Origin of the sequence: Streptomyces sp. NPDC002994 (assembly GCF_040611155.1) — a bacterium.
In the GTDB taxonomy this organism is placed as follows: Bacteria; Actinomycetota; Actinomycetes; order Streptomycetales; family Streptomycetaceae; genus Streptomyces.
Genome location: NZ_JBEXNQ010000030.1, coordinates 1 through 105,002, shown reverse-complemented (window position 1 = coordinate 105,002; position 105,002 = coordinate 1). Strand labels below are relative to the sequence as shown.

84 protein-coding genes, 1 tRNA gene and 18 pseudogenes are annotated in these 105,002 nt (G+C 69.5%); 46 read left to right on the top strand and 57 right to left on the bottom strand.

Features of this window, described 5'->3' with window-relative positions; all coding sequences use genetic code 11:
- Positions 1–1,179: 1,179 nt before the first annotated feature.
- From ABZX79_RS31280 to ABZX79_RS31270, 3 genes are all read right to left on the bottom strand, one after another.
- Positions 1,180–1,311, bottom strand: a complete 132-nt coding sequence (locus ABZX79_RS31280; RefSeq protein ID WP_355265149.1) for an RHS repeat-associated core domain-containing protein — start codon at positions 1,309–1,311, stop codon at positions 1,180–1,182.
- Between the two features lie 389 nt (positions 1,312–1,700).
- On the bottom strand, positions 1,701–1,883 hold the full coding sequence (locus ABZX79_RS31275; protein ID WP_355265146.1) for a hypothetical protein: 183 nt from the start codon (positions 1,881–1,883) through the stop codon (positions 1,701–1,703).
- Positions 1,884–2,019: 136 nt separating this feature from the next.
- Positions 2,020–4,752: an RHS repeat-associated core domain-containing protein gene (locus ABZX79_RS31270; protein ID WP_355265143.1), complete on the bottom strand. Its 2,733-nt coding sequence runs from the start codon at positions 4,750–4,752 to the stop codon at positions 2,020–2,022.
- Between the two features lie 461 nt (positions 4,753–5,213).
- Between ABZX79_RS31270 and ABZX79_RS31265 the strand changes: the two genes are divergently transcribed.
- A complete protein-coding gene (locus tag ABZX79_RS31265) occupies positions 5,214–5,441 on the top strand; it encodes a hypothetical protein (protein WP_355265140.1) in 228 nt (75 codons plus the stop codon).
- Between the two features lie 239 nt (positions 5,442–5,680).
- Here ABZX79_RS31265 and ABZX79_RS31260 read toward each other — a convergent pair whose 3' ends face one another.
- Genes ABZX79_RS31260 through ABZX79_RS31250 form a run of 3 tightly spaced genes read right to left on the bottom strand, consistent with a single transcriptional unit; the run spans position 5,681 to position 6,239 of the window.
- Positions 5,681–5,806: a hypothetical protein gene (locus ABZX79_RS31260; RefSeq protein ID WP_355265137.1), complete on the bottom strand. Its 126-nt coding sequence runs from the start codon at positions 5,804–5,806 to the stop codon at positions 5,681–5,683.
- A complete protein-coding gene (locus tag ABZX79_RS31255; RefSeq protein ID WP_355265176.1) occupies positions 5,790–6,095 on the bottom strand; it encodes a transposase in 306 nt (101 codons plus the stop codon). Before ABZX79_RS31255 ends, ABZX79_RS31260 begins: the two co-directional genes overlap by 17 nt.
- A gap of 3 nt (positions 6,096–6,098) precedes the next feature.
- Complete coding sequence (locus tag ABZX79_RS31250) at positions 6,099–6,239, bottom strand: hypothetical protein (protein ID WP_355265134.1); 141 nt, start codon at positions 6,237–6,239, stop codon at positions 6,099–6,101.
- Positions 6,240–6,633: 394 nt separating this feature from the next.
- Here ABZX79_RS31250 and ABZX79_RS31245 point away from each other — a divergent pair.
- From ABZX79_RS31245 to ABZX79_RS31205, 9 genes and pseudogenes are all read left to right on the top strand, one after another.
- Positions 6,634–7,023, top strand: a pseudogene (locus ABZX79_RS31245) (isochorismatase family protein); the annotation flags it as partial.
- 165 nt (positions 7,024–7,188) lie between these two features.
- Positions 7,189–7,284 (top strand): annotated as a pseudogene (locus ABZX79_RS31240) (XRE family transcriptional regulator); the annotation flags it as partial.
- 185 nt (positions 7,285–7,469) lie between these two features.
- Entirely contained in the window at positions 7,470–8,093 is a 624-nt protein-coding gene (locus ABZX79_RS31235) for a hypothetical protein (RefSeq protein ID WP_355265131.1), read from the top strand.
- 384 nt (positions 8,094–8,477) lie between these two features.
- Positions 8,478–9,038 (top strand): hypothetical protein, encoded by a 561-nt coding sequence (locus tag ABZX79_RS31230; RefSeq protein WP_355265128.1) that lies wholly within the window; start codon positions 8,478–8,480, stop codon positions 9,036–9,038.
- Between the two features lie 264 nt (positions 9,039–9,302).
- A pseudogene (locus tag ABZX79_RS31225) lies at positions 9,303–10,529 on the top strand (IS701 family transposase).
- 254 nt (positions 10,530–10,783) lie between these two features.
- The gene (locus tag ABZX79_RS31220; RefSeq protein ID WP_355265125.1) at positions 10,784–11,965 is read left to right on the top strand and encodes an FAD-dependent monooxygenase; all 1,182 of its coding nucleotides are present in this window, start codon (positions 10,784–10,786) and stop codon (positions 11,963–11,965) included.
- On the top strand, positions 11,965–13,503 hold the full coding sequence (locus tag ABZX79_RS31215) for a hypothetical protein (RefSeq protein WP_355265122.1): 1,539 nt from the start codon (positions 11,965–11,967) through the stop codon (positions 13,501–13,503). The genes ABZX79_RS31220 and ABZX79_RS31215 overlap by 1 nt, the downstream gene beginning before the upstream one ends.
- Before the next feature lie 344 nt (positions 13,504–13,847).
- Positions 13,848–14,444, top strand: a complete 597-nt coding sequence (locus tag ABZX79_RS31210) for an SMI1/KNR4 family protein (protein WP_355265119.1) — start codon at positions 13,848–13,850, stop codon at positions 14,442–14,444.
- A gap of 627 nt (positions 14,445–15,071) precedes the next feature.
- Positions 15,072–15,374 (top strand): annotated as a pseudogene (locus tag ABZX79_RS31205) (transposase); the annotation flags it as partial.
- Here the strand turns inward: ABZX79_RS31205 and ABZX79_RS31200 are convergent.
- From ABZX79_RS31200 to ABZX79_RS31185, 4 genes and pseudogenes are all read right to left on the bottom strand, one after another.
- Positions 15,269–15,899, bottom strand: a pseudogene (locus ABZX79_RS31200) (hypothetical protein). The pseudogenes ABZX79_RS31205 and ABZX79_RS31200 overlap by 106 nt on opposite strands.
- A 5-nt stretch (positions 15,900–15,904) precedes the next feature.
- Positions 15,905–16,931, bottom strand: a pseudogene (locus ABZX79_RS31195) (cytochrome P450).
- A 186-nt stretch (positions 16,932–17,117) separates the two neighbouring features.
- Positions 17,118–17,402 (bottom strand): annotated as a pseudogene (locus ABZX79_RS31190) (HNH endonuclease); the annotation flags it as partial.
- A 77-nt stretch (positions 17,403–17,479) separates the two neighbouring features.
- Entirely contained in the window at positions 17,480–18,634 is a 1,155-nt protein-coding gene (locus ABZX79_RS31185) for a HEAT repeat domain-containing protein (RefSeq protein ID WP_355265116.1), read from the bottom strand.
- 290 nt (positions 18,635–18,924) lie between these two features.
- On the opposite strand from ABZX79_RS31185, the gene ABZX79_RS31180 reads away from it, so the two are divergent.
- Positions 18,925–19,479: a GNAT family N-acetyltransferase gene (locus tag ABZX79_RS31180; RefSeq protein ID WP_355265113.1), complete on the top strand. Its 555-nt coding sequence runs from the start codon at positions 18,925–18,927 to the stop codon at positions 19,477–19,479.
- 18 nt (positions 19,480–19,497) lie between these two features.
- Here the strand turns inward: ABZX79_RS31180 and ABZX79_RS31175 are convergent, their stop codons facing one another.
- From ABZX79_RS31175 to ABZX79_RS31155, 5 genes are all read right to left on the bottom strand, one after another.
- On the bottom strand, positions 19,498–19,680 hold the full coding sequence (locus ABZX79_RS31175; RefSeq protein ID WP_355265110.1) for a hypothetical protein: 183 nt from the start codon (positions 19,678–19,680) through the stop codon (positions 19,498–19,500).
- A 187-nt stretch (positions 19,681–19,867) separates the two neighbouring features.
- Positions 19,868–21,205, bottom strand: coding sequence for an FAD/NAD(P)-binding protein (locus tag ABZX79_RS31170; RefSeq protein ID WP_355265173.1), 1,338 nt, complete (start codon positions 21,203–21,205; stop codon positions 19,868–19,870).
- A 180-nt stretch (positions 21,206–21,385) separates the two neighbouring features.
- Positions 21,386–24,133 carry a molybdopterin cofactor-binding domain-containing protein gene (locus ABZX79_RS31165; RefSeq protein WP_355265107.1) on the bottom strand — a complete coding sequence of 916 codons (2,748 nt, stop codon included), beginning with the start codon at positions 24,131–24,133 and terminating at the stop codon, positions 21,386–21,388.
- A 64-nt stretch (positions 24,134–24,197) separates the two neighbouring features.
- The gene (locus ABZX79_RS31160) at positions 24,198–24,629 is read right to left on the bottom strand and encodes a hypothetical protein (protein ID WP_355265104.1); all 432 of its coding nucleotides are present in this window, start codon (positions 24,627–24,629) and stop codon (positions 24,198–24,200) included.
- A 407-nt stretch (positions 24,630–25,036) separates the two neighbouring features.
- The gene (locus ABZX79_RS31155) at positions 25,037–25,285 is read right to left on the bottom strand and encodes a transposase (RefSeq protein ID WP_355265170.1); all 249 of its coding nucleotides are present in this window, start codon (positions 25,283–25,285) and stop codon (positions 25,037–25,039) included.
- A 14-nt stretch (positions 25,286–25,299) separates the two neighbouring features.
- Between ABZX79_RS31155 and ABZX79_RS31150 the strand changes: the two genes are divergently transcribed.
- Positions 25,300–25,473 carry a transposase gene (locus ABZX79_RS31150; protein ID WP_355265167.1) on the top strand — a complete coding sequence of 58 codons (174 nt, stop codon included), beginning with the start codon at positions 25,300–25,302 and terminating at the stop codon, positions 25,471–25,473.
- Here the strand turns inward: ABZX79_RS31150 and ABZX79_RS31145 are convergent.
- The 3 genes from ABZX79_RS31145 to ABZX79_RS31135 all read right to left on the bottom strand — a co-directional run bounded on the left by ABZX79_RS31145 (position 25,445) and on the right by ABZX79_RS31135 (position 27,311).
- Complete coding sequence (locus ABZX79_RS31145; protein ID WP_355265101.1) at positions 25,445–26,203, bottom strand: alpha/beta fold hydrolase; 759 nt, start codon at positions 26,201–26,203, stop codon at positions 25,445–25,447. The two genes, ABZX79_RS31150 and ABZX79_RS31145, sit on opposite strands and share 29 nt — an antisense overlap.
- Positions 26,204–26,478: 275 nt before the next feature.
- Positions 26,479–26,760, bottom strand: a complete 282-nt coding sequence (locus ABZX79_RS31140) for a MerR family transcriptional regulator (protein WP_355265098.1) — start codon at positions 26,758–26,760, stop codon at positions 26,479–26,481.
- Between the two features lie 272 nt (positions 26,761–27,032).
- Entirely contained in the window at positions 27,033–27,311 is a 279-nt protein-coding gene (locus tag ABZX79_RS31135; protein WP_355265095.1) for a hypothetical protein, read from the bottom strand.
- Between the two features lie 262 nt (positions 27,312–27,573).
- Here ABZX79_RS31135 and ABZX79_RS31130 point away from each other — a divergent pair, with 262 nt between their 5' ends.
- Complete coding sequence (locus ABZX79_RS31130) at positions 27,574–27,684, top strand: LuxR C-terminal-related transcriptional regulator (protein WP_355265164.1); 111 nt, start codon at positions 27,574–27,576, stop codon at positions 27,682–27,684.
- A 25-nt stretch (positions 27,685–27,709) separates the two neighbouring features.
- Here the strand turns inward: ABZX79_RS31130 and ABZX79_RS31125 are convergent, their stop codons facing one another.
- The 10 genes from ABZX79_RS31125 to ABZX79_RS31080 form a co-directional block, all read right to left on the bottom strand.
- Positions 27,710–28,726 (bottom strand): TolB-like translocation protein, encoded by a 1,017-nt coding sequence (locus ABZX79_RS31125; protein WP_355265092.1) that lies wholly within the window; start codon positions 28,724–28,726, stop codon positions 27,710–27,712.
- Positions 28,723–29,949, bottom strand: a complete 1,227-nt coding sequence (locus ABZX79_RS31120) for an MFS transporter (RefSeq protein ID WP_355265161.1) — start codon at positions 29,947–29,949, stop codon at positions 28,723–28,725. The genes ABZX79_RS31125 and ABZX79_RS31120 overlap by 4 nt, the downstream gene beginning before the upstream one ends.
- A 138-nt stretch (positions 29,950–30,087) precedes the next feature.
- A complete protein-coding gene (locus tag ABZX79_RS31115) occupies positions 30,088–31,278 on the bottom strand; it encodes an alkaline phosphatase family protein (protein WP_355265089.1) in 1,191 nt (396 codons plus the stop codon).
- Positions 31,279–31,303: 25 nt separating this feature from the next.
- Positions 31,304–32,197 (bottom strand): galactokinase, encoded by an 894-nt coding sequence (locus tag ABZX79_RS31110; protein ID WP_355265086.1) that lies wholly within the window; start codon positions 32,195–32,197, stop codon positions 31,304–31,306.
- A 4-nt stretch (positions 32,198–32,201) separates the two neighbouring features.
- Positions 32,202–34,097 (bottom strand): class I SAM-dependent methyltransferase, encoded by a 1,896-nt coding sequence (locus ABZX79_RS31105; protein WP_355265083.1) that lies wholly within the window; start codon positions 34,095–34,097, stop codon positions 32,202–32,204.
- Entirely contained in the window at positions 34,094–35,260 is a 1,167-nt protein-coding gene (locus tag ABZX79_RS31100; RefSeq protein ID WP_355265080.1) for a nucleotide disphospho-sugar-binding domain-containing protein, read from the bottom strand. The genes ABZX79_RS31105 and ABZX79_RS31100 overlap by 4 nt, the downstream gene beginning before the upstream one ends.
- Complete coding sequence (locus ABZX79_RS31095) at positions 35,257–36,069, bottom strand: alpha/beta hydrolase (RefSeq protein WP_355265077.1); 813 nt, start codon at positions 36,067–36,069, stop codon at positions 35,257–35,259. Before ABZX79_RS31095 ends, ABZX79_RS31100 begins: the two co-directional genes overlap by 4 nt.
- Positions 36,070–36,076: 7 nt before the next feature.
- Complete coding sequence (locus ABZX79_RS31090) at positions 36,077–36,469, bottom strand: phosphopantetheine-binding protein (protein ID WP_355265074.1); 393 nt, start codon at positions 36,467–36,469, stop codon at positions 36,077–36,079.
- On the bottom strand, positions 36,459–41,747 hold the full coding sequence (locus ABZX79_RS31085; RefSeq protein ID WP_355265071.1) for a beta-ketoacyl synthase N-terminal-like domain-containing protein: 5,289 nt from the start codon (positions 41,745–41,747) through the stop codon (positions 36,459–36,461). Before ABZX79_RS31085 ends, ABZX79_RS31090 begins: the two co-directional genes overlap by 11 nt.
- Complete coding sequence (locus ABZX79_RS31080) at positions 41,740–48,984, bottom strand: SDR family NAD(P)-dependent oxidoreductase (RefSeq protein ID WP_355265068.1); 7,245 nt, start codon at positions 48,982–48,984, stop codon at positions 41,740–41,742. The genes ABZX79_RS31085 and ABZX79_RS31080 overlap by 8 nt, the downstream gene beginning before the upstream one ends.
- A gap of 336 nt (positions 48,985–49,320) precedes the next feature.
- Here ABZX79_RS31080 and ABZX79_RS31075 point away from each other — a divergent pair, with 336 nt between their 5' ends.
- Entirely contained in the window at positions 49,321–50,214 is an 894-nt protein-coding gene (locus ABZX79_RS31075) for a LysR family transcriptional regulator (protein WP_355265065.1), read from the top strand.
- 109 nt (positions 50,215–50,323) lie between these two features.
- The gene (locus ABZX79_RS31070; RefSeq protein WP_355265062.1) at positions 50,324–51,487 is read left to right on the top strand and encodes a putative Ig domain-containing protein; all 1,164 of its coding nucleotides are present in this window, start codon (positions 50,324–50,326) and stop codon (positions 51,485–51,487) included.
- On the opposite strand, the pseudogene ABZX79_RS31065 reads toward ABZX79_RS31070, so the two are convergent.
- Positions 51,474–51,733 (bottom strand): annotated as a pseudogene (locus ABZX79_RS31065) (hypothetical protein). The gene ABZX79_RS31070 and the pseudogene ABZX79_RS31065 sit on opposite strands and share 14 nt — an antisense overlap.
- A 186-nt stretch (positions 51,734–51,919) precedes the next feature.
- Between ABZX79_RS31065 and ABZX79_RS31060 the strand changes: the two are divergent.
- Both ABZX79_RS31060 and ABZX79_RS31055 read left to right on the top strand, forming a co-directional pair.
- Positions 51,920–52,192: pseudogene (locus ABZX79_RS31060) on the top strand (DUF4240 domain-containing protein); the annotation flags it as partial.
- 308 nt (positions 52,193–52,500) lie between these two features.
- Positions 52,501–52,674 (top strand): hypothetical protein, encoded by a 174-nt coding sequence (locus tag ABZX79_RS31055; protein WP_355265158.1) that lies wholly within the window; start codon positions 52,501–52,503, stop codon positions 52,672–52,674.
- Positions 52,675–52,855: 181 nt separating this feature from the next.
- Here ABZX79_RS31055 and ABZX79_RS31050 read toward each other — a convergent pair whose 3' ends face one another.
- Positions 52,856–53,755 carry an NAD(P)-binding domain-containing protein gene (locus ABZX79_RS31050; protein ID WP_355265059.1) on the bottom strand — a complete coding sequence of 300 codons (900 nt, stop codon included), beginning with the start codon at positions 53,753–53,755 and terminating at the stop codon, positions 52,856–52,858.
- A gap of 114 nt (positions 53,756–53,869) precedes the next feature.
- On the opposite strand from ABZX79_RS31050, the gene ABZX79_RS31045 reads away from it, so the two are divergent.
- Positions 53,870–54,247 (top strand): helix-turn-helix domain-containing protein, encoded by a 378-nt coding sequence (locus ABZX79_RS31045; protein WP_355265056.1) that lies wholly within the window; start codon positions 53,870–53,872, stop codon positions 54,245–54,247.
- A gap of 1,810 nt (positions 54,248–56,057) precedes the next feature.
- Here ABZX79_RS31045 and ABZX79_RS31040 read toward each other — a convergent pair.
- Positions 56,058–56,432: a hypothetical protein gene (locus tag ABZX79_RS31040; protein ID WP_355265053.1), complete on the bottom strand. Its 375-nt coding sequence runs from the start codon at positions 56,430–56,432 to the stop codon at positions 56,058–56,060.
- A 210-nt stretch (positions 56,433–56,642) separates the two neighbouring features.
- Positions 56,643–57,341 (bottom strand): 2-phosphosulfolactate phosphatase, encoded by a 699-nt coding sequence (locus ABZX79_RS31035; RefSeq protein WP_355265050.1) that lies wholly within the window; start codon positions 57,339–57,341, stop codon positions 56,643–56,645.
- An 846-nt stretch (positions 57,342–58,187) separates the two neighbouring features.
- Between ABZX79_RS31035 and ABZX79_RS31030 the strand changes: the two genes are divergently transcribed.
- Both ABZX79_RS31030 and ABZX79_RS31025 read left to right on the top strand, forming a co-directional pair.
- Positions 58,188–58,382, top strand: coding sequence for a DUF6207 family protein (locus ABZX79_RS31030; protein ID WP_355265047.1), 195 nt, complete (start codon positions 58,188–58,190; stop codon positions 58,380–58,382).
- 272 nt (positions 58,383–58,654) lie between these two features.
- Positions 58,655–59,938 carry an extracellular solute-binding protein gene (locus ABZX79_RS31025; protein WP_355265044.1) on the top strand — a complete coding sequence of 428 codons (1,284 nt, stop codon included), beginning with the start codon at positions 58,655–58,657 and terminating at the stop codon, positions 59,936–59,938.
- Positions 59,939–60,693: 755 nt separating this feature from the next.
- Here ABZX79_RS31025 and ABZX79_RS31020 read toward each other — a convergent pair.
- Positions 60,694–61,845, bottom strand: a complete 1,152-nt coding sequence (locus tag ABZX79_RS31020; protein ID WP_355265041.1) for a hypothetical protein — start codon at positions 61,843–61,845, stop codon at positions 60,694–60,696.
- Between the two features lie 562 nt (positions 61,846–62,407).
- A complete protein-coding gene (locus ABZX79_RS31015; protein ID WP_355265155.1) occupies positions 62,408–62,563 on the bottom strand; it encodes a J domain-containing protein in 156 nt (51 codons plus the stop codon).
- A 642-nt stretch (positions 62,564–63,205) separates the two neighbouring features.
- On the opposite strand from ABZX79_RS31015, the gene ABZX79_RS31010 reads away from it, so the two are divergent.
- Positions 63,206–63,535: an Lsr2 family protein gene (locus ABZX79_RS31010; RefSeq protein ID WP_355265038.1), complete on the top strand. Its 330-nt coding sequence runs from the start codon at positions 63,206–63,208 to the stop codon at positions 63,533–63,535.
- A 64-nt stretch (positions 63,536–63,599) separates the two neighbouring features.
- Here the strand turns inward: ABZX79_RS31010 and ABZX79_RS31005 are convergent.
- From ABZX79_RS31005 to ABZX79_RS30995, 3 genes and pseudogenes are all read right to left on the bottom strand, one after another.
- Positions 63,600–63,825 (bottom strand): annotated as a pseudogene (locus ABZX79_RS31005) (hypothetical protein).
- A 25-nt stretch (positions 63,826–63,850) separates the two neighbouring features.
- Complete coding sequence (locus ABZX79_RS31000) at positions 63,851–64,228, bottom strand: hypothetical protein (RefSeq protein ID WP_355265036.1); 378 nt, start codon at positions 64,226–64,228, stop codon at positions 63,851–63,853.
- Positions 64,225–64,812 (bottom strand): TetR/AcrR family transcriptional regulator, encoded by a 588-nt coding sequence (locus tag ABZX79_RS30995; protein WP_355265033.1) that lies wholly within the window; start codon positions 64,810–64,812, stop codon positions 64,225–64,227. Before ABZX79_RS30995 ends, ABZX79_RS31000 begins: the two co-directional genes overlap by 4 nt.
- A gap of 191 nt (positions 64,813–65,003) precedes the next feature.
- On the opposite strand from ABZX79_RS30995, the gene ABZX79_RS30990 reads away from it, so the two are divergent.
- Positions 65,004–65,375, top strand: coding sequence for a VOC family protein (locus tag ABZX79_RS30990; protein WP_355265030.1), 372 nt, complete (start codon positions 65,004–65,006; stop codon positions 65,373–65,375).
- A gap of 57 nt (positions 65,376–65,432) precedes the next feature.
- Here ABZX79_RS30990 and ABZX79_RS30985 read toward each other — a convergent pair.
- The 10 genes and pseudogenes from ABZX79_RS30985 to ABZX79_RS30940 form a co-directional block, all read right to left on the bottom strand.
- Positions 65,433–66,575, bottom strand: a pseudogene (locus ABZX79_RS30985) (transposase); the annotation flags it as partial.
- Between the two features lie 1,075 nt (positions 66,576–67,650).
- A complete protein-coding gene (locus ABZX79_RS30980; protein ID WP_355265179.1) occupies positions 67,651–67,959 on the bottom strand; it encodes a hypothetical protein in 309 nt (102 codons plus the stop codon).
- Positions 67,960–68,311: 352 nt separating this feature from the next.
- On the bottom strand, positions 68,312–68,527 hold the full coding sequence (locus tag ABZX79_RS30975; protein ID WP_355265027.1) for a hypothetical protein: 216 nt from the start codon (positions 68,525–68,527) through the stop codon (positions 68,312–68,314).
- A 291-nt stretch (positions 68,528–68,818) separates the two neighbouring features.
- Positions 68,819–69,091 (bottom strand): hypothetical protein, encoded by a 273-nt coding sequence (locus ABZX79_RS30970; RefSeq protein WP_355265024.1) that lies wholly within the window; start codon positions 69,089–69,091, stop codon positions 68,819–68,821.
- Positions 69,091–69,327 (bottom strand): hypothetical protein, encoded by a 237-nt coding sequence (locus ABZX79_RS30965; protein ID WP_355265021.1) that lies wholly within the window; start codon positions 69,325–69,327, stop codon positions 69,091–69,093. The genes ABZX79_RS30970 and ABZX79_RS30965 overlap by 1 nt, the downstream gene beginning before the upstream one ends.
- Before the next feature lie 423 nt (positions 69,328–69,750).
- Positions 69,751–70,386 carry an MFS transporter gene (locus tag ABZX79_RS30960; protein WP_355265018.1) on the bottom strand — a complete coding sequence of 212 codons (636 nt, stop codon included), beginning with the start codon at positions 70,384–70,386 and terminating at the stop codon, positions 69,751–69,753.
- A gap of 345 nt (positions 70,387–70,731) precedes the next feature.
- Positions 70,732–70,890, bottom strand: coding sequence for a hypothetical protein (locus ABZX79_RS30955; protein ID WP_355265016.1), 159 nt, complete (start codon positions 70,888–70,890; stop codon positions 70,732–70,734).
- Between the two features lie 89 nt (positions 70,891–70,979).
- A pseudogene (locus ABZX79_RS30950) lies at positions 70,980–72,415 on the bottom strand (aminotransferase class I/II-fold pyridoxal phosphate-dependent enzyme).
- Between the two features lie 160 nt (positions 72,416–72,575).
- Positions 72,576–72,752 carry a hypothetical protein gene (locus tag ABZX79_RS30945; RefSeq protein WP_355265013.1) on the bottom strand — a complete coding sequence of 59 codons (177 nt, stop codon included), beginning with the start codon at positions 72,750–72,752 and terminating at the stop codon, positions 72,576–72,578.
- 245 nt (positions 72,753–72,997) lie between these two features.
- Entirely contained in the window at positions 72,998–73,582 is a 585-nt protein-coding gene (locus ABZX79_RS30940) for an XRE family transcriptional regulator (protein ID WP_355265010.1), read from the bottom strand.
- Positions 73,583–73,704: 122 nt separating this feature from the next.
- On the opposite strand from ABZX79_RS30940, the gene ABZX79_RS30935 reads away from it, so the two are divergent.
- Genes ABZX79_RS30935 through ABZX79_RS30925 form a run of 3 tightly spaced genes read left to right on the top strand, consistent with a single transcriptional unit; the run spans position 73,705 to position 75,990 of the window.
- On the top strand, positions 73,705–74,541 hold the full coding sequence (locus tag ABZX79_RS30935) for an EamA family transporter (protein ID WP_355265007.1): 837 nt from the start codon (positions 73,705–73,707) through the stop codon (positions 74,539–74,541).
- A 40-nt stretch (positions 74,542–74,581) separates the two neighbouring features.
- Positions 74,582–75,229, top strand: a complete 648-nt coding sequence (locus tag ABZX79_RS30930; protein WP_355265004.1) for an FMN-binding negative transcriptional regulator — start codon at positions 74,582–74,584, stop codon at positions 75,227–75,229.
- Positions 75,230–75,282: 53 nt separating this feature from the next.
- A complete protein-coding gene (locus ABZX79_RS30925; protein WP_355265001.1) occupies positions 75,283–75,990 on the top strand; it encodes a phenylalanine--tRNA ligase beta subunit-related protein in 708 nt (235 codons plus the stop codon).
- Between the two features lie 339 nt (positions 75,991–76,329).
- Here ABZX79_RS30925 and ABZX79_RS30920 read toward each other — a convergent pair.
- Both ABZX79_RS30920 and ABZX79_RS30915 read right to left on the bottom strand, forming a co-directional pair.
- Positions 76,330–76,613 (bottom strand): annotated as a pseudogene (locus ABZX79_RS30920) (transposase); the annotation flags it as partial.
- Between the two features lie 75 nt (positions 76,614–76,688).
- Positions 76,689–77,333, bottom strand: a complete 645-nt coding sequence (locus ABZX79_RS30915) for an NAD(P)-binding domain-containing protein (RefSeq protein ID WP_355264998.1) — start codon at positions 77,331–77,333, stop codon at positions 76,689–76,691.
- 2,104 nt (positions 77,334–79,437) lie between these two features.
- On the opposite strand from ABZX79_RS30915, the gene ABZX79_RS30910 reads away from it, so the two are divergent.
- Genes ABZX79_RS30910 through ABZX79_RS30900 form a run of 3 tightly spaced genes read left to right on the top strand, consistent with a single transcriptional unit; the run spans position 79,438 to position 80,625 of the window.
- On the top strand, positions 79,438–79,956 hold the full coding sequence (locus ABZX79_RS30910) for a hypothetical protein (protein ID WP_355264995.1): 519 nt from the start codon (positions 79,438–79,440) through the stop codon (positions 79,954–79,956).
- Positions 79,957–79,962: 6 nt separating this feature from the next.
- Positions 79,963–80,310, top strand: coding sequence for a hypothetical protein (locus ABZX79_RS30905; RefSeq protein ID WP_355264993.1), 348 nt, complete (start codon positions 79,963–79,965; stop codon positions 80,308–80,310).
- A gap of 39 nt (positions 80,311–80,349) precedes the next feature.
- Positions 80,350–80,625, top strand: coding sequence for a hypothetical protein (locus tag ABZX79_RS30900; protein ID WP_355264990.1), 276 nt, complete (start codon positions 80,350–80,352; stop codon positions 80,623–80,625).
- 646 nt (positions 80,626–81,271) lie between these two features.
- On the opposite strand, the pseudogene ABZX79_RS30895 reads toward ABZX79_RS30900, so the two are convergent.
- A pseudogene (locus tag ABZX79_RS30895) lies at positions 81,272–81,430 on the bottom strand (IS5/IS1182 family transposase); the annotation flags it as partial.
- A 57-nt stretch (positions 81,431–81,487) separates the two neighbouring features.
- Here ABZX79_RS30895 and ABZX79_RS30890 point away from each other — a divergent pair.
- The 3 genes from ABZX79_RS30890 (at position 81,488) to ABZX79_RS30880 (ending at position 83,085) form a co-directional block, all read left to right on the top strand.
- Entirely contained in the window at positions 81,488–81,985 is a 498-nt protein-coding gene (locus ABZX79_RS30890) for a type II toxin-antitoxin system Phd/YefM family antitoxin (RefSeq protein ID WP_355264987.1), read from the top strand.
- Between the two features lie 387 nt (positions 81,986–82,372).
- On the top strand, positions 82,373–82,828 hold the full coding sequence (locus ABZX79_RS30885; protein ID WP_355264984.1) for a hypothetical protein: 456 nt from the start codon (positions 82,373–82,375) through the stop codon (positions 82,826–82,828).
- 74 nt (positions 82,829–82,902) lie between these two features.
- Positions 82,903–83,085 (top strand): hypothetical protein, encoded by a 183-nt coding sequence (locus ABZX79_RS30880; RefSeq protein WP_355264981.1) that lies wholly within the window; start codon positions 82,903–82,905, stop codon positions 83,083–83,085.
- Between the two features lie 93 nt (positions 83,086–83,178).
- Here ABZX79_RS30880 and ABZX79_RS30875 read toward each other — a convergent pair whose 3' ends face one another.
- A complete protein-coding gene (locus tag ABZX79_RS30875) occupies positions 83,179–84,273 on the bottom strand; it encodes a DUF2867 domain-containing protein (RefSeq protein ID WP_355265152.1) in 1,095 nt (364 codons plus the stop codon).
- Between the two features lie 107 nt (positions 84,274–84,380).
- Between ABZX79_RS30875 and ABZX79_RS30870 the strand changes: the two genes are divergently transcribed.
- Both ABZX79_RS30870 and ABZX79_RS30865 read left to right on the top strand, forming a co-directional pair.
- Positions 84,381–84,950 carry a TetR/AcrR family transcriptional regulator gene (locus ABZX79_RS30870; protein ID WP_355264978.1) on the top strand — a complete coding sequence of 190 codons (570 nt, stop codon included), beginning with the start codon at positions 84,381–84,383 and terminating at the stop codon, positions 84,948–84,950.
- Between the two features lie 193 nt (positions 84,951–85,143).
- Positions 85,144–85,599 carry a hypothetical protein gene (locus ABZX79_RS30865; protein WP_355264975.1) on the top strand — a complete coding sequence of 152 codons (456 nt, stop codon included), beginning with the start codon at positions 85,144–85,146 and terminating at the stop codon, positions 85,597–85,599.
- 199 nt (positions 85,600–85,798) lie between these two features.
- Here the strand turns inward: ABZX79_RS30865 and ABZX79_RS30860 are convergent, their stop codons facing one another.
- On the bottom strand, positions 85,799–86,044 hold the full coding sequence (locus tag ABZX79_RS30860; RefSeq protein ID WP_355264972.1) for a hypothetical protein: 246 nt from the start codon (positions 86,042–86,044) through the stop codon (positions 85,799–85,801).
- Between the two features lie 1,543 nt (positions 86,045–87,587).
- On the opposite strand from ABZX79_RS30860, the gene ABZX79_RS30855 reads away from it, so the two are divergent.
- Entirely contained in the window at positions 87,588–88,232 is a 645-nt protein-coding gene (locus ABZX79_RS30855; RefSeq protein WP_355264969.1) for a CBS domain-containing protein, read from the top strand.
- Positions 88,233–88,537: 305 nt separating this feature from the next.
- The gene (locus ABZX79_RS30850) at positions 88,538–89,065 is read left to right on the top strand and encodes a GNAT family protein (protein ID WP_355264966.1); all 528 of its coding nucleotides are present in this window, start codon (positions 88,538–88,540) and stop codon (positions 89,063–89,065) included.
- Between the two features lie 71 nt (positions 89,066–89,136).
- Here the strand turns inward: ABZX79_RS30850 and ABZX79_RS30845 are convergent.
- Together ABZX79_RS30845 and ABZX79_RS30840 are read right to left on the bottom strand one after the other, a co-directional pair.
- Positions 89,137–89,210: transfer RNA gene (locus tag ABZX79_RS30845), tRNA-Met, on the bottom strand.
- A 141-nt stretch (positions 89,211–89,351) separates the two neighbouring features.
- Positions 89,352–89,846 (bottom strand): hypothetical protein, encoded by a 495-nt coding sequence (locus ABZX79_RS30840; RefSeq protein ID WP_355264963.1) that lies wholly within the window; start codon positions 89,844–89,846, stop codon positions 89,352–89,354.
- Positions 89,847–90,048: 202 nt separating this feature from the next.
- On the opposite strand from ABZX79_RS30840, the pseudogene ABZX79_RS30835 reads away from it, so the two are divergent.
- A pseudogene (locus ABZX79_RS30835) lies at positions 90,049–90,867 on the top strand (IS5 family transposase).
- Between the two features lie 168 nt (positions 90,868–91,035).
- Here ABZX79_RS30835 and ABZX79_RS30830 read toward each other — a convergent pair.
- Positions 91,036–91,182 (bottom strand): annotated as a pseudogene (locus ABZX79_RS30830) (IS5/IS1182 family transposase); the annotation flags it as partial.
- Positions 91,183–91,292: 110 nt separating this feature from the next.
- A pseudogene (locus ABZX79_RS30825) lies at positions 91,293–91,769 on the bottom strand (GNAT family protein); the annotation flags it as partial.
- On the opposite strand from ABZX79_RS30825, the pseudogene ABZX79_RS30820 reads away from it, so the two are divergent.
- From ABZX79_RS30820 to ABZX79_RS30790, 7 genes and pseudogenes are all read left to right on the top strand, one after another.
- Positions 91,764–92,467: pseudogene (locus ABZX79_RS30820) on the top strand (IS5 family transposase); the annotation flags it as partial. The pseudogenes ABZX79_RS30825 and ABZX79_RS30820 overlap by 6 nt on opposite strands.
- A 160-nt stretch (positions 92,468–92,627) precedes the next feature.
- Positions 92,628–93,836 carry an enoyl-[acyl-carrier-protein] reductase FabV gene (gene fabV / locus ABZX79_RS30815; protein ID WP_355264960.1) on the top strand — a complete coding sequence of 403 codons (1,209 nt, stop codon included), beginning with the start codon at positions 92,628–92,630 and terminating at the stop codon, positions 93,834–93,836.
- Between the two features lie 1,705 nt (positions 93,837–95,541).
- A complete protein-coding gene (locus ABZX79_RS30810; RefSeq protein ID WP_215138045.1) occupies positions 95,542–95,652 on the top strand; it encodes a keywimysin-related RiPP in 111 nt (36 codons plus the stop codon).
- 25 nt (positions 95,653–95,677) lie between these two features.
- Positions 95,678–97,540, top strand: coding sequence for a lasso peptide isopeptide bond-forming cyclase (locus ABZX79_RS30805; RefSeq protein ID WP_355264956.1), 1,863 nt, complete (start codon positions 95,678–95,680; stop codon positions 97,538–97,540).
- Positions 97,541–97,586: 46 nt separating this feature from the next.
- Positions 97,587–97,841, top strand: coding sequence for a lasso peptide biosynthesis PqqD family chaperone (locus ABZX79_RS30800; RefSeq protein ID WP_355264953.1), 255 nt, complete (start codon positions 97,587–97,589; stop codon positions 97,839–97,841).
- Positions 97,838–98,272, top strand: a complete 435-nt coding sequence (locus ABZX79_RS30795; RefSeq protein ID WP_355264949.1) for a lasso peptide biosynthesis B2 protein — start codon at positions 97,838–97,840, stop codon at positions 98,270–98,272. Before ABZX79_RS30800 ends, ABZX79_RS30795 begins: the two co-directional genes overlap by 4 nt.
- Positions 98,269–100,128 (top strand): ABC transporter ATP-binding protein, encoded by a 1,860-nt coding sequence (locus ABZX79_RS30790; RefSeq protein ID WP_355264946.1) that lies wholly within the window; start codon positions 98,269–98,271, stop codon positions 100,126–100,128. The genes ABZX79_RS30795 and ABZX79_RS30790 overlap by 4 nt, the downstream gene beginning before the upstream one ends.
- A 298-nt stretch (positions 100,129–100,426) precedes the next feature.
- On the opposite strand, the gene ABZX79_RS30785 is transcribed toward ABZX79_RS30790, so the two are convergent.
- Positions 100,427–101,962 carry a PucR family transcriptional regulator gene (locus ABZX79_RS30785; RefSeq protein ID WP_355264943.1) on the bottom strand — a complete coding sequence of 512 codons (1,536 nt, stop codon included), beginning with the start codon at positions 101,960–101,962 and terminating at the stop codon, positions 100,427–100,429.
- Between the two features lie 146 nt (positions 101,963–102,108).
- Between ABZX79_RS30785 and ABZX79_RS30780 the strand changes: the two genes are divergently transcribed.
- The 3 genes from ABZX79_RS30780 to ABZX79_RS30770 all read left to right on the top strand — a co-directional run bounded on the left by ABZX79_RS30780 (position 102,109) and on the right by ABZX79_RS30770 (position 104,948).
- Complete coding sequence (locus ABZX79_RS30780; protein ID WP_355264940.1) at positions 102,109–103,653, top strand: cytosine permease; 1,545 nt, start codon at positions 102,109–102,111, stop codon at positions 103,651–103,653.
- Positions 103,650–104,069 carry a nuclear transport factor 2 family protein gene (locus ABZX79_RS30775; RefSeq protein WP_355264937.1) on the top strand — a complete coding sequence of 140 codons (420 nt, stop codon included), beginning with the start codon at positions 103,650–103,652 and terminating at the stop codon, positions 104,067–104,069. Before ABZX79_RS30780 ends, ABZX79_RS30775 begins: the two co-directional genes overlap by 4 nt.
- A gap of 63 nt (positions 104,070–104,132) precedes the next feature.
- Complete coding sequence (locus tag ABZX79_RS30770; RefSeq protein WP_355264934.1) at positions 104,133–104,948, top strand: lysyl oxidase family protein; 816 nt, start codon at positions 104,133–104,135, stop codon at positions 104,946–104,948.
- The last annotated feature ends 54 nt before the right edge of the window (positions 104,949–105,002 follow it).

Sequence of the window (105,002 nt, the reverse complement as noted above, 5' to 3'; positions counted from 1 at the left end):
CGCCTCACCGGCGAGAACACCATTTCATGGCGCGACCCGATACCCCAGAACAAACAGTTGATTCCGGGATAAAACACTAGGAGAAAACGACCTCTTAGCCAGCTCGGACGCCAGCATCAATTCTTTCACCGCCTGCCCCGTTACCCGAGCGCCGACCGCGCTGCACAGCGATCACTGACCCGGAACACCTGCGCGCCTGAATGGCAAGCACCGTGCCCACCAGCGCTAGGGCACAGACGCCTGCGACGATCAGCCAGCTCCACCACATCACTGTCGGCCTCCCAAAGAGCATCAGGCTGCCCCCGACTCCCAGCATCATCCCGCCATAGCGCCTTCTCTACGCCTGGTGAAGGGGCAAAGTGATCGAGTTCTACATTTATGTTCGTCCCGGCGCGGATGCCGGGGGAGCTATAGGGAGTACGAGTTGACTTGGTGCCGGTCTCCTCCGTGAGCGCGATGACGAAACCCGAGCGCATCCGTAAAGATGGAGCCTGCTGACGCGAGCGGGTGAGGGCATTAGGCCGAGGCTTGTCGTAGCTACCAGCACCTTTTCGAACTCCCCCTGCAGATCACGATGACAAGGATCTCCGCGCCGAATGCCATCCACAGGTCCAATGAGGCAACCGTCTCAGCCGAAGAGTCCCCCTCTTAAGCCACTGGTTACATGCACCAGCCAATCCCTCCGCAGGCCCTTATCTCCGTTTCCTATTCTAAGGCTGACTCCTACGAGTGTTCCTGAGGAATAGAAACATCCCACCCCAGGCAATGACAGCAATCACCAAAAGCCCCAACCGCCAGCATTTCGCAGGGAGATCAGAATGATTGAAAGAATCACACCGACAGCAGCGAAGAATGAAGTGAAGGTGAAGTACCATTTAACGCCCGCTCTTTGTTCGAACGTCCATCCGAGGCGATTCATGAGTATCCTCTCTTATTGGGTGAAACGCGGGTGGGCAGGTGCGCGTATCGTTCGCGGACCTGTCCACCCGCGTTCGGCTATCCGCCTACCAGATTGGAAGCGGCAGTACTTGCGCCCCAGGCTCCCCCGAAGCGGACCGCTTGTCCTAACACCGCAGAAGCTCCCGCCGTAGGAATGGCTTGATGGCCTCGCATGCACCACCAACGATGGCGCCCGCACCGAATCCTGCGACGTCGCCCCAGAGGGCTTGAGTGTCCCCCTCAAACAGATGCGCCGTTCGCTGGGGTCGGCGAGTTGAAGCGGCCGATGTTGGGGTCGTAGTAGCGGGCCTCGTAGTGGTAGAGGCCTGCGGGGTCCTGATAGCCGCCGGCGAACCGGTGGGGGCGGGACACGGTCTCGGAGGTCGCGGCGTGGGTGACGCCGCAGGCTGTAGGAGTAAGAATTGACCTTCATGCCCGCTTGGTCGGCGAGCGCGATGACGGAGCCAGCGCGTCGGTGAGGCTCGCGTCGGTGAGGCTCTTGCCCCCGGTCGATGGAGTTCAATGCGCCCCCGGGTTCCCCGGTTGAATCCCATGTCCACACCAGACTTACCTACGGCGAAGTTCCTCCACGGAAAGGCGGGTGGCCGTTTCCAATGGAAACGGCCACCCGCCGGGTGCGCACTTCTCCCGGCTCCATGCTGGCTGCCTCAAGTCGAGACAGAGGCGAGAGGCGACCCGGAGCCGAGTTCAGCTGGCGCGGGGCGGGGTCATTCGAGCGTGGAGCAGGGCGCCACCGACCTTCACCTGCTCTTCGTGCTGCGCAAGGCCAAGGCCCACATGGCGAGCGAAACCACCCCCAGGCCCCCGAGAATGAGAGGCAGCGTTTTGCCCGATCCCTCAGCCATAATGCCCTGGGCGAAAGCCAGGACGGTAACCACGGCAACGACAGACATGAAAAGATTCATCTTCGACTTGTTGCTCACCGGTCTATCCTTTCCCTATCTGCCCTGTCGGTATCGGGCGCTGCTGTGGTAACGCGTCTTATCAGGCGTCATCACAGCAGTTCCCGTCTCGTCGTTGCGCGTCAGCCGTCAGCCGTCAGCCGTCAGCCGTCAGCCGTCAGCCATAACTGATGATGTCGGCATTGTTGTATCCGAGGAATCCCCCCACAGCGCAGCTGCCCACGACCGCTGCACCTGTGCCCCACGGGCCGAAAGTGCTGGCTGTTGCGATGATTCCGGTTTCCGCGGCGGCGCCGATTCCGCCAACACATCCCACTGCTGCTCCCCAGATGTCATTGGTGTCATCCAGGAAGTCCGCCACACCGCTCAGGCTGAGCGTTCCGTGCGGGTCTATGCGGTTGACGGGGTCGCCTTCGGCGTACAGGTAGGGGTTCTTCTCCTGGCCGGAGGGGTCGGGTGAGTTGAAGCGGCCGATGTTGGGGTCGTAGTAGCGGGCCTCGTAGTGGTAGAGGCCGGTGGGGTCTTGGTAGCCGCCGGCGAACCGGTGGGGCTGGGGGACTGTTTCGGAGGTGGCGGCGCGGGTGACGCCGCGGGGGCTGTAGGAGTACGAGTTGGTCTTCGTGCCCGCTTCATCGGCGAGTGCGATGACAGAGCCGAGTGCGTCGGTGAGGTAGTAGTAGCTCTTGCCCCCGGTCGTCATGGAATTCAGGGTGCCCCCGGGTTCCCGGTTGAATCCCATGTCCACGCCGGCCGTCGACTTGGCGGACAGGCCGAGCGGCCCGTTGTGGAAGAAGGTGTCGCCGAGCTTGATCCGCTCGCTCTGGTCGGTGGAACCGTACTGGCCGGTGTACGTCTTGCCGCCGACGGTCAGGGAGGTGAGCTGGGAGTAGTCCGACCACTTCTCGGCCGTGCGGGCCTGGGCGGTGGTGGAGGCTCCGGCCGTTTCGTTGCCGACCTGGTCGTAGGACCAGCCGGTGGTGACGCCGTTCTTCGCGGTCAGCTGGGAGGCGTCGTTGTAGGTGAACGTCGAACCGGATCCGGGGCAGGTGCCGGTGTCGGACTGGGAGGTGAGGTTGCCGGCCGCGTCGAAGCAGTACACCCACGTCGTCTTGAGCGTGGTGCCCGCGGTCTCCTTGGCCAGTGTCATCCGCCCGGCACTGTCATAGGTGTACGCCTGCTTGAGACCCGCGGCCGTGTCGGTACGCGTGCGGATCTTCGACCCGTCCTTGTCCTCGGTGGCCGAGTTGGCGTCGTGGTCGTAGCCGTAGGTGTACGACAGGTCGGTGTGCGTGCCCTTGGGGGACGTCGCCTTGATGGCGGTCGGCCGCCCGGACTTATCGAGCGTGACGTCCTGCACGGTGCCACCGGGGTAGGTGGTCTTCGTGCGGGTGTCGTTGTTGTTGTAGGTGTACGTGGTCACCTTGCCAGTCGGGTCCTTCAGCTCGGAGAGCTTGTTGACCTTGTTCCACGTGTAGTCGGTGACACCGGCCGGATCCTCGTAGGTGTCGACGTTGCCCGCCGGCGTGTAGGTCAGGCGGGTCTGCGAGCCGTTCTGCAAGGTCCGCACCGTCTCACGCGACAGCGGGTCGAAGTCGTACGACGTCACGCCAGTGCCGTCGGAGCGCTGCTTCAGGTTGCCGTCGCCGTCGTAGGAGTAGGTGACGGTGGCGTAGCCCGAGGTGTCGACCTTGCTGATCCGGTCGCGGTGGTCGTACGTGTAGAGGGTGGTGACGCCCCGCCCGTCCTTGGCGGCGGCCGGCCGGCCCAGGTCGTCGTAGGTGTACGTCGTCACGCCGAGCGGGGCGGGCGGGGTGACCTTGCTCAGGTTGCCCTTGGCGTCGTAGGTGAATGAGGTGACCTTGCCGCGGGCGTCCTTGACGGTGCAGCGCTGGCCTTCGAAGCCGCCACAGGTCGGGGTGGCCTTGTTGTACGTGAAGTTCCGCGTCCCGCCGCCGGTCCCGGTCGCTGCGACGGATGCGGTGTTGCCTGCCGTGTCGTAGGTGAAGTCGGCCTTCTCGCCGTCCGGACTGGTCATCGAGCCGGGGAGGTCGGTGCCGGCGATGGTCTGGTAGCCGGTGACGGCGGAGGTGGCGCCGGTGGGCAGCTTGGCGGAGGTGGGGTTGTTGCGGGCGTCCCAGCCGTAGGTGGTCACGTTGGCGCCCACGCCGTCCACGCCCATCGCGTCCGTCGCGGTGGCGATGTTTCGGTTGGCGTCAAAGGTCTTGGAGCGGGAGCGCAGGTTGGCGTCGGTGACCTTGGTGACCTGTCCGTCCGCGTCGTGCTCGTACTTCGTGGCGTGCTGCTCCGGGTCGGTGACCGTCGTCGTGCCGGCCTTTGAGCCGTCCTCGGCGGTGTAGGAGTAGGTGTAGGTGGGGCCGGTGTGACCGGTGCCGTTGAAGGCGGTGGCCCGCAGCATGGAGGTGATGCGGTTGTGGGCGTCGTAGGTGAAGACCGTGACCCGCCCCTCGGGGGTGGTGATCTTCGTCAGGCGGCGGGAGGAGTCGTAGCCGAACGCGGTCGCCTTGCCTTCGGTGTCCGTCGTCTTGACGAGATCGCCGGCCGAGTTGAGGTCGAAGACGGTGGTGCGTCCGGTGTGGTCCTTCGCCTGCCACTGTGACGCGTTGGTCTTCAGCAGATCGACCCAGCGGCCCGAGCGGCTCTCCGTTAGCTTGAAGCCCTTGTTCTCGCCGCCCTCGTCGTGCTGGGTGACCGTGATCGAACCGTCGTTGCGGTCGGTCACCTTGGTGAGCGTGCCGTACTGGTTGTACGTGTCCTTCGACCCTGACTTGCGGGCGGTCAGCGAGTAGGTGCCTTCCGCGTTCTTCTTCAGATCCTTCGAGTAACCGGCTGGCGTCTTGTATGAGCCGTCGGCGTTCTGCGTGAAGCGCACGGTGTCACCGGTAACCGACGGACCCCAACGGCCGCCGGACGCTCATCGCTGGCGGCAGCCCCACTGAGCTCCCGGCCCTCACGGACATCCGGAACTGCAGAGTTGCCACTCAGCAACAGTTGCTACCCTACACACGTTCAGGCACATTCTGTTGAAATTTTGGGCACACGCAGCGAGCAGCTACTCGACGCCGACCGCTGACGGGTCGCCGGAACCCCGCGTCGGCTCAAGGAAGGAACTGCCAGTCCCGGGCCGTGCCCTCTGGCGCCGGGCGAGGAGTCGGGGTCGACTACGGAGTCCTTGACCAGCACCGAACCGAAATGTGCGCCGGTCCGATCCGAGGCACAAGATTCTCTTCTGGGGAGAAGATGCGTAAAAGATTTGTCGCGCCCGACGGCACCCTGTTGACACGCACGGGGTGGCACACGGCCGCTTCAGTCGCCGGGGCTGCGCTCTGTTGGATGCTCGCCCTCGCCATGGTGACCAGCAATGTCCAGGCGCTGTTCCACCCCACGTGGCTGACTTCGCTCTGGTACGTGCCGTGGCTGATCACCGGGGCACTGGTTGTTGTCTGGGCCATCTTCCGGGCCTTCGACAAAGCAACGACAGGTGTCCAGTCGCCTCAACCAGCACCTTCACCTGTCGACACCGGCACCGGCACCGGCACCGGCATGGAGGATGCTGCCTGAAGCACCGGGCCCGGAGGGCTCGACGCCCAACCGCGGCCGCAGACAGTCTTCGTCCTGGCCGAGGCTCCCGGCCGCCGGTCAACGCTGGTCTGTTCGTCCGTACAGACCCTGCGTGAGCCGCGTACCGCCCCTCCCTCGGGGTAACTGACCGTGCAAGCAGACCAACCCTGACTGGGAGCTCCTGATGGCACGGACAGTCCTGCACGACAAGGCCAGCGGAGTTGGCCCGCTTCGTCGTGTCAGTACTGCTGGACCCAGAACTGCCGCAGGACCTGCACGGACCTCAACTCCCGTAGGCCAGGCGAGGCATCGTCGTGATAGACGGCGCGCAGGATGTGCAGCCCGTCCTCACCCACCCGCAGCACCCAGCCACCCCTCGCCCTGCAGCGCGAGGTCCTCAAGAGCACAACGCAGCGTCTCAGCGACCAGTTCACCCCGGTTCAGACGGCGCACCGCCGCCAGCACGTGGGTGGAATCCGTCCGGATCCGTCCCCGCCGCTTGACCAGCCCGGCTTCTGCGAGCCGGTCCACGACCAGCGCCAAGAGCCGGTCCGCACGGTTGCCTTTGGCCACCCGGTCGCGGAATTCACTCAGGACCGTGAAGTCGAATCCCGGATCGTCCAGCTCAAGGCCCAGACAGTACTTCCAGTCCAGACGTCAGCGGACTGCGTCCGCCGCCTGCCGGTCGGTGAGGTCCTCCGCGTACTGGAGCACCGACACGAGAGCCAGCTGAGCCGGCGACAGCCCACGCCGTCCGTCAGCCGCATACCAGTCGGCGAAGTCGGCATCCGTGAACAAGCCGTCCAGTCGATCGCGCACCCACATCGCGGCCGTGCCCCGTGGATTGCTCGCCCGTGCCATCCGCACCGTCAACGGCGGAATCACCCGCCCCAAAACCGAACCCATTGCACTGCGGCCACCCCTCCGACCGCCGAAACCGCCCCACTTCCACCAGCGCAGCACCACGAGGACATGAACTCAGCCACGGTCCCAGGCTCCACCCCATCGAGTGAAGATCACCAACAGCATCACTTGTGTGAAGTGGCCACTCTGGGTTGACTGCTGAGCATCTCCGGGCGGCAGCCGAAGTCGCCCGAAAATGAGCCGTGGTAGAGGCGGTTGGGCTGACAGTTCGGGCCGTGGAAGAGGTCCTGCTCCGGCTGAAGGAGCTGTTGTTCCCGTTGATTGCGGTCTCGAGCGGGACAGCGAGCCCTGGCAGTACGTGTCGGAGCTGGTTCGACGAGATGCGGAGCCTCTCGTCCACAAGACCTACGGTGACTCGTTTGAGGGCACGGCGTTGGAGGCGCTCCTCGCCGAGCGTGGGGTGGGCCAGCTCGTTGTGACGGGTGCCCAGAGCGACGGGTGCATCCGCGCGACTCTTCACGGGGCCTTCGTCCGCGGGTACGACGTGACGCTGGTCGGCGACGCACATACGACGCAGGACCTCAGCGAGTACGGCGCGCCAGCCCCGAACCAAGTGATCGCGCACACCAACCTCTACTGGCAATGGCAAGGCGCACCCGGGCGCCGCGCAAAGACCGTCGATACAGCAGAGATGACGTTCACGGCGGACGCGGGGTGAGCCGTCCCTGATCAGAGCCTGTTCGGCACGCTCGTCTCCGGGCAGCTTCCTCAGTTGTCACTCGGTGTGCACCCACCACAGAAGTTGATCCAGAACCCATTCTCATGGACGAAGCCACCGCCAAGCCACCGCCGGCGAAGACGACCTCACGCGGCTGATCGTCGAGGGCCTCAGGAGCAGTACTTCAAGGACAACGGCCGCCGCGCCCAAGGACTCGTCGTGGAGTTCACCGACATCGACTACATCGACCTCGGCTACTGACACCCCGTAAAGCGCCACGCGCCGGTGCGGGCTTGTGACTGAGCACGCCAGTTGGCACCTGAGCAGTTCAGTTGGCACCTTGAGTACCACAGCTGGCGGGCAGGGCACTCCCGGTACGCCGCTGATCTTCGGCGGGAGCGCTGACCCGCCTCGGCCTTGTGGCGGGTCCTGTCTATGCTGCCGCTATGGGGCTGGATCTTTCGCTGTTCATGGCGGACTGGGAACACTTGAGCGGCACGCCCGTCGAGAACCGGGTCCAAGCACTGGACGACGCGACCTGGCCAACGGAGTTCTACGACGATTACCAGAGGCACGGACCGGCCGGCGGCGGCTGGCTGTGGCCCCCAGATCGGGTGTCTGCATGGTGCGCCGAGTACGTCTTCTTCACCACCACCGGCGCCTATGGCCCGCATGCTCGCGCGGGCGATGCATGGGCCGACATACGGCTCCTCGTCGACACATCCGTGCGCGAAGCGATGGACACCTTTGTCGCCGGTCTGATCTGGGATGTGGATCCGGCCGACGATCCTGCGCCGACTGGAGGTGGAGGGTTCTTCCCGCCGGCAACCGACCGCTGGAGGCCGTACGTCCTTCTGGTGTGCCCGCCTGAGGCCGTACCCGGCAAGGCCCGCGCCTGGGAGCGAGTGGAGCCTCACCTCGAGGCGTTGCACGAGCCGTTCGCCGCCGAGAGCGAGGGCTGGGCAGGCCGCCCGGACACCTTCGACAACTTCACCGGGCTTCTGAGTGAATGGGGCGGTGTGACCACGGAAGCCGCCCGCCGCGGCTGGGGGCTCGTGGGTCTGCCCTAGCCGTCAGCAGCGAGGGCACGTGACCCTCTTTCGTTGGACACGCCGAACTGGGCGCCACATCCGGCGAGCGTGCCAACTGGAGTGCTCAGTCACAGGGCTGTGACTGTGCGTTTCACTCGGCGAGTGATTGTTTGAGTTGGCGGAGTGAGCGTTCCAGTTACCGGGGCCTGCCCTGCGGCAGGTCCACCTGCCACCCCTGATACTTTTGCGGCGGTACTGGAACGAGGGCGGGGAATGGCAGGACATCGGAGAGCTCGGCGGACCGCTGCCTCGGCCGTTGCGCTGTTCATGACGACGGGATGCGTCCAGTCCGGTTCGTCGCCAGCCGCGCACACTCAAGCCACAAGCGGGGACAGGCCCCTCGACGGGGGAGGTTTCGCCGCATTGAGCGCGTGCGGAAAGCCCGGCCACCACCTCGACCCCGGCCCCCGCCCGCCCAAGCATTCCGCAACCCCGCAGATGGTGGTGCTGAGCTACGGCTACTCCAGCACGAGAACTCCCGATTCCGGACGGATCTCTATAAAGCTGTCTATTGCCGCCGGCAGTAGACAGCCGCTGATCCTGGAGAAGCCGCTTGGGAGACGGGGGCTGAGCGTGGAAATCCAGGGCCCCAACGGAGTGGTGATGGCCGCCTACGGCATGCCCGCGAGGATCACCTCCGAGATCCCGAGCGGTGAGCTCAAAACAGGCCCCCTGCCACTGGACTTCGAGCTCGCCCTTCCGGCCGCCGCGATGTGCCCGGGCCGCAACCTCCACGACGCCGTGAAGGACAGCACCGCGCCCGGTGAGGGCTCATCCACCCTCACGGTCAGCGTCCGCGACCGGGCCATCAGCCGGCACCGAGCCGCCCACGGCATCGACGCCTCCAGCGACCTGCTGGTCGCCTCATGGCCACCGGACCCGAACTCCCCCGCCGACGGCGCGGGCACGTTCCCGGAAAACTGAGCGCTCGGTTGGCTAAAGCCGCCAACTGCGTACGGGTCACGTTCCCGCCGCCATTGGCGTCGCCTCAATGCCCCTGCTATCTCTCTCACAAAATGCAGCCGCCCAGCTCAGGGGCCGTACAACGGGCATCAACGACCGCGAGCAACCGGTTCGCCTCCTTTCTCATTACCTGCGTCCCCGCAGTTCAGAGAGCCGCCATTCCAACGCGTCATGTATTCCTGTGAGACGGCACAACCTGGGGAGTTGGATTAAGTCCGGTGCCGTCTGCAGGATTTCGCGGCGTATGTGTTCGAGCCGTCCGCGCGGGCGGATCAGCGTCGGTGGGGTGGGGTGTATCTGCGGGGGCTGCTGCTGGACGGGCAGCGGAAATCGGTGGAGCCGATGGCGGCCCGGCTGGGTGAGGACGGCAATCGGCAGGCCCTTGCCCCGCTTCATCACCACCACCCCGTGGGATCCGGCGCATGTGCGGGCCCGACTCACGTGGAAGATGGACCCGGCGAGCAAACCCACCGCGCTGATCATTGATGACACGGGCTTCCTCAAGGACGGCGACGCGTCGGCCTGTGTGTCGCGGCGGTACACCGGCACCGCCGGCAAAGTGACCAACTGCCAGGCGGGCGTGTCCTTGCACCCGGCCTCGGACACCGCCTCGGCGGCGATCGACTGGCGCTTGTTCCTCCCCAAGAGCTGGGATCCCACCTCGCCGCAGGCCGATCCCGCCAAGGTGGCCCGCCGCGAACGGTGCGGCATCCCGCCGGACGTGGGTCATGTCGAGAAGTGGCAACTGGCCCTGGACGTGATCGACGAGACCCGGTCCTGGGGCGTCGATGTCCCCCTCGCCGTGGCCGACGGCGGCTACGGCGACACCGCAGCCTTCCGGCTCGGCCTGGAGACACGCGGGCTGCACTACGTGGTGGGCAGCTCAACCACAGTCAGTGCCCACCCGCACGACGCAAGGCCGCACACTCCGCCACACAGCGGCCGCGGGTGCCCTCCTCAGCCTGCTTACCCCGAGGCGCCAAAGAGTGTGAAAGAGCTGGTCATCGCCGCAGGGAAGCAGTCGGCCCGGCTCGTGCAGTGGCGGGAGGGGGTCCCGTCTCGGCACCGGCCGCAGCGGGTTCAGGCGCATGTAGTCGCGGTTTGCGCTGCGGATCCGGCCCGCTGGACGTGAGATCCGCAAGGCCGTCGACGGTCCGGAACTGCCCGCGTGCTGGCCGCTGGCAGAACGGCCCGCCGCCGAGCCGGAGCCGGTGCAGTTCTGGCTCTCCAACCTGCCCGACGATATCCCGCTCACCACGCTCGTTCGGCTGGCCAAGTTCCGCCGGCGGATCGAGCACGACTACCGCGAGATGAAACAGGCCCTGGGCTGGCCCACTTCGAGGGCCGCACCTTCAACGGCTGGCACCACCACGTCACCCTCGTCTCCGCCGCCCACGCCTTCTGCAACTCCAGCGACTGGCCCGGACCCCAAAAGAAACGGCGCCGGCCTGACCCTCTACCAGGTCGTCCGCGAGATGCAGTTACTCCTCGCCCTCTGGACCGGCGCCTGCCCCACCTGTCACCGAGACATAGCCACGGCGATACCAACCTGGCCGGTCTGCCGCTCGGCACATTGACAGGCGTCTGTCGACATGTTGCTATGAGACGCTGCTCCGCCGGACCTGCGTCGCGTCGCATGCCGCCCGGACACCGGATCGACGGCCACTTGACCGGGGGCGGCGCCCCCGAACCCAGAGCGAGGACCCATGCCGCAGCGCGCCGCGACCATCGTCGGCGGCGGGATCGGCGGGCTCGCGGCGGCCATCGCCCTGCATCGCCGGGGCTGGCGCGTCGAGGTGCTGGAACGGGCCCCGGAGTTCACTGAGATCGGCGCCGGCATCTCCCTGTGGCCGAACGCGCTGCACGCGCTTGAGGTGCTCGGCCTGGCCGACGCCGTCCGGGCACTCGGCGCCGTCGAGGCCACAGGCGGCGTACGCGACCGCCAGGGCCGCTGGCTGTCCCGTACGGACAACGCGGAGCTGGCGCGCCGCTTCGGCCATCCCCTGGTGGTCCTGCACCGCGCGGACCTGTTGCGGGCGCTCACCGAGGCGCTTCCCCCTGACAGCCTGCGGCCGGGCAGCGAGGTGTCCGCAGTCCACGACGGCGGCCGCTGCCTGGTCGTCGATCACCGTAGGGGCGAGTCCCGACCCGATCTCGTGGTCGGCGCCGACGGGCTGCGCAGTGCGGTCCGCCGCGCCCTGTGGCCCGACGCGGCCGGCGCCCGGTACGCCGGCTACACGGCCTGGCGCATGACCACCGAGCCCCTCGCCGAGCCGCCCTCCGAGGGCGCAGCGATCTGGGGCCGCGGAGCGAGGCTCGGCTACACGGCGCTACCGGGCGGGCGGATGTACTGCTTCGCGACCGCGTCGCTGCCGGCGGGAGCGGCCTCCGGCTCGTCCGAGTACGCCGAACTGCTGCGCCGGTTCGGGTCCTGGCCGGATCCCATCCCCGCCCTGCTGGCCGCTGTCCCCGCGGACGCGGTGCTCCGACACGACCTGTACGATCTGCCGCCGCTGCCCTCCTTCGTCCGCGGCCGGGTCGCGCTGCTGGGCGACGCGGCCCATGCCATGACCCCTAATCTGGGCCAGGGCGCTTGCCAGGCGCTGGAGGACGCGGTCACCCTCGCCCACTGCCTTGACGGCACCCCGGATGTGGCCGGCGCGCTCCGCTCGTACGACCTGCTGCGCCGCCCGCGGACCCAGGCCATCGCGCGCCGCTCCGCCCTGCTCGGCGCAGTCGGCCAGTTGTCGTGGCCGCCCGCGGTGCTGCTGCGCGACACTGCCGCCCGGCTGACGCCGACGCGGGCGACGCTGCGTTCCATGACGCCGGTGCTCGGCTGGACCGCGCCCGGTGACCGGGTCACCGCGACGGAGAGCGAAAGCGACTGATGCCGGACTGGACGTATCACCCGCTGCGCGGCGCGGCCGCTGCCGTCCTCGGCCAGCGCCGTTCGCAGCGAGCCGCACTGCGGCTGCTGGCCTCGATCGGCTCCCGTCCCGCCGGCGCGCGGCTGATCGCCCGGGGGTTCGGCCACCGCCATCCGCCGAAGCGGCTCGCCGGCGAGATCGCCGGGGTGCCCGTGACCGTCCGTCTCGGCATATCCGTCCCGCCCTCGCTCGCCCGCGAAGCGGTACGCGCCATGCCCCCGCTCGGGGCTGGTGTCGTCGAGGTGGCGCCCGTCTCGGCGGCCGACGCGGCGACCGTACGCGAGGCCGCTGCCGGCCGCTCGATCCCGCTGGTTGTCCGCGCCTGCGACCCGGAGGCCGAGGCCGCCCTCAAGCCCTATGTCGACGGGTTCACCAGCAGCGACGACCCGCGCGTGGTCCATGCGTCCGACCCATCGGTCACCGCCGCGGCCGCCGCGCTCAAGGAGCCGGGCGCCGTCGTGCTCGCCCGGCCCGGGGTGCTCGTCGCGGCCGGACCCGGTTGGTTCCAACGGGTCACCGAGGCAGCCACGCCCACCGCGCCCGCTCCGGTGCTGCGGGACGTCGGCCGCGATCCCCGCCGCTGGCCCGCCTGGTGGTGGGCGCTACTCGTCGGGCTCGGTATGACGGGCGCCGGACTCGGCGCCGCGGCGATCACGCTCGGGCCGGTGCTGCTCTGGTACGACCGCGACTACCTCGGCATGACGCTGCACGAACTGCATGCCGCCAACCACCACCTCGTGCACTTCCTCCAGCACGACCGGATCACCATGGCCGGCACGATGGTAGCGATCGGCGCCCTCTACACCGGCCTCGCCGTGGGCGGGATCAGACGCGGCTGGCCCTGGGCCCGTGAGGTGTATCTGCTCTCGGGGGCGATCGGCTTTCCCACCTTGTTCTACTTCCTGGCCACCGGCTTCGTGGAACCCCTGCACACGGCCACCACCATCGTGCTGTTTCCGATGTTCGTGGCCGCGGTCCGTCGGACCCCGCACGCACCGCGGTGGCGCCTGGCGCCCGAGGGGCCGGAGCCGGAGCGCCGGCGGTCGCTGGTCGGCCAGCTGCTGCTGATCGTCACGGGAGCGGGGCTGTTCGTCGGCGGAGCGGTGATCTCGGGGGTCGGTCTGACCGGTGTCTTCGTGCCGACCGACCTGGCCTTCCTGGGCGCCAGCACGCAGACGCTGGAATCCGTGAATCCCCGGCTTGTGCCGTTCGTCGCCCACGACCGGGCGGGGTTCGGCGGCGCCTTGATGGCCGCCGCGGTGGCCATCACTCTGCTCAGCGCGTGGGGCTGGCGGCGGGGTGAGGCTTGGGTGTTCTGGACCCTGGCCGCGGCGGCGGCCGCCGGCTTCCTGCCGGCTGTCGTGGTGCACGGCGCGATCCACTACACCGACTTCATCCACCTCGCGCCGCTGTACTTCGGCATCGCCATGACCGGCACCGGCCTGCTGCTCGCGCGTCCGTACCTCTGTGCCAAGGCGTCGGCGAGGCCGAAGGACTGACGGGCCGCCCCGGCGAGCGCTCCACCATGAGCATGGACGACTCGGACGCCCCCGATCCACCGGACTGGCAGCTGTACGTGGTTGGCCTGCTGGGCCCCGGCGAAGGTTCCGATCGTCGGCGAGAGCGGGCGGGCGGCGTCGTGCATCCGCCGCGAAGTCCTCCAGACTCTCCAGGTGTCACAAACCGGTCAATGACACACCCGATCAAACGGACACGCCACCGGCGGGTGAACCTGATCAAGCCCTACTAGGGCGCGTATTGGGTCGTGATCAATGCGGGGTCCTGGTGATGCCTTGTCAGTGGCCAGCGACCGGTGTCATACCCCACGGCTATGGTCCGGGCTATGACCGATGATCAGATACGGGCTGAGCAGTCCCTCGCCGCCTGGGCACGGATCGAGACGTGGTTGAAAGAGCATGCGCCCCGCACCTTCCAGCGGTTGCCCGCCCCCGCGACGGAGGACGAGCTCCGCTCGCTGGAGCAGGATCTCGACTTGACGGTCCCGGCCGATGTGCGCGCCTTCTACCTGGTGCGCAACGGCACCGGACCAGCCTCGGATTTCGACTGGCCCACATCCCGCGACACTCCCGAGCCGACCGGGTACTTCCTGCCCGAGGGTGAGGGGATCGGCCCCCTGGAGAACCTGGGCACGTGGTTCGAGGGCCCGGTCGCAGCCGAGCGCCTGGAAGACGAACCCGGGCAGCGTTGCCTGCCGATCACCACCATCGACCCGGATGGCTTCTACGGCACCTTCGTCGACTGCACCCCCGGCCAGGGGTACGGGCTGCTCGGCGACTACGCCGAGGCCGAACTTCCGAGCCTGGGTGAGGCGACGTTCGCCGCCTACCTGACCGAGGTCGCCAACGCGCTGTGCGAGGGGCGGGGCTTCGGGGACGACAACGCGCCGCGCGTGATCGACGGGCGCCTCGACTGGCAGTAACCGGGATACCGGCCCCGCCGACGGCGGCGGGGCGCGGGCCGCTCGTCCTCCACAGTCAGGCGTCCAGGGCGCGTATCGAGTCGTGCTCAATCTGCGGGATTCGCCCTCGCAGCGGGGCCTGAACCGGTAGATCGTCTTGCGTGACGCGCGTGCAACTGACAGACGAGGAGTGGGGGTTCATAGGGCCGTACCTGCCGGTCGGCGGGTACGGCCCGTACCCCGAGCGGCTGCGGCAGCAGTTCGAGGGCGTGATCTGGCGGTTCAGCACAGGAGCGCAGGGGCGCATGGCCGACCGTGCACAACCGTTTCCGGCAGTGGCGGGACGCTGGTGTCTTCGAAGCCCTGCTGAAGGGCCTGATCGCCGAGGCGGCCAAACGGGGCCGGGTGGACTTGTCCCTGATGTCAGCGTGGATTCCACCACGGGCCGGGCCCACCACGACGCGGCGGGGATGCATGCCGATCCTGACGTTCTCGCCGCCCTGAAGAAGGCGGCTGTCGAGGAGGGGAAGGCCCAGCAAAAGGGGGTGGCACGGAGGAACAAACCGGGCGGACGCCGCATGCGATCCCGATCGGCAGGAGCGGCGGCGCATCCGGCGACGACGCGAGTTCCGGTTGAAAGTTGCCCTGCTTGGACGCTCGCGCGGCGGGCTGACCAGCAAGGTCCACCTGGCCGCCGACCGCGGATGTCGGCCACTGGCACTGATCTTGAGCGTCGGACAGGCCGCGGATAGTCCGCAGTTCATCCCCGTGCTCTCGAAGGTACGGCTCCGCGGGCCGGTCGGCCGCCCCCGCACCCGACCGGACGCGGTCGCCGGGGACAAGGCCTACTCGTCCCGTGGCAACCGCGCCCACCTGCGCGAACGGAACATCAAGGCAGTCATACCGGAGAAGAAGGACCAGCCGCCAACCGGAAGAAGAAGGGCCGCCGGGGCGCCCGCCCCTCGAAGGAGCGAGCAGAACTCGCACGCGACGATGAGCACGTTGCGCTGTGGGTAGGCGGTGCAGAAGTCGTGTGCACGGTTGACTGCCGCGCCGCCTGCCGCGCAGCCCGGCTGTGAGATGGGCAGCTGGCGGGTGTCGGGCCGAAACCGCATGCTGTTGATCAGCCAGGCTGTCATCGACGGCATCATGAACCCGGTGCACGACACGTAAATGATCATGTCGATGTCGGGGGCCGTGAGCTCCGCGTGCTCCAGCGCGGTCTCGATGACCTGTGGCAGGCGTACCTTGGCCTCCTTTCGTACAGGACGTTGCGCTCTTCGAACCGGGGTGCTTCAGGGTGGCCTCCAGCGGCTGGAGGACGTGGCGGGTGCGCACTCCGGTGTTGGCAATCAGACGCAGGGCCAGCTCGAGCTGCGGGTGTCCGGCTTGCGGGGTGCGGGCGAGATCGAGGGTCTCCTCGGCGGTGACGACGTGTTCGGGGACGGCGACATGGGGGCGGCACAAGGTCGGCACGGCGCTTACCACGCGACCGGCAGAGTGACGGGGTAGCGCCAGATGGACTGAGTGTTCCAGTGCACCTCCTCGGCCGGTACGGCCAGATGGAGACTGGGGAACCGTGTCAGCAGGCTGCCGATCGACGTGCGGAGCATCAGGCGGGCGAGGTGCGAGCCCAGGCAATGGTGCATTCCATAGCCGAAGGCCAGGTGCGCGGGCGGGGACGGCCGCTCGAAGTCGAGTTCGTCGGGGCGGTCGTAGGCGAGCTCGTCGCGGTTGGCGGTGAGGTACGAGACGTGGACGGTGTCGCCGGCACGGATCGTCACCCCCGTCGATGGTGACGTCCTCCAGTGCGATGCGGGGGATGCCGACGCCCTGCCGGAAGGGGATGTAGCGCAGCAGCTCCTCGATCGCCTGCTCCAACAGCTGGGGGCGTGCCCGTAGCTGGGCGAGCTGAGCTGGGTGGGTGAGGAGGGTGAAGACGATGTTGCTGATGTCGTAAGTGGTCGTGTCGTGGCCGGTGACCATCAGCAGCATTGCCAGGACGGCCAGTTCGGCGTCGGTAAGTTTTTCGGTGCCGATCCGGGCGGTCGCAAGGGCGCTGAGCAGGTCCTCGCCCGGTGCGGCGCGACGGCGGGCGGTCAGACCATCGAAGTACGCGCGCAGTTGCTGCTTGGCCTCGGCGGCGGCGGTCCGGCCCTCGGGGGTCATGGCCATCATCGCCTGCACCCAGGGGCTCAGCCGTTCGAGCTGGCGAGGCCCGAAGGCGTGCGTCGCGAGCCGGCGGATGCGGTTGAGCACAGGTGGGTCCATCAGGTTGATCGCTTCGCTCTGCGCGATCGGTGCCGGTGTGATTCGCGGGAAGTCTTTGCCCACCAGAGCGGCCCGGCTGAATCGCCGGTCGGAGGTCACCAACTGAACGTCGGAATAGCGGGTCACCAGCCAGCATGGGCCACTGCCGTAGGGCATCGCCACCCGGGCGATGGGCTCCTCCCGCCGCACACGGGTCATGAACGGATCCGGCTCCAAAGCCACATCGTGGCGGAACAAATAGTCTTGAGTCACGTCGATCAAGCGACCGAGAACTGACCTCGTCACGGCGCTGTTCACCCAACGCTTCACCGCCTCGTCGTTCGCCTGGCGGTTCTGGCCGGTGCAGGCACCAGCCACAACTCACGGGTGAGGACGCCCCTGCCTGACATCGTCTGGGCCAGGCAAGGGGCGTGGGCGTTTCGGCTACGGGGCGGGTTCGAAGTGGACTTCGGTGGTCGGGCACTGCTCGGCAAGGTCGAGCAGCCCGGTCTGTTCCTGCGGGTCGACAGTCAGGTCCCAGCGGAGCTTGGTTCCGGTCCATTCCGCGGCGTACTGGCAGTGGACTTCACCGCTGGGCGGCATCCAGGTGCCCGGATCTTGGTCGGACTTACTGCGGTTGCACCTGGCGGTGACGCCGACCAGCGAGGTGGGGGCTCCCAGGTCGTTGGCGTATGCCTCGCGCCGCTGCGCGGTCCACGTCGATGCGCCAGCTGGCGGGGGGCATCATTCGAACCGTGCGGTATTCCTGCCTGGCGCTGGTGGCTGAGCAGTCCGAGTCGGCGTCCCTATTGGTGGGGCCGCGGCCCGGCCAGGAGTGCCCTGATGGCGTTGCGGTCCGCGGGAAGGCCGACGTCGTCGAACCACGAGGTGACGAGATGGGTGTATCGCCAGCACACGTCGCGGTCGGCGAGAGCATCCAGGTAACGGTGCTGGGCTGGAGTGAGCTTGGCACTCTGGTCATAGCCGGAAGGGAATGCCGCAGCAAGCAGCGGTCCCCAGTCCTCGGCGATGGTGAGGTTGCTGCAGAACGGCACGGAGGCCAAGGCGGCTGGCAGGAGTTCCTCGAAGTCGTTGGCCCGGTCGATGGCCGTGGCCAGAAGGGCGTGCCGCAGGCGCCCTGTGATCTGCGGCAGCGTATCTCCAGCCCAGGGGTCGGTGGCGGTGGGTTCGAGGAACCAGGAGTCGATGGCCGCGGGGTCGAGCAGTGCGCGGAGGATCGTCCGCGTCGCCTTGGCGTTACTGGCGCATCCCGGTGACAGAGCGGCGCAGGCACGGATGGCGGGGTCGGGGTCGGCGAGCCAGCTGATGGTGTCCTCGCCCCAGGCGCCGATGGTCAAGATGGTGGCAGCGCGTTCACGCCGGTCGGTGCTTTGGGCCAGTAGCCGCCGGAGGATCTGGGTGGTTCCGGATATTCGACCGGCCAGTTTGGGGGACTGAAGGAGCGCGGTGGTGGCGCTGAGGGCGGCCTCTCGGACAGTGGGGTCCGGGGCCAGCAGGTGCAGGGAGACGGCGTCGTGGATCGTGGCGCGGACAGCCCGGACCGCATCGGTGACGCCCGGATCGTTGCCGTCGTCTTCGCCGGTTGTCTCGCTGTAAGCGGCCGAATCCGCGACCTGCCCCAGCCATTCCAGCAACGCGGCCCGCAGCGGTCGAGGGCGGTCGTCCCAGGTGGAGTAGTTCTCATGGCCTGCCAGAGTGCGGGGGTCGTTCAGCACCGCGGCTACGTACAGCGCGGCCGGCGCCGTCGCGCTGTACAAGGACTCCTGGTGAAGGACGGACATGTCCAGCAGCCCCAGCGCTCCCGCTTGAACCTCCGGGTCCTCGTCCAAGAGCTGGAGCAGGCGAAGTGGCGTGTCCTGCGCCGTTCCGTAGGCGTGCTCCAGCGCAGCCCAGTCGGTGCCCTCGATCACGGAACGCGGATCAGGCAGTCGGCCATCCACGGCTTGACTGGAAATCGGGTACTCATCCTGGGTCTTCACATGCAAAGCATCACCCCTGCCACTGACAAGCCTCGCAGTCGGACTCCAGGAGGGTGTCAGGGAACCCGCCGTTGACGTACTGCTCCGGCTATCCAGTGGCTCGGCTCAGAGCGTTGGCCGTGTAAATGGCTGAGCATGAGGGCTCGGCCTGCGGCTCCGGGGACGGTCCGCATGGCGGGCGGGGAGGGCGATATCGGTGCATGTGAAAGTGGTTTGGCGACCTGGGTGTTGCGTGGGTAGCGTCGCCGTCTGTGACCCCGACTCTGCGCACCGAGCGGCTGCTCCTGGAGCCGTACGTCCCCGAGGACGAAGAGGGCTTCGTCGCTCTGTTCCAGGACACCAGGATGTCGCAGTGGATGGGTGACGGCCCTGCTTCCGAAGCAGCAGACCGGGCCCTGTTCGGGCGGATCTTCACGAAGGTCTATGCCCAGAACCTGTTCAATGTCTGGGCGGTTCGTCGGGACGGACTCCTGGTCGGGCATGCCGAAATCAAGCCGACTGACGTCGTGGGAGGCCACGAGATCATCTACGCTCTGGCGCCGGCGGCATGGGGGTTTGGCCTGGGGACCGAGCTGGCAGAGGCGATCGTCGCCTATGGCTTCGACACGCTCGGACTGACCAAGGTGCACGCCACCGTAGCTGCACCGAACAAGGCCTCACTGACCCTGCTGGACGGAATCGGTTTCGAGCATGTCCGGGACATCGAAGAGGACGACGGCAGCACCACCCGCGTATTGGCCCGTCGTCTGACTGCGAGCGACACGTCGCCCCTCGCCCGAAGGGGGCGAGTAAACCGCTGCCTGTGAAACCACCCGGGGTGGCGGTCAGGCAGCGCGGGTCGGGTACTGGGTCCAGGTCCGGAGGGTGAGTCCGGGGGGGGCGAAGGTGATCTTGGGCTCGGCGCGGGTATTGCGCCAGCGGATGTAGGCGTTGATGGCGGCGTTCTGCTCGTCGTCGGTGCGGTAGCTCATTGACATCACGCACGCGATGTCAACGATGTCAGACACGTTCCGTCACCACCGCAAGTGAGACAGATCCGTTCATTTGACAGACCCGCTGCCGGTGCCCACCTGGGTGCTGTCTGGGGACCAGGAGGCCTCGCCACCTGTGGTCCCGACAGTGTGGGGGCCACCTGCCCAAGGCAGTGAGAAGCAGGTGCTGCCGATCTCACTGATCTGGCCGGCAAGGAGGTCTTCAGGCGCGTACCTGTTTCGCCACCTGCTGGGCCTGGTGGACCGCGTTGCGCAGGTGGTTGGCGAAGGGGGTGCGGATGTGCGTGCAGACACCGGCCAGCCAGATGCGTTCGGGTGGCGCCGTGGGCTGTCGGCGCAGCCGCAGGTCGGCTGTCAGGTGATCAATGGGGTGGGTGTCGGGATGTGGGGTGGGCGCGTGGTCCAGGTGAAGGGTGTCGTTTAGAGAGCCCCAGCGCACCTGGGGTGGGTGGAAGCCGGTGGCGTTGACGATGTGATCGAAGCACTCGGTGCCCGCGCCGGGTCGCTGGATGTGCCAGAGGCCGTCGGTGAAGGTGGCGGCAGTCGGGTAGGAGGCGGCGACCTTCAGCGCCCCGGAGGTGAAGTGGGTGAGCAGGCGGCGGGCGTTGATGAGAGTGGTGGCTGTGGCGTAGCGGTTGGTGAACCAGGCGAAGCGTGCGATGAGAGCGCTGCGGCGTGCGGGGGGTAGCGCGGAAGCCAGGGTGATGATGGCTTCGATCACAGGGACGCAGATGTCGGCCCAGAGGCAGGCTCCGGTCTCGGCCAAGGTGATTTCCTCGCGCAGCCGCTGGGCCGGGTCGGGGCTGGTGGAGACCTGGTGGCGCAGGGGCCGCCGTTCGATCAGACGGATCGCTTCGATGACATGGCGAGTGATCTTGTCTTCCAGGCGGGGGTCGGTGGGGTCCAGTTGGGTCATGCGCTGCAGTGGGGGGTGTGGTCGGGTGGGGGCCTTGAGCGAGGTGCGTACGGCGGGCAGTTGGCCGGAGGGTGAAGTGAGCGTGGTGTGGTGTCCGGCGCGGCACAGCACCAGGGCGGCGTCGATGGCGCTTTGGTGGGTTCCAAGCACCAGGACGCGTGCCGGTGCGGACAGACGGCGCAGGCGGGCGGCGGGATAGGGGCTGTCCAGATAGCGGGGGTGGTGCTGGTGGGGGGTGAAGCCGTCGGGGGTGCGTGGGCGGTGGACGCCGGGACAGATGACGACGTGGCTGGCAGTGTTTTCTGGGCCGGTGTCCAGATGGATCCGGTAGGTATCGTGCTGCTTGGTGATGGTGTGGGCTGCGGCGCGCACGTGATGGACTTGAATGCCGCGGTTGATGGCGTCCTGGCGGGCTCGGGTGTAGCGCAGGTGACAGTAGGCGGCCATCCAGGAACGGGGGACGCAGTCCTGGGGGTGTCCTGTCCAGCCGTGCCCGCGCAGGTGGTCGAGGAAGTCCGTGGGCCGCTCGGCCAGGATGGAGTTGAGGTTGACGGCGCTGTTGCACATCAGCAGCGGGTCGTCGTCTCCGAACGCCAGCCCCCAGCCAACCGGGTGGGGATCCACCAACACACCGACCGGAGGCGGTCGCTGTTCCGGGCTGAGCCATCCGCGCGGTGAGGTTGTACGTCCGGGGCCACCAGGTGCAGGAACACACTGGTCCCCACGGTGCCGCACCCGATCACGACTACGTCCCGGCCCCCACCGACGGCTGAGGGCGAGGCGGCGTACCGCGGCGGCTTGCTGTCATCGGGCTCGGTAGGATTCACCATCGCTGATCCCTCCTTGGGCGGCCGCTGCGAGGCCCGCCTGTTTCGCGTTCAGTTGTGCCCAGATGATGTCGGCGCGCAGGGGAAGGGTGGTGAAACGGATGCCGGTGGCGTCGCGCAGCGCGTTGGCCACAGCCGGAGCGACGGGGTTGAACGCCGCTTCGCTGGCGGGTTTGGCCCCGCACAGGTGGCCGGGCGCCGGGACGAAGTGGACGTCGGTGTGCGGTACATCGCTGATGTGCGGGATGGGGTACGTCCACAGCTGGGTGGTGGTGACGCGACCGTGCTGGTCGGTTCGGATGTTTTCTATCAGTATCGTGCCGATGCCTTGCGCGACGGCTCCCTCGATCTGGCCGCGGAGTTGCTGGGGGTCGAGGACGGTGCCGGCGTCGCTGGCGTGGATCGAGCCGAGGATGGTGACGAGACCGGTGGCCGGGTCGACGGCCAGGCGGATCCACTGGGCGTTGGCCGCCAGACCTGGGGTGCCCCCGGTGGCGTCGCAGGACGCAGTGGAAGCAAGCTTCCGGTCGGCGTCACGCGCGGCTTGGTGCACCAGAGGCAGGGGCAAGGGTCTGCCGGCACAGTCGACGACGTCCTGGCCGAGCCGGCAGACGGACCGGTCGATGCCGGTATACGCGGCCGCCACGTCCAGGATCACCGTATGCAGGCGTTGGCAGGCGTCCTGGACGGCACGGGCGGCGAGGGTGGATCCGGTGGAGACAAAGCCCCCGGTGTCGTGGGTGAGCAGGTCGGTGTCGCCCTGATGGAGGTGGATGCGTTCGACGGTGGTGGCCAGGGCGGTGGCGGCGATACGCCGGTGGACGGTGGTGGCCTGGCTGCCGAATTCCGGTGCACCGGTGTACACGTCGTAGGTGCCGTCGGGACGCATGGTGGCGGCGGCCTGGGCGATGTGGCCGTCGGAGGGCTGTGTGTGGGTGACGGTGGCCGCCGTACCTTCGCCCACGAGCCAGGCCGGCCCGGGGAGCAGGGGTGGTGTGTCCTTGCGCTGGGAGCGGGCGGTTTCGATGAGGTCCAGGCAGCCGGTGATGCCGTGGTCCGCGGTGGGCGGGGTGCCGTCGGCTGTCGGGGCGTGGGCGGTCTGTCCAGGGTGCGGGTAGGCCTTGCGTCGCATGGTCAGGGGCTCGATGCCGGCCGTGCGGGCGCGCTCGTCGAGGGCTGATTCGACGGCGAAGGCGACCTGGCCGATGCCATAGCCGCGAAAAGCACCGGCCGGAACATTGTTCGTGTACAGCGCCCAGCCGTCGACCGAGACGTTCGGGCAGCGGTAGAGAATCAGCGCTTCGGTACAGGCGTTACGCAGGACGGCGGGGCCGTGGTTGCCGTAGGCGCCGGTGTCGCACAGGACGTGCAGCCGCAGTGCCGTGAGCGTGCCGTCACGACGGGCTGCGATCTTCACCCGGACCTGGAAGGGGTGGCGCGTGGTGGCGGTGAACTCCTCGGCTCGGATGTAGTCCAGCTTGACAGGCCGCCCGCTGCGCAGCGCGGCGAGCACGGCGATGTCCTCGGTGAGCATCTCCTGCTTTCCGCCGAACGCGCCGCCCAGCCGTGCGGCCGTGACATGCAGGCGCTTGGGCGGCAGGCCAAACACCCTGCCCAGGAGCCGGCGGGTCAGGTGAGGTGCCTGGGTGGCGGTATGGACGTGCAGCCGTCCGTCATCGCCTTCCCAGACGAGGCTGGCGTGAGTTTCCAGCGCGGCGTGCTGGACTCGATGCGTGCGGAAGGTGCCCTCGTAACAGAAGTCCGCCTCGGCCAGGCCGGTGTCGACGTCCCCGATGGTGGTGTGCAGTTCGTCGACGATGTTGCCGCTGGGGTGGATGTGCGGGGCAGCGGCCGACAGAGCCTCTTCGGGGCCGGTGACCGCGGGCAAGGTTTGATAGGTGATACGGACGCGGCAGCAGCCCTCTTCGGCGGCGGCTTCGCTGTCGGCCACGACCGCAGCGACACGCTGCCCGGCGTAACGGACGACGTCATCCAGGACGCGAGTGTCGGCCGGGTCTTCATCGGCATGTTCGTGCAGGGCAGTGGAGAAACATGCCTTGGGGGCGTCGTGATGAGTGAGGACGCTGTGAACTCCCGGTACAGCGAGGGCTTCGGTGATGTCGATACCGACGATGCGGGCGTGCTGGTGCTCCGAGCGGACCAGCTTGACGTGCAGCAGTCCTGCGGGGTCCGGGCGGTCGAGGGTGAAGCGGGCTCTGCCCGTGACGATGTCCTCAACCTCCGCAGCAAGGGGAGCACCTGCTGCTGTGCGCTCGGTGTCACCGCGGGCCGGAGTTGCTGATTGGATGGCTTGTGTGATGCAGCGGTAGCCGGTACAGCGGCACAGGTTTCCCTTGAGTGCCTGCGGCAGGTCGGCGCGCTGGGCCGGTGTCATGGCAGCGGCGGTCATGACGAAACCGGGGGTGCAGTAGCCGCACCGGAAGGCCTGGACGGCGGCGAACGCCTGCTGCACGGGATGCAGTCGGCTGCCTTCGGACAAACCCTCCGCCGTGGTCACGGCCCGGCCTTGGGCCCGCAGTGCCGGGTAGAGGCAGCTGTGCACCGGGGTGCCGTCCACGTGCACGGTGCAGGCTCCGCAGTCACCGCTGTCACAGCCCTTCTTCACCCCGAAGCAGCCCTGCCGGCGCAGATACGTGCGCAGGCACTGCCCGGGCGCCGGCTGCTCGCGCATTAGTCGGCCGTTGAGGATGAACGTGAAGGCCACGTCACTCCTCCGCCATCAATGCGCACCACACTTCGTCGGCCAGATGAACGATGAGGTGACGGCGCTATGCGGAAGCTCCGTGGACGTCGTCCACGATCAGTGATGCGTCGACGGCCTGCTCGATCGCCGCGCGCAGCCCGGTCGCCGTGGGCGGCCGGCCGAAGGAAAGTTGCACGGGGCGTGTCGTGACCGCCGTGAGCGTGAGCGTGAAACGCCCGGACCCGGGAGCCATCGTAGCGATCACCAGGGCCGCCGAATGCCCGCCAGGCCGCAGACTCACCCGGCGCATCGCCGTCCGCTGCGCCACGGCCGTAGCCGGCAGCCGCAGGCTGCGCAGCATCTCCCCCGGCCGCAGATCCGTCCGGCCCGGCCCGGTGACGAATTCGCGTACCGGCAGCAGCCGTTCCTGGCCGTCGCCCGCACGCAGCACGCAGGTGCCGTGCAGGGCGGCCGCCAGCGACACCATCGGCGCCGCAGGGCAGCGCCAGACACACATTGCCGCCCACCGTGGCCGCATTCCATACTTTGAAGGAGGAGGAGAACGCCCGGCAGCAGCCGTCCATCAGCGCACGCGCATCTGGCCAGGGGCCATCCGGCTCTATGGCGAAGGCCAGCAGCTCAGCCGCCGTGCACGTGTCCGCGATCTCCAGCCCGCCCTCACCGAGCACCAGCGGCTGCCAGCCCATCCGGGCCAGATCCCACAGACGCGACACCCCGGGCTGGGGTGCGGAGAACAGCCATGTGCCGCCGGCCAGCCACGCATCCCCCGCCTCCCACCGCACACCACCGCGCGCATCGAGCACGGCCTCGACCGTGTAGAGATCCATCCGCGCTCCTTCCGGCCACCACACGGGCGGTCTGCCACGCGCCCGCGCCTGTGACAACTGCTGACTCCTCACCGCGTCACGCCGCGTCCGGGTGAAAGAACGGGGGCAGAGTCGTGCCCGGCGACAAACGCCCGGTAATACTCTGCCGCCAGGCGCAGCCACTGGTCAGCACGTACACCACCGCCGTGAACACGGCCCGCTCGTCACACGGAGCAGTCCCGCCGCCCTGTGGACGAGTAGCCAACGACTGTAGCAACGGGGTGGCTAGTTCCCAGAGTTCATCCGGAACCAGACGCTTCGAGAGATCGGCACCCACGGCCCGCATCATGCTGCACGAGCATCACGCCACGTGAGACAACCTATAGCCGCTACCGCTGGAAGATCGAACGCTCCATTGCCTGGCGCACCGGCTACCGCCGGCTCACCGTCCGCTACGAACGCTCGGCCAACCTGTTCTCCGCGTTCCTCACCCTCGCCGCCACACTCACCTGTTGCGAGAAGTTCGCCACGTGACGCTCTTGCGCAGGAAGGTCTCAAGCTGTTCGGCGAAGCCCGGTGCTTCGGCGACGAAGTGACCAGCGCCCGGATGCACGCTGCGCTCGCCGCTGAGCGCATCCGCGAGAGCGTCGCAGATCCGCTCGAGCGCGGCCGCGTGGTCTCCGGACGCGACGAGCACTGGGACGCCGGCGTCACGGATCGCGTCGAGCTGTGGGCGCGCCTCGCTGGGCGGCCGGCCACCGTGCGCCCGCCGAACGCCGGCGACCACGTCCTCGGGGAGCGGGCCGTCGCCGATGGGCGCGCCCGCGAGATGGAGGAACTCGCGCAGCTCGATCGGGTCCGTATCCACCCCTTGGGTGAGGACCGCACGGCCGATGCGCTCGAGCCGCGCCACCTCGGGATCGTCAGGGACAAGGTAGGTGAGCGGCGGCTCGATCAGGGTGAGCGAGCGCACGCTGCCCGGCGCCGCAGCGGCCGCGATCAACGTCCCGAGGACGCCGTAAGAGTGGGCGACAACGTGCGGGCGGCCGACGAGCAGCGGCGCCAGATCCAGGGCGTCCACCTCGAAGTCCTGGCCCTCCCGTGGTGGTGGACTCGGCGGATAGCCACGGCGATGGACATATGCCAGCGTCCACCGATCGGCCAGCGGAGCGAGAGCGCCCCACGTCGTCCGCGGGCCGGCACCGCCATGCACAAGCAGGACCTCCGGCCCAGCGCCATCGCGCACCACCACGATCTCGCCCACGAGGCGAGCATAGCGGCGCACCGTGAGACAGGGCGCTAAACGCAGCACCTTCACAACACCACGTGAGACACGCGAGAGTCATCGATCACGCGTGCGTCCTGCACCGCGACGCCTGCGGAGAAACGAGCCGACCCGCCTGCGTCACGCGGGAATTGGAGCCCTCCAGGAGAGCGCCCGGCACGAGGTCCAGGCGCATCGGCGCCAGGAAAGCGACCACGCAGCACGCTCTGACCGGGCGTGCGGCGGCCCGCCGAGGCCGGCAGGCACGCTCACCTTCAGGCCGCTGACGGCGGATTCTGTCCTGGCGCCGCGCGGTGGTGTGCGGCGTTGATGCGCTGGGCTTCCTCGAGCTGGTCTTCGAGGATGACGATGCGGCAGGCGGCGTCGATCGGGGTACCGCTGTCGACGAGTTCGCGGGTGCGGGCGGCGATCCGCAACTGGTAGCGGGAGTAGCGGCGGTGTCCGCCTTCCGAGCGCAGCGGGGTGATCAGGCGGTGCTCGCCGATGGCGCGCAGGAAGCCGGGGGTGGTACCGATCATCTCGGCGGCGCGGCCCATGGTGTAGGCGGGATAGTCGTCGTCATCGAGACGGCCCAGAGAGTCTTCTGCGGTCTTTTCACCTTCACTGGTGAGTGCTTGGGAGCGGGAACGCGTGGAGGGGCCCTGGTGCCGTACGGCACCAGGGAGCGTGCTGCAAGTCCTACCGATCGTCACGGCGGCGGCTTGGCATCGTCATTGGGAGGTTCTTTAACCTTCCGCTGGTCTGGTTAGTCTCCGACGAAGACGAGGTAGCTGCCGGGAGTCGTGGCGCAGTCCTAGCAGGTAGGTGGCTAGGTGGCGGACCGCATTGGCTTGGAAGTCGTGAGTGCAGCGATCCAGGAAGTCTGGGATCTCGCGGAGTGCGGCTTCGGCCTCTTGCTCGTTGAGGACGGTGTTTTGTAGGGGTCGACCGTCCAGAGCTTTCCCGAGGTGTTGGCGGGGAGCTTGGCGATCAGCTGAGCCAGCGCTTCACCGTGCTCGCCGGACTGGCGGATCAAACTCGGCTTGCGCTTCGAGCGTCGGCTGGGCCAGTGCGGGCGGCTGTCGTGCAACTGCAAGTCGATCCCCATGGTCTGATTCTCTCGCGGCCATATCTGGCCACGCCATGGGCGTTCGGGAAGTGACGGACGGAGAGGCGGCCTTCATCTCCTGTGCTCCGACCAAGGTGCACCTGACCACGACGAAGGCCGTGAAGGTGAGTCTGCTGCCTGATGCTGTCCGGAGAGGGCGTTCGCGGAAGCGTCACGCTTTCGGGGCGAGTTCTACGAGTGTCTGACCGCCAGGCGCGATGAGCTCTTCGGGCTCTCGGATGCCGTGCAACAGGAGGCGGCGGTGAAGCTGTTCCTCAGCGTCAAAACGGTGGAGGCCAGGCTGACCCGTATCTACCAGAAGCTGGACGTACGCTCCAGAGCCCAGTCGGCCACCGCACTGCGCGCACGGTGACGCCCGGAAGCCCCGGGGAGCCCTTTCAGTCGACCACGGCAGGGGACGTGCCGGACTTCACGACCATGCGTGGTGTGCCGCCACCGTCCGCCGGGACCGACCAGAGGTCGGCGCCGAAGTCGCCGGGCAGGGCGTAGAGGAGAGTGCGGCCGTTCAGCCACAGGGCCTGGTCGTCGACGCTTCTGCGCTCCGCCAGCGCGGTCTCACTGCCGGTGCGCAGGTCCAGGACGTACAGCCGCCAGGGCGTACCGGCGGATGCGCCGGGGACGCGTTTCTTGAAGGCGACACGAGTGCCGTCCGGAGAGAGGGACGGGCATTCGACGTTCTCGCGCAGGGTCCGCAGTGTGCGCCGGCCCAGGTCGCCCTCGACCAGGTACGTACGGCCACGGGTGGCGAGGGTCGCGTAGAAACGGTTGTCGTCGGCGGCGAAAGTGACGCCCCAGAAGTTGTGGTCGGCGGCCCGGTGGCGGCGCCCGTCCTTGATCACGGCGAGCTTCTCCAGGTCGGGCCGGAGGGTGCCGGTGCGGCTGTCGTAGACGGCGGTACGGGTGGAGAAGGCGCTGCCCGCGTACGAGTCTCCGCTGACGAAGACCGTCCACGCCACCAGTCGTCCGCTCGGCGATACGCGGGCGCGGGTGGGCATCCCGGGCACCGGGAAGGTACGGACGGGGCGCAACCGCGCGTCCAGCAGCACGGCTTCGTGACCGGGGACCACTCCGCCGGTGGCACGGAGGCAGATGCCTGTCCCGGCGGCCGCGTGGAAGCGCAGGCAGTCACGGGGCGCGGAGGTGCGGGGCCCGGCCGGGGTGGTCAGCGGGACGGAGGAGACGTGATCGCGTTGCGGCCCCCAGGCCAGGTTGCGGAAGAGCAGCCGCTTTGGCTGACGCAACGTCACCGTACCGGCGCGGGCGGCCGGTTCGCCCGTTCTGGCCTGATCGCGTTCGGCGGCGCGGTCGGCGGCCCGCAGGGTGACTACGGCCGCGACCACGACCAGGACGGCGGTGACGAGCACAAGGACGAGCAGCCGGGCCCTGATGCTCATGAGGGACTCCGTCGGTGGAGGTGGGGGTGGGGGTGGGGGTGGAGTGTGGACAGGGCGGCGACCGCTGCCAGCGCGACGGCCAGACCGGCGGCGGCCACGGTCAGGGCGCCTTCCGGCCCGAAGTACAACCAGCCCGCGCCGAAGAGCAGTGAGCCCGCGAAGCGGGCGAGGGCTTGCGCGGTCTGGACGAGGGAGAGGCCGCTCGCCCTCAGGTCCGTGGGCAGCAAAGGACCGGCGGCGGCCATCAGTACGCCGTCGGTGGCCGCGTAGAACGCGCCGAGCAGTACGAGTACGGCTCCGGCCGCCACCGGCCCGCCGCCCCAGGGCGCGAGCAGCAGCACGTACGCGATGAGCAGCGCCCCGTGCCCCGCGAGGAAGACCTGTCGGCGGCCGATCCTGTCGGCCAGATGCCCCAGCGGCACGGCCAGCAGCAGGAATCCGGCGGCGGCGCCGACGGGCAGCAGCGGGAAGTACGGGGCGGGCAGGTCGAGGCGGCGCTGCAGCAGCAGATAGAGGAACGAGTCGCTGACGGTGACCACGCCGAGCAGCGCGGCGATCAGACACAGCCGGGGCAAGCCTGAAGTACGGGCCAGGGAACGCAGGGCACCCGGACGGTGCCTCTTCTTGTCCGCGTTCCTGTCCGCGTTCTTCTCCGCGCCCTTCCTCGGGGCCGTAACCCCGGACGGCTCCCGTACGAACAGTACGAGCAGCAGTACGCCGAGTGCGGCGGCGCAGAAGCTGACCACGAACACGGCGTCGTAACCGTCACGAGCGGCCCACAGCACGGCGAAAGCGGCGAGCGGGCCGAGCAGCGCGCCGGCCGTGTCCATCGCCCGGTGCACCCCGAAAGCGCGGCCCTGCTCCTCGGGCGGGCAGGACAGGGAGATGAGCGCGTCGCGCGGGGCGGTGCGCAGTCCCTTGCCGGTGCGGTCGGCGGCGAGGACCGCACCGATCGCCCACGGTGTCGTGGCCGCGAGCAGCGCGAGTTTGCAGGCGGCGGACACGGCATAACCGGCGCCCGCGACGAGCTTGCGGCGCTGGGCGCGGTCGGCGACATGGCCACCGACCAGCCGGGACAGGGCACTTGCGCCCTGGTAGAGGCCGTCGAGGGCGCCGAAGGCGAGCGGGGACATGCCGAGGCCGACCACGAGATACAGCGGCAGTACGGCAGTGACCATCTCGGCGGAGACATCCGTGACCAGGCTGACCGCGCCGAGGGCGATGACATTGCCGGCGACCGCGCGGCGGACCCTGGTGCCGCGCGGCGGGCGCGGCCGGGTGCGGCGTACGCCCGCCGTGGTGTCGGCGGCCCGGCTTGCCGACAAGTACACCGTGCCTCCCTTCCTGTCACTGACGCACTGTCAGAACCAGTTGACGGTGAGGGGGAAGGTGGTGGTGGCCGAGGCCGGGGTGGAGTCGGTGGCCGTTGCGGTGATCTGGAGTGTGCCGGTCTGCCAGGGCTTGCCGGTGATCCGGCCGGTGGCGCTGTCGATGCTCAGGCCGAACGGCAGTCCGGTGGCGCTGTACTTGACGGGTGGCTTGCCGCCGGTGGCGGTGATCTGGATGGTGCAGCTCTGGTTGAACTTGCAGGTCTGCGTACCGGGGTTGGATACCTTCAGGTCCCCGTCCGGCGGCGGCGTCGTACCATCGCCGAAGACCTCGCTGATGGGGGTGGCGCTCGCGGCGTTGCCGGCGTGGGTGGTGCCGAAGAGGTCTTCGAAGGTACGCAGCAGGTTGTAGTGGTTGTACGCGCTGCTGTATTTGCCCTGCTTGACCTTGGCGCCGGAGAAGACCGTGGCGATCTGGTTGGAGCCGAGGAAATTGTCCTCGTCCCAGGTGAGCACCAGCAGGCTGTTGTTGGCCTTGGCCCACTGCGCGTACGCGTCGAGGTTGTTCTTCAACCAGGTGTCTCCGGTGCCGACCGGGCACGAGTGCATGTCGTTGCACTGGTTCGGGACGACGAACGACAGATGAGGCAGCTGGGAGAAGTCGCTCTTGGGGAACTGCGCCCACGTCTTTCCGGTGTTCAGAGGCACGTTCTTGAAGGCGAACCAGGGGTTGTGCTTCTGCGCGTACTGACCGCTGGTGCAGACCGTGGACCCCTCGCTCGGCAGGTCTTCGTTGTACGTGGCGAAGGTCTTGCCCGCGGCGATCAGTTCCTGTCCGAGGTTGGCGGCGCTCATCGACTGCGGGGTGTAGCAGCCGTCGCCCGTGATGCCCTGGGTCGCGCCCGAGAAGAGGTTGAAGTAGTTCGGCTGGCTGGGGTGGGTCAGGGCCTTCATGGCGGTCAGACTGGCGCCGGCGTTCGCGAGCTGGTTGATGTAGGGGGCGTTGGCGCTGCCGATGATCTCGCCGTACTGCTTGTTCTCGAAGACCACGACCACGACGTGGTCGTAGCTGGGCAGCGCGGCGACCGCGGGCCGCTGCGCGGCGCTTGAATCTGATACGCCGAAGGCGGCGACCAGGGCGAGGGTGCTGAAGATCCCGGCGACGGTTGCCCGCCACGTCGTGGACCGGGCCCGTGTCCGGTCCGGCAAGGCTCTTGTTTTCATGGGGTGTTCCTCCTTGTCCTTACTCTCACTCTTCGCGGCGGGCCGCGCCCGCCACGGTGATGTTCACCAGACGCGGCACGGGAAGTCCGCGGCTGCGGAACTCCTCGGCCACACCGGTACGTACGGCCGCCAGCCGCTCGTACGGCAGCAGCACCAGAGCGCTACGCTCCGGCTGCGGACCGGGCCACCAGTCGGCGGTGGCCCCCGCGCGCCGGGCACACGCCACAGCGCGCCGGACATCGCCCGCGCCCGGGCTGTCGCCGCGCGTCACCAGCAGCATCAGCCGCGCCCCGTGCTCGGCCGGGTCGAGGCGGACGTGGCGTCGGCCGCCGTGGCCGCCGCCGAGCAGCAGAGCCCGGCCTGGCCGGGCGAACAGCACGGCTTGGCGCAGCGCGTCGTCGCCGTCAGGCGCGGCGTCCCGGACGAGGGCGGCCACCCTGCCGCGGGGCGGGCGCGGCCTGACGGGGCCGGTGTGCGGGCGGGCGTGCAGGTCGGCGACCGCGAGTGCCACGGCGCACTCCAGCGGTTCGGCGCTCGAAAGTCCGGTCGCGGCGGTCAGCGTGGAGTGGATGTGCAGATCGATTCCGCCGCGGCCGTATCCGGCGCGGGCCATGGTGCGCAGGAGGGTATAGGTGCGGGCGGCCCAGGCGGGGTGGGGCTGTGGCGGTCCCGTGAGCGGGAGTTCGCAGCTCTGTGCGGGGTGGGCGAGCGAGCTCAGCCGTACGAGACCGTCGTCTCGCGGCGCGGCGGCGGCTGCCACCGGCCAGCCTGCGGCGGCGACGAGGTGCGGCGAGCCGAGGTGGAAGGCGTGCGGGGCGCTCCACACCGTGGCCGGTTGGCGGTCGTGCGCCGATTCGAGGGCGTACGCGACTAGCCGGAAGAGCGGGTCGGCGGTATGGCGCCGGGCGAGGTCCAGCACGTACTCACCAGCCTTCCGTGTCGGCGGGTGTCCTGCGAGCGAGCAGGCGGTAGGCGTTGCCGCCGTCGGTGGCGCGCGCCACCGCCGAACGCACTGCGTCCAGGGCCGCCGCGGCGGCGTAGCACGGCAGCGACGCGCTCTGCACGGCCGCGCGGAACGCCCGCCGCGCCGGGGTGGCACGGCCAGGGCCCCAGGGGGCGTACGGGTTGGGGGCGAGCCGGTTGGCGGTGAGGAGGACGGCGCCGAAGAAGTCGCAGGACTGGTGGGCCGCGCCGTGTTCCTCGGCGAGGACGGTGAATCCGCGCTCCACCAGCGCGCGGCGGAGATTGGCGAGGGGGATGAGGTGCTGGTGCTGGGGCTGGAACCAGGGCAGCCAGGCGGGGCCCAGGAGGCGGGCGAGGCGCGATTCGGGGTCGGGCAGCTCGATGAGCAGATGGCCGCCGGTGGGCAGTACGACGGCGGCCGCGTCGAGTTCGGCCAGCGGGTCGCGGGTGTGCTCCAGGTAGTGGTACATGCTGACGGTGTCGTAGCGGTGGGCGAGCCCGGCGGCGAGGTCGGGGAACTGGCCGTGGTGGGCGGTGGTGACCCAGCCGCGCGCCTGTGCCTCCCGCACGGCGGCGGCCATGTCCAGGCCGTCGAAGCGGGTGTCGGGCCAGACGTCGCGCGCGCTGTCGCAGAAGTGGCCGTGCCCGGTGCCGACGTCGAGCCAGGCGGTGGGGGTCCCGAAGGGTTTCAGCATTTCGGCGCGGTCGCGGTACGAGCGGCCCATCCTGGCGAACACGACGTCGGCGCCGCCGTCACCCAGGCCGTCGTAGAAGTCGCGGTAGTAGAAGTCGAGGCCGTCGAGGGAGAGGCGGGGGTTCTGGAAGACGTGCCCGCAGTCGCCGCACTGTTCGAGGGTGAACCGGCCCGGCTTGCCCTGGAACAGGTCGGGGACGCGGGTGCGTACGGAGAGAGAGCCGGAGCCGCACCAGGGGCAGTCGGGGCGACGGTCCTCGAAGAACCGGTCGGTGCCGGCTTTCAGTTCGGCGGTGTAGTACGGCCGGAGCGCCTCCAGTTCGGGCGACGGTCCGGGGCTGGGGCGGGCGCTCACGGCGGTACGGAGTGCGGCGCCGAGGGAGTGCAGAGGCCGCGCGGCGGCGGCGCGGGGCAGGTCGGCCGGGCGCAGGGGGCTCCGGGGACCGCCGAGGACGAGGACGGGCTGCAAGCAGTAGAGAGCGGCGGCCGCCGCGCCCCAGCGCCGGTCCGCGACGGCCGCGCGCAGGAGCAGGGCGAGACCGGCCAGTTGGGCGGTGGCCACCAGGCCCGGGGGCAGCCCCTGGGCCCGGAGTTCTGCGGCCCGCAGGGCGAGGTCGGGGGTGGGGGCGGCCAGGCCGGGGGCGATGGCGACGCCGGTCGCGGTGGCGGCGTACTCCTTCAAGCGCTTGAGGAGGGTGTGGAGTTCGTCGGTCCTGAGCTCCGCCCCGAGTTCGGGACCGAGTTCGGGACCGAGCTCTGTGCCGCTGCCGATCCCCGCCCGGCGCCGGACGTCCTCGGCGACCAGCAGGGCGTGTCCGGTGCCGCGGCCCTCGGCCGTGCGGGCGTAGTGGTGGGCGCTGGGGTCGAGGACGCGGAGCAGGCTCAGAGCGCGTTCCGTGTCGAGGCGGCCGGGCAGCAGGTCGAGTACCTGCAAGCCGGTTCGTTCCGCGTGGGCCACGGCGGCGCGGAGGGTGGCGTCGTCGACGTCGACTCCGCGTGCGGTGATCAGGTGCCATTCGTTCCGGGGCGGGCTGCTCGCGTCGGGGGAAAGATCCAGGACCGGTACGGCGGCCAGCCCGCGGCGGGCGCGCACGGTTCCGGCGGTGAGCCCGGCCAGCACGGCGAGGGCCGCCCATGGGACGCGGGTACGGGGCTGTGTCATGTCAGCTTCTCCAACCGGTCGGCCGCGGTCACGGCACCGCCGGCCGCGGCGAAGGACGTCTGGATGCGGCGGGCGGCGTGGCGGTGAGCGGGGTCGTCGAGTACGGCTTCGAGTGCGTCGCGCAGCTCGCCCGCCCGGGCCCGGCCGAAGCGCACCCGGATGCCTGCTCCGGCCGCCTCGACCTGTTGGGCGACGATCGGCTGGTCGTCGCGTATCGGCGCGACGACCAGGGGCAGGCCGTGGGCGAGGGCCTCACAGACGGTGTTGTGGCCGCCGTGGCAGACGACGGCGTCGAGGTGCGGGAGGAGTTGGAGTTGGGGGACGTACTCCTGGAGCAGGACGTGGTCCGGCACCTCGCCGACGGTGTCCGCGGGTGCGGCCAGGATGATTTGGACGCGGTCGGCCAGTTGTTCCACGGCGAGCAGGACTGTGGCGTAGAACCGGCCGCCCGCCTCCCGGTTGAGCGTCCCGAGCGAGACCAGCACCCGGCGTCGTGCGGGATCCAGCCGCTGCCACGGGAATGACGAGCCGTCGGAGGGGCGCGGGCCGAGGGCCGGGCCGACGAAGGCGTAGTGCTGGGGGTACGTCTCGCCGGGGCCGACCAGTTCGGGGGTGGAGAACACCAGGACCAGGCGGTCCGAGAAGCGCGCGTCCCAGCCTGCGGGCGCCCCGCAGGCCGCGAGCAGTCCGGCGATCCGGTCCGCCACCCACTCCCCCACCCGGGGGAAGCCGGCGAAGGGCCGGGTGAACTCCGCCGAGGTCGACGCGGACGTCACCCACGGCAGTCCGCGTCGCCGGGCGACCACCGCTCCGGCGAGCGCCTGCTGGTCGACGACGAGCACATCGGGGGCGTACGCGTCGACCGCCCTCTCGACGCCGGGCAGCATGGCATGGGCGAGCGGGATGAGCGCCTCCTCCCACAGGAAGCGCAGGGCCGCGACGCCGCGCAGGTCGCGCCAGTGATCGTGGAGCGTGCCGTAGCCGCCGGTTTCCGCGCTGTCGCCGGAGGGATGCAACTCTGCGCCTGCGGGCAGCAGTTGGTGCAGTGCCCCTGCGGGTCCTGTCCAGGCGACGCAGTGTCCGCGGGCGGTCAGCTCGGCGGCGACGGCGACCGTGGGGTTGACGTGTCCGGCGAACGGCGGGACGACGAACAGCACCTTCATACCGTCACCGCCTCGGGCTGCTGCCGCGCGGGCCCGGCGAGTCGGTCGAGCACCGCCCGCCGGAGCTCGTCGGTGCCGCCCTTGAGTACGTCGTGGCCCAGGCCCGGCAGGACGCGGACGGTGCAGTGGGGTGCGTGGCGGGCCAATTCCCGGGCGCCGGGAAGCAGTTCGGAGTGCTCGCCGCAGACGGCCAGCACGGGGCAGTGCACCCGGGCGAAGTCCCTGAACGTGAAGGGCCGGGCCGCCGCGATGTCGTCGATCAGGGTGGTGCGGTTGAGGAGTTCATCGGCGGTGGTGGTCAGGCGGGCGGCCTTGCGCGCTCCGATCGAGGCGAGTTCCTGCGGCACGTGGCTGCCTTCGAGGTCGAGGGCGGCGACGGAGAGCGTGTCGAGCATGTTCTCGAACCAGGGGCCGCTCAGCGGTGCCTCGATGAGGATGAGCCCGGCGACGAGGCCGGGGTGGGCGAGCGCGGTGTGGAGCGCCAGCATGCCGCCGTAGCTGTTGCCTATGAGGTGTACGGGGCGCTGGTCGAGGCCGAGGGCGACGAGCAGGGCGGTCAGGTCCCGTACGGCGCTGTCGGTGTCGTACCCGGTGGGCGGCCGCTCGCTGCGGCCGTGGCCGCGCAGGTCGTACAGGACGACGTCGTGCCCGGCCCGGGCGGCGGGGACGGCGAGGGTGCAGTAGAAGCTGGAGAGGTTGTCCACGACCAGGCCGTGGAGGAAGACGGCGACGGGTTCGCCGGCACTGCGGTCACGGCCCGGCAGCCGCTGCACGTGGAAGCGTACGGAGTTGGCGAGGATCTCGGCCATGGCGAGCTCAGGCGGCCGAGACGGACGAGGCCGACCGGGTTGACGGGATCGACGGGGTTGACGGGGTTGACGGGGCCAATGGGGATGACGTGGTCGGCGAGGCCGACGGAGCCGGCGGCGCTGCGCCGGCGATGTGGAACACGAGGTCGCCGACCGTCATGGCGAGGATCTCCTCCATGTCCCTCTCGGCCAGGAAGGCGATCAGGTCCACCGCCGCCCCGTACCGCTGCTGGAGCAGCTCGGCGAGTGCGACGAACTCGATGCTCTCCAGCGCCAGATCCTCGTTGAACGTGGTCTTCAGAGTGACCTCCTCCGCGAGGAGGAACTCGTCGCCGACGGTCTCGACGAGCATGGCGGTGATCTCGGCGAGTATCCGTTCGGCCGTGGGGTCAGATGCCATGGCTGGCCTCCGTCGGGTCGGTGGTGGCTGGGGTGGTGGTGGATGCGGATGTGGATACAGTCCGGGCGACGACATGGAGGGTGGGTCCCTCGTCGCCGGGGCCGGGCAGGTCGTGGACCGTGCTGATCCTTACGGCGTGGCTACGGCCCTCGGGGGACGTCACCAGGAGCCCTGCCGGAGCGTCGATGACAGTCCACTGCCGCAGGCGTCCCCCCAGGCCCGTGCCTTCCGCCTTGGCGGCTGCTTCCTTGGCGCACCAGAGCGCGGTGAGCGCCTGCGCCCGGCCGGTGCCTCCGCGCGCGGCGAGCTCCTCGGCGAGGCACCGCTCGTCGGCGGTGAGGGCGATACGGCTCAGCGCGGCGGGATCGTCGGTGACGGTCTCGACGTCGATGCCGATGCCGATGCCGATGCCGATGCCGACGGTGCGAGCGGGTTGGGCGTACGCGACTGCCAGCCGGTCCTTGTGGGCGAGGGAGAGCCGTAGCCCTGCGGCGAGCGGGCCTTCGGGCCGTGGGCGACCCTGGTCGTCGTTGCCCACGGGGACCTCGGCCGGGAAGACGGGGCCCGCGTCGCGCTCCCACAGAAGCCCGCGTATCGCGTCCTTCGCCGCGATCCGGCCGAGCAGCCAGGCCGCGCGGGCCCGCGGTGGACGCTGCTCGTACGCCGCCCGCTCGGCGGCGCCGAGGTAGCGCCGCATCACCAGCTCCTGCGAGGCGGGGTCGGTCCAGCGGCGCCGCGCGAGACACCAGCCGCCGGGCTGCGGCTCGCCGATGCCGCAGATCTCCGGCGTGAACTTCATCGGCCACACCCGCTCGTCGGCGGCGAAGCGCCGGTACGTCCAGCCCTCCAGGCGGGCCAGTACGGTGCCGTCGCCGTGGGTGAGTTCCACGTCGCCCAGCACGGAGCCCGGCCGCACGGCGCGGATGCGGGCGGTGGCGCGTACGAGTGCGCCGTCACGTGGGGCGGGCCCGTAGAGGCGGACCCGCTCCAGCGACGCGGGGAAGACCAGCCGGTCGACCGGCAGCCTCAACTGCATCCAGTGCCCGAGGAGTTGCCCGGCGGCATCGAAGAGCGCGCCGGGCGCGGGCAGGGCGCGCAGCACCCCCCGGATGCCGTCGTCGGCAACGGCGGTCACCTCGTGGACACCGGCGAAGGCGGGCCCGTGGAACATCCACCGGTCGCGGTAGAGGGCCTCGGCGCTGACCGGCGGCGGCCCTTCGCGGGTCAGCGCCGAGTGATCAGGAGCCCGGCGGGCGGGACGACGGTCGGCCAGGACGACGGTGACGGTCGCGCACCCGGCGATATCCACCCGCACCCGGCCGCTGTCGGAGGGGTCGCGGAAAGCGTTGATCTCGGCATCGACGGGCGGGGCGACGGCGAGCCAGCGCAGGGCCCGCACATCGTCGAAACCGGCCACCGCACGCCCGGGCACAACCTGACGCGCGGCGTCCGCGGCCAGCTCCAGCAGCGTCGTCATGGGGACAACGGGGAACCGGTCCGAGGGCTCGGGCCAGGTGTCGGGCTGGAGGTAGACGCAGTGGTCACGCACGTACGGCATGGTTTCCAGGGAGAGCCGACGGCGGGTGCGGTGCGTCCGTGGCGCGGTGGGCGGCGGCCGGAGGGCGGGGGCCGCGCGCCAGGCTTCCGCGACGCTGCGTGCCGCGGCCCCCGTCTCCTCCAGTACGGCGTCCAGGGCAGAGACGAGGGCGGGGCTTGAGGCGTCGGGTGGCCGGGACGGGACGCCCACGGACAACGCGGGCGCGTTGCCGCCGAGGCTGACCAGCGGGGAGCCGAGGTCGAGCCGTACGAGACCCGGTCCGGGCGCTGTCGGCGCGACGGGGGAAGCGGGCGCAGGGGGCGCAGCCGGTGCCACGGCCGCAGCAGGCACAGCAGACGCAACAGGTGCCACGGGCCCAGCGGGCGCAGCAGACGCTGTGGGCGAAACAGGTGCCATAGGCGCCGGGGGCAAAGCAAGTCCGGCCATCATCCCGGGGTTGCGGCCCGTCAGGCGTTCCCAGCGGGGATCGAGGCCTTCCGTCCACAGCGCTGCGGCAAGCCGGCGCAGTTGGTTCAGCCCGTCGCCGCCCCGGGCCGCGCCCGCGGAGACGGCGAGGTGGTCCCGGCCGTGCAGGGTGTCCGCCACGAATCCGGGGAGGCTGCCCGGGCCCATCTGTACGAAGGCCCGTACACCCTCGGCGTACAACCGGCTTGTCAGCTCGCGGAAGCGCACCGGTTCCAGCAGGTGCCGCAGCACCACGTCGCGGACTTCGTGCTCGCCCGCCGGGTAGAGAGCGCACGTGGTCGCCGACCACACAGGTACGGTCGGCGGCCGCAGCGGCAGTCTGGCGAAGGCGGCGCGTACCTGATCGAGGTACGGGGCCCACATCGGCGTATGGAAGCCGGACCGGAAGGGCAGCTCCTGTGTGAGTACGCCCTGGGCAGCCAGCCGGTTCAGCGCGTCGGCAACGGGGCGTGGCTCGCCGCACAGCACCGACTGGTGGGGGCAGTTGTCGTGGCTGACGGCAACACGGTCGAGCCCACGCAGCGCGTCGGCCGCTTGCCGCGCGCCGCAGCCGAGGGCCGCGTACACGAGATCGGGGACGTCCAGATCGCCGGGGCGCAGCGAATCGAGAAAGGTGTCGACCGCCTGCTGCGGGTACATCCCGGCCACCACCATGGCGGTCCACTCGCCGAGGCTGTGGCCGGCCAGCAGGTCGGCCTGGATGCCGAGTTCGGGGAGAACACGGGCGAAGAACCGGCCGACGGCGATGGCGTCCACCGCCCGCTCGACCAGTGCGCCGCCGCCGGTCAGGGCGGGCCGGGGCAGCCCGAAGTGGTCGGCAACGCCGTCGGCGCAGGGAGCGAACTCAGGCTCCAGCCCGGGAAAGAGGAACGCGAGCCGGGCGTCGCCCGCGAGCAACGGCCTCGGCGCAAACCACACACCGCCACGCCCGCGCCACGGCTTCCCCCGAGCGACAACCGCCGCTGCGAGGGCCCGCCGCTTGCGCCCGTAGGGCCCGACGAGAGCAAGGCGACAAGGACCACCGGAGCCGAGCGGCTCGGAAGCCGGCCAGCGATCGGGCAACGCTTCGAGCAGCCCCAGGAGTTCGCGGGGCGTGGCGGCAGCAATGCGAAGCACGAACTCGCCCGCCACAGGGCGCGTGGCTACCGGCGGGCGAACCGCCGAAGCGGGCACCGAAGCCTCCGGAACCGGGTCCGCGGTTGGCAAGGCCGTCGGGCGCGAGACCGCCGATGCGAAACCCGGCGCGTCCGCGCCCACAGATACCGAGACCGCCACAGGCGAGGCCGCAGGCGCCGAGGCCGCCGGATCCTGGCCCGCGGGGTCCTGGCCCGCGGAGGCGGCCAAAGCCGAAACGGAGGCCGCCGAACCCGTGCCAGCGGATCCCGGCGCCGGCAGAACCGAGCCCACAACTGGCGACACCCCCGGAACCGAGCCCGCACCTGCCGACGCCGCCGGAACCGGACCCGCCGACGCCGAGGCCGGTTGCCTCGGGGGCCACTGATCAGGCGGTGGTGGAGGGCTCTCGTTGCCAGGGTGGATCCTGGGCTCCGTCCCGCCCGGGGGCCCCGGGTCGGCGGGCGGACGGGGTGCCTCCTTGCCAGGTGGCACAGCGGGCTTGGGCGCGGTGCCTGGGGCCGCCGCCCCGGCCCTGAGCGGTCCGCCCGTCGGGCGCGCTGTGCCCGGCGGTAGTCCAGCGGGCGCCGCCGTGCCTGTCGCGGCCGTACCCTTCACCGGCAGTGCCGTCTCCGTAGCACGTCCCCGCACCGCGTGGCCGGTCGCGTCGGCCGGGCCCGCCTCCCGTACCAGCGGCACGGCCCCCCTGCCCGGTGACTCCTCCAGCACCACGTGTGCGTTGATGCCGCCAAAGCCGAACGCGTTCACCCCCGCCCGTCGCGGTGCGCGCCCGCGCTCCCACGGCTCCGCCGCCGTCACCGGGCGCATGCGCGTCCGCGCGAAGCCCTCGTGCGGTTCGTCGAGGTGGAGGGTCGGGGGCAGCGTCCCGTCGTACACCGCGAGTACGGCCTTGATCATCCCGGCCATCCCCGAGGCCTGCATGGTGTGGCCGAGCATCGACTTCACCGAGCCCATCGCGACCGGGTGGGCGCCCGCCAACCGGGGGCCGAACACCCGGGCCACGGTGGTGAGTTCCGTCTCGTCGCCGACCGGTGTCCCAGTACCGTGCGCCTCCAGCAGGCCGAGCGCGTCGGGCGCGGCCGGGTCGAGACCGGCCTGCCCCCACGCCTGCCGCAGGGCGCGTACCTGGCCGTCCACCAGGGGGCTCATCAGGCTCGACGCCCGGCCGTCACCGGCCACGCCAACCCCTCGTACGACGGCGTAGATACGGTCGCCGTCGCGTTCGGCGTCCGCCAGGCGCTTGAGGAGGACGACGCCGGTGCCCTCGGAGAGCAGCGTGCCGTCGGCACGGCGGTCGAAGGGGCGGATCGTCTGGGTCGGGCTCAGCGCCCGCAGCTGCGTGAAGACGCTCCACAGCGTGGCGATATGGCAGTGGTGCACGGCCCCCGCGACCACCAGGTCGCAGCTGCCGCCCGCCAGGAGACCGGCCGCCTGCTCGACGGCGAGGAGCGACGAGGCGCAGGCGGCGTCCAGGGTGTAGGCGGGGCCCCGGAAGTCCAGACGGTTGGCGGTCCGGGCGGCCGTGAAGCTGGGTACGAGGCCGATGGACGCGTCCGGCCGCTCCGGGCCGAGACCCGCCTGGAACGCCTCGCGGACCGCCGTGATCCGGTCCTCGCCCAGCTCGGGAGCGAGTTCACGCAGAGTCGCGGCGATCTGGTGGGCCGTGCGTACGCGCTGGTCGAGGCGGGCTGTGGCAACGCCCATGAAACCGCCGCGGCCGAGGATCACGCCGATCCGGGAGCGGTCGGCGGGCAGCCGCTCATCGCCCCCCGCATCGGCCACCGCCTCGGCGATGACGCGCAGCGCGAGCAGCTGATCGGGCTCTGCCCCGGCCACGGCCGCGGGCATGATGCCGAACCGGGTCGGGTCGAAGGCGGCGAGGTCGTCGATGAAACCGCCGCGCCGACAGTAGAAGTGATCGCTGCGGGCCGGGCCTTCGGCCCCGTTCGGGTCGTAATACACCTCGGGATCCCAGCGGCCGGGCGGTACGTCGCTGATGGCGTCCAGGCCGGCGAAGAGATTCCTGCGGTACGCGGCCAGGTCGGCGGCGCCGGGGAACACGGCGCCCATGCCGACGACGGCCGCGTCGGCCGGGCGGGGTCCGCGTCGGAGGTCAGCCATGGCGGGCCTCCCCCGGCTGCTCCGCCATGAGGACGACCTGGCCCACGGTGCCGTGCGCGAGCTCGGCGAGGAACGCGGCGGTGCCCGCGGCGGGATCGAGGAGCGGGATGCCGCGGCTCGCGTACATCCGCTCCAGTTCCGGGGTCACCATGCCGCCGGCCTCGGCGGCCCACGGCCCCCAGTCGACGGCGAGGACCCGGCCCGGGAAGCGGCGTGACCAGGCCGGGGTGGCGGCCAGGGTGTCCAGGGCGTCGTTCGCGGCCGCGTAGTCGGCCTGGCCGCGGTTGCCGAAGACCCCGGCGACGCTGCCGAAGAAGACCAGGAAGCCGGGGGCGGGCGCGTCGCCGTGGTCGGCGGCCGCGTCGGCGAGGTGACGGGCACCGTCCACCTTGGTGGCGAAGACGCGCGCGAAGGACGCCGGGTCCTTGTCGCACAGCAGCCTGTCCTGGATGGTTCCGGCACCGTGCACGATCCCGTCGAGGCGGCCGTGACGTGCGCGTATGTCCTGAATTACGGCCCGTACGGCGTCGGCGTCGGTGACGTCCGCCGCGTGGTAGCGCACGGAGGCGGCGACACCGCCGAGCGCGGCGAGGGTGCTGCGTATCTCACGAGCCGCAAGGACACGGGACGCGGCCGCTTCAACAGCGGCAGGGGTGCGCAGGCCTTGCCGGACAAGGGCCGCGCGCAGGGTGACCCGGTCATGGGCGTGAGCGACCGCCGGATCCTCGGCGTCGTCGGGGGGTGGCGTACGCCCGATGAGCTCGATGTGGCATCCGGTGGCGTGGGCGAGGGCGACGGCCGTACGAGCGGTGATGCCGCGCGCTCCGCCGGTGAACAGCACCACCGCGTCGCGGCCGAGCGGGAGCGGTGGCGGCGGTTCGGTGTCGGGGAGGGGGGTGGTGACGGTGCGCAGGCTGTTACGGGTGCCGTTGGTGTAGCCGACGGCCACCGGCTCCTCGGGGGAGCACAGTTCGGCGATCAGGTGGGCGGCGATCCGCTCGGGACGGTCCTTGGGGTCGACGTCCACGGCGCGGACTTCCACGCCGGGGTATTCGATCGCTGCCGTACGGGCGAATCCGTACAGCCCCGCACCAGGAACCGGGTCGGCGGAGTGCGGTGACGAAGCGGTACGACCGAACGCCCCGCCGCAGCCGGTAACGAGCAGCAGCCGGCGCGTGCCCGCCACCAGTATCTCGCGCAACGCCCCGAACGCCTCCGGAAGCACGGGTGCCTCGGCCGCACGAAGCGCACCCAGGTCCACCACGCCGTCGGCTCCGGCGGCGTCCGCCAGGCGTTCCCGGCGCACGGTACGCACCTCGGCGCCGTAGGACTCCAACGCGGCGGCCAGGGCGACGCCGACACCAAGGCCGTCGTCGACCACGGCAAACCGCCGTCCGGGCAGTACGTCGGCGGGTTCACGGCTCACGGGCGGCCCCACGGGGGCGACTTCGACGAGCAGCCGGGCGGTCCGGGGGGCGGACCGCACGACGCCACCGCGAGCGAAAGCGACCTGGGGCTCACCTGGGTCCGTATCCAGGCGCCCCATGGCGACACCGGCAACGGCCCGCTCGGCGCCCGGTTCGGTGGCGGAGCCGGTGCCGATGCCGCAGGCGCGGACCCCGGCAGGGCCGGAGGCCGGGTCGGAGACCGGGTCGGAGACCGCACCCGTACCGAAGCCCGCACCCAGGCCCGTGGCGGCGTCCAAGGCCGGGACCGCAGCAGGGCCCGAGGCAGGGCTCGCGCCAGAGCCCACGGCCGCACCCGTACCGAAGCCCGCATCCCGGCCCGAAGCAGGGCCCAGGGCCAGGTCCGAAGCGTGGCCCAAGGCCAGGTCCGACGCTGGGCCCGAAGCCAGGTCCGATGCTGGGCCCGTGCCAGGGTTCACCGCCAGGCCCGCACCAAAGCCCGCACCCAAGCCTGTGGCGGAGTTCGCAACGGGGTCCGACGCCATGGCCGTAGGCGAGTCGGCGGAGTGAGTCACGGCCAGGGGGGTGGCTCGCGCGGTCAGCCAGTCGACCATGCCGCTGATGGTCTTCAGCCGGGCGAGTTCCTCGACGGCCGATTCCGCCGGACCGTCCGCCCCTCGCGGCAACCCGATCCGATCGGCGAGCGCACCGATGATCTCCACCCGCTTGATGGAGTCCACCGAGAGGTCGGCTTCCAGGTCGAGAGCCGGGTCGAGCATCTCCCTCGGGTAGCCGGTGCGGACGTGGACGATGTCCAGGATCGCGTCCATGAGTTGATCTGGCGTCAGGGGCTGGGAAACCTCTGGTTCCTCGGCCGCTGCGCGCGGAGCCGGCACTTCGGGGGTGTACTGCTCCCGGGCGGGCGGGATCGTTGCCGAGGGTGGAGCTGCCTCCGCCCCCAAGTAGCCCAGCAGTACGTCGCGCTGCGCGGCCACCAGTTCCCGTGCCCCGCGCAGATACTCCAGTACGGCGTCCTCCCGCCGGTCCACAGCTGCCACCGGACCCGCCGCCGCCACCCGCCGGGCCGGAAGCAGTCCGCCCGCCACCGGCTCGCCGTCCGCGGTCCGTACGAGATGGCCGTCCACCAGCCATCCGGCACGCCTGGGCGCTTCGGCGGGCAGCGGCGCGGTGCGGCCCTTGAACAGACGTTCCAGGTCGAACGGGACGCCCGCCGCGGCAAGTTCGGCAAGTGCGGTGACCAGGCGGGTCAGGCCGTGTTCGCCCGGCACGTCGAGCGGGACGGCGGTGTGCGGCCGGTCACCCAGGGTGCGGCCTACGAGACCGGTGAGCACCCGGCCGGGTCCGGCTTCGACGAACGTCCGCACTCCGGAGGCGTACATCGCTTCGATCTGCTCGGCGAAGCGCACTGGTTCGGCGAGCTGGCGGGCCAGCATGTCCCGTACAGCCAACGGGTCGGCGGGGTAGCGGCCCGCTGTGGTGTTGGACCACACCGGGATTCCCGGCCCCGCCACGACCTCACCGGCCAGCTCGCCGGACAGGGCCTCGGACGCCCCGGCGACGACCTCACTGTGGAATGCGCAGGCCACCGGTATGCGTTCGGCGGCGATGCCCGCGTCGCACAGTGCGGCGATGGCGGCGTCGACCGCCGGGGTCGGGCCGGAAATGACGGTCTGCTCCGGTGCGTTGTGGTTGGCGACGACGCATCCGGCCGGCAGCCCGGGTAGCTCGTGCGGGGCCGCGGACACGGCGGCCATCGCCCCGGGGTCGTCACCGGCGGCGGCGAGAATCGCGTCGGCACGGCGGTCGCTGAGCCGCAGGAGGGTCGCGGTGTCATAGGCACCGGCTGCCCACAGGGCGACCAGCTCTCCGTAGGAGTGGCCGGCCGTGCAGTCGGGGCGTACGCCGAGCGAGGTGAGGAGCAGGTGCACGGCGGCGCCGGCGAGGCCGAGTGCGGGCTGGGCGGTCCGCGTGTCGGTGACGGCCGCGCGCTGGGCCGCTCGTTCTTCGGCGGTGAAGGCGGTGGGCGGGAACATCGCGGCGACGCGGCGCGGATCCGCGCCGTCGAGCAGGGTCCGCAAGCGCGGGAAGGCGACGAAGAGGTCGCTCAGCATGCCCGGCCGCTGGCTGCCCTGCCCGGGGAAGAGGAAGGCGACCTGCCCAGGCGGCGTGGTCTCGTCCCGTACATGGACCCCGTCGGCGGCGACGAAGTCCCGGGCCGGGCTCAGCTTCGCGGCCAGGTCGTCGAGGTCGGTGGCGACGAGCGCTACCTGGACCGCGCCGTCATCGGCGGAGGAGGCGGATGCGGATGCGGATGCGGATGCCCAGCATTCGGCAGCGAGGTCGCGCAGCGGCCACGGGCGCCCTGCCGCGTCGTTCTGCTCCAGCCTGGCGACGAGGCGGTCCATGGCGCGGCGCGCAGCCGCCCGGTCGGCGCCCCGGAAGCAGAACAGCTCGGCGGGCCAGCTGTCCAGCCCGTGCGCCGGCTCGCCCGCATCACCGTAACTCGCCAGCACCGCGTGGTAATTCGTGCCGCCGAAGCCGAACGCGCTGACCGCGGCGAGCCGCCGGCCCCCAAGCGCGGACCACGGCCTGGCCTCAGTGTCGAAGAAGAACGGGCTGGTGTCCGGCTGCCAGTCGGGATTGGGGCTGCTCAGGTGCAGGGTGGGCGGTCGTACGCCGCTGTACACGGCCCGTACCGCCTTGATGAGCCCTGCCAGGCCCGCCGCGCATTTCGTGTGACCGAGCTGCGACTTGACCGATCCGAGCGAGCAGGACGCGACGCCCGCGCCTACGCGCCCGCCTACGCCCCCACCCCCGAACGCCTCGGTGAGGACGGCCAGTTCGGTGCTGTCACCGACGACGGTGCCCGTGCCGTGCGCCTCCACAAGTCCGATCTCACCGGGGGTGATCCCGGCCCGCCGGTAAGCACGTTCCAGGGCGCGTCGCTGCCCTTCGGGCCGTGGGGCCGTGAGCCCGAGGGAGCGTCCGTCGCTGGAGGCGCCCACGGACTTGACGACGGCGTAGATACGGTCGCCGTCGCGTTCGGCGTCGGCCAGGCGCTTGAGTACGACGCAGGCGACGCCCTCGCCGAGCGCGATGCCGTCGGCGGCAGCGTCGAAGGGGCGGCACTTGCCCGTGGGCGAAAGGGCGCGTACGGAAGCGAACATCAGGTAGTCGTTGATGCCGTTGTGCACATCGGCTCCGCCGCACAACGCCATGTCGCTGTCCCGGTCGCGCAGTTGCTTGCAGGCCAGATCGAGGGCTGCGAGCGAGGATGCGCAGGCGGCGTCGATCGTGCAGTTGGCGCCGCCGAGGTCGAGGCGGTTGGCGACGCGCCCGGCGATGACGTTCGCGAGGACGCCGGGGAAGGAGTCCTCGGTCAGCCGGGGCAATTGGGCATCGAGTTCGGGCGGCAGCTCGCCCAGGTAGCCGGGGTGGAGGGCCCGGAAGCCGTAGGCACCGGCAAGATCGGTGCCGGCCTCGGCGCCGAAGACGACGGAGGTGCGGGAGCGGTCGAAGTGCCGCTCCCCCGCGTAACCGGCATCGGCCAGGGCGCGGGCGGCGATGTCGAGGGCGAGCAGCTGCACCGGCTCGATGCTGCCGAGCGAGGCCGGGGCGATGCCGTGCGCGAGCGCGTCGAACGGGGCGGGCGCCAGGAAGCCGCCCCACCGGGACGGGGTACGTTCGCCCGCCCGCGCCGGGTCGGGGTCGTGGTAGGCGGCGGCGTCCCAGCGGTCGGCGGGCACTTCGGTGACCGAGTCGGTCCCGGCGACGATGTTCGCCCAGTACCCGGCGAGGTCGTCCGCGCCGGGGTAGCGGCAGGCCATGCCGACGACGGCGATGTCGAGCGGGGCTTCCCGGTCCGCGGCGGGCTCAGGCTCCCGAAGCCGCTCCGCACGCTCGGCGAGCAGGTCCGTCGCACCCTCGGTCACCTGGGCGTGCAGGGCGGCGACCGTGGTGGTGGCGGTGCGTGCGGTGGCGATCTGGCCGAGCATGTAGAGGCCCTCGCCGTGCTGCTCCTCCTCGTCGACCGGGACGGGTCCCGTCGCGGTGTGGCGCAGGCCCTTGCTCGCGATACGCAGCCGCCCGAGGTTGAGCCTCTCCAGCTCCTCCCACACTTCGTTCGGGCTCGCGCCGTCCTGCCTCAGCCGCTCGGCGGTGGTGGTGAAGGCATCGGTGTACGGCGTGGTGGCGCAGCGGGTCGCGTGGCCTGGGGCGGTGCGCAGCAGCGTGGTGGTGTCGCAGTCGAGAGCGGTGCTCTGGAAGCCGGGGAGTACGGCTCCGGCGGTGACCGCCTCCTCGGTGAACAGGTAGGCGGTTCCCATGAGTACGCCGGTCCGGGCGCCGCGCTCGGCCAGCGGCCCGGCGGCGGCAGCGGCCATCGCCGCGGAGCGCTCGTCGTGGATGCCGCCCGCGAAGAGTACGTCGAGTTCGGCGGCGTACGGGCAGGAGAGCAGTCGCTCGATCTGCTCCTCCCAGAGCGGGAAGGCCGCGCGCGGGCCGATGTGGCCGCCGCATTCGAGCCCTTCGAAGACGAAGCGCCGCGCTCCCTCAGCCAGGAACTGGTCCAGCAGTCCCGGCGAGGGTACGTGCAGATAGGTCCTGGTCCCGGCGGCTTCGAGCGGGGCCGCCTGGGCGGGGCGGCCGCCCGCGATGATCGCGTACGGCGGGCGCGCTTCGGCGACGGCGGCGAGCTGCTCGCGGCGCAGCTCGTCCGGGGCGAAGCCGAGCAGGCCGACTCCCCAGGGCCGGCCGGCGAGGCGTTCGGCGGTTTCGGTGAGCAGCCCGCGTACCTCTCGGCCGTCCATCACGGCCAGGGCGAGGAAGGGAAGCCCGCCCGCGTCGGCGACGGCGGCGGCGAAGGCGGGCCGGTCGCTTACCCGGGTCATGGGTCCTTGGACGACCGGCAGATGCTCCTCGCCCGGGCGCGGCAGGAGGGGGCGGACCCGTACGGCGGCCTCGATGTGCCCGGTGACGGCCGCACGTACGGCCTGCACGACGGAGCCGGTCGTGCGGTGACGCGCCGCGAGCCGGGCGGCCGTGGCACCGTCCTGGCCGATGGGCAGAGGCTGTGCACTCAGGCCGCGCGCGCCCAGCAGCCAGGCGATGTCGCCTTCGGGCAACGCCAGATCGGGGCGGGTGTAGACGCGGTGGTCCGAGACGACCGTGGTTTCGCTGCCGTCCATGGCACGGATCGCGGCCGTGACCGCGGCCGGCAGTTCGGCCACTGCCTCGGTGGTGAGCGCGAGCTGTGCGTCGAGTACGACACCGGCGGCGCCGCCCGCGACGGCGGCGGCGGCCGTATGGGGTCCGATGCCTCCGGCCGCGAAGACCGGGACGTCCAGCTCCCGGTCGGCCAGGAGGCGTTGCAGCAGTACGAAGGTGGTCAGTTCACCGACCCGGCCGCCTGCCTCGTGCCCCCTGGCCACGAGCCCGGCCGCTCCGGCGGCGACGGCGGCCTCCGCCTCGCCGGGGCTGACGACCTCTGCCCACAGCCGGCGCCTGCCGTCGGCGGCCCACTCACCGGTCCCGGCCCGCCACCACTCTTCGGCGAGCAGGACGGTGTCCACGGCGGCGGGCAGTTCTTCCGGGGTGAGCGGGCATCCGGCCGGTACCCGGACTCCGTACGGCCCGCGTCCGCGAAGTGCGGCCAGCGCGGTGCGCGCCCGGTCGCGGTCCCTGCCGAGGTCGAGCAGGCCGAGGGCGCCGGCTCGCTGCGCGGCGACGACCATGGCGGGATTGGGTTCCTCGAACGGGCTGACCACGACGACGAGGTCCCGACGGAAGGACCGGGCGGGCTGAGAGATCACGGGCTCTCCTTTTGCTTCCGGGCAGTTACTTCCGGGCAGTTACTTCCAGGCAGTCGCTTCCGGGCAGGACCTGGCGAGGGAGCGGTGGCAGGCAGAGGGGCGTACGGGCGTAGGACGCAGGGGCGTACGGACGCCGCGAATGACGTAACCGGCGGTAACACCGCCATGTCGCGTTGCATCGTGCGGCGAGCGGCCCGCAGTGTCAACGCCCATCCATGACCCATGCCGCCGCGGTATGAAGTGCTGCCGACCGGACGTCAATCGCCTTGACCAGGCAGACATTTGTTCACCTGTGTGCCTCTTACACCCTCACGGCCCTGGAGTTACCGTCCGCACATGACCCCCACACTGCAGCAGCTGCGCTACCTCGTAGCCGTCGCGGACTGCCGCTCCATCACCGCCGCGGCGTGCTCCGTCTACATCGCCCAGCCCGCCCTCTCCCGCTCCATCCAGTCCCTGGAACGTGATCTGGGCGTGGAGCTCCTGGACCGCAGGGGCAGGGGCGCGACTCTCACCCCCGAAGGCACCCGCGCCGTACGCCTGGCCCGCACCGTCCTGGACGCCGTGGAGGCGATCGAGGACATCGGTCCGGCGCACGGCGGAAGTTCGCCGGCCACGCTGATCGTGGCCGCGACCCCGACCCTCTCCCTCGACCTCGCCGCCGACCTCGTGCCCTCCTTCGCCGAACGCCACCCCGGCATCAACGTGCGCCTGCTCCAGCACGACAGCCGTGAGGCACTCGTACGGGCCCTGACCGACGGTGCGGCGGAGCTGGGCCTGGTCGATCTGCCCGTCGACAAGGATCTGTCCACACACCACCTCCAGGACCGCGAGGTCGTACTGATCTCCCCGCCCGGCTCCGGACTCCCCGATCCGATGCCGTTCCGGATGCTGGGCGGCCTGCGGATGGTGCTGCCGACCCCCGGCACCGGCCGGCGCACGGAGCTTGAGGCGATGTTCGGCCAGGCCGGAGTGCGTCCGGTGGCTGTGGTGGAGACTGATGAGCGGCTGGCCTGGGTGACCAGCGTGGCGGACGGGCGCGGCTCGCTGATCTGGTACCGGGACATGGTGTTACGGGCCTTCGGCCATCGCGTGGAGGTCCGCTCCTTCACCCCGCCGCTGCTGCGCGCCGTCGGCATCGTCCACCCGCGCGTCCCGCTCAGCCGCGCCGCCCGCGCCTTCCTCTCCCACGCCAAGCACAACGCACCCGTGCGGGAACCGGCGAGGTGAGGAGGCAAGGCGACGGGGTGGGCCACCATGCCCGCCGGGCATCGGCCCATGCCCAACAGGTGTGCGTTGCGCGCTTGGACCCTTGGCCGTCCGCCGCCACATTGTGCTCATGCCCCGATACCTGATTCGTACGGCCATGGGCGCGGTGCTCATCACCGCCGCCGCCCTCTTCGCGGCCCCGCCGACCCCGGCCGCAGCCGCGCCGTCCGCCGCGCCGGAGCGCGCGTGCTCCCTGCCCCCGGGCCTCGCCGAGCTCAGCGGCCTGGCCATGAGCGCCAGACACCCGGGCGTCTTCTACGCCGTCAACGACAGCGGCAACACCACTCAGGTGTTCGCCGTCGACTGCGGTGGCGCCACCGGCGTCCTGAAGGCGACGTACAGCCTCAGCGGCGCGACCAACACCGACTGGGAAGGGCTGGCCGTCGGAACAGACGCGCAGGGCCGCACCGTGATCCAGGTCGGCGACATCGGCGACAATTTCAGCGGCCGCGCCGAGCTCACCGTCTACAGCTTCCCCGAGCCCGACCAGCTCGCGAATGCCACGGTGACGCCCACCGCCCTGCGCTTCGCCTACTCCGACGGCCGACACGATGCCGAGTCGCTCCTCGCCAATCCGACGACGGGTCAGCTGTACGTCGCCAGCAAGCTGATCGGGGCCGCCGGTCAGCTCTACAAGGCCCCGCTGCCACCCCAGCCCGGGCAGGTGAACACGCTCACCCCGGTCCGTCCGGGGCCGGTCTTCGCCACGGACGGCGCCTTCTCCCCCACCGGCAAGTCCTACGCACTGCGCAGCGGCGGCCCACTGGGCGCCAACACGGCGTACATCTACGACGCCGTCGGCACGAAGCTCGCCGAGGTGGCGCTGCCGTCGCAGCCGCAGGGCGAGACCCTCACGTACGCCAACTGCTCGACGTTGCTGGTCGGCTCGGAGAACGACACCCAGCTGTGGCGGGTCCCGCTGCCGCCGGAGGCCGCACCGGGCTGCGGCGGCACCACTCCGCCGCCGGACGGGGACCTGAAGGTGTCCAACCCCGGTACGCAGACCTGCAAGTTCAATCAGAGCTGCACGATCCAGATCACCGCCACCGGCGGCAAACCACCCGTCAGCTACAGCGCTTCCGGACTGCCCTTCGGCCTGAGCATCGACACCGCCACCGGCCGGATCACCGGCAAGCCCTGGCAGACCGGCACCCTGCAGATAACCGCCAGGGCAACGGACTCCACGACAGCCTCCGCCACCACCGCGTTCCCCCTCACCATCAACTGGTTCTAGCGCCGCCGAGCCGATCCGCCTCCAAGGCCGCCGCCGCGAGAACGGCGTCGAGCAGACCGGGGAAGAGCGCGTCCAGGTCGTCGCGACGCAGCCCGTTGAGCTTGGACGGACGATGCGCATCCGCATCGGGTCTGAGAGTGTGTGCAGCACCCCTTCGAGGCGGATCTCGTCGCGCGCGGGGTGTGCGAGTTCACGCGCGCTGGTGACGGTGGGCACGACGGCTCCACTTTGTTGGCATCCTCGCATCCTCACCCAGCAATGAGATGGACGTCCCTGACACCCTCGGGGGCCGATCAGGGCTCAATCCAGCCGAGTCGACCCATCGAGACCGGTCAAGTTGTCTGACCCGGGGGCCATGCTGTGCCGTCATGGACATCGAACAGTTCTGGCACGTGATTGAACAAGCTCGCGGCCGATCCGCCGATTCATCGGATGCCGACGAAACCGCCAACCAGGCCACCGCACTACTGGCAACCCAACGAGCCGCAGGAGATCCTCGACGCCCAGCAGATCCTGGGGGATCTGATGGCCGCCTCCTATCTAGCACCTCTCTGGGCTGCGGCTTACCTCATCAACGGCGGATGCTCCGACGACGGCTTCGACTACTTCCGCGGCCGGCTGATTGCCCAAGGCCGCACAGCCTTCGAACAAGTCATCGCAGACGCCGACCGTCTCGCCGGTCTACCCGCTGTCCATGCCGCAGCAGCCGAGGGAATCGATCTGGAAGGCGAGCAAACGCTGAGCATCGCGTGGGAGGCCTACGAGAGCACGACCGGTGCGGAACTCCCTAGCGACGCCTTCACGATCAACTATCCCGACCCTCGACCCTGCCTGGAACTTCGACTTCGACGACCACAGCAGAATCGCGGCCCGGCTGCCCCGGATTGCCGCCCTCTGCCCGGAATGATCGGCCGACCAAGCAATGACCACCAGTGCGGCGAGAGTGCATCAGCCAAGGCTCTCAAGGACCGCCCCGGTGATTCACGGATCCAGAAACGGTCCACGCGCATGGCCTGCGCCACTGCCGCTACCGCGGCCTGGCAAAGACGCACGTCCAACACGTACTCACAGCCGCTGAAACCAACATCGTCCGACTCAGCGAATGCTTCCCGCCCGGCCCCACCCCGGCTTCTCCGCCACGACCACCCAGCCACTTCCAACGGCTCTGCCAAAGGCTGACGACCTGAAGACCACCAACAGCGTCCAGAAGCTGAGCCAGAACCTGAGACCTGACACCGCTTGTCGCTCAGTGGTAACAGCTCCAGTACAGGCTGACCTCACTCCTTGCCCTTTCCTCGATGGATGTCGCATTCGCCGGACACAGGATCCAGCACACACTTGCGGCCCTCCTCGGCTACCCCGCCGCCGTCATGCCCCCGGCGTGGCCTGCTCGGGCTTCCTTAGCAGCTCATACAGAACCGAGAAGCTCTCCTCGCGGTGGCCTTCGGCGACAGCACGCCGCAGCAGATCGTGCATCGGCTCGGTCCAGGCGACATCGAGGTTCGCCTCCTCGCCCAGTTCCTTGTCATAGGCGATCCCCTCGTAGAAGTTGCCGACGGAGGACAACGGCCTGCTGTAGTCACCGCTGTCGATCTCCTCCGCGATGCCCGGCAGGAGGGCGATAATCATCTCCAGCCATTTGACGGAGTACGGAACCATGCTGCTGGCCTTCAGCCCACGCGAGGACACAAGCGCGGCGCCGTGGAAGAACCCGATGAGGGAGGGCAGCAGGGTGGCGCCCACGGCCGACTCGTACAGGGCCGCGAGGTCCGGCTCCTCCCCGAGGTGCACGGTGTCGCCGCCCAGCACGCGCAGCGTCGCCTCGTGCTCGTCGAATGTGGCCCGGTCGCCGCTGTAGTAGAGCAGCGTGTCCGGCAGCCCAACGGCCACGGGGACGTTCTTCACGGCCCCGTCGAGGAATCGTGCCCCGTACCCGGCGGCCCGGTCGGCCATCTGGCGCGCGCCGCCGGGGGTACCGGAGTTGAGGGTGACCAGGGTGCGCCCGGTGAGCGCGGCGGCGACCGGGGCCAGGGCAGCGAGCGTGGCGTCGTAGGTGGTCAGGCAGGTGATGACCAGCGGGCTGGCGGCGATCGCGTCCGCGATGTCCTCGTGGTGGACGGCGCCCTGGGCGACGAGGGGCGTGGCCCTCTCCGCGCTGCGGTTCCATACGGTCGTCGGGTGCCCGGCGCGGACGAACGCCTGGGCGAGTGCCGCGCCCATCGAGCCGAGCCCGATGACGGTGACAGGGGTGCGGTTGTGGCCGCTCATTTGTGCTCCATTTCCCGGTTCTTGCGTAACGCCTCCATGCTGGTCTCCGCACACACATATCCTCAAGTACCGACAATTTTGTGGGTACTTACATTTCTGTCTGTGGGAGCACCGATGACGCACGCGAACAACACGAACAACACACACATCAGGAAGCGGACTTACACCTGCGGGCTCGACGCCGCGATCGATGTCATGGGCGGCAAGTGGAAGGGCCTGATCCTCTTCTCGCTCGACGAGCGGCCGCTGCGTTTCGGGGAACTGAGGCGGGCGGTGCCCGGCATCAGCGAACGGGTGCTGATCCTCCAGTTGAAGGAGATGGAAGCCAGCGGCCTGCTTCACCGTCAGGACTTCCACCAGGTCCCGCCGAAGGTGGAGTACTCCCTGACCGACTTCGGCCGCTCACTCAATAAGGCGATGGCCCCGCTGGGGCAGTGGGGAGAGGAGAACATGGCGCTCATCGAGGCCGGCCCTCAGACAGAAACCCGTTAGGAGGCGGGGAGCGATTCGCGAGAATCGTAACCATCCCTGGCCGAGCCCCGGCAGCACATAGTCGTCGACCACGAACAGCCGACCCTACGGCTTCACCCCCGCCTGGCAGAGATCACCAGCAGCAACCGGAACTCCGGTCAGAGCCGCGAAGATCCCCGGTCGTGCTCCCGCTCCCCAGTTGGTTGAGCTGTTCAACGATGCGGGGAGGATGGGGAGTGGGGAGAGCGCTTCGGGCCCCCCCGACCGAACGCCGGCGGGCCTCGAGGGTTGACGGTGGGTCAGGTCACGGCACCGCCTCAGCGGGGGCCCGCGGGGTGCGATCACCGGCCGGGCCGCCTCCGGGGCGGACGGCAGCGCGACGACGGTGATTGGCTGGTCGCAGTACGGGCAGTTGCGGGTGGCAGGTGAACTGACCACTGCTCCCTACGAATTGGATGAGTACGCATGCCCGGTCCCGCCAGTCGGCCACCTTGCCGGACCGCATCACGGTGGCCAGCACGTCGGTCAGCCTCGTCCGGTCCGCACACAGTCAGTAGCGCCCTTTGGCATGCCCGATCATCCTCTTCCCGGCAGCCGTTATGGACACCAAGCGGTGCCACCTTGTCCGCTCAACCACCAGAACGGTGCCCTGACTTCTGCAGCAGATACGGCTAAGACACCCGCATCCTTGCAGGTCAACGGCGCCTCTCTGCTACCAGGGCATCAGATCACCCAATTCCGCTGAATAGCCAGGGCTAACGATGTGGTTCACGGGCAGCAGCAACAGGGCCGCTGGTTACGTCCTTGCGAACTCACGTGTAGGCGGGGGAGTCATCGTCGTCGAGACAGCCGTACGAGTCGTCTGCGGTCATTGCACCTCTCTGTCGAACGCGTGGAGGGGCCCTGGTGCCGTACGGCACCAGGGCCCCGAAGGAACTGCTACACCATCTGCCGGCCCTGGTACTGCGCCGACCTTCCGTGTCCGCAGACCCGACCGAGACGCAGTCGGGGGTACGGGGATCGCGGTTGCTTGACCGGAGACCACCTCACTGTCGATGTCCTGCGGTACCCGGGCTCGAGACTTCCGCCCGGGCGATCCTGATGGCGCTCGGTTCCTCCGTTCTTCCCTCGGTGATCACCTGCTTACCAAACGAGGTACTGCGTACTGCTGTACTGCGTACTGCTCAGTGGCCTGCGATAGCGCCACTCTTCGGCAGCCAGCCCCGTCACCCGTCCTGCGTATGCTCTGGCTTAGAACCCCACTGCCGAACTTCCCGGTGCGCGCGTCCGCAGCCGACGCCTTCACCGAAGTGCTGCTCACTACTACTGCTGGGTACTGCGAACTGCACTTGCGGGTACTGCCACTGCGTCAACTGCGGTACTGCTCACGGCGGCCCCTGATCACTGCGGGCCGCCCGGTCCGGTCGTCAGTCCCGTCGCCGTCCTGCAACAACCCTGGCTTCGAAACTCCACCACCGCACCGCACCGCTCTGCAACTGCCGTACTGCTGCCGGGCAGTTCGTCTCTGCCAGGCCCTGCGGTCTCTCTGGGTTACGAGAGAAACCATATCCACACCACTGACCAATGTCTACTCCAGTCAACATAGATTTTCGCGTGTTCGACGGTGAGGTAACCGACCTCGAACAGTGATGGATGGCGGGAGTAAGCCGGGCCAACGGGCAGCAGGCCGGGCACCAGCCCGGGGCAAACGGGACCGGGCACTGACGGTCCGGAGGCCAAGGTGACCTGATGGACACGATGAGCGCCAACGTGGCAACCGTCCGCTCCGCGACATCCGTCACCGGCGCACGCGACAGCGCCCGGCCCTTGATCACCAGCCTCTCCACTCCAAGGATTTCCAGTCCAGGGCTCCAGCCACTCCTGGGCGAAGACCGAGTTCGTCGTCATCGAGCACAGCGTCCACGGAGGCGTCAGGCCGTGCTTGGCGAACAGGTCCTCCAGGGCGGCGCGGCGGATCTCGAAGGATGTCGAAGGCGATGAAGTGTGCGGGCATCGCTGCGGCCAGCTGTTGGACGGTGCGGCTGCCGGACGAGGCACGGCGCTGCAACGCGTCGAACGGCAGCTGGTTGCACAACCACACCACGAGCTCGCCGTCGAGGACCAGGCCGTGCGGCAGCTGCTTCTTCTCTGGGAGAAAACTGCGGCACAACACGGTTCGGTCAGGAACGGTGCAGCTCAGCGGCACGGAGTGACCTAGCGTGCGCAACAGGTGTGGTGCTGTCGCTGGATCGGGTGAGTGGCGGCGGGGCAACTTCGCGCGTGCTGCCGCCTGGTGGCGCGACCAGGAGCCTTCGCCTGGCCTACAAGCGTGACGGCCCGGGTGCGCGGGCGCGGGCGGCAGAGCCCGCCCTGACCGGGTGAGATCCGCCGCCTGAAAGTCCTAAGTTCCGGCGGGTCAGCGGATATTGGACGGGATGTCAGGCACCGCAACGGGACGGAGCACCGTTAGAGACTCTTCCTGGCAAGCCATCATCGCAAAGGGGAACCTGTCGATTTCCAAGCAGAGATCGACATCGTCTGGGTGGTATCCGCTCCGCAGCCCACCGGCAAGTTCGGCCGCGGCACGAGAAGTCCTGGCCCGATGGAGATACGGGGCCGCCTCGACATCGCGTCCGGCCATGGATTGACCAATGTATTCAGCGCAGGCCAGGTCCTCGTCGGCCTGGCCTCCCTCACCGGTGACAACGAACGTCACCGGGCCGGGATCCTTGGTCTGCAGGAACCGCGCGGTCGGGCCGGCCACCACGAAACTCGCGCACAAGACCAGCGGTGCGTTCGCGACGGCCAGCGCGCCCACGGTCCCTGCCGTCGTCTTCTGCACCAGCGTGCGGCCAGCGAAATCGCATGACCTGAGCAAGCCAGGTGAGTTCACCGCGTCGAAGCCCGCTGCTGGAGCTCCGTCCTTCAAAGCCAGCCAACCCGAGCGGCTCTCCTTCAAGGCAAGTGCCTCGCTCTCCGTTGAGGCCAGGACGATCCTCTCGACGCCACGTGAGAAGGCCCAGGCAGCCACGGCGAAGGCGCGCATGACGTCGATGACGACAGCAACACGGGGAACGCCGGTCAACTCTGGGATGCCAACGAAGTGATGGTCCATCGCACCATTCTGACGCCCCTGGATCATCCGAAAGGCACGGTTGCTCCGGCTGCCTTCGGGGTGACGGTCAGCGAAGCGGTTCTGGTGCCGGCCGGATCCCGTCGGATCGGGCGCGGATGTCCACCGTCCGAGGCGCCGGTTCACGTGGAGGCGGGGGAAGGGCAGTGCCTTGTTTGACGGGCTTGGTCAGGCGTCTGGTCATGAGGGTGATCGTGGACCAGGCGATGTGCGCCTCGCTGTGCTGGATGAGTCGGCAGCGAGTTCCCAGTCGGGATAGCCGCTCATCGTCGATCGCAACGATCCACCGCAGAGCCACTCTCCCGGGGAACCGCCGTGACAACCACAACGAGCAGGCGGAGCACGACGTCACACCACAGTCAGCCGAACCCCCAGAGAATGGCGCGCGGCCGTCACGAGGTCGGGGAAGTGCCGCTGCAGGACGCCCGGTGCGGGCACCGTCTGCCGGGCTTGGGCGAGCATCGGCTCCACGCGCGGCTTCAGCACCACTGCGCCCGGCCCGGGTCAGCCGAGGTAGTTCTCGGGATGTGTCGGCTTCCGCAACGTCCAGAACTCGCCCGACGACGGCGCTCCGCACTGCGCGACCCGGGGCAGCCTCCTGCCGGGATTTCGCCGGAGCCCGCGCGCGCGGGGTAGCGCGGGCCCCGGCGAGAGGGAGAGCAGCCGTAAAACCCCGTCTGTCATCGGACCGCGGGCTGCACTCCCTGTCTACGGGCCCGGCCGTACGGACGCGACCGGCAGCGGGCAGCACGCCTACGGCGATCACTCGTCCCGAGCGGTCGCGCGCCGCTGGCGAACCGCCGGCCACGCCGTGTCGTGGCAAGGGGCATGCGCATCGACGAGCAGCACATAGCCGAACCCGGGCTGGTGGTCCTGGACGTCACCGCCGCCGACGAGGACACGATGACCTCCAGCAGCAGTGGGCCACCTCCGGCATCACCCCGGTTGTGGCGTACGCCGGGAGAGGCCGGGGCCCGAGCGCGGGTGTACGCGGACATCCGACACCCCGGCACCACGGGCTAAGGGGTGTCTTGCCGACCTTGCCGGGCTCGCGACGCCTGGCACCGCACCTAGCTGCGTTGTCGTCGGTTGCCAATGCTCCGTACGGGAGTCGAGTTGGACACCGCGGAGGAGTCTACGCGCGTCGGAATCGGCGTCGGCATATCGGAAGACACCAGTCGCAATCGACGCAGTTGGAGCAATGGCCACAACCATTGAGCAGGGGGCGCAATACGTCCTGAGTCAGGAGAGAATTCCGGCCGTACTGTCCAAAAAAAGATCAAGAGGAAACATCCATGCGACCAAGACTCTTCGGCGCGACCGCCTCCGTGGCCGCACTCGGACTACTGGGCTCCCTCGTCACCGCCTGCGGCTCGTCCGGGAGCGGCGGCGGCGAGACGACGCTGCGCCTGGTGGCCGCCGAGTACGGCAACAGCCCGGCGACCAGCTCCAAGGCGTACTGGGACAAGCTGACCGCCGCCTTCACCGCCGCCCACCCCGGCAAGAAGGTCGAGGTGACGCTCTACCCGTGGGCCGACGTCGACCGCGAGGTCACCCGCATGGTCAAGGAGGACAATGCCCCGGACGTGGCCCTGATGGGCGCGTACTCCGACTTCGCCGCGCAGGGCCGCCTCTACGCCGCCAGTGAGCTGCTGTCGGTCGGGACGGAGGCGAACTTCCTACCGCCGCTCGTGGAGGCGGGTTCGGTCGGCAACATCCTCTACGGCTTGCCCTTCGTGGCCAGCAGTCGGCTGCTCTTCTACAACGAAGAGCTGTTCGACAAGGCCGGAGCGACGCCGCCGAAGACCTGGTCGAACCTGAAGGACGCGGCCGAGGCGCTGAAGAATGAGGGCGTGCTCTACCCGTACGCCCTGCCGCTCGGTCCCGAGGAGGCGCACGCCGAAGCCCTGATCTGGGAACTGAGCAACGGCGGGGGGTACGCCGACAGCAGCGGCGGCTACAGCATCGCGTCCGAGCAGAACACGCAGACGTTCCGCTGGATCAAGGACAACCTGGTCTCGCCCGGCCTGACCGGCCCGGTCCCGCCGGCCAAGCTCAACCGGCAAGACGCCTTCGCCGCCTTCCTGCGCGGCGAGGTCGGCATGGTCAACGGCTACCCCTCGCTCCTCCACGAGGCGAGGGCGAAGGGCATGAAGGTCGGCACCCTGAGCATGCCGGTGTCGGACACGCTGGGCGACGGCAAGACCCCGCCGTCGGCGGGCGTCGCCGACTGGATGATGGCCTTCAAGCACGACGACAATCGCAAACTGGTGGGCTCGTTCCTGGAGTTCGTCTACAAGGACGAGAACCTCAGCGACTTCGCCGGGCGCTACCACCTCTTGCCCTCGACGGTGTCCGCGACCGAGGCCTCCAAGGACGCGGCAGCGGATCCCAGCGGCGAGCAGTTCCTGACCGCACTGCGCGGTGCCCAGCTCTACCCGGTCAACGAACCGTCCTGGCTTCAGGTCAGCAACACCATCAAGCGGAACATCGGCAAGGCCGTCGCTCCGTCCGCCGACCCGAAGGTCGTGCTGGAGGACATCGCCCAGCAGGCCCGGGACATAGCGGAGCAGAGGTAGGGGGTCTTCGGGATCTGTGGGTCGCCCCCGCTCCGTCGCCGGTTCTCCCCTTTCCTGGTTCTTCCGTTTTCCTTTTTCTTGCCCTTCCCGCCGATGTCCCACCCGGACGCGGCAACTGGGCCGTACGGCGTCGACCGGACGCCCGGCCCGTCGCCCGTGTAGGGCCCACAAGGTGCGCGGGGCGACGGCCGTCCCCATCCCGCAAGGGCCTGTCCGACAGGGCGGTGTGATTGAGGGAATGTTCGCCGGCACCCGCACCCCGTACGAGCGAGGGGCCGTCTGACGGAAGCGCGCTGCTCCCCCCTGCCTCGCCCGGCCAGGGGCCCTCCAGCGGGGCAGCGAGCGTCAGGAGCAGGCGAGCACGGGCGGCTTGGCCCCGTCAGCTTCGCTGTGCCGCCTTCGCTGGCTTAAGGCTGGCGCGTCCTCGCCCTGCTCCCACGGCTTGCCCCTGGGCTCCGCGATATGCGCATAGCGGATCAGTACAGAGCCGACCTTCTCGTTGTGCCCCGGGGGCATCCCACGGCTGAGGATCGAAGCTGTCGGCACCGGGCCATTCACTCTCCATCTCAGCTGAATGAAAAGACCCCTCCCCGCGCCCAGACTCCCTGGTCAGGAAGTGTCGGCCCCGCGCACGCCGGGAGGGCGGGCCGTCCCAGTCGTTCTTCAGGCTGACCAAAGCCTTCGTCGTCTCCCTGTTCGGCAGACCGCCTAGCGGGAGGCCCTGAAGCGGGGCGGAGGAATGACATCGGCGCGCTCTACGTGTTCGGCTCCCGGAAGCGGCCGAATGCCTTCGTGAGGGCGTTCAGCGGTGAGCCGCCCGCCTTGACCGGCCCTGGTGCGGGCGGACGGGGCACACCGTCGCCGCCGGTCACCTCGGCCAGCGCGGCATGCGCCGCGTCGGCCGCCTCCCGGTAGAGGTCACAGGACTTCGTCATGGCATCGAGCGCCTCAGCGTACTTGACGACCATGCTCTGGGCGTGGACCAGCTCCTCGTCCGGGGTCAGCAGGTGCCAGCCCTGTCGCAGTCGCGTCAAGGCTCGCTCGGCATCGTCGGGCAGCGGCCGCGGCAGCACGGCGAACTTCATGATGATGTCCAGGAGTTCAGTCGGTTCGGAGCCGTCCAGGAAGACACTGCGCACCGTGAAAAGCTCCGCGTCGTAATCCGGACTCCGCGGCTCCGTGGGCAGGACGACGGCGCCGCCGCGCGGCAGCCGCACGTTCAACTCCCGCTTCAACGCAAAGTCGGCGATCTGCGCCTGCTCCGGTGTGCCCCGGTGCTCGATCACCCGGTGCCGCAGGCTCGGCGGCAGGAACCTTGAGACCGGCTGCTGCCCCCTCGCGTCCGGCGTCATCGCCTCGTGCACCACGACATGGATGAACCAACTCTTGCGGGACCAGTCCCGCAGCCGGTGCCGCAGCTCATCGTCGTCCTTCGGCAGGTGGTTCACCGCCCGCAGGCGCACGCCCGGCACCGTGTCGTGATCCCAGGCGACCCGGTCGCTGTCGGGCCAGAACATGGTGGCGGGCGAGGGCCACCGCAGGTCCCATGTCACCTCTGCCTCGGCGGCGAGGATCCAGGTGATGCCCTCGTCCTCCTTGCGGCAGGCCTCGGAGTCGTACATGGTCAACTGCGCACGCACCGTGATGTCGTCGGCCACGCGCCAACGGGCCTCGAAGAGGCGACGGGCCGACGGGCCGGGGTCGGCGGACTCGTCACGCGGGTGCAGGACGGTGGAGCGGGCCGCCTCGACGGGGTCGAGATCCAGGAAGTCGTCCAGCACCCCGGCCGCCTTGAGGGCGGTCAGGTTGCGCCGGACGTCCTGCTCGGGCGCGGGCCCGAGGTGGCGCCCGCGTCCCAGCCACGCAGTGTCGGGGACGACGGTCGAAGAGCTGCTGTTCTTGGCCATGGAACCGTTCTGTGGGTGATCGGGGGCCCGACCAGTATGGAGCCAAGGCCGTGGTTTGGAACTGAGGTCCCTCGTACCCGTCGTCCACGGGATGCGAAACGTCCCTTGTTGCGAAGGCTCGTCTGCCGCCACCCTGTGGTTGCCGGACCACGGCTCGGTGCCGGGTGGGACCGGACAGCTCAATGAGCGTCGCGTGGATGTCGCTGACTGTGCGCGCCAGTTCTGAGCTACGCGGTGGCGGTCGCCATGCCACGCCACTGTATGGAGCGGCGCTAATCGTCGCCGGCTTGGGCACATGCCACGTAGCGGCGGGCCTAGTGCTGCAACGGTTCTTTGTATGACTGGTGGCCAGGTTCGTCGTTGCTCTGGTTATGGGTGGGGACCTTGCTAATGTCAGGTTGTGGGCGAGCGAACTGGATACTCTGCACGAGCGGTTCGTGCACCGGTTCAACCGGGTCGAGCATGGTGATGGCGGTGGTGGCTCCGGCTCGGGCGGTGGTTTGAGGGGGGTGGGTCCGCCGTGTTGCTGCCAGCGGCTCGCCACTGCGCTCGTTGTTCCAGGTCATACGTCCGCCGCTTGGCCTCGTCGCTCAGCGTCTCGAAGGCCGGGTTGAGGCCGGCGATCCGGGTGGAGGCGCAGGAGCTGCTGCCGGTATGCCCGCCGGATGATGGCTGGCGGGGCATCCGGCGAGATGTCCAGCACGGCGTACAGGTCCATCTGCGATGACTTCATGAAGCGCCCCTAAGGCGACGGGCGCATAACAGTAGAGCGGATAAACCGGAGCCGGAAGTCCCTTTGCTTGTTACCAACTAACAGGCCGCCGAGTCGCTTCTATTCGTTACGAATGGGACCTCTTCCGAGGCCCACAACGTGGCCATACGGCTAAGGACGACCCGCCTTTACGAGCACCCATGAAGCTAATGCCCCCAAGGAGTCGTCATGCCAAATCGGCCGCTCTTTCCGTTCCTCACTACCGCGCTTATCGGCCTCGCCCTACTGCTGGGTGGGGCAGTTTGCGGGACTGAGGACTCCCCCGGGCCGACTGTACCGGCGACACCGACCAACCCATCCGTCGACGACCAGCCGAACCGGCCCGTCCCCAAGCGCCATGCCATCCCCGCGCCCACCACCGCGACCGAGCGGGCCTACTTCAAGGTCTTGACCTGCTACATGTGACCGGGATAAATGAGCACCGGGAATACCCCATTCCCGGCTGTGAGCCGGTGCCACTGAAGCGCTACATGGAGCTGGAACGGCAGGCGAGCGGCCCGTGACGCTGTGGAAGGCATCCCCCACCGGTAACACGTTGCCGAGATGGCGAGTAGGCTCTTTTTCACACATACGAAAGGGCCTACTGCAATGGTTCAGCGCACCGTAACGATCTATACCGATGACCTCACCGGAGCCGAGGGCGAAGACGTCGCCACGCACACCTTTAGCGTCGACGGCGTAAACTACGAGGTCGACCTCGGGCAGGACAATTACCAGAAGCTGCTGGATGTTCTGGGGCCGTTTATGGGGGCTGGCCGCAAAATCGGCGGGGCCGCGCGTCGGACGGCCAGGCGCGGACAGACCGGTCACGGCGACGCGGCCAAGGTCCGCGAGTGGGCCCAGAGCCAGGGCATTGAGGTCAGCAGCCGCGGCCGCATCCCGGCCGAGCTGATGGAGCAGTACGACGCCGCCCACTGATGGCGCGGCACTCAACGACTCAAGCCCCCGGACACGCGGAGGCGTACCGGGGGCTTCGGCTTGGTCAAGCGGCGTCCCACTGATGCGGGCGGCCACCTCGCCACTCCACCCAGCGAGGGTCATCCATGACAGCGTCCGGCTGGTCCGCCCCAGCCGCTTCCCGGAACATCACCAGGTCGTGGTCGGAGTAGGCCGTGCCCAGGGTTTCATCACGGCCATGCCGGTGCGCCGTCACCCGTCGGCCGCCGCGGGCAGAGGGGCCGGTGCACGACGATGGGCGCGCTTGTCATGCCTTCTAGGCTGCACCCTGCGGGCTCACGCTGCGCCAGCCGCCGCCAGCACCGCCACCGGCAACAGCAGCATCCATTGCGGCAGGCGCAGCAGTGGCTTCGACCAGCCGGCCGCGAGAGACACAGCGAGAAAGACGCCCGAGTAGGCGACGAAGTGGGCGGCCAGAAGCCAGGCGATGGTGTCACCGCCGGGGCGGTTGCCCAGGGCCAGCCAGATCAGTGCGGCGGCGGCCAGGACCAGGTCGGCCGTGACCATGTGCCAGACGGCGTGCAGGACGCGGCGAGGTTCGTCGGGAAGATTGCTGGCCAGCAGCGGCTGGACGACATCCCGACCGCCCGCCACGGCGTGGATGGCGGCGACCACGCCGGCGGTTATGCCGGCGGCGAGGAACCAGGCGTTCATCGGGTCTCGATTCCGCGGCCCACGACGGCCGCCAGTTGCGTGGCCAGCTGTCGGCTGGGCTGCTCGCCCACCAGGCCGACGTGGAAGAAGACGGCTCCAGCCAGCGTGTCCAGCACCAGGTCGACCGGTAGGCCGGGGTCGGCCTCGCCGCGCTGGACGGCTCGCTCGAACACGGCCACCAGGCCGTCCTTGGCCGGGGCCAGGAACTCGGAGCGGATGCGGGCCTGCAACCCCGGGCTCCCGGCAAAGTCGGCCAGCAGGCCCGGCAGAGCAGCGGCGGCGGCCGGGGCGGAGAACTCCTGGATGAGCGCCTCCAGCAGGGCGGTCAGATCGCCGGTCAGACTGCCGGTATCCGGTGCCGGAGCCGCCTCGGTCTCGGTGAAGACCGCCTCGTACACCAACTCGGCCTTGCCCGACCATCGGCGGTAGATGGTGTCCTTGCCGACGCCGGCCCGAGCCGCCACCGCTCCAATTGAGGTGGCCGCGTAGCCGACTTCGGTCACGAGCTCTGTCGTGGCGGTCAGGATCGCCTGATGGGCACGAACGTCTCGGGGGCGCCCGCGCGGGGCGATGGGCAGCGTCATGCTATTAATCATACGGGACGCCCCGTTTGCTTAATGCGCTAGGGGCAACACCTGTAGATCAGTGGGCTACCAGTCAGACCACTACCGCTTCAGTGAGAGTCTGCGGCTGCCGCCGCCCTACCAAACTCAACCGCAGGCAGCCGCCTCTAGGGTGTGCATCGCGAAAGTCCACCGAGCGGCCCGGAGATTCCATGCCCCTGCAGATGAAGTTGAGCGCGATAACCCTCGACTGCCCTGATCCACTGGCCCTGGCGGCGTTCTATCAGCAGGCCACCGGCCTCGAACGCCACCCGAAGTCGAACGCCGACTTCGCCGGCCTCAACCGTGAGGACGGACTCTTCATCGGCTTTCAACGGGTTGACGACTACCGGGCTCCCAGCTGGCCTGACCAAACCATTCCCCAGCAGCTTCACATCTGCTTCAAGGTCGAGGAGGACCTGGACGAAGCCGAGGCCCAGCTGCTGGAGCTGGGCGCGGGCAAGCCGGATCACCAGCCCCTTGAGGACAAATGGCGAGTCCTCACCGATCCGGCTGGACACCCCTTCTGCCTCCTCAGAGGCTGACGGGCTGGGTCAAGACACGACCATCTAGACCCGCCACGCACTCCTATCACGAGGCTGCCAGGTCCAGCGGTCCGCCCCCTCGGGGTTGCGGATCTTGGGGCAGGTCCAGCCGAGGGTCTGCTTGAAGAGACGGACCGTGTGCTCGATGTCGAAGCGCCGCAGGTATGACTGCCCAATACGGTCGACGTCGGCGACGCCGGGTCGGTTGCGGACCACCACAGCCAGACCGGCTTGGGGGTGGCTCCGCTGGGCAGGTGGTCGATGTCCAGGCGGATCACGGTCCCCTCGACGATCGGGAGGGTGCCGTCGGCTGCGGCCAAGGAAGAGCGGCAGGTCAGCTTTGGGTGGAGGCGGTTCCAGGAGCGGGCGGTGGCAATGCCGTAGAGGCGTGTCTCAGTGACGGTTTCGGTGTCCGGCATGCTCCAGGTGTCAGGCTGCCCGAAGACGAACTCGCCGCCGTGCCGGGGCGGCCGGCCCAGGGTGTGGGGTTGGCGGGGCGGGGCGGCCCCTGCGTAAGACGCGGTCCGAGCGCATCCGGGCCAGCACCTGCACGGGTAGGTCTCCCAGCAGGAATGCCAGGCGGGGTGCGTCGTATCCGACGTCCGCGACGATGAGGATCTCCGGGTCGCCCCTCTGCCACTGACCGACGGTGATCAATCGCTGAAGCAGAGCGCGCAGTTGTCGGGCGGTGACGGTGGCAGTGTCATCCCCGGGTGCCAGACGAAGAGCATCCAGGGGTGCGGTCCATGAACTGCGGCCTGGTTCGAGAGCGCAGACGATCGAGTACGGCCAGCCGGGGACCGGGATGTGCTGGTTCTTGCCCCGTCCGTAGGTGTGGCACAGGATGCGTTCCGGCGGGGTATGTGCGTCGGGCCGCAGCCAGCAGGTGACATCGACGGCCAGGACCAGCCGGCCATCGGCAGCCCGCGGCAGTGGCACCGCGGCCACTGCCCGCCGCAGCCGGTCGGCATCGATGCGTCCATGAGCAACGGCGGCGTAGAGCCCGCCATGGCCCCGGCGGTGTTCACCCACCAGCGACAGTTCGGCCAGCGTCCTCACCGGCCCGTCGCCGCACAGAACGGCATCATCCAGCTCGAACAACGCGTCCGAACGAGCGGTGAGGCAGGAGAAGAACTCCCCCCGGAAGCATGACAGTTCCGCCAACAGCTCTTGCCGGGCATCGTGATGCAGCAGCCTCATCCTCACGGCCTTCGTACTGGACGTGTGTGTTCCTTGGTCGGAGCACATGTTCAGACGAAGGCCGCTTCCGCGTACCCCGGTTACCGCACCGAGTGATCAAGTTCGACTCGCCATTCGACGGCGGACGTTAAAGATCAAGCTAGGGGAACCGTGTTGTTCTGGTCCTCTAGAACAACCGGCGACTGCTTCCGCGAACGGGTACACCATTCCAGGAAGGGGAAATGCGCGGGTGAGCAGCGTGGGGACGGACGTTGCATGCAGCAGCCGTGCATAGATCTCGCGCGTAACATCGCAGAACTGCGGTGTTACGCAGCCGCCGGGGCGGGAGGGCAGCGTCGTGCTGCTGCCCGCCGAGCCGTGCTTGGCGCAAGCAGCAGGTGCTACGTACATGAGAAGCAGCATCGAATGTCGATGACTTCGGGTTCTGGATCAATTTCTGTGGTCGATCACGCCGTGCACGCTGAGCCGAAGGCAGTCATGTTGCCACCACAACGGTCAGCAAGAGGCAGGGCGAGGGCCCTCATCTGCCATCTCTCGGATTACCGTGGTCACGTGGACTCCGAGGCCAGAACCTTCCCTCCCCACCCTATCCGGGGTGTCCGGGCTGTATATGCACGTCAGAGGAGCTGTCCCTCCGATTTTGCGGAGGTCACCGTGGACTTCGAGCCATGGGAGGAGGGAATCGTGTTCAAGGTGGCCGCCCACATGACTGCTCACGGATCCATCAGCCAAACAGAGCTAGCCACGTACCAAACTGCCCTCGGCAGGGGCATCCGCGAAGAGTTGGCGGAGCTGAGCGCCGGACCCGCGGCGGTAGTGGTTGTGCTGCGCAGCATGCATGTCCACGAAGTGGACTCCCACCCCAGAGCCTTCCAAGCGGCCGGACGCGTTGCAGTACGCAATGCTCTCGCCTTGGCCTACGGACCGCCGCCGAGACCCAAGCGTCGCCACGCATGACGACTCGCTGCAGCACGTGACTTCGCGTGGCCACTGGCAGGGATTCGGCTGATCGCCCCGCTGTTGATAAACGGCGGGCCGAGTCGGTGACAGCTACCGTGCCTCGGCACACAGGCCTTCACACCAAGAGGACGCGTTTCCGGAGGAGGGGAAAGCCAGCTCTGCCGTACATTTGACGCTTGATCATTTTGATTCGGTTGGCATGGCCTTCCACTATTCCTGAGTTCCAGGGCAAGGTAAGTCCCGCGATGACAGCGTCGAGATCACATTCACGGCCGTTGACGAAGGCGTGCATGCTGGGCAAGTCGTCGGGGCGGACTGCGGCGATCCAACGGATCACCTCGCCGTGTTCTTTCGCCGACACCACCGCAATCTCTGGGGAGGACAGGAACAGCAGTTCCTCCAAGCGGAGCATGACCTCGTTCACGGCCCAGAACCGTCAGCCACGACATGGTCGTGGACGGCTGTTTTCGGGCGACCTCCTCAGAGGCATCAACAAGATCAATAGTCACGCAGAGTGTGCGCTCCACAAAAAACGTCATCGACATCTGCTGTCGCTCGCTTCTCACGTACAAAGCCAAGCAGGCTCCCGTGCAGCGCGCAGTAGCTGTCCGCCGCTGCTCCGGCTGGGGTCGGCCTGCTGTACGAGCAGCATCCGTGTGCCGTCCGGGTCGTGCGAATGCTGCGCTACACGCGAGACCCGCCGTGCAGCGGACCAGCAGGACGAGCAGCACCAGGAGCAGCGCCAGGCAGTCGCCGGGTGCAGCGAGCAGCCGTGGCTACAGGTTCAGGGCGGTCGTCTCGCAGCAGCCCGGGGCTACAGCGGCCTGCTTGAGGTTGTCCCCGTCAGCCGACCGACAGGCCAACCCCATCATCGTCACCATGCCGTGCAGCGGACTGTCCTCGCCGCCGGCCTCCCGCTCCAAGCGGTCGCACAGCATGCGGCCGGCCTGGCGTACGTCTCTGGGTGCACCCCGGCCAGAGGCGTCAGCCACAGGTCGGCGTGCGACTGGAGCAGCTGCTCAGCTGGCCGGTAATCCAGCACAGTGCCGCGCGGGAGCGAGCCGTTGTCGGCATGGGGCTCGGCACGGGCCACGAGGGAAGCTCGTCGGAGTGCACAGGGCACAGGAACTCAAGCCAGGCCGCGCCCGTCCCGGGTTCAGCAGGAGGTCCCCCGTGGAGAGTGGTCACTTTGAAGGGACACTCCGGCACGCTGCGGAGCGCGCTGAGTTCGCGGTGGGCGCACAGCCGCTGGACGACGGTCGGCACCTCGGCTCCTTCGCGGGCTAGACCTCGATGTACGCGACGACCACGACGGTGCGCAGCGCGGTGACGAAGTACAGGAGCCGTACGCGCTCGACTTCATCGGCGTACTGGCGCAGCTGGGGGCCGGCGCGGTCGCCGGAGATCGGCTCACCGACGTCCGGGTCGACGGAGACGACGACCAGGGCGCGATCCACGGCGTGGATCTCCGCCTCGCTGGTGATGTTCTCCAGCTGCTTCGCGGCGGAGTCTGAGAAGGCGATCCGGGCGCGGCGCAGGCCGCGCTGCGGGGCCATCAGGCGACGGCCGGGCGCTCAGCAGCGAGGCGGGCGAGGTGGGCCTCGCGCAGCTCCTCCCAGGGCGTGCAGTCCTCCACGGCGGGCAGGCCGTTGGTGGCGATGTCCTCCAGGACGGCGGCGAACCGGTCGGCGTCGGCGCGGGTCTTGGCCGCGTACGCGCGCACCGCGTCGGCGGCCGCGGGCTCCAGCTGCTGCCGGGGGGCGGTGTCGGCGGGGGTCGGCTGTTCGCTCATGGAGGGCTCCAGAGGGCAGAACTGGCGTGTCTCACCACGGTATCGCTGGGCGCGGGGGCTCGGGACCACTCCGGGCGCATCCGTCGGTACGAGCGGCGGGCCCGGGGCCCAGCTACCTGATCGTTCCGCGTCGACCAGGGGAAACGCCGGACCCAGGACCCAGTGACCCAGGTTCGGGGGCGTTGCGGGGTCCGGCGATGGGGCGGATCACATCCCCAAGGACGACTCGACTTCGCTGACGATGCCCCGCGCCAGCAGTTCCTCGTAGTGGTGGCCGATGGCGCTGTGCCTCTCCCCTGCGGCCTCCGCGTGCGTGCGTGCAGAGTAGATGTCAGTGCGGCGGTGCGGCGCAGGGTTTCGTCAGTGACGTTCTCGACGGAGGCCGAGGGGCGACGGTACGGGGTCACCGTCGCCCCTCGCACGTCAGCTGGTGCGGGTCGGTTTGGGAAGCAGGAGCATCAGCGCCCACATCGTGATCAGTGTGCCGACGACGTACCAGAGGCTGTTGGTGAAGGCGGTGCTCACGGCGGGGCCGCGGGTACCGGCGCTGATGTGGGTGAAGAAAATGACGGTGGTCAGGGCGGTGCCGAGCGCGATGCCGAGCTGGGTGGCGGTGTTGAAGAGGCCGGAGGCCGATCCTGCGTGGTGGTGGGCGACCTTGCCGAGGGTGAGGTCGGCGAGAGGAGCGCCGATCATCCCGAGGCCGAAGCCGACGGTGAGCATCGGCGCCGGCCCGGTCGCGATCCCGCACAGCAGCGACGCCAGCGTGAACAGGGCGGTACCGGCGATGAAGACCCGCTTGCGCCCGAAGAGGTCACCCAGGCGCCCGCCCGTGATCAGGGCGAGGGCGAAGGTGAGTGTGTAGGCGGCGGGGATCCACTGCACCGCGGCGCTGGTAGCACCGGTGTCCGCCTGGATCGACGGCAGTGCGGTGTGCACGATCGAGCCGTCGAGCGCGTTCATCAGCTCGGCGATCAGCACCACGACCAGGGTGATCGTGGCAGCACGGCCGGCCCCAGCGGGGCGTGGACGGCCGTGGGGATGGGTGTCGGTTGACACGAGGAAGATTCCTGTTCGCGTACAGAAGGAAAAGGGGGCAGGGGCAGGCCTGGACGTGCCCCCGCACGCCTACAGCGCAACAGGGAAAAGCAGGGTGCAACGGGCCCAGGCCATCTGGAACACCGCCGTCGAGGCATACCTCAGAAGCCCGCCATGGCGGACAACCGGAAAGAGCGCCTCAGAACGAGCGGCTACTTGGCCTGGGAGATACGTCATCACCTCGAAACACAGCGCCGGGCCCCGGAACGGGCACCGACGCAATGAGAAGAAGCTTGAAGGTCCCCGGACATCCCCGCAACCGAATAATTCACCCGCCGCTGGCGGGGTCGCCGTCCATGGCGTTCCTCATCGCGTGGTGGGGCTGTCGGACTCGCGGCCAGTGGCGACGGCTTCGTCGTACGCGGCGAAGGTGCGGTGCGGGGTGGAGCGGCCGATGCCGAGGTGCACGGCGATGGCGGTGACCGACTCCTTGGCGTCGCGGCGCCACAGCGCGACGGCGAGCATGTCGCCGCCGACGGTCGCCGTGCTTGCCGTTCGCCGCGTCGGTGTCCAAGCCGACGAGGGTCCGCTCGTGGATGAACTCCCGCTCCACCTCAGCCATCGCGGCGAAGACAACGAAGAGGACCTTGCCCACGCCGTCCGGGTCGTAGGTGCCCGCGAGGGGCCTGTGCGGATCTCCAGGCGGTGGCCGCGCTCTGCCAGGTCCTGCGCGCTGGTGATGAGCTCGACCATGTTGGGCCGAGGCGGTCGAGGCGGTCGAGGCGGTCGAGGCGGTCGAGGCGGTCGAGGCGGTCGAGCATGGTGACGGTGAGGGTGTCGGCCGGGCGGAGGGCGGCGTTGGAAGTGGTCGGGCGGGGCCTGTTGAAGCCGGTGCCCTGGACCACCTGGGTCTTCTCCCGCGACAGCAGGTCGAGGACGAACTTCTCATCGTCGTGGGTCGGATGGACCTTGAGGTCCAGGCGCGGGAAGGCGTACAAGGCGCCCTTGGGCTTGACGCAGGAGACGCCGGGGATCTCGTTGAGCTTCTCCCAGGCCATGTCTCGCTGCTCGTGGAGCCTGCTGCCGGGCAGGACGAGGTCCTTGCTGCTCTGGCGGCCGCTGAGTGCGGCCTGGATGGCGTGCGGGGCTGGGACGTCGGCGCACAGCCGCATGGAAGCGAGGGTGACCAGGTCTTCGAGGTAGTTCTTGGCGTGCTGCCTGGGGCTGGAGACGACGAGCCAGCCGCTGCGGAAACCGGCGACGCGGTAGGCCTCTGACAGGCCGCTGAAGGTCAGGAGAGGACGTCGGGGCGAGGGCCGCGGCGGTGTGGTGGACGGATTCGTCGTAGAGGATCTTGTCGTCGACCTCGTCGGCGAAGACCATGAGGCGTGGCGGCGGGCGAGGTCCAGGATGCCTTCGAGGAGTTCGCGCGGATAGACCGCGCCGGTGGGATTGTTGGGTTGATGATGACGACGGCCTTGGTGCGGTCGGTGATCTTCGCGGCCATGTCGTCGAGGTCGGGAAACCAGTCGGCGGACTCGTCGCGGATGTGGTGCACGGCCTTGCCGCCGGCGAGGTTGGTGACCGCCGTCCACAGCGGGAAGTCCGGGGCCGGAATGAGGACTTCGTCGCCGCCGTCGAGCAGCGCCTGGACCGACATCTGGATGAGCTTGGAGACGCCGTTGCCGAGGAAGACGTCGTCCTCGCCGACATCCGGCAGACCGCGCTCCTGATAATGCGCGGCCACCGCCCGGCGGGCGGACAAGATACCGCGCGAATCGCTGTAGCCATGCGCCGGGGGGAGTGCGGATGATGTCCTGCAGGATCTCCTCGGGTGCCTCGAAGCCGAAGAGCGCGGGATTGCCGGTGTTGAGGCGCAGACGCTGTGGCCTGCCCCCTCCTCCTCGGCGGCGTCGCGGCCGCGGGAGATACCGAAAGCGGCCACAGCCCACCTGACGCGGCGTTGATGCTGAACCACGCGGTCGGCGGCTTCCACAGCGAGCAGCTCGGTCTCCTGCCACCCACTGGGCGCCAGTTCCCACTCCCCCATCGCCATCGCCATCGCCATCGCGTCGAACGCCTCGGTGCGCACCGACCGCTCTCCGGCGGCCCGTGCCTTGGCGTACAGGGAGGGCCAGCGAGCGTCCGCCTCCGGCGCGCACGCGGTCACCAGAGCCGCACTCGTGTCGTCGACGACCCGCAGCGCTTGTTCACTCCACACCGCCGGAGCGGTGCACGTCGCGCCGTACGACCGTCTCTTCCACCTCGAAGCTGCGCACGGCCCCCTCCTCCTCGCTGGTCCGGCCGGGATGCGCGGCAGGGGCCGCCACCACCGCAGCGAGACCCGGCGGGGGCGGCCAAGCCGCCGTTCGGGGCGGCTTGCCCACGCTCGCCTTGGGCTTGCCCAGGGTCGGCCGGTGGAAGGCCCGGCGGGTGGCTTGTTCACGGGGGCCGTGGATACGCCCTCCGATGACGTTGCCGGGCGCGAGCTGGTGCCGGTGCCGGTCTCGCGGCAGACGAAGTGGGGCCGCTTTGAGTGAAATTGCACCTTAATCCGACATGCGTTAACGACAGCTGGACCCCCGGCCCGAGCATGACGGTGCCGTCACCCTCGGCTCCCCAACTGTGCAGGTCACGTCGCGGAGACGGGGCCGGGCGGCAGGTGGACAGTCATGATCAGGTCGCAGGTTTCGGTTCCGGAGCCGCGGTAAGTGTGGGAGGCGTCGCCGTCAAAGGTGGCGGTCTGTCCTGCTTCGACGGCGTGTTCGGTGCCGTCGACAATCAGGGTCATCCGGCCGGAGGTGACACTGACGGTTTCGACGACTCCGGCCTGGTGGGGGTGGCTGGGGTATTCCTCGCCCGGTTGCAGTTTCCAGCGCCAGACCTCGACCGGCGCTGGGCCGGAGGTCGTCAGCATGAGCCGTGCCTCGCTGCCCTGCGTTCCAGCCCACAGGGGCATCACGGCGTCGGCGGTCACGACACGGACGCGGCCTTCGGCCGGGCCTTCCATCAGGGCGGAGACGGAGACGCCGAGGGTGTCGGCCAGCCGAACCAGGGTGGCGAAGTTCGGGTTGCCCTGAGCCTTCTCCAGTCCGACCAAAGCACCCTTGCTGACCTTGGCGCGCCGGCCGAGTTCGTCCAGGGACAGGCCGGCGCGGTTGCGGGCCGTCCTGACGTTGTGTGCGAGCGTCCGCAGAGCTTCCTCTGTCTCGGCCATCTGATCACTCTCCTCGCGAGTGGACCACTTCGATGCACCGTCCGGTCGTTCTGTTGACACATACCGGTCGGTTCATTGTACGGTTTAGTCGTTCTAATGAAAGAGTAAGGGATGTACGTACCGTGATCGCTCTGCTGCTGGCCCTGGGAAGCTCTCTCGCTTACGGATGCGCCGACTTCCTCGGCGGCCTCGGCGCCCGCAAGGCTCATGTACTGCGCACCGTGATGATCGCGGCCCCGGCCTCGCTCGCGGTGGAGCTGCTGCTGTGGCCCTCCCTCGGCGCCTCCTTCAGCGCCGCCACCCTCGGCTGGGGCGCCGCCTCCGGGGTCGCCTCGGCCGCCGCGTTCGCGCTGCTCTACCGCACCCTGGCGATCGGCCCGATGAACGTGCTCTCGCCCGTCACCGCCCTGGTCTCCGCCATGCTCCCCGTGGGCGTGGGCCTGCTCCAGGGCGAGCACCTGGGCATGGCCGGGCTCGTGGGCCTGCCGCTCGCCCTGGCCGCAGTCGTACTGGTCAGCGCCGGACACGGCGCCGGATCGGCCCGCCCGTCCCGTACCGCGCTGCTGCTGGCCCTCGGCGCGGGCGCCGCGATCGCCCTGCAGCTGATCTTCCTGCACCAGGCGCCGTCCGACAGTGGCGTGGCCCCATTGATCGTGGGCCGGACGGTCTCCTCGGCCGTCACCCTGGCCGCCGCAGGGGTGATGTACCGCAAGCTGGGCTCCGAGAAGCCCGCGTACGCGATGGCGGCCGCCGCGGGCGTCCTGGATTCGGTGGCGAACCTGCTGTTCCTGCTCGCCGCACGCAGCGGGGATCTCGCCGTCGTTGCGGTGATCACCGCCCTCTACCCGGCCGGCACCGTGCTGCTCGCCCGCAGTGTGCTCGCGGAACGCATCCACCGCGGCCAGCTCGTCGGCCTGGGCACCGCCGCCGTCGCCGTCAGCCTCCTCGCCCTCACCTGACCACCCCCTCACTACCGCGCACCACTGCAAGGAGACCAGCATGTTCATCCAGCCCTGGGACGCCGACCTGGACGAAGCCGAATGGCAGACCTGGATCGCCGAAGGCCACGACTTCGGCCTCCTGAGCGTCAACGGCCTGCCCGGCCAGGCACCCGTCGCCGTCCCCACCCACTTCACCAGCGACCCCGGCCACCTCCTGATCCACCTCGCCCGCCCCAACCCCGTCTGGAAGGCGATCGAGCACGACCCGAACGTACTGTTCACCGTCTTCGGCGACTACGCCTTCATCCCCGGCCCCTGGCGCGCCAAGCCCGACACCCTGCCCACCGACGGCGTCCCCACCAGCTACTACACCGCCGTCCAGTTCACCAGCCGCGCCCACATCGTCGACGACCCCGAGGCCAAGGCCGAGCTGCTGCGCCGCCAGCTCGCCCACTTCCAGCCGGACGGCGACCACGCCCCCGTCACTGTCGACCAGCCCCCCTACGGGCGGATGCTGCCCGGCATCCGCGGCCTGCGCCTGGAAGTCACCGACGTGCGGGCCAAGTTCAAGTACGACGACCACAAGCCCGTCGAACACCGCACCGCCGTCTCCGAACACCTCGCTGAACGCGGCCAGGACCTCGACCTCCCCGCCGCGCAGCAGCAGCGCCGCCGCCTGGACCGCATCGGCCCCTGGAAGCCCTGATCCCCGCCCACGTACGTACGCACGCACGCACGCAGGAACGGATAACCCCTCCCATGACCGTCTTCCGCATCGCCCCCGCCGTCGCGGACGCCTTCCCTGACACGCTCATCGCCCTGGTCACCGCCACCTGCCTGCGCGGCCGTGAACCCTGGCCCCACACCACCGCCGCCCTGGAGGAACTGGAGCGGCAGCTCGCCGATGGCACCTGGCGGCCCGCTGACGAGACCGACCCCCGCATCGAGGCGTGGCACACCGCCTACCGCTCCTTCGGCACCAACCCCCGCCGCATCCGCCCCAGCGTCGACGCGCTCGGCCGCCGCCTCGCCAAGAAGGGCACCCTGCCGCGCATCAATCCGGCCGTCGACACCTACAACGCCGTCTCCGTCCGCCACGGCCTGCCCGCCGGCGCCTTCGACCTCGACCACGTCACCGGCGACATCGACATCCGTCATGCCGACGGAACCGAGGAGTTCACCCCGCTCGGTGAACCCGACACCATCGAGCACCCCAAGCCCGGCGAGATCATCTACGCCGACACCACAAGCGTCCTCACCCGCCACTGGAACCACCGCGACGCCCACCGCACCCGCGTCACCGAGGACTCCACCCACGTCGTCTTCGTCCTCGAAACCCTCCACGCAACCCGCGACGGCCACCTCCTCAAGACGGCAGCCGAGGAGCTGCGGGGACTGTTCGACCTGCACGCCGCACAGACCGCCATGCACTACCTCAGCCCGGCCCAACCCCAAGCCACCAACTGAAACTCCCCGCTCGTGCACGCCTGCCGAGCACCCACGGCCCCACCGAATAGCCGCACGGTGCGGATGCACCTTCATCAGTAGGACGGCAGTGTGGAGGCGGCCGAGTATCGGGTGCGCGTGTGCGCCCCCGACCACGTACGACCGGTCGACGGCGTCGACTACGACCAAGTCGCCACCGAGCGCCTGCAGCCCTCTCCGCAGGCCGTGGTCCGCAAGGTCCTGCCGCGGCCCGGCGGCCGTTCTGCACGCGCCGGACTGCGAGGAAGCGCCGAAGGAAGCACCGCTCCTCAATCTGGAGGGCGCCCTGGACGCTGCAGAGAGCCCGGCGACGCCCCCTTATCGGGCTCCGGCGGCGTGCTGGTGGGCCCGCGCGAGGGTGGAGTCGACAGAGGCCGGCCAGTCGATGTCGCCTGCCGCGTCCTCTTCACCTGGGTGGCCCGGAGCACGCGGGTGAAGATCCCATCCTTCGCCCAACGACGGAAACACGTGTGCGGGGTGGCCCACGAGCCGTACCGCTCGGGCACGTCTGGCCAGGCCACCCCTGTACGGAACTTCCACAAAATCCCGTTGAGGACCGTCCGGTCGTCCAGCCGCTTGCGGCCCCGCAACGACGTGGGCAGCAGCTGACGGACGAAGTCCCGTTCCGTGTCGAGCAGTTCATGACGGCGTATCACCCCACTGTGATCCACCAGCCGGAATCACATGGACTGCGGACTCTGAGCAGAGGGGCGGGTGACCACGTTGATGTTGAACGTGTGAGCCCCCAGACCGCCCGCGATGCCCATGAAGAGCAGGGCGAAGTGCTCCTGTCCTCGTGCGGTGGTGATGTTGCCGATGTCCAGTTGAGACGACGGGGGCCAGCCGAGGTCGGTGAGCAGCCGGCCGGTGGCCCGTTTGGCTTCGGCGTCGTTGCCGGAGAGGAAGACCGTGCTCGGGCCGACGAGACCGTCCGGGGCGATCATGACGGTGGAGTCCATGGTGCACAGCGTCTTGACGACGGGGGTCAGGGGGAAGGCTTCCTGAATCTGTTCCCCCAGGCTGCTGTTGGGGTGCGAGAGCTCGGTGAAGTCGTCGGAGAGGCCGACCCCGACATCGATCAGCAGGGTGCCGGCCAGGGCCGGTGCCCCGATGGAGTGCAGCAGTTCCACGGAGACGGTCCCCGGAGTGGCGTTGACGAGTACCTCCGCGTGGGCGGCTGTTTCGTTCAGGCTCGCTACGGGGAGACCAAGGTCTGTCCGGTCCTTGGGCTGACGCGAACCGAGGAGCACGTCGTGTCCTGCGGCGCTCCAGCCGTGGGCCAGTGCTCGGGCGACATTGCCGGTGCCAAGTAGTCCTATACGCATGGTGGGACGCTAGCTGTTGTCGGGGGCGCGGCGAATCGGACCGCGGGCCCAGGCAGACCGGCACCAAAGACCTAGTTCTGTGGTCGCTCGCCACTTCGGACTGGGTCACTGAATTAGGCATTCGCCAGACGCTGAAGCGGCCTTCGTCTGATCATGTACTCCGACCAAGGTGCGCTGACCAGGGCGAAGGCCGGCCCGTCGGCAGATACGACCAGCAGGCGCGACCACACCCCAGTGTGCCTCGCAGGCACAGGTACGGGACGTTCGCTGGACAACCACTACTGTTTAGGCATCACTTGAGGCTGGGCGGGGATCTCGGCGCGGTCGGAGGGCGGTTACGGTCTTCGACATCCGGAGCAGCCTCTGCCGTCCCGATCGCAGGCACTTGCCGCGTTGCTGCGGCAATTGGACGCAGATCGCCTCGTACACGGGACGGAAGGCCTCGCGGCGGGCGAGGCGATCCGCTCCGGCCGGGTAGGCCAGGACGGAGACAGGCTCCGCACCCGTGCCCACCGAGGGGGTGAAGAGCCCTTCCGCTATGTCTGCGGCCTGAGTTGCGGTGTCGCTTGTGCTGGTCATGCGAACCATCGTTGCAGGCACCATTGACAGCCACCCCACGCCCCCGCCCAGCAGACGAAATTACGGCCACGACGGAGGACCACGGCCCGCAGCAGAGTTCAGAACGACCCGCCAAGCCTCCATTCCACGGCTCGGGCACTGGCCCGAGGGTGAGGACTCGGGAGGCCTGCCCCCAGACCCCCAGTCCCACCGCCCCCAAGCCGTGAGGTCACCCCGCGAAGCCCCGCGGGGGGTTCTCGTAACCCAGACGGCGCCCGCGTCCGCCCCGGCCGGCCCGCCCGAGACACACTGTGCACGGCCCGCTTGCTGACTATCCGCCTGGCGAGCTGGGCCTTCTCAAGCGTTCGTCTGCAGGTTTCTCACCCCGCGCCGCCAGAGGTCCAGCTCAGTCCGCATCCAGGCGGAGACCGAACTGCTTCGACACCAGCGCACCAGAGCGAGAGTCAGCAGTCAGCATGCTGGAGTCGATCGGCTCGGTGAACTCGTCGAGGTCGTCCCGGACATCGCCGGCGTACGGGTCGAGGAGGTTTCGGCCATCAGGCCCAGGTCGCCGTCGTACCCGACGAGGACGCCGAACATGTCGCGGGTCTCGAAGGAGCCGATACGGACAAACTCGAAGTCGCCGACGCGCTCGATCGTTCCGCGACCTTCGTGGGCGTAGATGTCGGCGGAGACGTTCCAGAAGCGGGGCCTTCGTCTTCGTCGCTGTACCAGTCCTCGTGGTGGGTGTAGGTGAGCCGACCATGTTCAGCGGTGCCGGCATCGTACGGACGCCGGGCCCGACGGCGGCTTCGGTCGAGGTCACACGGACTCCGGTGATGTAGCGAGGGAGACGGTGCGGACAGCGATCTGCGGGAAGGCCGGCGTGCCCGTGGGGACAGCCTGCCTTTCCCGGGCGGCTCGTGCGTCGAGTTGTGCCAGATTCCCTCGACTGGTGCGCCAGGGTGCCTGATGTGCCCGACCCCTGTTTGTGCGTTTCAGGACTTGGGTGCCCCGGCTGGTGGACATCACGGCCAAGCAGGCATGCCGGTCGGTGCAACTGCGCCACAGTGACCGGGCAGGCGACGGTGTGGAGGGCTGGGGCAATCGTGTGATGTGAGCGGAGACTTCCGGTACTGCAGGAGCAGGACGTGGTGCGCGCCGGGGTGGACATCGGGCCGCTCGGGGAGACCACCGTGGCGTTGGGACGTGCTGGCGGCGGCAAGTGGCATGGGCCCGCGCAGGCGCCGGGGTGGCGGGCGCATTGCCTCTACGCGGAGCATCTGACGGGGAGCCCCATGGTGCTGCTCGATGTCGGGGAACAGGTGTGCCGCCACTGTGCCGGTGTGGTGGATGTAGCACCGGGCGAGGAGGCGTTGTGGCGCGCGTCGGCCGAGATGGTCGCGGCCGATCAACAAGTGCGGAAGCTGGAGGAGGTCAAGCCGGGTCCGCGGTCCTGGAGTGGCTACGCGCAGGTGCTGTGGTACGCCGCCCGGCACCGCGACGCGGCCATCCGGGAGCGGCTGGAGGCGTACTCGGGGACCAAGTGTTCGGTCCTGCCGCGCGGCAGATGGTGCAGGCGTGGGCAGGGGTGTTGCGGCGGTCGGAGGCGGCGCCGGCCACCTGGCGGACAAAGGCTCCTGCAGCGATCGAGGCCACCTCGGTCAGTGGGGCGTGCGACGCGGTGGCCACCGACGGGCAGGTGCGCCGGCAGGGCCTGCAGTTGGCGGCCGCGGTGGAGCTGTCCCGGTGGGCGGAGCCGTTCGATGCGTGGGCGGCGATTCGGCGGGCCTGGAGCACCGTCCGGGACCAGGGCGGTGGGGCGGCACAGGCGCGTACGGCGGCCCTGCGGGCACTGGAAGCCCAGTGGGATGGGGTGCGGGTGTGTGATGCGACGGCGCTGCCGGAGCCGGCCATCGTGGCGGCCGGGGATTTCTCCTCGCCCGCACGGTGGGCGGATGCGGAGTTCCAGCACCAGTGGCAGCGATACGTCGTGGACTGCTGCGACAGGCTGGAGGAAGCGCTTGAGGCGTCAGCCGCCGGCGGGGATGCCAGGCAGCAGTAGCTGCTGGTGACCGGCAGGCCGCTGACCCGGGAGCGGGATGCGGAGCTGGCCTACCTGGCCCAGTACGAGCAGCACAGTCCCGTCGTGCCGTTCGGCGCGCGCCGGCGCAGCTACAGGACCTTCCCCCGGGCTCCAGCCCCGTCGCGCAGGACGTCCTGGACCTCCTGCGCGGCCGCCTACTCCTACTTGGCCGCGGACGCCGAACAGGACGGTACGGGCGCGCAGCCCACGCCCCTGGTGCCCAAAGCCCGCGAGGCGCGGCGCAGCGCCCGGCGTTCGGCGCGGGCCGGGGCGCAGAGCGAACCGGGTTCGATCGACATCCACAACGCCCTGGTCGTCGGCAAGTACAGCTGAGTACCCGACGACGACCAGGGCGGTAGCGCGGCTGGGGAGATGGAATCGCTGCCCATCCACTGGCTGAAGGGCTGGACCCTGTGCCTGGACGTCGAGTGCGGGCCCCGGCCCGAGGCGGTGCTGCACCGCTTGTACGGCACGGTGACGTACTTCGACCCTGACACCGGCCGCTTGGGGTTCTCCCCCACCGGGGATCACCCGCCCATGGCCGTTCCGGTCCACCGGGTCGTCGCGCTCACCGGCAACCGGCAGCGGCGCCGCCCCGGTCAGGTACCCACCCACGAACCGTACGACGCCCACGACCCGATGACCTGACCCCAGGGCAAGGGAGTTGGCCCGGGAGGACTGATTCACCGGGGCGTCCGGATCCTGGTGATTAGAGCCCTTCGCTCGCCATGCTGGCCGGCCTCTTGCGGAGCGAACAACTGGAAGCACCAGCTCTCTTCGACCAGGGCTTGAAGGAGCTCGGGCTCCTCTTCCAACCGCCAGCCGGCCCCCTGGCCGCGAAGTGGGCCATGGCCTACTGGATCGCTGGACAGAGCGTGGACGGATCTCTCGATCCCGCTACCGGCACCCATCTCATCTGGGCCGAAGTCGCCCATGACCCTCAACTATCCAAAAGACCTGCAGCCACTCGTCTCGAGCGCGCTCATCCTGGATGACTGAACAAAGAAGTTATCGACGCAGCTGAACAACTCCTGAGCAAGCAGCAGCCGAGAGAGCGCAAGGAGAGACTGCCGGTCCATGCGCCGTGAACCAGCCCATCCGCTCGGCAGCAGTCGTCACACTCCGTACGCGAGTTACGGAAGTTGACCCAGAAGCCGTTCTCATGGACGTACCACCCTGCTGCGGGGGGCGTCGGCGTCAGATGTGCAGTGCGGCGCGCCGGTCTGCGTGCTGCAGTTCGCGCAGCACGCTCACCAGTTGAGGCTCCGGAGCCAGAGCATGGTGGAGCCTTCTTTAGGGCGCGCACATGGCTGGGATCGACCACCACCCCCCGGGACCTGACCAGCTTCGCCGCGGCGTTCAGCTCGGCCAGCAGCACTTCATGCAGCCGCTGCCACACCCCGGCCTCGTTCCAGTCCCGCAGCCGGCGCCGGCCCGGGCATCCGGAGCCGAACACAGGACTGTAACTCGGCTCCCTTGGGCCGAGACTCAACAGATAGCGTGCAGCTCTATGGATGATGTGAAGATCGTTGTTGAGCGGCGGTACGCTCCGGACCCGATCGACTACGACCGCCTCGTCTCGCTGGTCGAGTCCACCGGCGAACGCGTCGTGCTCACCGAGGCCGACGTGCCGATGAGTGTGTTGTTCCCGGCGGGCGTGGTGGCCGAGCTGGAGCACTGGGCCCGCGCCGACTACCCCGCCCCCGCACCGATACCGCAGGAAGAGGAGGAGGACGCGAACGAGACGACGTGGGACGTCGGCCGGCTACGGGTCGAGCCGTTAGCCAACCCGCAGGAGTACGGACCGTACACCCGGTACGTGCGCGCCGATGGCAGGCGCGTGAGCTTCGCCCGGGGCAGGATGGTGGTGGCCGTACAGCTGACCGCCGACGAGGCGGCGTGGCTGGAGGACAAATCAATGCACACGCGCCAGGGTTTCATGGACCCCAAGCAGGCAGCGGCATTCCGAGAGTTCCTGGCCCGACAGCCCCCGGTCGGCGACCAGTGACTTCGAGACGGAGACGAGGGGCCGCAAGCTCACGCAGCTTGCGGCCGACGGCCACGAGCAACCGAGCGCCACGAGGTCGGATCAAGGCGTTCGGCAACCTGTCGCCGACCGATTAGGGCCGACTCCGCTTAGCGGAAACTGTCCCCCCACGCCAGAGCCAGCCACACAGCGTGGTCGAACCTCCGACACGCCGGGCGATCGCACCGACGACTAGGGGCAGCCGGTCAGGCTGCCATCTTGATAATCGCTGGTCAACTGGGCTGGCGTGACGTTCGTTCGGGGTGCTCGTGCAGGTCGTGGGCGACAGTCTGCGGTGTAGATCATCTGGCAGGGCGGTTTCGCCGGTTTCTGCCTGCCGCTGCCGGTAGGGCTCCTACGATCCGGGGCATGGTGGACCCCGAGACGCTGGAACGGATCACCGCGCGGCGCGCGGAGTTGGACGGGCTGGAGGAACGGCTGGTCAAGCAGTTGGAGGAGGTGCGGGCCGAGCGGGGCGAACTGGCCGTCGCGATCCGGGTCCTTGAGCGGATGAGCGAGCGGATCACCGAGGAGAGTGCTGCGGCCGCGCCGGTATCTGCACAGCTGGGCGGCCGGGCGGTGCTGATGATCCCGCACCGAGAGCCGGGTGTGGAGGAGACGGCGCTTCCGCCGGAGTACCAGCGCATTCTCTCCGTCGTACGGAAGGCCGGCGGACCGGTCATGGTCCGGCAGGTCGGCGAGGAGCTGGGGCTGGACACCGGGGTACGGGGCAAGCTGGAGCCGCTGCGCGGGAAACTGAGCAAGCTGGCCGACCGCGGCTGGCGGCACAAACAACCCGACGGGAAGTTCGCCTCCCGCCTGTGACCGCCCGCACCACCGGTAACGGCCCGTTGGCGGGGGCGTAACCGAGGTGCCCCCCCGGCGGCCGTTGGAATGGGGTGAAGAACGCCAAAGAGCACGCCGAGGACACCGTCTCCCTTGTCTACCAGTGCCGGTGCGGACCTGCTGCCGTGGGTGAAGACCCCCGGCAACTCCGATGGCGCGAATGCGGCATCGCTCCCACGGTCCCGGCGGGCGAGTTCGGCCCCGAACTCGCGATCCGCTTGATCGACGGCACCTGAGCCACATCACGTGCCCGGCCGCCCCGTTGGCGCGCCTTGCCAACGGGGCGGGGGGAGGGCTTCAACATCGGCCGCAGGGGCGGATTCCTCTGCCTACGAGGGCGATCCGGTTCGGGACCGGCGTGCCCGGATCTTTGACGCCGCATCGCGGAGCAGGCCGGGTGTCAGCCGGCGGTGGACGGCGGAAGACGGTGTCCAGATGATCCGGCCGAGGAGCCGGTCATAGCGCAGGACCGTAACCAAGGACACCCGCCCATCGGCTACCCGGACGACGAGGTTGCCGCTGAGAAACCACGAAGCCGCCTCGAGCCTGACCCAGTCTTCGCCACGTTCGGCGAGCCGCCAGCCGGCCACGGTGTCCGGCGATCGCCCCCGGCTGAGCCGCAGACCGAGCAGGCCACGCCAGATCACTCGCCCCGGGAGGCTGGGCACGTCGCCGAACATCGCCCGGGCCCACTCCTCCGGGCTCGCCTCAGCGTCCGTGGCGAGGGTGAACATGTCGACATAGTCGGCGTCGGGCAAGGAACTGAGGTTGAGCACCGACGCCGGGACATTGTTCTTCCCCACGGCACTTTCGATGGTTTCCGGGCTGCCGCCGCCTTCCTCGTCTGGGCCCCCGCGCTCCTGCCACGCGCGTTCCCATTGCCGGGTCAGTGCCGGGTAGACGATGAGATACCGGAACGGCGCGACGGCGGCCATGTACAGCCGGCCGATCAGGCCGTTGGGCTTCACGAGGACCGCCATGCGCAGCTCGTGCTCGCCGCTCGCGGTCGGCACCCATCCGAGGTGCATGATCGTGTGAACGGTTTTGTTCGCCAGTTCGCGGGCGCACTCGTTGTCGAGCCCGTACACCGGGGTGAACGGGCCGTATTCAGAGCCACTCGGGACCTCGCGGAGGTCACGCGGCAGGCGGTCGCGCAGCGACGGAACCCGCGCCGCGATACCCCCTTCGCGCTTGTCCAGGCCAAAGAGGGCACCGAGCTTCCAGCGCACCGCGAAGAGGAACCGGACCAGTGGGGACTGGCTCGCGGGTCCGTCGGCCGCCTCGAGCGCGGCGAGCATCATGGAGAAGTCATCGGGTCCGGCGCCAGGTGTGCGGTAGGCCCACACATCCTCCAGCCGGAAGTCTCGGGTGAGCTCGTGGATCCGCCACGGCTGATCGGTGTGGGCTGCTTCTGGGAGCCTCATTGCCACTACCGCCTTCCCTGTCGTGAGACATATACGGGTGCGTATAAGCAAGCCTAGTAGAGTTATACGGCACCGTATATTTCTGGAGAAGTGAGGTGGGACACGTCGTGGGCGCTATTCGCACGCCGCGTGGCAGGTGGGTCGAGGAAGGGCTGCAGGCACTGGCCGACGGCGGCCCGGAGGCCGTCCGCATCGAGACGCTGGCGAAGCGGATCGGCGTGACGAAGGGCGGTTTCTACGGGTATTTCGCCGACCGTGGCGCGCTGCTCGAGGCGATGCTGGACGCCTGGGAGCGGGAGAGTGTCGATGAAGTGCTCGACCGCGTCGAGCGCGAGGGCGGCGACCCCAAAACCAAGATCCAGCGGGCGGGCGCACTCACGTTCTCCAACGACCGTCTGCTGCCCATCGATCTGGCGATCCGCGACTGGGCCCGGCGCGATGAGGCGGTCGCCGAGCGCTTGCGAAGGGTCGACAACGGGCGCATGGCGCTGCTGCGCCAGATGATCGGCACCTTCTGCTCCGACGCAGATGAGGTCGAGGCCCGCAGCCTGCTCGCCTTCTGCGTGGCAATTGGTGAGAACTTCCTCGCCGCCGACCACGGCGAGCGCACCCGCGCCGAGGTTCTCGCCCGCGCCGCCGACCTGCTGCTCAACCGGCCCGCACCAGGTCGCGCGTGAAGCGCGAGGAGCCCAGCCCACGGGAAGCGTGGCCTCGGTTCCTTCGGAGCGGTTTGAGGAACCGAGCGGCTCAGCAGACCTCCATCCCGTACCAGGACAGCGCGGTGGGCGGCTGTCTGCCGTGCAGATCGTCTGTCAGGCGGTTCGGCGGTTTCTGCCCCTCGCCGTCGATGTGCCTTCTACGATCCGACGCATGGTGGACCCCGAGGTGTCGGAGCGAATCGCCGCGCGCCGCGCTGAACTGGACGGACTCGAAGAACAGCTGGTCAAGCAGTTGGCGGAGGTGCGGGCCGAGCCGGACGAACTCGCCGTCGCCGAACGGGTTCTGCAGCGGATGAGCGAGCAGATAGTCGAGGAGCGTGCCCCGGCTGCGCCGGTGACGGCATCGGTGGGCGGCCAGACGGTGCGCATGGTCCCGCACCGTGCGTCGGGCGTGGAGGAGACCGCGCTTCCGCCGGAGTACCAGCGCATCCTCTCCGTCGTACGGCAGGCCGCCGGGCCCGTCATGACCCGGCAGGTCGGCGAGGAGCTGGGGCTGGACACCGGCGTGCGGGGCAAGCTGGAGCCACTGCGTGGAAAGCTGAGCAAGCTGGTGGGCCGCGGCTGTCTGTGGAAACTGCCCGACGGCCGGTTCACCACCCGCCTGTGACTTCCGGCGGCGGTGCGGCGCGGGCGTAACCGAGGTGCCCCCGGCGGCCGTTGGAATTGTGTGAAGACACCAAAGAACACGCCGAGACACCGTCTCCCTTGTTTACCAGTGCCGCCTGCCGCTGTCGACGCGCACCCTCAACTACCTCGCTGACCTGCTGTGACGCCATCTCAAGGCGATACGATCGCGCTGGTGGGCCTTACCGCCCGGGAAGATCGGGGTGATCGTCCTGGCCGTGCTGCTGCACGACCAGCGCGTGGCCGACATGGCCGGCGGCAACGACATCTCCGCCACCACCATCCGCCGCAGGCGGGACGAGGTCATCGGTCTGCTCGCCGCGAAGGTCCCGCGCCTGGACCGCACCCTCAAGAAGATCGCGGGGCGCGGCGGCGAGGTCGTCCTGACCGACGGCACCCTCATCCCCACGCAGCGCCGCACCGGCCAAGCGAACCAGGCCGAACTACTCCGGCAAGCACCACCGCCACGGCCTTCACTTCCTCGCCCCGACCGACGACAACGGCCGCCTGATCCGGACGCCTCCGCGCAGACCGGCGACGAAGCCCAGGCGCGGACGCAACGCTCTCCAGGGGATCTTCAAGGTGCCAAAGGCGCCAGGAACGGATGCGGCCGGCCGCGTCGTACGCGTCCGTGCGGCCGGCGTCGATGTCCCGGCAGAGGTCGATCAGCGCCCCCTACGGGGCGTCGATGGCCTTCCCCCGTCGCGTCCATGTACGCCGCGACCTTGGCGGCCCCGTACAGGGCGTTGCGGGCCGGGAGGGGTCGGAGGTGGACGACGGCGTGCAGGAGAGCTGCGGCGCGCCAGGAGTTGTCGACGCTGGTGCCGACGCGGGGGTGTTGACGCGGTGGCGGCAATGGCGGCGATGGCGGCGACGTGTGGGTGCGTGGGCAGTACGTCCGCCTGGCGCTCGAGCAGCCAGCGGATGTCGATGCAGCGCTCCACGGTTCAGGCGACCCGTCCGCCTGCGTCCAGCCGGTCGGGGGCGTCGTCGGGGAAATCGGTGCCGGTCTGGTTGATCACCCGCTGTGTGCGGCGGCCAGGCAGTCCAGTCCGCGGGGACGAGCGCGGGACGTTAGGGGGGTACTCATGAGTACTGTTCCATTGCACCATGTTCCGCAGTCCGCAGTCCGCAGTCCGCAGGTGATGAACAGAGAACGCGGCCCGCTGGACCACCGCCCGGAGACCAAGGGCTCATGTCGAGGGCGAACCGCAGGTCCGGGTCGCCGGATGGCACCGTTCGCGTGGATGAGCAGCATGCGTGACGTAGACGCTCCGCGGCCATAGAGGATTCCGGCAGCTGCGGCAGGTATGAGGGCAGGGGTGACACTAGCCAGTGACTCTTTGCACCTTGAGTCGGCGTTCGCCACCACGGTGCTGGTGCTTGCCGCGTTCATCACCTGGGGCTGCGCGCGTGCGCTCAGGCCGCTCCCGGCCGGTTTGGCAGGCGTATCTGGTGGGTGGGCTGACATGTTTGTGGCTCGCTCGGGCGACGGGTAGTGGGGACCACCGGTTCGTCCTCGGCGCTCTCGGCACCGTCGAGACGGTGGTCGGGCTGGTTTTTACGCAGCGTTCCGCGCCTCCTCGCCAGGCTCCATTTCGCCGAGGGCAGGCGGATCTTCTACGAAGATGCCAATGGCTGCCAGTTCAGCCATGAGTTCCTCGTCGATCTCTCACACTGTCGACGAGGGCCAGAATCCTTCCCCCTCGTCGCCGAACAGCGCGACGCCTCGGGGAAACGCAACTCCAGAGGTGCCAAGCACCTATCCCGCAGTCGGCGGCACTCCCGGCAGGGCCGCTGGCCGCCCTCGCCAGGTCGAACGTCACTGGTCGCCGGAGCGGCGGGGTGCTGTCATGGGTAGGGAGACTGCATTAGACGAGCCGGCAGGGCCGCGGAGGCCGGCGCCGCGCGTTGTCCGCCCGGGCGGTCCGCCCTCGGCCGCCCCGTCGCAAAACGGAGGAGGCCAGTGCCATGCTGCACCGCCGCACGGTCGGTGACGTGATGACCGAGGAGGTCGTCACCCTCCGCCCCGACACCCCGTTCCAGGAGGTCGCCGCCCTGCTGGACGCGAACGACATCGCCTCGGCCCCGGTCGTCGACGACGACGGCGCCCCCCTCGGCATCGTGTCCGCGACCGACGTGCTGCGGCACGAGACCGGCATGCCCGACCCGCAGGGACAGGACGGGAACGACGAGCACGCCTGGGGCAAGGTCCGGGCCCGGACCGCGGACGCGCTCATGAGCCGCCCTGTCTTCACCGCCCGCTCCGACTGGACGATCCCCCGGGCCGCGCGGGAACTCCGCAGGCGGCACGTCAAGCAGCTGCCGGTGGTCGGCGACGACGGGCTCCTCACCGGCATCGTCAGCCGCAGTGACCTCCTCGACGCATTCATCCGCTCCGACACCGAGATCCGCGGCGAGGTCGAGCAGGACGTCCTGGGGCGCATCCTCGGCCTGAGCGAAGGCACCGTCGCAGTCGAGGTCCGGGACGGGGCCGTCACCCTGCGGGGTCACGTCCCGGAACCGCGTCTCGTCCCCGTGGTCGTGGGCCTCTGCCAGGGCATTGACGGTGTCGTCGCCGTGGACGCCCACCTCACCGCCGCCCGGGCGGGCTAAGTCGGGGCAACCCTGCGCGCCAAGTCCCCGAGCGGTAAGTCCGCCACCCGAAGCACTGACCTCGCCGTTTCGGTTGAGATGAGGCCGGAAGCAGGGAGGAAACACGAAAGTGCCTTCTGAGCTGGGACGATGAACCTTGTCGAGGGGTTCTGTCGGTCCAAGCGGAAGGCACTTTCTGCGCGCAGGGTATCGAGAACACGAGCTGCGCGATCGACTCGATCCTCCGGCGGGCATAGGGTGCGGCGGCGCGGGCACCCTCGCATAGGCTGCCGTCTCATCCGACGCACCGCGACGAGGATCAGCCCATGCGCAGCAGCACCAGGATCCGCCTGATCGAGCCCACCGACGCCGCCCCGATCGCCGCGCATCGGGTGCGGGACTTCGAGGCTTTCCGGCCGTGGGAACCGGCCCAGCCGGCCGACTTCTTCACCCCGGAGGGCCAGGCGGAGCGGATCGACAGCCTGCTGGCCGGATACCGGGCCGGCGCGGTCTGGCCGGGCGTGGTGCTCGCCGACGACCAGGTGATCGGGCAGGTCACCGTCGGAGGCATCCTGCCGCAGCCGCACCTGCGCCGCGGCTCCGTCGGATACTGGATCGCCAGCGTCGCCCAGAATCAAGGGCACGCCGGGCACGCCGTCGGGCTTGCACTCCGGGTGATGACGGACGAACTCGGGTTGCACCGCGCCGAGGCGTCCACCAATCTGGAGAATCTGCCGTCGCAGCGGGTGCTACGCCGCAACGGGTTCAGCCCGTACGGCGTCGCGCACTCCTCGATCTTTCTCGACGGGAGCTGGCGGGACGGGCTGCTGTGGGAGCGGATCCTCGGCGACTAAACGAAAAGCTGGAAAACCGACCGCATGGCAGAAGGGCCCGGATCCACTAGGAACCAGGCCCTTCTGAGCAGTAGCGGGGACAGGATTTGAACCTGCGACCTCTGGATTATGAGCCCAGCGAGCTACCGAACTGCTCCACCCCGCGTCGGTAAACACCACCATACGGCACCGCTGGCCCGGCAATGGCTCCCTGCCACCGGACGGCGTGAGGAACGGGCGCTGCTCGGCTGTCCCCGGGCACCCAGTCGGCCGATTTCGCGAACTCCAATGCGCAGGTTGGGTCGCGCTATCTCGGCTGGGTGCAGAGGAAGCACCCCTCCCAGTGAGGGAGCGCGCTCAAGATCCGGTGTCGTGTGCAGCAGGCCAGAGCTCGTTCGTCTAGGCCGGGGAAGACTCCGGTGCCATGAAAAGCGTCGGCGGGCACGAATGACTCGACCATGTCCTTGAACTGGCGCAGGTAATTCTGAGCGAAGGGAGGTTCGTAATCCAGCTCGCTCCAGCGGTGGCGGCTCATCGCAAGCGTGGTGGCGCACAGCACGAAGTCCCTTGAACGGGATCGTTCCTGTGGCGTCGTGCCCCAGTCGATGTCTTCCAGGTTGAATCCGACGGCTCCTCGTCCCATGATGCTCTGATCCTGCAGCGTCAGGAGAGCCGCGAAGCGGCAGTCCCATACGTCTTCGACAAGGTCAGAGACCGCCAGCATCAGCACGTCGATGAACACCTCCGTGCCGCCGTTGGAGAGATACAGACTCTGTTGCCCAGCACCAAATGTGTTTCCCACCGCGCCACGGTACGACGCCTTGGTTCTCCGCGGCTCGGTTTAACGAGGGACGGACGCTCCCTGACAGCCGTCGGCACGCGTCGGCTCGGCCGATACCTCCTGCGAGCAGGAGCGCCAGGCACGCCCCGCCCCGTCCCGGGAAGTGCACAGTTCAAATCCCTAAGACCGTGTCCTATGTGGTGAGGCGGTGGTTGGGCTGTTCATGGGGCGGGGTACGTGGAGTTGGATTGTTCCGGACGGGCTGTGGGAGATCGCCGAGCCGCTGATCCCGCCCTCGAAGGTGCGGCCGCAGGGCGGCGGAACGCAAGACACGCCTGATGAGACGCTGTTCGCCGCGATCATCTACGTACTGGTCAGCGGGTGCGCGTGGCGGGCCCTGCCGCCGTGTTTCGGCATATCGAAGTCGACCGCGCATCGCCGGTTCGTGATCTGGTCACGGGCGGGAGTGTGGGGACGGTTGCACGAGGAGATCCTGCACCGGCTCGACGACGCCGGCCTGCTTGATCTTTCGCGCGCCGTGCTCGACTCCGCCCACGTGAGGGCCAAAAAGGGGGCGAACACACAGGTCCGAGCCCCGTGGACCGGGGCAAGTCGGGTTCCAAGATGCACGTCCTGTAGGACGCGAACGGACTGCCCCTCCTCGTTGGCGTCTCCGCAGCCAACGTCCACGACAGCCTCGCACTGAAGCCCATGGTCGCCGGCCACCAAACGAGACACGACCCCCACCGCGGCCGCCACTTCAAGCCCCAACGCCTGCACGCTGACAAGGCGTACGACGTTCCTCACCTGCGGAGATGGTTACGCGGCAAACGCATCGGCGTCCGCATCGCCGCGCAAGGGCGTCGAGTGCAGCGAACGATTAGGGCGCCGACGGTGGGTCATCGAGCGCACCATCTCCTGGCTGACCGGCTACCGCCGACTCAACCACCGCTACGAACGCCACCCCCGCAATTACCTGGCCTTTCTCGGCCTCGCCGCCGCCCTCTGCTGCTACAAACGACTCGTCCGCCTCACCACATAGGACACGGTCTAAGCCCTCACTCGCTATCGTGACGCTCAGTTACGAAAAATTACGCCTCAGCCGGCGAGTCCTGCCATGTAGAGCGCTCAGTCACAACACCGATGTAACGGAGCGCTCTCCCGTCCGGCCAAGTGGGCGCTCAGTCGGCGGCCGGGGCGGAGAGCTTACTTAGAGGTCGTCTCCCTTGGTGTAGGGCGGGAGGATGAGGGCGCTGGCGATGCCGACGAAGGCCAGGAAGTGCTCGGCTCTGCGCTCGTAGCACCTGCACAGGCGGCGGCAGCCATTGAGCCAGCACATGGTGCGCTCGACCACCCAGTGTCGGTCGGCGAACAGGGCCCACGGCCCACGCGGGACAAACATCGCCGTCCTGGCCTTCGGCCGTCCCTGTCGGCTCTGCGGCCCGCCCTTGACCGTCGGGCGGCAGCCTAGCCCTTCGGGCCCGGCTTCCAGTCCTGGACGAGGAGCCCGAGCAGCACCTCGTCCAGGAACTCGCCCATCACCCAGGCCGAGGAGCGCAGCACGCCTTCGCGTACGAAGCCGTTGCGCTCGGCGGAGCGCAGCATCGCGGCGTTGTCCGACAGCGTCTCGATCTGCAGCCGCTGCAGGCCGCGCACGACGAAACCGTAATGGCACAGCACCGCGACCACGTCGGTGCCGTAGCCCTTGCCGCGGGAGGACGGCAGCAACCCGAGCCCGATGTGCGCGGACCGGTTGGAGTTGTCGATGTTCCACAGCACCGCAGTGCCGACCAGCGTGCCGCCGTCCCGCTCCACCACAGAGAACGGGACGTGCCGTTGCTCCTTGTCGTCCACCACGAGCTGCGAGTCCTTCAAGCCGGGCGTGATCGGCCGCCACGGCCGACCTTCGGACCGCGAGGCGTGGACCACGTCGTCGTAGACCTGCCCGAGGGGTTCGGGTTGTGGAAGGGCGTTCACAACCGGCTGCGGAAGTGGGCGGCCGACGGGACTTGGGAACGCGTCCTGGCAGCCCTGCTCGCCCAGGCCGACGCCGAAGGCGACATCGACTGGGTCGTTTCGGTCGACTCCACTATCGTCCGGGCTCACCAACACGCCGCCGGGGCCCGCCAAAAAGGGGCCCTGGTCGGCGAGCCGGACGACCATGCCCTTGGACGCCCACGCGGCGGACTGACCACCAAGATCCCTCTCGCCGCCGACAGCCGCTGCCTGCCTCTGGCCTTCGTCATCAGCCCAGGCCAGGCCGGCAACGCACCTGCGTTCCCGCAGGTCATAGCCCGCATCCGGGTGCCACGAGGCACAGGACGGCCCAGGACCACACCGGACATGGTCCTCGCGGACAGACCTACTCGTCCCGTGCGATCCGCACTCACCTGCGGCGTCGCGGAATCCAGGCCGTGATCCCGCAGCCCGCCGACCAAGCCGCGAACCGCAAGCGGCTGGGCAGCCGCGGCGGCAGACCACCGGCCTTCGACCGAGAGGCCTACAAACGCCGCAACACGGTCGAACGATGCATCGACAAGCTCAAACAATGGCGCGGCCTAGCCACCCGTTACGACAAGACCGCCACCATCTACCTCGCCGGACTCCACCTCGCCGCCATCTTCATCTGGTCAGCATGGTGATCCGAAAGAAACGCCCTGGTGGGAACCCTCCAAGCCCGGCTAGACATCGTTGTGCCGGTCAAGATCACCGTGTTCATCCGCACAGCCGCAGACTTGCAGGACGGGGTGGCCGAGGCGGCCGCCGCGTCCTTGTCCGTGACGACACCTGGGGCACCACACCGTGAGCGAACGCGTCATTGCGCCCAAGAGCCGGGGCTTCCTGTTCCTCGACTCCCATCCTGGCGGCTGCCGACAGCTGGTGGACGAGATGTGGCGGGCCGTCCCGGCCCCGGTCAACGCCGGGGGCGAAGGGCCGGTGGCTCTGGTCATCGGCTCGTCCGCCGGGTATGGCCTGGCCGCTACGATCGCAGGCCTGGCCCGTGTCGGTATCCGTGGCATCGGCGTGTGCTTCGAGAAGGCGCCCGCGCGGCGCACCGGCACGGCGGGCTGGTATCGCACCGCCGCCACCGCCCGGCTCGCCCAACAGCACGGGCGGGACATGGTCTTCCTCAATGGCGATGCGTTCAGCGACACGGTGAAGGAGCAAGTTGCCGACCTCCTCGCCGAGCGGTTCGGGGGACGACTCGACTTCCTGATCTACTCGGTGGCCGCGCCTCGCCGCACCGACCCGGACACCGGCAAGGTGTATGCCTCGGCCCTCAAGCCGATCGGCTCGCCGTACACCACCAAGACCCTCGTCTTCGACGAGGACGGTTCCCCGGAGGTGAGGGAGGTCACCACCGCGCCGGCCGAGGGCGACGACATCGAGCAGACCGTGGCGGTGATGGGCGGCACCGACTGGGAACGGTGGATCACGTTCCTGGCCGACCGGTCCCTGCTCGCCGACGGCTTCGCCACCGCCGCCCTGTCCTACATCGGCTCGCCGCTCACCGCGGCGATCTACCGGCAGGGCACCATCGGCGTCGCAAAGTCCCATCTGGAAGCCACCGCACGCACGTTGGACGAGCGCCTCGGCAAGACTCTGGGCGGCCGGGCCGTGACCTCGGTCAACGCCGCTGCCGTCACCCAGTCCTCCACCGCCATCCCCGGCATCGCCCTGTACGTCGGGCTGCTGCGCGGCGTCCTCGGCGACGCCATGGTGGCCCCGATCGGTCAACTGGTGGAGTTGTGGGACCAGCTGACCGGCGCCCGCCCCCTCGACCTCGACGACGAGGGCCGGGTCCGCCTCGACACCTGGGAACTCGACCCCGCCGTGCAGAACGCCGTCGCCGAATGCTGGAGCACCGCCACCAGCGACACCGTCACCGAACTCGCCGACCTCGACTGGTTCAGCGCCGAAGTCCGCCGCCTCTACGGCTCCTCTGTCCCCGGCGTCGACTACACCGCCGCCGTCGAAACCGACGTCCCCTGGCCCACTCTCACCATCTGACCCTGCGAAGCGGGGACCGAGCGGTGGACGCAGCGCTGGAGCTTCTTGCCGGTGAGCTCGGCGAACCACCGCTCGACCGGGTTCAGCCAGGACGAGCCGGCCGGGGTGAAGTGCAGGTGGAGGGGGAGTGGCCAGCAGCCACCTCCGGACCGGCTCGGTCCGGCTGCTGTCGGTTTGGTCGTGCGAACTGACGGATGCGGCAGGGTGGTCGTGCCGGCGGGGCGGGGTGCGGGCAAAGAGCGTACCGATGCGCAAGCCCGGCGGAGAGCCTCGCTGAAGCCCTTGAGCGTTTTCTAGCGGGCCCGGCTGCGCTTGACCGGATGGACGGTGCTTTTCATGGCGGCTGGCCGGCTTGCCGAGGGCGTGCTGGCGCGTGAAGCATGTGCGCCGCTGCTGGTTCGGCAGCCGGACAGTGAACTGGCGTGCCTCACCTGTCGGTCCCTGCACGGTGATGAGAGCGAGGTCGCCCTTCCGCTGTCCTTGTCGTCTCCCTGGTTTGCGGGGCAGGACGGGCAGACATGCCGGGCTCTTTCCCGTTACGCGGTGGGTTCGCGCTTCGGCCTGGCGCCGTCCGCCGCCCAGGCCGCTGTTCATGCTCTGCTGGAGACGATCGAGCGTGACGCAGCCACCACACGTGTTCGAACCCCGTGCTCTGCCGGATGACCTGGCCGCACTGCACGCCTGGGCGGAGCAGGAAGCAGGGGCCCGGGTCCATCTCGTTGACGCCACCTGCGACCTGGGTGTCCACAGCGTCCTCGCCTACAGTCCGCCCAGCGGCTCACGCTCCTACTTGCGCGGGCCGCCGTACTCCAGCCGTACAACACCGTGGAAGGTGCGCTCACCGAGATCCTGGTGTCGACCGCGGCCCGCCGCCATGCCCCGGCGGGAAGCGGTCTCCCTGTCCCTGCTGGAGCCGTACCCCGCGCTGCACCGCTGCACCCTGGTTCCGATGTGTACCGCACCCGCGCTCAGAAGTCGCGGAGGCTCATCACCAACCGCGAGACAGTCCTGCACCGGTCACCGGCCGTCCGGGGGGCAGCCCTTCGAACCCGGCGCGCCGGATCGGGTCGTGGACCTGATCGGCCGCTCGGGACCGATACGCGAGATGCCCCGGCGACTCAACCGGGTGGATCGCTTTCGAGCCGTAACTGATGGCGCCGACATCGACGAGACCGCCCACCGGGTCATGCATGAAGACGGCGGCAGGCCGCTCCAGGAACGGGGAGCCATCCGTCGCGCTCGGGCACGTAGCGTGCGCTCCCCTACCGGCGCCCCTCAAGCGGTCCCGGGGCCCCAGCGGCGGCCGGTTCAGGGTCGCCATCGAAGTGGGGAAGCGCGGGGCCAGTGAGGGTGTGCGCCCCGGCGGCTCCACCCGGCACCAGCGGCACACCACCCCCGTATCACCGGATATGCGCCCTGGATGCCCAGGTCGAAACGTTTTTCCGTCCCTGTCCCAACCCCCGCCTAAATTGTTTCACTTTCGACTAAACGCACGAACCGTAACGCGCAATCCCAGGCGATCCACAATTTACATTTAGTCCTATTTTCTTTGGCGCCCTTGCCATCGCATCTACATACGCACGTACTTATTGCACGCACCGCTTCCCCAGTCCCGGGTCCCGATGACCCCTGAACAGGCCGGCCTCGAACTGGTTCACAGCCGGCCAGGGAAGCGGGGTGACACCTGCACGTGAGGGAGATGGTCATGAAGAAGGCTTACGAAGCTCCGACGCTTGCCCGGCTCGGGACATTCCGGAAGAAGACCGGGCTCCTGCAGAGCTCCGGCAACGACCGGCTGGTTCTGAGCAAGAACTGACGGCTGACGGTTCTGATCCGACGTCATGACTGAACTGCACGAGAGTGCGGGGGCGGGCCCCGGCGACGCGCACTTCGCGGTCTTCACCGACTGTGAGGACGCGGCCGCCGTGGCCCGCTCCCTCTACCTCTCCCGCCCCGGAACACGCATCCTGAAACACCCCTCGGGCCGGCCCTGGCTCGTCGGGCAGTGGCACGACCAGGACCTCACCACCGCGCGCGCCGGCCGCGCCGCGCTCACTGTCATCGGCAGCTGCCCGATCGACTCGGCACAGCTCGAGCGCCATGCCGGACGCCTACGCGATCTCGCCGAACTCGACGCACTGGCCCGCTCCCTGCCCGGCAGCTTCCATCTCGTCGCCGCGCTCGACGGGCGGCTCAGGGTCCAGGGCACCGCGTCCGGTCTCCGGCTCGTCTTCCACGCTCCCGTGGACGGGGTGCAGGTGGCTGCCACCCGTGCTGACGTACTCGCCGCAGCGCTCGGCACCGAGCCGGACCTGAAGCAGCTGGCGGTCCGGCTGCTGTGGCCCGTTCCCCATCCACTCGCCGAGGCACCCATGTGGCAGGGCATCACCTCCGTGTCTCCGCATGACGCGCTCGTCATCGCCGCGGACGGGCGGACCGTACGCCACTCCCGCTGGTGGACTCCTCCCGAGCCGGTACGCACGCTCGCCGACGGCGCGCCCCTCGTCCGCGAAGCGCTCGCCGAGGCCGTCGATGCCCGGACGCGGCAGGGCGGCGTGGTCAGTTGTGATCTGTCCGGTGGCCTGGACTCCACCTCCATCTGTTTCCTCGCCGCGCGATCGCCGGCCCGGGTCGTGGCAAGCACATGGCCGGGACGCGATCCCGCCGACAGCGACCTGTACTGGGCCGAACAGGCAGCCCGGTCCCTGCCGGACGTCGAACACGTCGTCTGGGACGCCGATGCCTCACCGCTCGTCTACAGCGACCTGCTCGGCATCGACGACCTGCTGGACGAACCGACCATCGGCGTCATGGACCGCTCACGGGTCCTGCACCACCTGCCCGGCCTGGCCGAGCGCGGCAGCCGAATGCACCTGACCGGCATCGGCGGTGACCACGTGGCCTGGTGCTCGGAGGCGTACTACCACCGGCTGCTGCGCACCCGGCCGTTGTTCGCCCTGGGTCGGCTTCGCGGCTTCCGAGCCCTGTGGCAGTGGCCGATCGGAGACATGGCGCGTGCTCTGGCCGACTCACGGCCGTACGGGAAGTGGCTGGCCGACGCCGGCGGTCGCCTGCGGGACCCACTGGCCACCACCGTCCACACCAGCCTCGGCTGGGGCATGCCGCCTCGGCTCTTCGGCTGGGTCACTCCCGACGCTCAGCACATGGCCCAACAGGCGCTGGCCGATGCAGCGGCGAAGGCGGTCCCGCTTCATCCGGACCGTGGCCTGCACACCGACCTCGAACAGATCCTTTCGTGTACGCGCATCGTCCGCCAGTGGGACCGTATGGCGGCCCGGGCCGGGGTGCCGATGGCGTCACCGTTCCTCGACGACCGTGTGATCGAGGCATGCCTCGCGGTCCGACCGAGCGAGCGGGTGACGCCCTGGGCGTACAAACCCCTGCTGACCGCCGCCATGAGCGGAATCGTGCCCGAAGCGTGTTTGTGTCGTACCAACAAGGCCGCAGCGTCCATGGACGCCTCCAACGGACTGCGCGAACACCGCGCCGACCTGCTGGAACTCTGGGAAGACTCGCGGCTGGAGCAGCTCGGCCTGGTCGACGGCGCAGCTCTGCGCCGACTCGCCCAACGGCCGGCCACACCCGAACTGCGCGACGCGATCCTCTATTCGACCATCGCCGCCGAAGTGTGGTTGCGCGGACTTGGCCGCACTACTGGACCCAAGACGCCCGCCACCCCATGACCACAGCTCCTCAGCTCCTCAGCTCCTCAGCGGGAAAGGCACACGCATGGCATTGAAGTTCGGCGCCTATGTCTCCACTGCCGAGACCGACTACGGCACGGTTCTCCTGGACGAACGCGCCGGGGAGTACTGGGAACTGAATCCCACCGGAACGCTGGTCGTCAGCACATTGATGGCGGGCGGTGACGAAGCCGACGCGGTGGTCGCACTGACCGATGAATTCGACATCAGCCCCGCACAGGCGAAGCGGGACGTCGACGCCCTCGTACTGCGACTGCGGACCTCGGGGCTGGCCGAATGACGACACCGAGCGCACTGGAGCGGCCCACCGGAGTGCCCTTCACCCGGCGACTGGCTGCCCGTCTCGTTCTGCTCCCCGCCTTCGCGCTCTCTCTCCTGCCGCCACGCCGGATCCGCGCTGTACTCGGCCTCGCCCGTCGCCGCGCCAGGCCGGCCACAGCCGCCGAGGCCAAACACGCACGGGATGCCATGTGCGCGGTGAGCCTGCGCTGCGCCGGCCCCAAGGGCTGCCTGCCCCGTTCCCTGGGCGCCGCCCTTCTGTGCCGCCTGTCCGGAACATGGCCCACCTGGTGCACCGGGGTACGCGTGGTGCCGCCGTTCACGGCACACGCCTGGATCGAGGCGGACGGCCGGCCCGTGGACGAGGGCGTACCGGACGACTACTTCACCCGGCTGATGACGGTCGCCCCGGCGAACCGATCGGGCCGATGACCGAGACCGTCGTGGAGCAGGGACAAGCGGCGTCCGAAGGCGACCGCTCGACGCGGGCCGCGGTCGCCACCATGTACCGGCTCACCACCGGGCGTCGGTCTTCGGTCGCCGTCGCCACCCTGCTCACTCTGGTGGGCTCCGCCCTGGGGCTTGCTCAGCCGCTCGTCGCCAAGCATGTCGTGGACGCGAGCGGTCGGGGGCAGGTCTTGTGGCCGCTGTTGCTGCTTCTGGCGGTGCTGTTCGTCACCGAGGCGGCGACGGGCGCGGTGGGCCGCTTCGTACTGGAGCGCATGGGTGAAGGCGTCGTACGAGGGCTGCGCCACGGTTTGGTGGGGCGGCTGCTCCGGCTGGAGATGCGGGAGTACGACCGGCACCGCAGCGGTGACCTCGTCTCGCGGGTCACCTCGGACACCACCTTGCTGAGAGAAGTCGTGTCCCAGGCACTGGTCGATCTGGTGACAGGGGCCCTCGTCGCGGCGGGGGCGATCGTCCTCATGGTCTGGATCGACCCGCTGCTGCTGCTCCTGGTCGCTTTGACGGTGGCCGCTGCCGCCATGATCGTTGCCTCGCTGCTCAAGGGCATCCGGGTCGCGTCAGAACGTATGCAGAACTCCGTGGGCGCGATCGCCGCCGAGCTGGAACGCGCCCTCGGCGCGCTCCCGATGGTCCGAGTCCACCGGGCCGAGGACCGTGAAGCGGCCCGCATCGGAAAGCGCGTCGAAGCGGCCTATGACGCCGGTGTACGGACCGCGAAGCTCGCCTCCGTAATGAGCCCCGCGGTCGAACTCGCTGTCCAGGGCTCCTTCCTGATCGTCCTGGTGATCGGCGGCCTGCGGGTGAACGGGCAGGCCAACTCACTCGGCGACCTGGTCGCCTTCCTGCTGTACGCCTCCTACCTGGTGCTGCCGTTGTCGTCGGTCTTCCGCGCGGTCGGTCTCATCCAGCGCGGCATGGGCGCCTACCAGCGCATCGAGCAGGCACTGTCCCTGCCGGCGGAGCCCTCCGCGGAGAAGCCGGCTGTCCGGGTGCGTACGCGCGAACCGGGCAGGCATGTCGCCTCGCGCGAGGAGCCCGTCCTCGCCCTACGGGACCTCTGCTTCGGCTACACCCCGGGCCTGCCGGTACTGCGGGGCCTGTCCTTCACTGTTGCGCATCGGCAGCAGGTGGCCCTGGTCGGCCGGTCGGGTGCCGGAAAGAGCACGGTCTTCGCCCTGGTCGCCAGGTTCTACGAACCAGACTCCGGAACCCTGTTGTTCGACGGCCTGCCCACCTCCGAACTGAGCCGCGCCGCCTGCCGTGAACGCATCGCCGTCGTCGACCAGAACACCCACGTCGTCCACGGCACGCTTCGGGACAACATCACCTACGCTGCGCCCGACGCCACCGAGGCCGAAGTGCGACGCGTCGTCGAGCTCGCCCAGCTCGACGGGGTCGTACGACGGCTGCCGGGCGGCCTGTCAGGGATGCTCGGCGAACGCGGCGGCACCCTCTCGGCAGGAGAACGCCAGCGCGTCGCCCTGGCCCGCGCCCTGCTCGCCCGCCCCGCACTCCTCCTGCTCGACGAACCCACCTCCCACCTCGACACCATCAACGAAACCGCGCTCACCACGGTGATGAAGGACGTTACTCAGGAGTGCTCCGTGCTGGTCATCGCACACCGGCTCTCCACGGTCCAGCACGCCGACGGCATCGTCGTACTGGACAACGGCCGCAGCGCCGCCTTCGGGCAGCACGAAGACCTGCTCACCAGCAGCGCCGCCTACCGCGAACTGGCCGCCGGGCAGATGCTCCGCCCGGCCAACACGCGGGCCTCGGCCGTCGCGAGCGCCCGGATCCACCCCCGCCCCCAGCTGTGAACCGGACGGGGGGTACGAAACGCCGACGCCTCCTCCACCAGCGCCGCGCCCGGCCCAAGGGCGACCAGCACCGCCCGAAGCACAGCGCCGCGCTCGCCACTACCCGCTGCCTCTTCCCGCCCCAGCACTCCCCGGGGCGGCCGGCCACGAGTCGGCCGCCCTGACGCGGGGCCCCGAACGACCGCGTCGGCGCCATGGCCACCGACGGCCTCGTCCGACGCCCGCACAGATGCGCCAGCAGATCGAAACGACCTCTCGCAGTCCCTCGTCCCGATCAGCCCGCCGACCCTGCCGGGCGTCAGGGAAGTCGGTCGCAGAGGTGGGCTGCCCGTAGGGCGAGCCATACCTCGGTGAGGTCGGCCGTCGACGACAGGTTTTTGCCGCTGAGAGCGGCGAAGCGGCGCAGGCGGTAGAGCAGGGTGTTGGGGTGGATGTGCAGGGCGTGCGCCGCCTCATCCGTGCAGCGGTCCCGCTCCAGCCAGGTCAGCGCCGAGAGCACCAGCGCGCTGCCGTGCTCGGCGTCGTACCGCAGCGCCGCGCCGAGTACTTGATCCACCAGTCCGTTCAGGACGGACGGGTCGTCGTGCAGCCAGCGTTCCGTCATGTCGTCGCTGAACACCACCATGGACTCGCCCGAGACGCCCGCCCGCCGCAGCGCCAGGACGGCTTCGCGCCGGGCGAGGCCCAGGGGGCCGCCGGGGGCGAAGGGGCGTGAGACGCCGGCCCGGGTGCGCGGCAGCGCCGCGAGGGCGAAGCGGGCGTCCGCGGAGTCCGCGAGGAGTACGTACAGGCCCTCGTGCCGGCGCAGGACGAGGTGCGGTACGGGCGAGTCGTCCAGGGACTGCACCACCGCGGCGTCGTCCAGCGGGCCGTCGCCCGCTCCGTCGAGTACGGCGAGGAGGACGTCCGTGTCCGCTGCGAACCCGAGGCGGATGAGGTGCCGACGGGCGGTGTCCGGGTCCAGGGCGTCCTGGAGAAGTTCCGCCAGCGTCTCCGCCCCCTGGCGGCGCAGCGTCTCACGCTCGTGACGCACCATGGACACCTGCAGCGCCGCGACGGTCGCGATGTGCTGTACGACGCCGAGGCCGGCCGGTTCCACGCCCTCGCCTCGCCGGTCGCCCTGCCGTTCCAGCGCCAGCAGGTATCCGGCGGGCCGGCCGGGCGCGGGTACGGGCAGGACGTAGCCGCCGGGGACGGCCGGGGCCGGGTCGGCCGAGTCGGGCAGCAGCGCAGCGTGCCGCGCGGGGGGTACGGGCACGCCGGGCAGCAGGAGACCTCCGGCGGGCGTGCACAGGTAGAGCGCGTACCCGGACAGCCGCTCCAGCCTCCGGAAGAGTTCCCCGGCGGTGAGGTCTTCAGTGGCGAGCCAGCGCAGGGCGCCGAAGACCTGCAACTGCGTGCCCAACTGCCGTCGGGCGCCGGCTTGCAGGGCGGCAGCCACCTCCTGCGCCACGGCGATGAAGGGCACCTGCAAGGACAACTCCAGTACGGGCAGGGACCGTTCATTTGCCGTCGCCAGGAACTCCTGACGCAGCGGCGGCACATGCAGGCGAGCGGAGAGGGCGAGCGCGGACACGCCCGCGTCGGCCAGTCGCTCGACGTAGGCGCGCTGCCGGACGGCGGTCCGGGGAACCGCGATCCCCGTCGTCATGATCAGCTCCGCGCCCAGGAGCCACGGGGTGGGGTCCTCCAACTCGCTCACATGCGCCCATGACACGGGCCGGTGCAGCCCGTCCGCACCGGCCAGGACCCGGAGCTGGAGAGCGGGGGAACGCACGAGGTCGTCGACCCGCAGGGCCGCTGTCGGTGCTGTCGATGCTGTCGGTGCCCTCATCGCGCACATGGTGCATCGTGGCGGCCCACAAAGGAAGGGGTCGAGTTTGAGCGCCGCACAATTGCCGCTCCGCTGACGGCGAGCGCACACTCGGGCCTTCAGCTCCGGGCCGTGATGTCCCGGAGCGCACGACAACGGGAGGGTCCATGGCGGTCCGGACTGTCCAGCGCTCAAATGCCGAACACAGCGGCGCGGATGTCATCGAAAGCCTCTCCATCCAGCACGTCCCCTTCGCCGAGCGGCACGGCAGACTGTGGAAGCAGGGCCCCTTCTGGTTCCAGGGGAACTTCCAGCCCTTCACCCTCTCGCTCGGGTTCATCGGCCCCGGGCTCGGCCTGTCCGTCGGATGGACGGTGCTGGCCAGCGCGCTGGGGCTGCTGGTGGGCACGTTCTTCATGGCGTTCCACGCCAGCCAGGGCCCTCAGCTGGGGCTGCCGCAGATGATTCAGTCCCGGGGCCAGTTCGGCTACCGGGGAGTGATCGTGCCCCTGGCGGCGACGCTGTTCACCTTCGTCGGCTTCAACGTCGTCGACACCATCATCATCGGCCACGGGCTGAACGCGGTGTTCGGCTGGGATGTCACCGCGGTAGGGATCGGCATCACCGTCATCGCGGTGGTCCTGGCGGTGTACGGGCACGACTGGCTGCACCGGGCGTTCCAGGTGCTGTTCTGGTGCTCGGCCCCCTGCTGGCTGCTGCTGTCGATCGGCATACTCACCGGCCGGGTCACCGGCGCGGCCGACGCCGCCGCGGACGCCGGCGGCTTCACGCTGGTCGCGTTCATGGTGCAGTTCACCGCCGCTGCGGGATACAACATCTCGTACGCGCCGTACGTCTCCGACTACTCGCGCTATCTGCCCCGCGACACCCCGACGCCGCGCATCGTCGCCTCCGTCTTCGGCGGCGCAGCGGGTTCGCCGATGTGGCTCATCCCCATCGGCGCCTGGATGGCCGCCACCCTCGGTATGAGCGACCCGCTGGCCGGCACGCGGGAAGCCGGGGATCAGGTGGTGGGCGGCCTGGGCGCCGTTCTGACCCTGCTGTCGGTGCTCGCGCTGGTGGCCACCATGGGGCTCAACGCCTACAGCGGCATGCTCACGGTCCTCACCGGGATCGACTCGGTCCGCCCGCTGCGCCCGGGTCGGCGGGCCAGGATTCTGACCGTCTGCGGTCTCGCCGTCGTCTGGTGCGGCGTGGGCCTCAGTGTCTCGGCGGACTTCTCCACCGCCCTGGGCAATGCCCTGCTGCTCATGCTGTACCTGCTGATCCCGTGGACCGCTGTGAACCTGGTCGACTACTTCTTCGTCCGGCGCGGCCACTACGCCATCACCCACCTCCTGCGACCCGACGGCATCTACGGCGCCTGGGCGTGGCGCGGCCTGCTGGCCTACGGCGTCGGTCTGCTCCTGATGGCGCCGTTCATGGTGGTGGGCCCCTTCACCGGGCCCGTCGCGGCGGCGCTCGGCGGGATCGACGTGGCCTTCGTGGTCGGGCTGTCCGTCTCCGGCGTCCTGTACTACGGGCTGACCCGCGGGATGGACCTGTCCGCGGAGGAGCCTGCGGTGGCCGCCAGCGAGCGTGAACTCGCCGAGCAGGAACCGGCGCCCGCCGACACCGGCCCGACGGTGGACGGCTTCCCGACGGTGGACGGCTCCCCGACCGTGGACGGCTCCCCGGCGGTGGACCGGTGAGCGTCGCTGGAGGGAGGAGCGCCGGCGCCGAAGCCGAGGTGCGGGCCGCCGCTGCCGGCCTGGTGGCCGCCTTCGCCGCCCACGATACGGGCCGCTACTTCGCCGCCTTCGCCGAGGACGCCACGTTCGTCTTCCCCACGCAGCCCCGCATCCTCGCCGACCGAGCCGCGTACGAGACCGCGTGGCGGGCCTGGGAAGCGGACGGATTCCGGGTGCTGGGCTGCCGTACGGACGACACCGAAGTACGCATCGTCGCCGAGGGACTGGCAGTGCTGACCCACCGGGTGCGCACCCACCTGGCCGTGCAGGACGACGCCGACGGCGAGGAACTGCGGGAACGGGAGACCGTCGTCTTCCGGCGGTCCCCGGGCGGGCGCTGGCTCGTCGTCCACGAACACCTCTCGCCCGAGCCGTGACCGGCTCCCCGGAGCTCCTCGGCCCCGTACACCGCAACACGCCCACCAAAAGGAAGGACAGTCATGAGACGCACAGCACGGAGCGGACACACGGCCCGGACCTGGATCGCCGCGGCAGTGATGGCACTCGGCGCACTGCTGGCCACCGGCCCCGGCGCAGCCTCGGCCGTTGACGCCCCAACGGACATGCTCCCCGCCCTCGAACCGCTCCAGCGGGAGCTCGCGGAGAACGACCTGGTCCGTGAGCCCGACACCGGCATCACCTGGCTCCGCTTCACCGGCGCGCCCGCGAACCTCGGCTCCGGCGCCCTCCACGTCACCGGGCGGCGCACCAAGGAGGAGGCCGCGGCCGCCACTCCGGGCAACAACGTGATCCCCGCGTACCAGCGGATCAGCCGATCCGACGGCTCTTCGTACGAGCTCCCCGTCGGGCTGATGACGTTCCACGACGAGCACAAGCACTTCCACATGGACGGCATCTCCCGCTACCGGCTCATCAACGCCGGCGGCCAGGTGGTGCGTGAGTCGCCGAAGGTGGCGTTCTGCCTGGTCGACCTGGAGGTCGCCGACTCCACGCTGCCTGGCTCCCCCGTCAACCCCGTCTACAACTCCTGTTCGCACAACGCCAACGCGACGACCCTGACGATGGGCATCTCCGTCGGCTGGGCGGACGTCTACGCCAAGGAGCTGGCCGGCCAGTCCTTCGACGTCAGTGCGCTGATGAATCTGCCGCCGCAGGAGTACACGCTGGAGATGACGACGAACCCGCTGGGCATCCTGCACGAATCCAACCGGACCGCCCCCCGGACGACGTCCGTGAAGGTCACGATCGGCCAGGGAGTACCGGTGGGCGTCGGCGGCCCGCGCCCGGGCGTCTGACCGAAGCCGCCGCCGAGGGGGTACCGGGGCGGGGCAGCAGGGGAGAGACCTCTC

Coding starts and splice junctions, on each gene's coding strand:
- ABZX79_RS31035 (WP_355265050.1), bottom strand. CDS start 57,341: ATGGACCATCACTTCGTTGGCATCCCAGAGTTGACCGGCGTTCCCCGT.
- ABZX79_RS31075 (WP_355265065.1), top strand. CDS start 49,321: ATGACCCCCACACTGCAGCAGCTGCGCTACCTCGTAGCCGTCGCGGAC.
- ABZX79_RS31045 (WP_355265056.1), top strand. CDS start 53,870: ATGACGCACGCGAACAACACGAACAACACACACATCAGGAAGCGGACT.
- ABZX79_RS30875 (WP_355265152.1), bottom strand. CDS start 84,273: ATGAGGCTCCCAGAAGCAGCCCACACCGATCAGCCGTGGCGGATCCAC.
- ABZX79_RS31115 (WP_355265089.1), bottom strand. CDS start 31,278: ATGAAAACAAGAGCCTTGCCGGACCGGACACGGGCCCGGTCCACGACG.
- ABZX79_RS30915 (WP_355264998.1), bottom strand. CDS start 77,333: ATGCGTATAGGACTACTTGGCACCGGCAATGTCGCCCGAGCACTGGCC.
- ABZX79_RS31140 (WP_355265098.1), bottom strand. CDS start 26,760: ATGGGCCGCGCCGCCGAGATGATCGGTACCACCCCCGGCTTCCTGCGC.
- ABZX79_RS30800 (WP_355264953.1), top strand. CDS start 97,587: ATGGCATTGAAGTTCGGCGCCTATGTCTCCACTGCCGAGACCGACTAC.
- ABZX79_RS31015 (WP_355265155.1), bottom strand. CDS start 62,563: ATGGACCTGTACGCCGTGCTGGACATCTCGCCGGATGCCCCGCCAGCC.
- ABZX79_RS31210 (WP_355265119.1), top strand. CDS start 13,848: ATGACCGATGATCAGATACGGGCTGAGCAGTCCCTCGCCGCCTGGGCA.
- ABZX79_RS30965 (WP_355265021.1), bottom strand. CDS start 69,327: ATGAGCGAACAGCCGACCCCCGCCGACACCGCCCCCCGGCAGCAGCTG.
- ABZX79_RS30885 (WP_355264984.1), top strand. CDS start 82,373: ATGGTGGACCCCGAGACGCTGGAACGGATCACCGCGCGGCGCGCGGAG.
- ABZX79_RS30790 (WP_355264946.1), top strand. CDS start 98,269: ATGACCGAGACCGTCGTGGAGCAGGGACAAGCGGCGTCCGAAGGCGAC.
- ABZX79_RS31085 (WP_355265071.1), bottom strand. CDS start 41,747: ATGGCTGACCTCCGACGCGGACCCCGCCCGGCCGACGCGGCCGTCGTC.
- ABZX79_RS31265 (WP_355265140.1), top strand. CDS start 5,214: ATGCTCGCCCTCGCCATGGTGACCAGCAATGTCCAGGCGCTGTTCCAC.
- ABZX79_RS31030 (WP_355265047.1), top strand. CDS start 58,188: ATGCGCATCGACGAGCAGCACATAGCCGAACCCGGGCTGGTGGTCCTG.
- ABZX79_RS30780 (WP_355264940.1), top strand. CDS start 102,109: ATGGCGGTCCGGACTGTCCAGCGCTCAAATGCCGAACACAGCGGCGCG.
- ABZX79_RS31025 (WP_355265044.1), top strand. CDS start 58,655: ATGCGACCAAGACTCTTCGGCGCGACCGCCTCCGTGGCCGCACTCGGA.
- ABZX79_RS30850 (WP_355264966.1), top strand. CDS start 88,538: ATGCGCAGCAGCACCAGGATCCGCCTGATCGAGCCCACCGACGCCGCC.
- ABZX79_RS30970 (WP_355265024.1), bottom strand. CDS start 69,091: ATGGCCCCGCAGCGCGGCCTGCGCCGCGCCCGGATCGCCTTCTCAGAC.
- ABZX79_RS31215 (WP_355265122.1), top strand. CDS start 11,965: ATGCCGGACTGGACGTATCACCCGCTGCGCGGCGCGGCCGCTGCCGTC.
- ABZX79_RS30770 (WP_355264934.1), top strand. CDS start 104,133: ATGAGACGCACAGCACGGAGCGGACACACGGCCCGGACCTGGATCGCC.
- ABZX79_RS31095 (WP_355265077.1), bottom strand. CDS start 36,069: ATGGCCGAGATCCTCGCCAACTCCGTACGCTTCCACGTGCAGCGGCTG.
- ABZX79_RS31135 (WP_355265095.1), bottom strand. CDS start 27,311: ATGGGGATCGACTTGCAGTTGCACGACAGCCGCCCGCACTGGCCCAGC.
- ABZX79_RS30955 (WP_355265016.1), bottom strand. CDS start 70,890: ATGCTCGCCGTCGCGCTGTGGCGCCGCGACGCCAAGGAGTCGGTCACC.
- ABZX79_RS31220 (WP_355265125.1), top strand. CDS start 10,784: ATGCCGCAGCGCGCCGCGACCATCGTCGGCGGCGGGATCGGCGGGCTC.
- ABZX79_RS31160 (WP_355265104.1), bottom strand. CDS start 24,629: ATGTGTGTCTGGCGCTGCCCTGCGGCGCCGATGGTGTCGCTGGCGGCC.
- ABZX79_RS31105 (WP_355265083.1), bottom strand. CDS start 34,097: ATGACACAGCCCCGTACCCGCGTCCCATGGGCGGCCCTCGCCGTGCTG.
- ABZX79_RS30995 (WP_355265033.1), bottom strand. CDS start 64,812: ATGACGCTGCCCATCGCCCCGCGCGGGCGCCCCCGAGACGTTCGTGCC.
- ABZX79_RS31100 (WP_355265080.1), bottom strand. CDS start 35,260: ATGAAGGTGCTGTTCGTCGTCCCGCCGTTCGCCGGACACGTCAACCCC.
- ABZX79_RS31010 (WP_355265038.1), top strand. CDS start 63,206: ATGGTTCAGCGCACCGTAACGATCTATACCGATGACCTCACCGGAGCC.
- ABZX79_RS31000 (WP_355265036.1), bottom strand. CDS start 64,228: ATGAACGCCTGGTTCCTCGCCGCCGGCATAACCGCCGGCGTGGTCGCC.
- ABZX79_RS31125 (WP_355265092.1), bottom strand. CDS start 28,726: ATGAGCATCAGGGCCCGGCTGCTCGTCCTTGTGCTCGTCACCGCCGTC.
- ABZX79_RS30990 (WP_355265030.1), top strand. CDS start 65,004: ATGCCCCTGCAGATGAAGTTGAGCGCGATAACCCTCGACTGCCCTGAT.
- ABZX79_RS30855 (WP_355264969.1), top strand. CDS start 87,588: ATGCTGCACCGCCGCACGGTCGGTGACGTGATGACCGAGGAGGTCGTC.
- ABZX79_RS30810 (WP_215138045.1), top strand. CDS start 95,542: ATGAAGAAGGCTTACGAAGCTCCGACGCTTGCCCGGCTCGGGACATTC.
- ABZX79_RS31090 (WP_355265074.1), bottom strand. CDS start 36,469: ATGGCATCTGACCCCACGGCCGAACGGATACTCGCCGAGATCACCGCC.
- ABZX79_RS30930 (WP_355265004.1), top strand. CDS start 74,582: ATGTTCATCCAGCCCTGGGACGCCGACCTGGACGAAGCCGAATGGCAG.
- ABZX79_RS30940 (WP_355265010.1), bottom strand. CDS start 73,582: ATGGCCGAGACAGAGGAAGCTCTGCGGACGCTCGCACACAACGTCAGG.
- ABZX79_RS31155 (WP_355265170.1), bottom strand. CDS start 25,285: ATGCGGGCCGTGGGTGCCGATCTCTCGAAGCGTCTGGTTCCGGATGAA.
- ABZX79_RS31050 (WP_355265059.1), bottom strand. CDS start 53,755: ATGAGCGGCCACAACCGCACCCCTGTCACCGTCATCGGGCTCGGCTCG.
- ABZX79_RS31235 (WP_355265131.1), top strand. CDS start 7,470: ATGGGGCTGGATCTTTCGCTGTTCATGGCGGACTGGGAACACTTGAGC.
- ABZX79_RS30785 (WP_355264943.1), bottom strand. CDS start 101,962: ATGAGGGCACCGACAGCATCGACAGCACCGACAGCGGCCCTGCGGGTC.
- ABZX79_RS30900 (WP_355264990.1), top strand. CDS start 80,350: ATGGAATCGCTGCCCATCCACTGGCTGAAGGGCTGGACCCTGTGCCTG.
- ABZX79_RS31070 (WP_355265062.1), top strand. CDS start 50,324: ATGCCCCGATACCTGATTCGTACGGCCATGGGCGCGGTGCTCATCACC.
- ABZX79_RS30795 (WP_355264949.1), top strand. CDS start 97,838: ATGACGACACCGAGCGCACTGGAGCGGCCCACCGGAGTGCCCTTCACC.
- ABZX79_RS30925 (WP_355265001.1), top strand. CDS start 75,283: ATGACCGTCTTCCGCATCGCCCCCGCCGTCGCGGACGCCTTCCCTGAC.
- ABZX79_RS31020 (WP_355265041.1), bottom strand. CDS start 61,845: ATGGCCAAGAACAGCAGCTCTTCGACCGTCGTCCCCGACACTGCGTGG.
- ABZX79_RS30890 (WP_355264987.1), top strand. CDS start 81,488: ATGGATGATGTGAAGATCGTTGTTGAGCGGCGGTACGCTCCGGACCCG.
- ABZX79_RS30865 (WP_355264975.1), top strand. CDS start 85,144: ATGGTGGACCCCGAGGTGTCGGAGCGAATCGCCGCGCGCCGCGCTGAA.
- ABZX79_RS30805 (WP_355264956.1), top strand. CDS start 95,678: ATGACTGAACTGCACGAGAGTGCGGGGGCGGGCCCCGGCGACGCGCAC.